Genomic DNA, 115,343 nt, shown 5'->3' on the forward strand with positions numbered 1-115,343 from the left:
AGATTAGCAGGAGAAAATATTGCTGCTATGTATACAGATGGTGTAGCAGCTGTGGAAGGTTGGTTAAATAGCGAAGGACATCGAGTCAATTTGTTACATGAGGAGTTTACGCATTTAGGAGTTGGTGTGTTCCAAGATTATTATACGCAAAATTTTATGACACCATGGTCATTTTAGCCTTCTTTAAGCACCTAGGACTAGGCTCCTGCGTATACTATTGTATGAAAAGGCTTATAAGGGTGGTGATAAGATGAGTAAACATGGGCTTCATCCAACCGTTCAACAGTTCAAAGGTTTTATGGGTAGAAATCCTCATCTTATAAGAGAAGTAAAAGAAAACAAGAAATCGCTACAAGAGATATTTGAGGAATGGAATGTCTTTGGTGAAGATCATGATCATTGGAACACATATGCTGAGAGTACTGAGCAGCAAGAGTCAGGTCAGCATCAAGAGGAGAATTCAGGTAATGGAGAAACAGCGAGCTCTTTAGGACAAATTATGGGATTGATTAGTCGGTTAAACGTAAACGATCTCCAACAGCATTTGAGTCAATTCAGCTCAGTGCTTGGCAATGTTCAAAATGTGATCCAATCATTTCAACAACCGAACCAACAGCAAAATCAACGCTCAAATGATCATCCTTTTTCATTTAGAAGAGATTAGCAGGAGGTGTGGAAGATATGCGCTTAGAGGTTCAACAGTATCTTAATGAACAACCTGAACTACGAGCATTTATACGACAACACCCGAATTGGTATCGAAAGCTTAGCCGTGATCCTTCACAAATGGCACTCTTAGAGAAGGAAGCCAATCAATTTTACGGTAGAACGTTTCCACAAAGAGTTGAAAAAATGCAAGAATCATTGGGATTGATCATGATGATGATGGAAATGTTAAAGGTTGGGCAAACGACAGTGGCACAATCTTAACAATCATTGTATGGCTTGCTAAGGGCATTAAAATTCCTAGCAAGCCATACATGTATGCATAATAACCGTTAAATGAACATAATCTACACTTATGTTTAAGTGAGGTGTTAGTCATTGCAACGAGTCACTATTAGCCTATTCGTTATTTTGATCATGATGAGTACATCAGTACTTGCAGAAAACGAAAATGTTCTTGTTGAGCCTGTCTTACACGTTGGGGATATTAACATTGATAAAGGGAATCCATTGAACTTAGATGTTAATTATAACCTAAAAGATAATCAATTATATGTGGAATGCCTGCTTAGTGGATTTTCGTTTGGACAAAATGAAGTAGGGTCCCTTCATCAGGACAATGAAGGGCATTTGCGAATTTATTTAAATGATGAACATATTGCAACGTTATTTGAACGTGCCTTTTATTTAAAAAACTTGCCAAATGGAGAGCATGAAGTTCTCGTGCAAGTCGTTCAAAATGACCATACTCCGTATAATGGTGTAGATGAAGTTATCACTATTTCGATTCGTGATTAAGTATGTTTGATATATAGCGATAAATGCAGTCTTCAACTGAAATTCCACGTTGTTGGAAGCCATGGTTTCCGAACAAAGTATTAAATTCTAGAAAATAATAGCTGTCATCGACTTCGACTAAATCAAAACCAGCATGGTCAACACCAAGCAAATTGGCTGTGTGACGTACGAGTTCGATCGCTTTCTCGGGAATGTGATCAAATGAAATTTTTGCACCTTGAGCAACATTACTACGGAAGGAATTTCGTTCATTAATTCGCCAATAAGCGGTTACAACTTCATTACCAACTACACAAATACGTAGATCACGATCAATCGGTAAATATTCTTGGATGTATAAATAATCGTTTTCTTCAGCGTATTCGTTAAATTGTTTGTGTGATTCAATTAAGAAAACGCCTTTGCCCATTGAACTACGAATTTCTTTTGCGACAAACGGGAATGAGAATTCGGTTAATACTCGATTAATATTATCATGGTTATTTCCTAAAATAAGTGTTTTAGGTACATGATTTGGTACGACGCTCCACAGGCCACGAGTTACTTCAATTTTGTTGAAACCTAATTGAATGGATTGAATGCTAGGAAAAATTTTTTTCTTCATGCCATAGACAAGAGCATTAACTTGCCAATTTTCCGGAAAAAGACAAATGTCTGCTGCGGCAATTTTGTCTCGTTCTTCAAACATATGCTCAGGCTTTACATACTTAATACCAGGGATACCAATTGTTCGAAAAGGGTTAAACGTAACAATATTCATGATAGTATGGCACCTTTCTATTTAGATACATTGACTAAAAGATTATATTCTGGAGCTAACGTAGATGTCAATAACATAAGAGGAACAGTTGTCATCTATTGTGATCCAGCTTGTTCATGATATACTAATGATTGTAGGAGGTGTTGTACATGCTAGCAACGATGTCAACGATTGAATTATTGGATGGTGCTGACGAATTAGCAAAGGCCGTAATTGAATCGGAAGTATATCATGATTATATAGAAGCAAAACAAAAATTAGAGAAAGATGTGGAGGCGCAAAAGCGAATATCTGCATTTAATCATATGAAAGACCAATATGAGGATGTTCAGCGCTTTGGGAAATACCATCCTGATTATGATGAGATTTCCGCAAATATAAGAGATGCGAAAAGAGCAGTTGATTTAACCGATACAGTCGTTGAATTTAAGAAGGCTGAACGAGAATTGGAAGGTCTACTAAACGAAATTAGTGGAATCATTGCTCATTCCGTTTCAGAGACGATTAAAGTACCAACAGGAAACCCTTTTTTCGATTCAATGTCTTGTAGCGGAGGATGTGCCTCAGGGAGTTGTGGTTGTAGTTAATGAATCTATAGACACGGCGTGTTGTCGTAGGATTCTATGCATGATAAACTATAACAATACCGTTACATTAAAGGAGAGCCTATTATGCTAGAAAGCAAGCGACAAGGTGTAGCGATCTGGTTAACATCATTGAAGTTTGTACGTCAACTTCGACGATTTGGTCACGTTCATTATGTTTCAAAAAAAATGAAATATGCGATTATTTATTGTGATCAAGAAAAAATAGAGGATGTTATACGAAAATTACGTAATACTCATTTTGTACGTGATGTTCAACCTTCCATGCGTCCGTTTGTCGAGACTGATTTTCAAAATGCAAAGCCCGATAAAGCGAAAGAATATGATTATAAGATGGGAATATAAGATGAAAGAGGCTGGGACAAAACCCTCCTCTGAAATGAAAAGCCGGTGAAATTTTACGTCAAGTAAAATTCTATGAGAATAACTATTTGAAGGCTAATTTGCGTTTCACTCGATTTTCTGTACGAGGAAAATCGAAGGAAGAAAACGCGAGGAGATAAAAGAATCTACACCCAAAATAGAGAAAGGTGAATTTGAGCGAACTCAAATTCACCTTTCTTACTATTAGCTAGTTATGTCCCGGCCTTTTTCTTTATGTTATCTTATTGTAATGGTGGGATGTATTTGTTCATACGCAGGACGCCGATTAAATATTGATAATATAAATCTTCTTCAGAAAAGGTATGAGAAGGCTTAACTTCTAATCGATGTATGTTAATATGTAGTTTCTCACACAGCTGTTGAATTAGATGATACCGTTTTGTTTCTTTATAACTTGGATTTAAAATTCCTTCTAAACAAATATATAGCGGCATCAATTTTCCAGGTGCTGCAGGCTTCAAAATAAGTACAAATGATGACATAGGACGCTCAGAAACCGTCGTGTTGAGTTGGAGTAGCATATGAATTCGCTCAGTATTAGTGCGAGCAAGCTCTAATAACTCATATAAATCATTGTAACCTTCCCCTAATTTAATGAACCGTTGAATCATAAAGGATACCCTCTTTCTTTCAAACATCTATTTGTTTCTATACTAGCGAAAGAAAAAAATCCTCGCAAGAATTTCTTGCGAGGTGCCTTACACATACATTGGTATGTACTTAAGGCTATGGGAGAGGAGAAACCGGAGGAAGAACTTATGGGGAAACGTAAGCCTTCTCCGCGGTTGTAGCAACACTAAGTGAATGCTACTAGTTGAAGTATGACCGATTTTGTACCATTTCATACATTTATTTTTCTTATATTATAATGTTGGATGTTTCTAACATTTACTTGGTTTATACACGTTTAGTTCTCGCTTTTCATTCTACTTATGGTAGGATAAAATGATAAAATATCGAAACAGAATGTAGGTGAGTAGGATGAGAGTCATTTCTGGTCTTAAGAAAGGTTTATCGTTAAAGGCAGTTCCCGGTTCTTTAACAAGACCTACAACTGATAAAGTGAAGGAAGCCATATTCAATATTGTTGGCCCTTACTTTGATGGAGGTAGCGCACTTGATTTGTATGCGGGTACAGGTGGACTTGGAATTGAAGCGCTAAGTAGAGGAATGGACAACGTTATATTTGTAGATCAGAATAAAAAAGCGATTAGTATTATTAAGGAAAACTTAGAGCATTGCTCATTCAGCGAGAATGCTGAAGTGTATCGAAATGATGCAAATCGAGCTTTAAAAGCGTTAATCAAGCGTGAGCGATCATTTGAACTGATCTTTTTAGACCCGCCATATGCGAAACAACAGCTGACTAATGAATTAAGTATGATCGTTGATTTTCAATTGATTCGTGAAAATGGTATGATCGTTTGTGAAAGCGGTCTAGATACGACATTACCTAAGCATCTATCAAAATTACAACGTGTTAGGCAAGAAGCTTACGGTGATACGCTAATTTCCATTTACCGCTATTGATACTTGTACTGAAAAAGGAGTAACATTATGACAAATATTGCCGTTTGTCCAGGTAGCTTTGATCCGATTACTTATGGTCATATCGATATTATTACCCGTGGTTCGCACGTCTTTGATGAAGTCATCATAGCTGTTTTACATAATCGTAATAAGAAGCCTACTTTCACTATGGAAGAACGAATTAAATTAATAAAGGAAGTAACGGCTCATATCCCACAAGTGCGAGTGGACACGTTTGATGGTCTTTTAATTGACTATATGAAAGAAAAGAAAGCGCGTACGATCATTCGTGGGCTTCGAGCGGTGTCTGATTTTGAATATGAGATGCAAGTAGCATCGATCAATAAGAAGTTAGGCCCTGAAATTGAAACATTCTTTATGATGACAAATCATCAATATTCTTATTTAAGTTCTAGTATTGTGAAAGAGGTAGCCAAATATGATGGTGATGTTTCTGGACTAGTTCCAGATATAGTCGAGAATGCTTTGCGCAGAAAATTTAATCATGTATAAAAAGAGTGGGTATTCAGCACGTTACATGTGCTGATCCACTCTTTTTAGTAACAGAATTAAATATAGAACTAACATGAAAAAAGTCAGGATAAATCCATACTGAACGAGCCAATTCCACATAATAGAAAACCAAGGTGCTGAGTGCTCACTCATAAAGACAGCAAGTACATTTGACTGTTTGTTTAAAGAGGTCTGATTGCTGTAAATAGGTGTCCATAATAGACACGCAAAAAGAGCAGCAAATATACCATGAAATAAACGAGCGATAAAAAAAGGTTTAAAGCGAATATCTGTTTCTGCTAATATACTAGCAACTTGCGCTTGTACAGAGAAACCGCTAAATGCAAGGAAGAAGCTAGTGACAATAACTTGTTGAAAAAGTGTAGCTTGGGTCTCGCTAGCCAATTTCGCACCGAGTGTAATTTCGAATAAGCCTGAAATGAGCGGATAGCTTAACGAATTTGGTATTTGAAAAACAGACAAAATGATTGAGAAGATAGACGCTATCATAGCTGTTATTCCAATAAGGCTTAAAATTGAATTTAACACGGAAAATAAAATGATAAATCCTCCAATCATTAATAATGTTCGAATAGAGGATTGAACGGCATCTCCTAATAGCTTTCCGATAGGCCTTCCATCACGAAGGCGCTCTTCATGTAAAAGCGTTAATGCACTTTTCCATGATCGATTGGAGCTTTCTAGGGACTGGTGTTCGTCTTCATTAATACCATGAAATCTCATACACAAACCAACGATTATATTTCCTAAATAATGCGATAATGCTAAAAGGAGGCCTAATGTTGCGTCATGAAAGAAACCAACTGCAATGGCACCAAATATAAAAAGTGGGTTGGAGGAATTGGTAAATGATACAAGCCTTTCAGCTTCAATTCGTGTGAGTTTTTGTTCTTGCCTAAGTCTAGCTGTTAGTTTTGCACCAGCAGGATAACCTGATGCTAACCCCATAGCCCACACAAAGCCTCCTACTCCAGGAACACGAAATAATGGTCTCATTAATGGCTCGAGTAATGCACCAATAAACGTTACGACGCCAAATCCAATTAATAACTCTGACACAATAAAAAAAGGTAACAAGGATGGGAAGACGACATTCCACCACATTTGCATACCTCTAATAGAAGCTTCTAATGCTTCTTTTGGAAAAATCATTAGTGAAGCAGCAAGGAGTAAGCTAACTAAAGCAAGTACAATGGTTTTTGTTTTTGATAATGGCACATAGTAGCCCCCTTTTTACTAATATAAGATTTTATAGGGTGGTGAAGCCTTATTAGTGCGCTTATTAGAAGAGTTTCGACTCATTCGTTCCTATGTTGACGAAACACCCCCACATTTAGCAGAACTTGAATTGAGAGGCTTACTGAATGAAATGTGTAAGAAAAGTCGTTTTGTCTGTTCTTTAAGAGTTGTCCTATCATTAACTATACGTATACAGATGAATAATAGACCATATCATTTCTGTAAAGGAACAAATGCGGGGAGAGGATTCATATGGGGAAAGTTCGCCCGAAAATTGGATTGGCTCTAGGTTCTGGAGGGTCAAGGGGATATGCGCATATTGGTGTATTAAAAGTACTGCAAGAGGAAAATATTCCAATAGATATGATTACAGGAAGTAGTATGGGTGCTCTTGTTGGTTGTTTGTATGGTGTCGGTCATTCGCCTGATCAATTGCATCGCTTTGCTTCATTGTTTCAGAAGAAATATTTTGTTGACTTTATCATACCTAGGATGGGCTTTGTTGCAGGAAAGAAAGTGAAAAATTTAATTCGTTTGCTTGCGAAAGGAAAACAAATCGAGGATTTAAACCCTCGTATGGTGGTTGTGACTACTGATATTAATAAAGGAGAGCGAGTGTTATTTGATAAAGGAGACGTCGCTTCTGTCGTTCGAGCTAGTATTGCCATTCCGGGGATATTTGTACCTGAGGTGATTGAAGGTAAAACGTTAGTTGATGGAGGTGTGATCGATCGCGTACCTGTAACAGCAGTTAAACAAATGGGTGCTGACATTACAATTGCTGTTGATGTTTCTTATTTCAAACAAGAGGCAGAGGTAGAGACGATTTATGATATTATGGTTCAAAGTATGGATATTATGACACGAGAATTAATCCGTGCTCAAGAAATTGAAAGTACAGTTATGATTCGACCGATCGTAAAAAATGCTAATCCTTTGGCTTTTAGTGAGGTTGATGCTTTAATAAGTAGTGGTGAAGAAGCTACTAGAAATCAGATTGCCTTGATCAAAGAGGCAATTGCATCTTGGAAGGAGAATCAAACATGAAGTCCGAACAAAAAAAGCCTTTTTTGAGTAAGAAATGGATTGTATTAATTGTCATTTTATTGTTTATCCATTTCTTCCCACTTCCATATTATTATTCACAACCAGGTGATGCGAAAATTTTACGTGAAGTAATCGACGTTGCAGGTGGCTATGAAGAGGATGGGACATTTATGCTAACAACCGTACAGATGGGAAAAGCGAATCTTTTTTTCTATGGGTGGTCGTATTTAAGTCCGTATCGCTTATTGTATCATGAAGATCAAATACGCCAAAAAGGGGAAAGTGATGAGGAATATCATCATAGACAATTGATGGCGATGAGTAGCTCACAAGAGTCAGCCATGATTGTAGCGTACGAAGCTGCTGAAAAACCGATTGAATATGAATATCATGGAGTAGTTGTCACACAGTTAATTGAAAATATGCCTGCAGAAGAGGTTCTTGAAATGGGTGATCTCATTCTTGAAGTCGATAGTGAAGAAATACAAACAGCCGAACAATTAATACATACACTAAGCGATAAAAGTGTGGAAGAAACAGTGGAATTACTTATAAAACGTGAAAATGAGTACGTCGTTGTTGAAGTTGGTTTTGCTCCTTTTCCAGAAAAATTAGGTGTACAAAAAGGACAAGTAGGTATTGGTATCTCTTCTCCAGTTACTGAGCGAGATATTGTTGTAGATCCTGAAGTAATGATCGATACAAGTCAAATTGGAGGGCCTTCGGCTGGGCTCATGTTCGCATTAGAAATGTACAATCAATTAACAGAAGATAACGTGACATTGGGTTATCATATTGCTGGTACAGGTACGATCACTGAAGAAGGCGTTGTTGGTCGAATTGGTGGTGCACCACAGAAGGTGGTAGCAGCTGATCGTGCTGGAGCGGATTACTTCTTAGTTCCTAATGAGGCTGGTGCCCCGCAATCTAACTATGAAGAAGCATTAGCTGCAGCAGAGGATATTGGAACAGAAATGGAAATTATTCCGATTGATACATTTGAAGAAGCTTTAGAGTTTCTCGCCTCTATACCAAAATAAAAGGATTCAAGGTGTTTCAATAAGCGTTATGAAACACCAACCGTTAATGACTATGTAATTGAATTGGAGGATTAAATTCGGCTTTAATTGCTCTATACCTAGCATGAGTTAAGAGTGGCTGTGCATAAATGACAGCTGCTCTTTCTTCAAGTTCGGCAATGCCCCCTGTCGCTTTTGCTCTTTTCGTAAGGATAGGGAGATTGCGCTGTTTTCTTGTTTGTTTTAAAAATTGTTGACCTTTTGTCGTAAAACCTAGTAATTGTATATGACGTAGCCCTTCAGAATGTGCTGTTTGCATCTCTTCTTTAGTTGTATTGGTTAAGACATGTGTCACTAGACGTTGTAATCGAGTTCTTGTGTATCGCTTCGTTTTTAAAAGCTCGATCCAATCGGTGTATGTAGGCGCAAATTTAATCGTTTCCTTAAGACGATATTCGAGTCCCTCTTCACATTCATATAAGTCTCGTAATTGCTCACAAGAGGAGGAAAGAATTTTATATTGTACGAATGGGTAATAGAGATCCCATGTATGGAGAAGCTTATTTTCTTTTTTGTACTTTGTCAAAAGGTTCACAGTAGACGCTGGCATAGTATGTGCAATATCTGCTAATGGTGTTCCTTCATTAATCGCTTTTCGTATACTTGTTGCACTTGCAATGTGATTGGAACTAATTGACTGTTCGTGAAAGTGTGCTTGTATTCTTTTTGTAGTAGTAGCCTTAATTGGGCTTCCTTGGTCTGTAATAGCCTTAACATAATGATAACCTAATATGTTGTTTGGCTCTGTTAAAGAGATGGCAGTCGGCCGATTTAAGCGTGTGAGGGCATTAGAGAATGCTCGCGGATAGCTTAAACCTAGTTTCATATGTTCTTGCACATATGAATTGATTGTTGAAAAGTCTTTTTGAATCGTATCAACTAATTCATAGAAAGGGAGTATATCACCAGCTTCACTTCCAAAGTGAATGAATTCGACTCCAAGCTCAGTTAAAAGTTGAACAGCACCATGTGCAAAGTACTCAGCCTTTTGTGCTGAAAATGGATAGGGTAGCTCGATGACTAAATCAGCTCCATTCGCTAAAGCCATTTCTGTTCGTGACCATTTTGAAATAAGAGCAGGTTCCCCTCTTTGTAAAAAAGTACCGCTCATCACGACAATGACGATATCGGCTTCTGTTTCTTTCTTAGCTTGTGTTAATTGATAAAGGTGTCCATTATGGAAGGGGTTATACTCAACAACGATGCCGACTGCTTGCATTGATTCTCCTCCTAAATTAATACGAATGAAATATGATGGATGAAAAAGGGTAAAATGAGTATTAGGTATAAATTTGTGAGTCTCTTTACTATCCCTTTTTGTCATGCTACAATAAACGTCATGTATAAAACAAGTATTTGTCTGTAAAGAAAAAAGATTGACATTCAAAAAAGGTAGATATATACTTAATCTTGTTGTCTTAGAGGTGATCAACATGTTGAAATGGTCCCTTCAGCAGCTAAACGTTGCGAAACATAAACCATTTACATTCGAAGAAACAATCGACTTGTCAAGTGTTATGAATATTAACAAAGAAATACGTAACGTTTCTCCTTTTAACGTGAAAGGTGAACTACTGTATAGAGGTTCTTTATTAACCTTTACGTTGCAAATTTCTGGTTCGTTGATTTTGCCTTGTTCAAGAACGTTGGCAGATGTTACGTTCCCTATTGATATTGAAGTCGTTAGGCAATATCATCCAAAGAATGATTATGTAACGGCAGATGTTGATCATGATGATATACAGTTCTTTGAAGGTGAAATGGTCGATCTGAAGCCTGCAATCGAAGAAGCTGTCTTATTAGAAATACCGATGCAACTATTTGCTGATGAGAAATCAGTTCCGTTGGCTCCTCCAGAGGGGAAACATTGGGAATTAGTAACAGATGAAAAGAAAGAAGATCGGATAGATCCTCGACTAGCAGATTTAGCTAAATTTTTTGACAAAGAGTAGGAAATGGAAGTCCCGACAAAGATGGAACCTTCATTTTTACAATGACTATTTAATTCTGTAAGGAGGTGGGAATGATGGCAGTACCTTTTAGAAGAACATCTAAAACTCGCAAAAATAAGCGTCGTACTCACATTAAGTTAGCAGTACCTGGAATGGTTAAATGTTCTGAATGTGGAGAATTAAAGCTAGCTCACCGTATTTGTAAAGAGTGTGGCTCATATAATGGCCGAAATGTTATAAGTAAATAAGCTTGAAAAAAACGGAAAGGTTTCATACCTTTTCGTTTTTTTTTGAATCATAATTTATAAGTGGCTCCTATTTAAAAGATAAGTGAGAAAAGATTTTTAGGAGATTAATCAAAGAGATGTAGGCGAATTCAGGGAGGGCGTCGACGCCACTCTTTACACGTTTTTCTGAAAGAACCCCGCTTTTTAGAAAAACTCAAATCCTTGTAACGGCTCAGCACGGCGCAACTAAGAAAAAAACGGTTACCGCGTTCTTCTTAATTAATATCTCCAATTAATATTTATGAAAATGAATACAACGTTGAAATGAAGGTCATAATTTATTAATAGAATTTGTTATTTTTTTATAATCGTGCGTCTTTCTAATCTAGTAGATGCATACGTATAGAATAATTATGAAAAATAAGGAGGGAATACATGTGAGTACAGTGAGGCAAGATGCTTGGTCAACAGATGAGGATTTAATATTAGCTGAAGTTGTTTTACGTCATATACGTGAAGGGAGCACGCAATTAGCGGCCTTTGAAGAAGTTGGTGACCGACTCTCAAGGACGAGTGCAGCTTGTGGATTTCGATGGAACTCAACGATTAGAAAAAAGTATGAATCAGCTATCTTATTAGCGAAGAAACAACGCTCAAAAGGAAAGAGGTTATTTCAAACAACTGAATATGACATGGAGCCAACCGTTGAACTGCAACCGCAATTATCGGAGGAGAAAGCACAGGTCGAAAGTGAAACGGAAGAATTACTTACAATGGAAAAGGTTGTTTCTTTTTTGAATGATTTTGCTCAAAAAAGCGCGGATCAAGTTTCTTTAACAGAATTTAAGGAATTACAAGAAGAAAATAAAAGATTAAAGAATAAGCTTGAGCATATTGAACAGGAAAAGAAAGTAATGGAAGATGACTATCGCACGTTACTATCTATTATGGAAAGGGCAAGAAAGCTAACGACCTATGAGACGACCACTGAATCATAACCAATAGCTAACACTTTGGATCTTATTTAGAATCCAGGGTGTTTTTTTATGGGTAAATGTATAGTTTACGTTCATAAAACAGAATATAACGCCTTAAATAGGTCTAAAGTTCTATATGTTCTAGTTGGAAAGAATGAGAAAATGTGATTGATAAAGAGTAAATGAATAGCAATGGCAGTATGTACATATGAAGAAGGGAGACGCTAGACGATGAATGTAACAATCATTGGATCTGGTGCAATAGGGATGCTACTAAGTTATTATTTTGTTGAGAAAGCGCAAACTATAACTTTAGTCGTAAGAAGAGATGAACAATTAAAGCAATTACAAAATGAAGGACTACAAATATATCGTTATGATCAAACACATCATAAAGTGAAAATTAAAACAATAACATTTGATCATTTTATGAGTTCAAGCGCTGTAACTGATTTAGCCGTCATTGCCGTTAAAGCATATGACTGGCCAAACGTTGATAAGAGCTTACAGAAACGAATGTCAACGATTAAGTCAATACTATTTTTACAAAATGGAATGCAACATCTTTCTTATTTGTCTCAATATACATGTTTAGAAGTAGCTGTTGGAGTCGTAGAGCATGGTGCGAAGCGAATAAATGATTTTACCGTTACTCATACAGGTGCGAGTGCAATTAAGTGGGGTTACGTTAAATGTAGTGAACAAAAGATAATTAGAACGATCTTAGACGAGATAGATCCTCTTCACTTCGAAGAGGTGACAAATTGGCATGAGGCATTGATGAAGAAAACAGTTGTAAATGTTTGTATTAATCCACTAACGGCACTTTTTCAAGTAAACAATGGTGAATTGTTAGCCAATAAGCACCTTACTACAATCATGAAACACTTATTTGATGAAGTCGTAGAAGTCTTTGAATTGATAGATCATGATAATGTGTGGAGCTATGTAACGAATATATGCGAACGAACTAGATACAATCAATCTTCCATGTATGTTGATTTACAACAAGGAAGAAAATCAGAAATTGAAGCGATTGTTGGAAGTGTGCAGAGAATGGGAAAAAAGAAGGGGATAAACACACCGTATCTTAATACGATGTTTGATGCTATTAAAGCAATAGAATGGCAGAAAGGGGTTAGATAATGGCAGTTTTTGTGTGGGTGATAGCCACTTTAGTTACACTTCCACTATTAAGTTGGTATGTTTGTTTTTGGATTTATATAAAACGAAAAAAAAATAAAAAAAATGCGATTCGTTTTGCTTCGGATTGGTCAACAGTTTTATTTATTGCATCCGTACACTTTATTTTATTAGAAATATTCGGTCGCTCGTTCTTATTCATTGTATTAGGTGTTGTTGTTCTTATTGCGATTGGCTTTACATGGTTACATTGGTATGTTTCAGAGGACATCCACATACGTAAGTTAATTAGAGGGATTTGGCGATTAAATTTTATTGTGTTCTTTCTCCTACACGTATCATTATTTTTTGTCGGATTATTTGTTAGTATTATTCGGTTAAATAGTTAGTTCATATTACTTTCTTGGAGGATCGTTCTTTGTTATAGTGATGAAGAAACGCTAAATGAAGGGACGCTAATAGAATGAACGTAGAGGAACTTGACTTAACCATTAATCGTTTTACCGATGATTATTTAGCATATAAAGAACAAGCAACGATTTTTTTTGATTATCTGATGCAAGATAAGGATGTTTTTAAAAAGCGACTTGATCATATTCAGACTCGTGAATTTAAACGAGAAGAACTTTTTACATATTTCAAAAAGAGCTATAAGGTACTCCCGAATCATGATGAAGCTATGAATCAAATTGAGAAATTTAAAGATTCTAAATCGGTTGTTGTTGTAGGAGGACAGCAAGCTGGCTTGTTAACGGGTCCATTATATACTATTTATAAAGCGATGACGATTGTTGCTCTTGCTAAGCAACAAGAACGTGAATTGGGTATAGGTGTTATCCCTATTTTTTGGATTGCTGGAGAGGACCATGATTTAGATGAAATCCGCTTTGTATATAAGCAACAAGGGTTGCGGTGGAAGAAGCACTTCTATGATACGGGTTCTTCGAATACATCGGCTACTAATGTGATATTAGATCATGCACAGATGGGTGAATGGGTAGAGGGTATTTTCGCAACATTGCCAGAAACCGCTTTTACTTGTGACTTATTTCAAAAAGTATCCGATTATGTAAAACAGTCGAATACGATGGTAGATTTTTTTCGGAATATCATGCATTGGTTCTTTGCTGAACAAGGGCTTCTTTTATTAGATGCACATGACCCGCTCATTCGCCAAATGGAGAAGGGCTATTTCAAACAATTAATTGATCAAGTTGATTGTCTACAAGTTGCTCAGCAAAAAGGAGATCATGAATTTAATCAATCAGGTTATGGAGAACCGATTGACACTGAACCGACAAATGCTCATTTGTTTCTCGAAGTTAATGGTGAGAGGAAACGTCTTGATTTTGAAGATGGTCTCTTTTTAGTACAAGGTACAGATGTTACATATTCGAAAGCAGATTTGCTATATTTACTTGATCAACATCCTGAACGATTCAGTAATAATGTTGTGACCCGCCCTTTAATGCAAGAGTGGTTATTGCCGGTATTGGCATTTGTAGGTGGTCCGGGAGAGATTGCATATTGGGCTACATTGAAGCCAGTATTTAAGTTGTTTGCGTTGAAAATCCCTCCTGTTCTGTTACGGTATCAAGTAACCTTTATTCCTACTCAAGTAAGCAAATGGCTGAGTGAACACAATTATAAGGCTACGCCTTTTCTAAAAGGAGAGATGAAAACGCTTCGTGATCAATGGTTAGAGAATGTGAATCCTTATCCAATTACTGAGGTTGTTGGGAATGTGAGAGAACAAGTACGCTCGCAACATGAGACTATTCGTGATTTAGCAGCAGAAATGGACCAAACCATTTATCATTTAAGTGAAAAAAATATCAATATGATTGAACAGCAGCTATCATTTATAGAAAATAAGATGAAAAAATTCGTTCGACAAACTCATGAAGAAGCACTTGCGAAATTTGTTGAGGCAGAGCATTGGTTATCCCCAATAAATAAACAGCAAGAGCGTATTATTCATCCGTTTGTGTTGATGAATGTCATCGGTGAGTGTGGATTTAAAAAATGGCTGTCAATGGAGTTGTCATTTAGTCGAAAACATAAGCTTTTATATTTGTGAGTATTTGTAAATAATTGCTGTCGGAATGAGTTTTGAAATCCTGTCCACAAGGGCAGGATTTTTTTTGTGGAGAAAATATTCATTTTAGGTGGTGTAAAGTGGGGGAATGTGGTACTTTAATGTTAGTAAGTGGAGGGAGATGGGCTAACGATGTTTATGGGGGAGTATCATCATAACGTTGATGATAAGGGTAGGATGATTGTTCCTGCTAAGTTTCGGGACGCTTTAGGGTCTACTTTTGTAGTAACTAGAGGTCTTGATCGTTGTTTGTTCGTTTACCCCCAAGCAGAATGGTTAAAGCTAGAAGAAAAGTTAAAGTCCCTTCCTTTTACGAAGAAAGATGCAAGAGCATTTACACGTTTTTTCTTTTCGGGTGCTACTGAATGTGAATTAGATAAGCAGAGTCGCGTCAACATTGCATCACCTTTACGTGAGTTTGCACAATTGGAAAAAGAATGTGTTGTTATAGGTGTTTCAAACCGTGTGGAAGTATGGAGCAAGGCAATTTGGGAAGAATATTTTGCAGAATCTGAAGAATCATTTAGTGAAATTGCAGAAAATATTGTTGACTTTGATTTTGATTTGTAGGTAAAGGGAGGTGAAGGCTTGTTTCATCACATTACTGTCTTGAAAGAGGAAGCAATCGAGGGACTACATATTAAACCAGATGGAATTTATGTGGATTGTACATTAGGTGGAGCGGGACACTCTGCTATGATTGCAGCTCGGTTAAATGAACAAGGACATTTATATGCATTTGATCAAGATGATACGGCATTAGCACATGCAAAAGAAAAATTGGTGCAGTTTAAGGATAAAGTTACGTTAATTAAAAGCAACTTTCGTTATTTGAAGGAAGAGCTACACAAGCGAGGTGTGGATAAGGTTGACGGTGTTCTGTTTGATCTGGGTGTGTCCAGTCCACAGTTAGATGAAGCGGAAAGAGGATTTAGCTATCATCAGGATGCATTGCTTGATATGAGAATGGATCAAACACAAGAGCTTTCTGCTTACGAGGTGGTTAACGAATGGCCGTTTGCCAAGCTAGTATCAATCATTTCACGATATGGTGAAGAGAAGTTTGCTAAGCATATTGCACGAAAAATAGAAGCGAGACGGGAAGATAAGCCCATTGAGAAAACAACAGAATTAGTGGACGTTATTAAAGAAGCTATACCTGCTCCAGCAAGGCGTAAAGGAGGGCATCCAGCTAAACGCACGTTTCAAGCGATTCGCATAGCGGTGAACGATGAACTCGGTGCATTCGAGGAAGCTCTTGAAGATGCTATTGCTATTCTATCGGTAGGTGGACGAATTTCAGTGATTACGTTTCACTCTCTTGAAGATCGATTATGTAAAGAAATGATGAAAGAAAAAAGCAAAGGGCCTGATTTACCACCTGGGCTCCCAATTATTCCAGATGAGTATAAGCCTGAATTGTTGATGGTAACGAGGAAACCTGTCATTCCTAGTAATGAAGAATTGGAAATCAATAATCGAGCTCGTTCTGCTAAGCTACGTATTGCCGAAAAACGACGATAAGGGGGAATATAAAGTGAGTATGGTTGCACGTCAAACACAAGAACAACAACAAGGACAAGTTCAAACAACAAAGAGAATAAAAAGAGTACGTACAACGGTAACATTAGGTGAGAAATTAATCATAAGTATCGTAGCGATAACAGTGTTTGTCATTCTAAGTGTCATTGTACATAATTTTGCTACTCTTTATTCAGTCAATAAGGAAGTTCAACAATTAGAAACGGTTATTGCCCAGCAGCAAGAGGTTAATGAAGGTCTTCATTTACAAGTGCTCGAGTTAAGTGAGCCGGATCGAATATTATCGATTGCGAAAGAATTAGGAATGGTATTAGATGATAATAAAGTAAAAGTTGTACAAAACTAGTTCTATTAGGAGCTAGTTTTTTCTCTCCATTTTATGTAGGATAAAAAAGGGCGCGTAGGAAGTAATTGAGGAATGAAGAATGTTAAGTAGAAGTGGTAATGATAGAGGTGAAGCGTAATGGAAATCAAAAGAGCGGTAACAAATAAAAGAGCTGTTTTTTTATTACTTGTGACAATAATCGTTTTCGTTACGCTAGTCGGTAGAATGGTCTATATTCAGACAGCGCAGTCAGTTGATGGGAATGATTTAGTTAAGATGGGGGAGCAGCGTTGGACACAAGAACAAGTGATCGAAGGGAAGAGAGGAACGATCTTTGATCGAGAAGGGAGTGCGATTGCTCAAGAAGTTCCCTCATATACAGTATATGCTATCCTCGATGAGGATCAACGGTTCTATGTTCGCAAGCCAGAAGAGACTGCTGTTAGTCTATCTCCTTATATTAACATGAGTGAAGAAGATTTACTTCGGTTGTTAACGAGTGATCGATTTCAAGTTGAGCTAGGGTCTGGAGCAAGAAACCTTACATACGAGCGAATGAAAGAAATAGAGGAGTTGGAACTTGAAGGTATTTATTTCCGTGAAGAACCACGGCGCTATTATCCGAAACAAACATATGCATCACATGTAATTGGTTATACAGACCGCGATATGGAAGAGGCACGAATGGGCTTGGAGAGAAGTTTAGATGAATATTTGCGAGCTGAGGATGGGAAGGTCCAATTTCAAACGGATCGTAGTTTGATAAGGTTGCCTAATTCGAATGAACGAGTAACCCCTCCAAAACATGGTCAGGATATTTATACGACGTTAGATTCAAATATTCAAACAGCATTGGAACAAGTTATGACTCAAGTTGATGGAGATTATGAGCCTGAAAGGATGATTGCGATCGTCGCTAACCCTAAAACAGGTGAAATCTTAGCGATGAGTAATCGTCCGAGCTTCAATCCAAATGAATACGAAAATATTACGAATTACTTAAACTATGCTGTTGCTGATCGCTATGAGCCGGGATCAACGATGAAGATCTTTACACTTGCTGCTGCGATTGAGGAAGGAGTCTATAATGGTGATGAACTCTATCAATCTGGTCAATATCAAATAGGTTCAAGTACGATTGGTGACCATAATAATCGAAGCGGTTGGGGGATGATTAGCTTTGATGAAGGCTTCCTTCGTTCATCCAACGTTGCAATGGCTCGGCTCACTCTTGAAAAGCTTGGTCAAGAAACCATCTACGATTATTTAGATAGGTTTGGCTTTGACCAGCCTACTGGAATTGATTTGCCGAGCGAAGTAAGTAGTGCAATTGATCGGAACGGTGCTGTGGAAGCAGCCTCTACTTCCTTCGGTCAAGGAACTGCTGTTACACCTATCCAACAAGTGCAGGCAGCTACTGCGATTGCAAATGAAGGGGAAATGATGAAACCTTACATTATTCAACAGATTGTTGATTCGCAAAGTGGGGATGTCATGTATGAAAATAAACCTGAGGTTGTAGGGGAGCCGGTGTCTGCGGATACTGCTGAACATGTAAAGAATTTACTTGAACAAGTAGTAACCTCTCCTGTTGGTACAGGGAATCCTTATTATTTAGAAGGGTTTGATGTGATCGGTAAAACGGGAACGGCTCAAATCCCCTCACCTTCTGGTGGGTACATAAGCGGCCATGGTGAAAATATCTTTTCATTTATTGGAATGGCTCCAAAGGATGATCCGAAGGTGCTCGTTTATGTTGCGGTGGAACGCCCCAAGATTGATTTGTTCCAATCAGGATCGGAGCCTACTGCTCTTATTTTCAATACTATTATGAAGCATAGTTTACAATATTTAAATATAACACCTTCAGAAGAAGAAATATCCGAGCAAATAAATGATGAATATATGGTGACTGATTATACAGAATTTGAAGGTAGTGACTTAGAGAAGGCAATAGACCAAACGGAATTAGATGTAGTCAAATTAGGAAATGGCTCTCGTGTTATCTCTCAGCAACCGTTTGCTGGAAAAAGTGCATTACCTGGTGAGAAATTAATTTTATTGACAGATGAAGACAAGGTTACGATGCCGAATATAGTGGGGTGGTCAAGTCGAGATGTTCGAAGATTAGCCGATGTTCTAGAAATGGATTTGGTGGTATTCGGGCATGGCTATGTTGTTGAACAAAGCGTTGAAGCAGGGACAGAATTACAGAGAGGTGAGTATATGATGGTCGAACTAGCCCCTGTGTATGACGGGAGATATGTAGACGTTGATGAAGGTGCTCCAAACGAAGTTGAATCTCAGGATGGAGAGTCGATAGATACCGAATAAATAGCCATGTTCTAATAGACCTCGTACAAGCATACGCTAGTAGCAAGCTGTAACTAGTATGTATGTAGGAGTGATTCGGTGAGAGTGTCTAACGTTACCGTCCGCAAACGACTTATTCTAGTCTTATTCCTTGGATTTATAGCGTTCTTAATTATCATTTTAAGACTCGGCTATGTTCAATTTGCTATGGGTGAATGGTTAACTGAGAGAGCGGAAGATTCATGGAGTCGAGATGTACCATTTGAAGCAAAACGTGGTGAAATACTTGACCGAAATGATGTTGTCCTTGCAACAAATGTAAGTGCTCCTTCGATCATTGTTGTTCCTAGACAAGTGAAGGATCCAGTAGATGCTGCTGAGAAGCTAGCTAATGTATTAGACCTTGACCATAAAGACGTATATAGTGATATAACCAAAAATGCTTCAATGGTACATGTTGGGAGGAAGGTAGCAAAGGAAAAAGCTAGTGAAGTAAGAGATTTACGTTTACCTGGTGTATACATTGCCGAAGATAGTAAAAGGCATTATCCTTTCGGTTCTTATTTATCACATGTGCTCGGCTTCGCTGGGATTGACAATCAAGGATTGACTGGATTAGAGCTTTATTATGATGATGCATTAAAAGGTGATAAAGGCCATGTATCCTTTTTTGCAACTGCGAAGGGAAGTAAAATGCCTAATCTCGCAGATGAGTATACAGCCCCATTAAACGGTTTTGATTTGCGTTTGACGGTGGATAGTCAAATTCAAACGATCATGGAACGTGAGCTCGATATCGCTGAAGCCACATATCGACCAGATGGAGCAATCGCGATTGCGATGAATCCGAACACAGGTGAAATTTTGGGTATGAGTAGTCGACCAGATTACAATCCTGAACATTTTCGAGAAGTACCTGCCGATGTATATAACCAAAATAAACCAGTCTGGATGCAATATGAACCTGGTTCAACTTTTAAGATTATTACGTTAGCAGCTGCTATTGAAGAAGGTGAAGTTGACCTTAAAGAAGATTCCTTTTATGACCCTGGATACATTGAGGTGGCAGGTCGAAATATCCGTTGCTGGAAAAAGGGAGGACATGGACAGCAAACCTTTTTGGAAGTTGTTCAAAACTCTTGTAACCCAGGATTTGTTGAATTAGGTCAACGGTTAGGGACAGATAGGCTGTTTGACTATATTGAAAATTTTGGTTTTGGTGAGAAAACGGGAATTGATTTACAAGGTGAAGGAACCGGTATATTATTTGAACGAGACCGTGTCGGCCCGCTTGAGTTAGCAACGACATCTTTTGGCCAAGGAGTAGCGGTTACCCCACTGCAGCAAGTGACGGCTGTGTCTGCTGCCGTTAATGGTGGTTATTTATATCAGCCGTTCATTGCAAAAGAATTTGTTGATTCTCTAACAGGAGAAATTGTCGAACAACATACACCAACGATGAAGAGGCAAGTGATTTCAGAGGAGACATCTAAAGATGTTCGTTATGCATTAGAGCATGTCGTAGCACTTGGTTCAGGAAAAGGCGCATATATTGACGGGTATCGAGTAGGTGGTAAAACAGGAACTGCGCAAAAAGCTAAGGATGGCCGTTACTTAGAAAATAATCATATTGTCTCATTTATTGGCTTTGCTCCAGCAGATGACCCACAAATTGTTGTTTATGTGGCCATCGATAACCCGAAGGATACGATCCAGTTTGGAGGAGTAGTAGCGGCACCAATCGTTGGGAATATTATTGAAGATTCCTTACTAGCAATGGGAGTAGAACAACGTACGGAACAGGTTGAAAAAGAATTAACTTGGTCAGATGTACCGCTTGTTGAAGTGCCAGATTTAGTTGGTAGAACGCAACGTGAATTGAACGAATCGTATTATGATTTACAAATAGAAAGAGAAGGTGAAGGGAAGTATGTCCTAGCTCAATCACCCTCACCTGGGATTAAAGTATCAACTGGTTCAACAATTAGACTTTATATGGGTGACAATTGATCAGATTCCTTTTAAAATGAGGTAGGTATGTCAGCTGAAAAAGGAGACCTTTTATTTATGGACTTAAAAGAGTTATTAAAGCCTATTCGATTTCAACATATAGAAATGAAAGAAAATCCGAAGGTAACTTCCATTACAATGGATTCTCGGGAAGTACAGCCAGGTGCCGTATTTTTTTGTATTAAAGGTTATACCGTTGATGGACATGATTTTGCTCAACAAGCAGTTGAAAAAGGAGCTGTAGCAGTTGTATCTGAATATCCACTCTCGCTTTCTGTACCTGTTATTGTTGTGAAGGATTCACGTAGAATGATGGCGATAGTAGCTTGTCACTTTTATCGTTATCCGACTGAACAATTGAATTTAATTGGAGTAACTGGAACGAATGGAAAGACAACAGTAACTCACCTGATTGAACGAATGATGATTGATCATCATAAGAAAACAGGGCTAATAGGGACGATGTATACGAAAGTGGGAGATTCTATTCATGAAACAAAGAACACGACGCCTGAGTCGTTACCTTTACAAAAACTATTTCATGAAATGATAGAAAACGATGTGGATACAGCCATTATGGAAGTCTCCTCACATGCTCTTCATCAAGGTCGTGTGCATGGTTGTGATTTTGATGTCGCAGTATTTACGAACTTGACACCTGATCATTTAGATTATCACGGAACTATGGAAAAGTATTTATATGCTAAAGGATTGTTATTCGCCCAGTTAGGCAATACCGTTTCTTCGAAGGTCGCGATCATTAATCAAGATGATCCCAGTAGTGAGGAATTAAAAAGGCTGACAGCGCAAAACATTATGACGTATGGGATTAAGTTAGACGCTGATGTGCGAGCAACCAATATCGATTTGTATCCGAACGGTACACATTTGACGATACGAGCTTTCGGTAATGAAGAACGATTTCATTTAAAGTTGATTGGACAATTTAGTGTCTATAATGTATTAGCTGCGGTAGCGGTCGGACTCACTTTTAATATGTCATTACAAGGGATGAAGAGTAGTTTAGAGTCTGTTACCGGTATAGACGGTCGATTTGAAACGATAGAATCTGACGAAGATTTCTCTGTCATTGTCGATTATGCCCATACGGCTGATAGTTTGGAAAATGTGCTAAGTACAATAAAGGGTCTTCAAGTGAACCGTATTATTGCAGTTGTTGGTTGTGGTGGTGATCGAGATAAGACGAAACGTCCTGCAATGGCTCAAATTGTTACTAAGTTGGCAGATAGAGCTATTTTCACTTCTGATAACCCACGTTCAGAGGAGCCAGCATCTATCATTGCTGATATGGTGTCTGGAGTGATCGATGGTGATTATGAAGTCATCATTGACCGTAGAGAAGCGATCGAGTATGCTATTAATTACGCTCAAGCGGGGGATGTTGTTCTGATCGCAGGGAAAGGACATGAAACCTATCAAATCATCGGTGATCAAACGATTCATTTTGATGATCGTGAAGAAGCAAGAGCTGCTTTACAAAAAAAGAAAAAGCATGGATTGTGAAAAAATGATTCTAAAAAATCCTGTTCAAAAGAGGGCACCAAAAAAGTTAAACACCACATTTTTTCAGCGCCCTCTAAAAAGTATTAGTATATTCATATAAAAACGAATGAATCTTCATACAAGCAACATAAGAATAGAGAAAAGAAAGGGGGCGTGATGAATGATGTTAGAACGAATATTATTGTTAACATTAGTCTTATCATTCTTAATCGCAGTCCTATTATCACCCATTTTCATCCCATTTCTTCGTAGATTAAAATTTGGCCAAAGCATACGCGAGGAAGGGCCTGAATCACACAAAAAAAAGAGCGGTACACCGACTATGGGTGGACTTGTCATCGTTATATCGATTATTTTAACGTCATTGTTTATTTCCATTACGTACTTGTCTTTAAGTCAAGAAATACTGTTGTTACTACTTGTAACCGTGGGATTCGGACTAGTAGGTTTTTTAGATGATTTTATTAAAGTAGTATTGAAGAGAAATCTAGGATTAACATCAAAACAAAAACTCGCAGGTCAACTGTTCATTGCAACCTTATTTTATATCGGATTACGACAAATGAACTTATCTACGGAGATCACCATTCCGGCCACATCATTTTCGATTGACTTAGGATGGTTGTATTTACCGTTTATTATTATCATGTTAGTAGGTGCTTCTAATGCCGTTAATTTAACGGATGGTTTAGATGGTTTATTAGCAGGTACGGGTGCGGTCGCATTTGGAGCTTTTGCTGTTCTTGCGTGGTATGCTGACTTGATTGATATTTCGATTTTTAGTGCAGCGATTGTCGGGGCTGTACTCGGCTTTCTCGTCTATAATGCTCACCCTGCAAAAGTATTCATGGGGGACACAGGCTCACTAGCTCTTGGTGGTGCGATTGCAGCGATTGCGATTTTAACAAAAATGGAAATTTTATTAGTCATTATTGGTGGAGTGTTCGTCATTGAAACGTTATCTGTTATTATTCAAGTTATTTCTTTTAAAACTAGAGGGAAACGCATATTCAAAATGAGTCCACTACATCACCATTATGAGCTTTCTGGCTGGAGTGAATGGCGAGTCGTTGTGACCTTTTGGTTTGTTGGAATGATCTTTGCTGTGCTTGGAATCTATTTAGAGGTGTGGTTGTAATGAGAGCGACTGAACAGTTTAGAGGAATGAATGTATTAGTATTAGGATTGGCCAAAAGTGGGGAAGCTGCGGCAAGGCTTTTACATAAACTCGGGGCATTTGTAACGATAAATGATTCCAAGCCATATGCTGATAATTCTCAAGCCCAACAATTAGAAGCACTTGGAATGAAGGTTATCTGTGGTCACCACCCAGTCGAATTGTTAAGCGATTCATTTCAACTCGTTGTCAAAAATCCTGGGATTCCTTATTCGAATGTGATGGTTCAAAAAGCAGAAGAGCTAAGGATACCTGTTATCACAGAGATTGAATTAACGTCAAGACTGAGTGAGGCAGATATCATTGCAATAACAGGTTCTAATGGTAAAACGACAACGACAACATTGATTTATGAAATGTTAAAAGGAAGCTCGAAAATTCCTACTATTGCAGGGAATATAGGAACCGTATCATGTGAAGTTGTACAGCAGGTAACGACTGAACATTGTATCGTTTTAGAGACGTCTAGCTTTCAATTACTCGGTACAACTCAATTCAAACCGAACATAAGTGTTGTATTAAATATCTTCGATGCCCACTTAGATTATCATGGGACGAAAGAAGAATATATACGAGCAAAGTCAAAGATATTTGAAAATCAAAATAATCAGGACTGGCTCATTTATAACTATGATGATCAACATCTTGTTGAAGCAGTCCGCTATTCAAAAGCTAAAAAAATACCTTTCTCTACAAAAGAGGAGCTTAAAGACGGTGCTTACATAAAAGGTGGACAGGTTTATTTTAAACAAGAACAAATAATTGAACTGAATGATATCGTCCTTCCAGGAATTCATAATCTAGAAAATATATTGGCTGCTGTTGCTGCGTCACTGACAATGGGGGCCACACAACGCCAAATACAAGATGTATTAAAAACATTTAGTGGGGTTGCTCATCGCCTTCAATTTGTAGGTGAAGTCGACGAAAGGCGATTCTATAATGATTCCAAGGCAACAAATAATTTGGCAACGAAAAAAGCACTCGGAGCGTTTAAAGATCCGATTGTCTTGTTAGCTGGCGGGCTTGATCGTGGCAATTCATTTGATGAGCTCATCCCAGCTCTTGACCAAGTTCATACTCTCATTGTTTTTGGTGAAACCAAGGACAAAATGAGAGATGTTGCCATAAAAGCTGGCATTAAAACAGTTGTCGAGGCACAATGGATGGAAGATGCTGTTTCCGTTGCTTTTGAGAATTCTCATAGAGGAGACGTCATCCTACTGTCACCCGCCTGTGCAAGCTGGGATCAGTATCGTACGTTTGAAGAACGAGGGAACCGTTTTATTCAAGCAGTGGAGGCATTGTCGGTAGGAAGGTGACAAATATAAGGTATCTGAGAGGAAATTCCTTTTGGATATCTTTTTTCTTAACCTGCTCTTTATTTTAACAGTAATTTCCTTTTTGTTGACATAAAAAAAGCGCTTCTTGTTAAAGAAACGCGTCCGCTATTTGAAGAAGACTACTTTATTCCGTTTTATTTACTAATTCAAAGGATTCTTCAAGATCATTCCATTTTACAGTTACAGATATGATTTCATTTTCTTTGATTGTAGCTCCAGTCCCTCCGCTACCACTTTTAAGTGTGATTTCATTTGGCGATTCATCAAACTCATGAGAGCCTCCTCCTCCTCCGGTTGTTGTTTCATAGGAATAATCAACTCTCTTTATTGATTGCATCTCCTCTAAAGAACCTTTAAATGTAAGTACGAAAGTATCGTTACTTTCATGTGAGTAGCTAGTTCTATTATCCTCTTCTTTCCAGAGTTCCGTTCCTTCATAGATGTATTCTGCATTCCAGTACTGCCCCTCTCCTGTAAATGAATACTTGTTCTTCATAACTTCTTCATTGGAACATGCAGAAAGCAACAACATCAAAAATATGAATCCAGCTGTAAATAAACGTTTCATTATATATCTCCCTCCCAATTGTAATTTTAACACAACTTATACAATAATTAGTTGTCTTACTATTTATTGAATATAATAACCCATCGTACTCTTGTTCAGCAATCGCTTCCGTTCCTTCATCAATTAAACTGACCAATAGTGAACGATCGTATCTGCTTCTTTAAGATACGACTCCATCCCTTCAATAAATATTAGTTTATAATTAAATCACCATTCTTTTTATACAAGTCAATTAGTTCATCAAGGTGCGTCTCAATTTCCTTATTTAATTTATCGATACTTTCTTGTTTCATGAAATCTATCCCTTTGGCAGATGCTGGACTAAAGAATTTTTCATTCATGTACTCTTGTATATATGGATCTCTTGAGTAGTATGTATCCCTCCAAATTTCATAATATTCCTCTGGTTGAATATCAAACGCAACGGCTTGTTCTTCATAGAACTGTCTGTTATTTTCTTGTACGTGTTGAAGGATTTCTGATGGGTCAAGACCTGGATATAGACTATTTTTATTCCTTTCAATTTCCTCTCTCGACACATGGATTCCCATTTCCTTCGCTTCAATCACAATAATCTCTTCTTTTATGTATATTTCTATATGTTCATCATTTAGTGGGTATAAGGCTAATATATCTCTTCCTTTAATTTCTTCCCCTTTTAAGACAGCAATCACATCTTCATTTTCATAACTTGTTCCAGAACAAGCTGTTAATAAAAGTAGGAAAATAAATAATATTCTAAATTTCATAATTTCCTCCCAATATCATAGTATACCAATCTTGTACTAAAATGCTCCGTTCGTTTAAGTATAATCTTTCACAAATTTGATTGCATTATATATAAATATGTGTGTACCTTCCTCAACAATACTGCTAGGTTGTTGAGTTTTTAACAGTCTATTATGTTTTAAACAGCACCTTATTAGGGGAAGCGTTTGTTTTATCGTTCAGGCTGACTTTAGAACGATCATCGAATAGTCAAATGTTCGTTCTTCATTCACATGTCAATTGGACATGTTTTTCTCATCTGTGCATAGGTTATAGTACAGGGATTACGATGTACTTTAATGAAATGTTGAGGTGTTTATATGGATAAGGGGAGAAGGGCACCGGATTATTTATTAATGCTCACGACATTTTCTTTATTAGCGATAGGTCTTTTAATGGTTTATAGCGCGAGTGAAGCGTGGGCAAGCTACCGGTTTGATGATTCGCTTTTCTTTTTGAAGCGTCAAATGTTTTTCGCTGGATTAGGGATTGTTGCGATGTTATTTATGATGAGAATTGACTATTGGACGTGGCGAACCTGGTCTAAAGTTTTACTAGTCATTTGTTTTATCCTACTAGTTATCGTTTTAATACCAGGAGTCGGCTTAGTTCGTGGTGGTGCACGTAGTTGGTTAGGGGTGGGTGCCTTTTCAATCCAGCCTTCAGAATTTATGAAAATGGCCATGATTGCTTTTTTAGCTAGCTATTTATCAAGGAACCAAAAGAAGATTATCTCTTTTAAAAAAGGTCTTTTACCTTCACTTTCACTTGTTATGTTAGCGTTCGGCATGATTATGCTTCAACCGGATTTAGGGACAGGAGCTGTTATGGTTGGAACATGTGTTGTGATGATATTCATTGCTGGAGCGAGAATTAGCCATTTCATGTGGCTTGGGATGGTAGGGGTTGCTGGTTTTGTAGCTCTAATTGCATCAGCACCATATCGTATAGAGCGTATAACATCATTTCTTAATCCTTGGTCAGATCCGTTAGGAAGTGGTTTTCAGATTATACAATCACTTTATGCGGTTGGTCCTGGTGGATTATTGGGGCAAGGGCTAGGGGAGAGTAGACAGAAATACTTTTATTTACCCGAGCCACAAACAGACTTTATTTTCGCTATTTTGGCTGAAGAGCTTGGCTTTATTGGTGGAACAATTGTTATTTGTTTATTTGGAATCCTTTTGTGGAGAGGTATTAAGGTTGCGTTAGCGGCACCTGATTTATTTGGTAGCTTTCTAGCAGTTGGAATTATTTCAATGGTTGCAATACAAGTCATGATAAATATTGGCGTTGTTACTGGACTAATGCCAGTAACAGGGATTACTCTTCCGTTGTTGAGCTATGGTGGTTCCTCTCTTACGCTAATGCTATTATCGATCGGTGTCCTACTAAATATTAGTCGTCATTCGCGATAAAGATCACTTATTTTGATTGAAATGAAATTGTAATGATCGTTAATATGTATTTAATGAAGATGTTGTATTTTATTATGTATATTCGGTGTTCAGTTCATGATAAAATGAAGATAAATGGATAATTTGGAGGAAGATCATGAGAGTAGTTGTTAGTGGTGGAGGAACGGGCGGACATATTTATCCGGCGTTAGCGCTCATTAAAGAAATGAAACGAATAAATAGCGATGTGGAGATTCTGTATGTTGGGACTGAAAAAGGGCTTGAATCTGAGATCGTCACACGTGAGCAGATCCCATTTAAATCGATTCCGATTACTGGATTTAAGCGCTCGATTTCTTTAGAAAATATAAAAACTGTGTATAGGTTTCTTTCTGGAACTCGGAAGATGAAATCTTTACTTCGAGAATTTAAACCAGATGTTGTGATAGGTACAGGAGGCTATGTTTGTGGACCGGTTGTCTACGCTGCAGCAAAACTAAAAATCCCGACAGTTGTTCATGAACAGAATAGTGTACCAGGCCTGACGAATAAATTTTTGAGTAAGTATGTCGATAAAGTTGCCATTTGCTTTGAGGAAGCAAAGCACTTCTTTCCAAGTCAAAAGGTCGTTTTGACTGGTAATCCAAGAGCATCTGAAGTGATGAATGTTGATGCTTCAGCAGGTAGACGCTCATTATCCTTGAATGAGCATCAAAAAACGGTACTTATCGTTGGAGGAAGTCGAGGGGCTAGACCAATTAATGAAGCGTTTTTGACGATCATTGGGAAATTGAAACATAAATCATATCAAATCGTATATGTTACAGGGACTGTACATTATGATCGAATTATGGAGCAAATGAAAAAGCATGATCATCCTCAAAATGTAACAATCAAGCCATTTATTCATAATATGCCAGATGTATTAGGGGCGGTGGATTTAATTGTCGCTCGTGCTGGAGCTACAACATTAGCTGAAATTACTGCCCTTGGACTCCCAAGTATTCTAATTCCAAGTCCATATGTGACCAATAATCATCAGGAGAAAAATGCACAATCACTAGCAAATAATAATGCTGCAATAGTGTTGAAGGAGACAGAAATGTCAGGCGACCTCTTGTTAGAAGAGATCGATCACATTCTAACAAGTGAAGATAAATGGATGCAAATGTCCACTTCATCAAAGGAGTTAGGACTCCCTAATGCAGCTAGACATTTATATGAGGTGTTAGACGAATTAACGAAAAATGGATCGTAAAGGTGGAAGATAGTATGGATTGGATTGAGGAACTTAAACAAGCGAATATTGGAAAGGTAAAGGTTCAAGAGCCACTTGCTAATCATACTACGTGGAAAATAGGTGGTCCCGCTGACGTGCTTGTTATTCCTGACAGTATGAAGAATTTAGAAAGAGCGATGTCTATCATTACAAAAAATGAAATTCCTTGGCTAGTCATCGGTAGAGGCTCTAATTTACTTGTTGGCGATGGTGGTATTGAAGGAGTTGTCATTAAGTTGGATCGTGGAATGGACGACATGAAAGTTGAAGGTGAAACGGTAACGGTTGGTGGTGGATACTCAACCATTAAATTAGCAACTCTTCTTAGTCGACAAGGGTTGTCTGGTTTAGAGTTTGCTGGTGGTATTCCTGGTTCAGTAGGTGGAGCTGTCTTTATGAATGCCGGTGCTCATGGAACGGAGATAGCTGATATCCTGTTGGAAGCAACGATTTTGAAGGAGGATGGATCACTTGAAGTGTGGACGAAAGACGAAATGAATTTCGATTATCGTACGTCTAGGCTCCAAAAGGAAAAAGGAATTTGCGTTGAAGCAGTGCTTCAATTAAAGAAAGGTGACCGCTCGATCATTGTGAAGGAAATGCAAGCGAATAAAGATTATCGTCGAGATTCCCAACCATGGAAACATCCGACGTGTGGAAGTGTTTTTCGTAATCCGCTTCCGTTCTATGCTGGTCAGTTAATTGAAGAAGCTGGTTTAAAAGGTTATCAAATTGGTGGTGCGCAAATTTCGCTTATGCACGCTAATTTTATTGAGAATGTCAATCAAGCAAGAGCAACGGATGTTATTGATTTAATTAATCATGCGAAGAAAGTGATTCAAGAAACAAAACAAATAGAACTTAAGACGGAAGTAGAAATGATTGGAAAACATTCTTAATACTAATAGACTAACGATATTAGCTGTATTTTTATGCTATAATAAAAAAGATACGGAATGGACAATTTCGTTCAGGGATTAGTAGGAGTGTTGATAATGAGTGATGAGAAAGTCGTGACAATAAACGAAAAAATTCCGACATTGAGAGAACAACGAAAACAGCGTGCGAATCGGCGCTTGCTGTTTTTTTTATCATTCTTTTTTATGTTGCTTCTACTAATTGTTTACTTTCAATCACCAGCAAGTCATGTTAGAGAGGTGACTGTAGATGGCAACATTCATCTTACTCATGAAGAAGTACTGCATCAAAGTACGCTTCAAATTGGGACAAGCATTTGGAACGTAGATGAAGACGATATTGTTAATAGGTTAAATGAACATATTGAGATATCTTCTGCTTATGTTGAACGTCGTTGGCCCACTACAGTCGAAATTACAATCTCTGAGCATGAACGGGTTGGCTATTTAGTTCACGATGATCGATATTATCCGATTTTAGATAATGGGATGAATTTATCTGAATTGAATAGGTCACATATACCAGCTGATGCCCCCATATTAGTAGGGTTTACTGAAGGGGCTGATTTATCAGAATTGTCAGCTGAACTTAGACAGCTACCGAATGCTTTACTGGAGCGTATCTCAGAAATCATTTATTCGCCAACGGAACAGGATGCACAAGCTCTCATCATGTATATGACAGATGGGATAGAGGTACATACAACGATCAATGATTTTCATGAAAAGGTGATTCCATATTTAGCGATTATTAATGATCTAGATACGAGTAAAAGAGGAATTTTGCACTTACAAATGAGCCCTTATTTTGAAGAGTGGGTGTCAGAGGAGGATGAAGAAGATGAAAGTGAGACGTAAGCATCTCATCCTATCCTTTGTGTTAATTGTTACAGGCTTTATTTTAGCGTTGAATTATGAGATGACTAATGAAAATGTCAGCTTAAATCCAGGGTATGATCGTCAGTGGGAGCGTGAAGATGAACTACGAAATCAATTGATTCTTGAACAGTCGACTAACCAAAAACTACAAGAGGATATGCGTTTTTATCAAACGCAGCTACGTGAACTAGAAGAACACGTCAAGACACTTGATGAAGAAGAAGAAGTTCGCGCAAAAAATTTATTGGAGGATCTAGACCGACTACGAAAAGTAGTAGGTGATGTAAAAGTAGAAGGTCCTGGTATCGAAGTTTCATTAGAGGATTCAGATTATGTCCCTGATGGCGAGGATCCAAATAATTACATTGTCCACGAATTTCATATTCAGCGTGTTGTCCATGAGTTATTTGTCGCTGGAGCTGAGGCTATTGCTATTAATGGGTACCGTTTAACAAGGCAATCTTACATTCAATGTACAGGACCTGTTATTCGAGTAGATGGTCATGTATCTTCTGCCCCTTTTGTTGTGACAGCCATAGGTGATTCTGATATTTTGGAATCAGCTTTGACGTTACCTGGTGGTGTGCACAGCCAATTAGTTAGTGACGAGATAACCGTTCGGATTCAAAAGAAAAATACAATTGAACTTGATCCTCATTTTACGGAGAGTGGGTGATCAATTGAAAGAAAAATGGGTATTTGCATTTATTACTCTCGTCATTGGATTTATGATTGCCATTCAATTTCAGACGACTAAAGAGCCAGTCATTAGAGACACAAGGGATATTAGAGAATTAAGAGCAGAAGTATTATCAGAACAAGAGAAAAGGCAAGAATTAACACAGGAAATGGAGCAAATTCAATCTTTAATTGAGCAATATGAACAGTCTGTCGATAATTTAGGTGGGGAAGTTACGACGGTAATTGAAAATCAAATTGAGGAAATGAGAGCGGAAGCGGGTTTAACCGAACAAGAGGGCTCTGGTGTTGTTATCACCATTACTTCTTTATATAATGACCAATATTTTGGACAAGATCGCTTCATTCCTTCTCCTGATGTATTCCGTTTTTTGATAAATGAATTAAATATTTATGGTGCTGATGAAATTGCTGTAGGAAATGAACGGATTATAACTACTTCTGCATTTCGAGATGTGAACCAAATGACCTATTTGAACAATCGACGATTGCCCCCTCTTCCTATAGAAGTAAAGGTGCTTTCAAACGACCCCGAACGTTTACATAATCATATGCTCGTTTCGGCTTCAGTTGATTTTTTTGAAATTGAAGGATATGAATTATCAATAGAAATGGTCGAAGAAATACAAATTCCTGCGTTTGACCAGACACCTCGGGTGCGTTTTATGGAAGAAGTGAAGGAGGAGTAGTTGGAAATGTGGTTACCGATTGTAGCTTTAATTATAGGAATTGTAGTAGGACTTATGACAGATTTTCGCGTGCCTGACGAATACTCGAACTATTTGTCGATTGCTGTGCTAGCTGCATTAGATACTTTATTTGGTGGGATTCGAGCTTATCTTCAGAACACCTTTGATACGAACGTATTTGTATCAGGTTTCTTCTTTAATATTTTATTAGCAGCAGGTTTAGCTTTTCTAGGTGTTCATCTTGGTGTAGACTTATATTTAGCTGCTATATTTGCATTTGGTGTTCGATTGTTTAATAATATTGCCGTTATTCGTCGAATGATATTAACGAAATGGAAAACAAAGCAGGAAAAAGATGCTTAAAATGAAGGTAGTTAAATAATTCATAAATATGTATCAGTACAAAAAGGAGAATATAAATTCTTGTTGAATATGTTTAGTAACTAGTTTAAAAGTAGAAAATGCATTGAAATGTTCAATAGATTATATAAGGAGGTGCCATAGATTGGACAACAGTGAAATCTACGTTAGTTTAGACATCGGTACATCCAATGTCAGAGTGATAATTGGGGAAATGTCAAATGGTACAATGAATATAATTGGTATGGGGAAGGTTGCTTCTGAAGGAATCAAAAAAAGCGCCATCGTTGATATTGATGAAACGGTAAAATCAATAAAAAGAGCGATTGAACAAGCTGAGCACATGGTTGGTTTAACAATCAACCAAGTCATCGTTGGAGTGAATGGGAATCACATTCAGTTACAACCTTGTCATGGTGTCGTGGCAGTTTCTAGTCCAGATCGAGAGATTAGTGATGAAGATATCACAAGGGTTATTGATGCTGCACAAGTTGTATCAATCCCACCAGAACGTGAAGTCATAGACGTTATTCCTAAGCAATTTATTGTAGATGGATTAGATGAAATCAATGATCCACGTGGAATGATAGGGGTTCGCCTTGAAATGGAAGGAACGATTATTACTGGCTCCAAAACGGCTTTACATAATTTATATCGCTGTGTAGAACGAGCAGGATTACAGGTGGCTGGTTTCTGCTTACAATCACTAGCTTCCGGTTCAGTTGCTATTTCAAAAGATGAAAAGAATTTAGGTGTATGTTTAATAGATATGGGAGGCGGATCGATTACGGTATCGATTTTTGACCAAGGGATATTGCAAGATACAGCTGTTGTTCCTATTGGTGGAGACCATATTACAAATGATATTGCTGTTGGTCTACGGACTTCGACAGAAGAAGCGGAGCGTATTAAAGTTAAATATGGGCACTCGTATATTGATGATGCAGAAGTCGAAGAGCGTTTTACTGTTTCAACGATAGGACAAGCAGACAGTGTGGAATATACCCAAGAAGATTTAGCGCACATTATCGAACCAAGAGTCGAAGAAATGTTTGAACTAGCTTATCGAGAAATTCATCGAATGGGATATCGTGATTTTCCAGGTGGCTTCGTCTTAACAGGTGGAACCGTTATGATACCTGGTGTGTTGGAGCTAGCAAGTGAGCTTTTACCTGGTAGTGTTAGAATGGCAATGCCTGATTATCTTGGGGTGAGAGAGCCCCAGTACACGACAGGTGTTGGTCTCATTCAATTCGCTTACAAAAATGTTAAAATACAAGGTAAAGAAATAGCATCAGCTGTTTCAAGCAACGCACATTCGAATTATGATCAACCTGTAAAGAAACAAGTTAAACACGAAATGAAGCGTGAGGAGAATAATAAGCCGAAATCTAAAGGGAAAGTGAAAAACCTTTTTAAAGTGTTCTTCGAATAAGTAAAGAGCGGGCATATTGTACAAATAGGAGGATCTTACATGTTAGAGTTTGAGATGGATATGGATCAATTAGCACAAATAAAAGTCATTGGAGTAGGTGGTGGCGGAAGTAATGCAGTCAATCGTATGATTGAAAATGGTTTAAAAGGTGTAGAATTTATTGCTGTAAATACTGATGCACAGGCGCTACATTTATCGCAAGCAGAAACAAAACTTCAGTTAGGTGGCAAGCTAACTAGGGGGCTTGGTGCAGGTGCTAACCCTGAAATTGGTAAAAAGGCCGCAGAAGAAAGTAAAGAGCAGTTAGAAGAAGTGTTAACTGGGGCTGATATGGTCTTCATTACTGCTGGAATGGGCGGTGGGACAGGAACGGGAGCTGCTCCAGTTATTGCCGAAGTTGCGAAGGAATTAGGAGCTTTAACGGTCGGTGTTGTTACTCGTCCATTTACATTTGAAGGTCGTAAGCGTTCAACACATGCAGCTACTGGGATTCAAGCATTGAAGGAAAAGGTTGATACATTAATTGTGATACCGAACGACCGACTGCTTGAAATTGTTGATAAAAATACGCCTATGTTGGAAGCATTTAGAGAAGCGGATAATGTACTACGTCAAGGTGTTCAAGGTATTTCGGATTTAATTGCTGTTCCAGGTTTAATCAATTTAGATTTCGCTGATGTGAAAACAATTATGAGTGATAAAGGATCGGCATTGATGGGGATTGGAATTGCAACGGGAGAAAGCAGAGCTAGTGAAGCAGCTAAAAAGGCTATATCAAGTCCATTGCTTGAAACGTCTGTTGATGGAGCTCAAGGGGTATTAATGAATATTACAGGTGGCTCTAATTTGTCACTATATGAAGTACATGAAGCTGCAGAAATCGTATCAGCTGCATCTGATCCTGAAGTAAATATGATCTTTGGATCTGTTATAAACGAGAACTTAAAGGATGAGATTGTTGTAACGGTTATTGCTACGGGGTTTGAAGAAAATGATCAACCTGCTTCAACAAGAACACTGTCACAAAAACCTCTAAAAAGCAATACGGTTAAACAGGCGAAGGAAGAGGGGGTATCTGAAGCAAGGGGAACTCAGCAAACTAAAAGTGAGCCAACAGAAGCAACTGATACGTTAGATATACCTACATTTTTACGAAATCGTCGAAATCGAAATCGATAAGTCTAAAGAGATTAAGCACATGCCATTTTTGGTATGTGTTTTTTTGTTTTTTATAAGTAGTTGATTGTATTTCCCACATCATTTTCTCTAAGCTATAACTGACAAATTGATTGAAAATCTCTTAAAAATAGTACGTGAAGTCTGTCATGAATTGACAGACTTCGTAATAGACTAGATGTATACTAGGCTTAAATTATTGGATGTGAGGGTTTCTATGACCATCTATCTAGACTTAATTTGGATTTTAAACCTTTGTATCGACTATCTCCTTATTGCCTTAACGTATTTACTGTTGAAACGGCCGTTTCATCATGTTCGAATGATTGGTGCTGCTTTTTTTGCATCACTCATTGTCTTATTTTTATTTACTTCATATGGACATATTGTATATGAACCATGGTTCAAGGCTATCTATTCTATATGGATTGTCGTAATAGCATTTGGTTATAAACGCTTCCGTTATTTTTTCCAAGTGCTTTGCATGTTCTACTTTGTAACGTTCATGACAGGGGGTGGGTTATTTGCATTGCATTTCTTCTGGCAAACGGAGTCAGATTTATTTGATGGGCTATTAAGTGTGAACAAGGGCTATGGGAGTGGGATAAGTTGGCTCTTTGTTTGTATTGGGTTCCCACTTGTATGGTACTTTTCAAAACAACGTTTCCAGGAGATCGAATTTAGGCAATTTCAAGCTAATCAATTAATAGATGTTCAAGTTGTAATAGGTAATAAGAGTATTACTTCAAAAGGATTGATTGATACGGGAAATCAATTGGTGGAACCTCTCTCTAAACGTCCAGTTATCATAATGGAAGCAAATTTATTCTATGAGTCTTTTTCAAAAGAATACATTGATCAACTTTTACAATTTCATGAACTATCGATGAAATCTAACGAACAATCAACGCAATTAGATGACCGTCTTACGATCATTCCATATCGCGTTGTAGGTCAATCATCCCCCTTTTTAACAGGGATTCGACCAGATTACATAAAGCTATATGAGGAAGGAGGAGTGATTCAAACTTCTAAGGTGTTGATTGCACTTCAAGATAAGGAACTTTCATCAGATCATTCGTTTACAAGCATTATTCACCCAGCACTGTTACAAAGGGGAATGACAAAAGAAGCAATGTCGTCATGAGTGAACGTCTTTAGCGAATGATTTATTTATATAATTTTTGTAATTTAAGGTAGGGGGCATACGATGCTGAAACTGAAAATGAAATTACTTTGGTACAAATTAATGTATCGAATGGGTATGAAGCCAGACGAAATTTACTACATAGGTGGTAGTGAGGCATTACCTCCGCCATTAACAAAGGAAGAAGAGGCAGTCCTTCTAAAAAAGCTACCAACAGGCGATAAAGCGGTTCGCTCGATGTTAATAGAAAGAAACTTAAGGTTAGTCGTTTATATTGCAAGGAAATTTGAGAATACGGGTATTAATATCGAGGATTTAATTAGTATTGGAACGATTGGGCTTATTAAAGCTGTTAATACGTTCAATCCGGAAAAAAAGATCAAATTGGCGACATATGCTTCTCGCTGTATCGAGAATGAAATATTAATGTATTTAAGACGTAATAATAAAACACGTTCGGAAGTTTCATTTGATGAACCATTGAATATTGACTGGGATGGAAATGAATTATTGCTTTCAGATGTATTAGGAACAGAAGAAGATATAATTACAAGAGGAATTGAAGAAAAAGTTGATCGTAAATTATTAGTGAAGGCGCTACACACATTAAATGAAAGAGAAAAACAAATTATGGAGTTAAGGTTTGGACTAGCTGGAGATGAAGAAAAAACACAAAAAGATGTAGCTGATATGCTCGGAATATCTCAATCATATATATCCCGACTTGAAAAAAGAATCATTAAACGATTACAAAAAGAGTTCAATAAAATGGTTTAAAGAGTGTTAAAAAAGAATTTTTGGAAAATCTCGGGATTGTTCCGATTGCGTTGGAGAATAACGACCTACTAAAATTTTTAATTGGGACCTCCACTTTTTGAAAAATTTCTTAAAAAATTTTTTTCTTTTGAATAAGTCGTGTTATGACGTGCATGAGTCTTATTTTTGTGAGTTTATCCACAAAAGGCTCGTGCATATTTTTTCCTACGCAGGAGATACTTTTCTTAGACATCATCTCCCGCGATAGGAGGGAAAGAATTGACACGAAATAAAGTTGAAATATGTGGTGTAGATACGTCAAAGTTACCTGTTCTGAAAAATGCAGAAATGCGTGAATTATTTCAGCGTTTGCAAAATGGAGAAACAAGTGCTAGGGAAACGTTAGTGAATGGCAACTTAAGGCTTGTATTGAGTGTGATCCAACGCTTTAATAATCGCGGAGAGTATGTGGATGATCTCTTTCAAGTCGGTTGTATAGGTTTAATGAAATCGATTGATAATTTCGATTTAAGTCAAAACGTTAAATTCTCTACATATGCAGTGCCAATGATTATTGGTGAGATTAGACGCTATTTACGCGACAATAATCCAATACGTGTCTCTCGTTCACTACGAGACATAGCGTATAAAGCTTTGCAAGTACGTGATCAATTAATGGCGGAGAAGAAAAGGGAAAAGGAACCAACTGTACAAGAGATTGCAAAAGTTCTAGATGTACCAAAAGAGGATGTCGTCTTTGCACTTGATGCAATACAAGATCCTGTCTCCTTGTTTGAACCGATTTATAATGACGGTGGTGACCCAATCTTTGTAATGGATCAAATTAGTGATGAGAGGAATCGAGATGTTAATTGGGTGGAGGAAATTGCTTTGAAGGAAGCAATGGTACGCTTGAATGAACGTGAAAAGATGATTTTAAACATGAGGTTTTTTCAAGGAAAGACCCAAATGGAAGTTGCTGATGAAATTGGCATTTCTCAAGCTCAAGTTTCACGTTTAGAAAAGGCAGCTATTCAGCATATGAATAAGCATGCTCAAGTGTAGTACTTAAAATGAATATGAATTTAGTGTGTGAAACCTCAAAAGGAATGAAAGTAGTCCTTTTGAGGTTTTTTGTAGAATCAAAAATGGATAAGCGCATTCTATTAACCTTATGAAGATCACGGAAGTTGGAGAAGGGTTTATAGAAGAGCTTGGGCTTCGTTCGGTACACGTTGCTCTGAAGGGAAACCATATTTAAATCAACTAAACCCCTTGTAACGACTACGTACGATGCAATTAAGAAAAAACTGTTGCGCAGTATTCTTATGATTTAAATAAGGGTTTGTTCGAGAACTAACATATTTCATTAACCTGATTGCATATATAGTGTTAGGAGCTTAATTTCATAATGAGGAGCAGTGAAAACATGAAAATATCTGAACTACAAGCGAAGGACATTGTAAACATGGAAAATGGGAAACGGTTAGGACAATTGACAGATATAGAAATTGATCTACAATCAGGTCAAATTAGAGCACTTGTTATTAGTGGAACAGGTAGAGTCATGAGTATGTTCGGAAAGGAAGTTGAAGAAATCATCATTCCATGGAAAAATATTATTCGTATTGGTTCAGATGTCATTTTAGTTGAATTGCAATCAAAATTTAATATGCAACAACAAGTAAAGTAGGAAAACATGAGAAAGATGTTTCGCGTTTTTTCTTACCTATGATAGAATATATATAATCGTCTTATTCGTTAAAGGTAAGGAGAGAGTCAAATGGAGCCTTTTGAACAAGGATCGGAACGATATTTAAAGTTATCATATTGGGAAAAAAAATATCCTTCCTTAGTTGCAGGTTTTACGACAAGAAACGGTGGAATGAGTTCAGCTCCATTTAGTAGCTTAAATATGGGGTATCATGTTCAGGATGATCCAGAGATCGTTTCTAAAAATCGTCAATTGCTTGCTAATGATCTTTCCTTTCCGCTTGTTCAGTGGGTTGGAACTGAACAAGTTCATCATTCAAAAATTGTTTACGTTTCTCAAGAGCATAAAGGGATGGGTTCACAAGATGTGAGATCAGCTATTCGTGAAACAGATGGAATCTACACGAATGAGCGCAATGTATTATTAACTAGTTTGTATGCCGATTGTGTTCCAATCTATTTTTATGCGCCAAAAGCTACATTCATCGGCTTAGCTCATGCTGGATGGCGTGGAACAGTAGATCAGATTGGTCCTAAGATGATTAGACGCTGGTCGGAACATGAATCCATTCCAAAAGAAGATATCTTAATTGTCATAGGACCTTCGATTAGTAGAAGACATTATGAAGTAAGTGATATAGTTATAAATGCCATTGATGAATGTTTTGAACGGTCTTTTGATAAGTCTTTGTTATATGAAAAAATTTCAGATGATCATTACCTTTTAGATTTACAAATGGTAAATAAATATCTTTTTATTAACGAAGGAATACATCCTTCACAAATAACGGTATCATCTTTATGTACAGTATCGGATGAGCGGTTATTTTCACATCGCGCTGAGGGTGGGAAGACTGGTAGGTTAATGAGTTTCATCGGATTGAGATAGTTGGAAGGTGACATGGAATGACAATTGAAGAAAATGTTAAAAGCATAAATAATGAAGTGAAGGAAATTTGTCAAAAGATTGGACGGAATGTGTCCGATATACATATTATAGCTGTTACGAAGTATGTTTCAATTGAAACAGCGCAAGCGGCTCTTCACTCTGGGCTTCAACACATAGGTGAAAATCGTGTAGACGGAGCACTTACTAAATGGGAAGCTCTTCATCCTCAAGGGACATGGCATTTCATTGGAACACTGCAATCTCGAAAGGTAAAAGATATTGTCGGGAAATATGAATATCTCCATTCTCTTGAAAGATTGTCACTTGCTAAAGAGTTGGACAAGCGTATGCCAAGTGGAAGGAAGATGAAATGTTTCGTACAAGTAAACGTGTCCGGTGAAGAAACCAAATCAGGTATACTCCCTTCCTCAGTGGAAGAGTTTATTGAAACGTTAATGGAATATAAGGGGATAGAAGTCATAGGTTTAATGACGATGGCTCCTTACTATGATGACCAAGAACAAACTCGTCCTATTTTTCGGAAATTGAGAGAACTTCGTGACCAAATACGACAAAAAAAATGGCCGCATGCTCCATGCCATGAATTATCAATGGGAATGTCGAATGATTATAGAATAGCTCTTGAGGAAGGAGCGACATTTATTCGGATTGGCACTGCACTAGTTGGAAAAGAATGAAAAAAGGAGAGGTTACTGTGGGAATGAAATCGAAATTCAAACGTTTTTTTGAACTTGATGATCATTATGAAGAAGTAGAAGAAATGACGGAGCCTCAGCAAGAGGAAATAGAAGCTCCACAGCGTAGGTCTCGCTCCAATCAAACGAAGTCACAGCAAAATCAACAAAATGTTGTTAGTTTACAAAGTATTCAAAAGGGTGCAAAAATGATTTTATTAGAACCGAGGACGTATGAAGAGGCACAAGAAATTGCTGATCATCTGAAGAATCGCAAAGCTGTCATAATTAATTTGCAACGTATCTCTCACGATCAAGCAAAACGAATTGTTGATTTTTTAAGTGGGACTGTTTATGCGATTGGAGGAGACATTCAAAAAGTTGGGACGCATATCTTCTTATGTACACCAGACAATGTTGATGTAACTGGGTCCATAACGGAAATGATTCAAGAGCAATTTGAAGGATAAAAAGGTGGTGAATTTAGATGAGTGGGATTGGCAGTTTATTAATGTTGTTATTAACCATTTACTCTTATATGGTCATTGCATATATTTTGATGTCTTGGTTTCCCAATGCACGAGAGTCATCAATTGGACAAATGATAGGTCAGTTAGTGGAGCCTTTCTTGGAGCCTTTTCGCAAGATTATTCCTCCATTAGGAATGATTGATATTTCTCCCATTGTCGCAATTCTTGCGTTACACTTTGCGAGAATGGGGATTGCAGCTATTTTTTAAATGAGCTGATGGAAGTGGTGACTTCATGAGTATTTACCAACATTTCAGAGAGAATGAATGGACATTTGTTGATCAAGCATTAGAATGGCAGCAAGATGCCAAATTACGTTATCGAGAAAGATTAACTGATTTTCTTGACCCGAGACAACAAGAGATCTTACAAAGTGTCATCGGTCAGGATGACGAGGTAAATCTCTCTTTTCTAGGAGGTTCGCCTTTTTCTGAGAGAAAGCGTGCATTCGTTGCACCTTCTTATATTCAGACTATTGAAGAGGACTTTAAGCTTTCACTATGTATTATTCGATATCCTTCTAAATTTGTTTCGCTTGAACATCGTGATGTATTAGGGGCATTAATGAATGTCGGTCTTAAGCGTGAAAAATTCGGAGATATTGTTATTGGTGACGGCTATGTACAAGTGATTATTGCCGAGGAAATTGAAGATTTTATCATTGCAAATGTTAAAATGATTGGAAATGCGTCGGTATCACTCGAACGAAGACCTATATCTGAACATGAGAAAAATGAAGAAGTTTGGGATGAACAAACAACGACGATTTCGTCTCTTCGGTTAGATGCGGTTTTGGCTCAAATTTATAAGCTATCTCGTTCTAAAGTACTTCCAATTATTGAGAAAGGCCTTGTTAAAGTGAATTTTAAAACAATTGATCAGCAGTCCTTTCTGCTAGAAGCAGGTGATCAATTGTCAGTAAGGGGATTTGGTCGATCCAAGCTTATAAAAGTTGAAGGAAGAACGAAGAAGGATAAGTACAGGCTTCGTTTTGGTCGACTTTCATAATATAATGAAGTAAAAGAGGTTGTTCAAAAAGTATCAAAAAATATGGCGATGGCTCTGTTCGCTACGCGTCTTGTGATGAGAAAACCGCCATTTTGAACAACCTCTAAAAGGATTTTCGAAATAAATGTCGAATAAAGTTAAGTAGACAAGTAAGCAACTAACTAGGAGGTGGCGATATGCCTTTAACGCCTTTAGATATTCATAATAAGGAATTCACTAGAGGATTTCGTGGATATGATGAAGATGAAGTAAATGAATTTTTGGATCAAGTTATTAAGGATTATGAGGCTGTATTGAAAGAGAAGAAGGATTTATTTGAGCAATTGACAACTCTTGAGGAGAAGCTTGGTCACTTCCAAGATATGGAGGAAACGCTTAATAAATCGATCTTAATCGCTCAGGAAACGGCTGAGGAAGTAAGAAGAAATGCTCAAAAGGAAGCACAATTAATTGTGAAGGAAGCAGAAAAAAATGCTGACCGGATTATAAATGATGCGTTGTCTAAATCACGTAAAGTGATGATGGATATGGAAGAGCTGAAAAAGCAAGCTTCTGTATATAAGATGCGTTTTAAAATGTTAATTGAAGCGCAGCTTGAAATGCTTCGAACTGAGGATTGGAAAGAAATGACTGCAACCGTTGATGATGAAGAGGAAAAGACTAGTTATACTGAATAATAACTTGATCTTCATTCATGTCTGACTTATAATTACTTCATTCGTTTAAACAAAATAAAAGTAAACACAATGATAAGGAAGAGTACAGTATGTTTCATGTACGTAGCGATTCAGGGATGGTGAAAGCCTGATTACATAGCATATTGGAAAATCACCCTTTAGTATTGCGCTGAACGCTATAGTAAGCTGCAACGTCTCATTCACGTTAAGAATGCTTGAGTGGAAAGGTTATCTTTTCATGAGGGTGGTACCACGGGTTAACTTCTCGTCCCTTTTTTTAGGGGTGAGGAGTTTTTTGATTTTCAAAATTAAGGAGTTGGAAAAATGGAATACAAAGAAACATTACTTATGCCCAAAACGGCATTCCCAATGAGAGGGAATTTGCCGAATCGTGAGCCAGAGCGTCAAAGTATTTGGAATGAACAAAACATTTATGAAAAAGTACAAGAACGTACGAAAGGCCGACCTCTATTTGTCTTACATGATGGTCCTCCTTATGCAAATGGGGATATTCATATGGGCCATGCACTAAATAAAATCTTGAAAGATTTTATCGTGCGTTATAAATCAATGAGTGGCTTTCATGCTCCTTACGTACCAGGATGGGATACACATGGACTTCCAATTGAAACAGCATTGACGAAAAACGGTAAAGTGAAGCGTAAGGAGATGAGTGTAGCTCAATTTAGAAAGCTTTGTGAAGAGTATGCACTTAAGCAAATTGCTCGCCAACGTGAACAATTTATGCGTTTAGGTGTTCGTGGAGATTGGTGGAATCCTTATATTACGCTAGATAAAGGGTATGAGGCACAACAAATAAAAGTGTTCGGTGATATGGCGAAGAAAGGGTACATTTATAAAGGGAAGAAGCCCGTTTATTGGTCACCATCATCTGAGTCAGCTCTAGCTGAAGCTGAAATTGAATACCACGATAAACGTTCGCCCTCCATTTATGTTGCCTTTTCTGTAAAAGAAGGTGGGGACGTATTAGACGGTGATGAAAAAATCATTATTTGGACAACAACACCTTGGACGATTCCTGCTAATTTAGGGATTGCTGTACATCCTGATTTAACATATGTAGTTGTACTAGTAAATCATCAAAAATATGTCGTTGCGGAAGGATTACTTGAAACGCTAGCAAATGAATTTGAATGGGAGCAATATGAAGTAACGAAAACAATGAAAGGCTCTCAGTTAGAAAACGTCGTTGCAGAACATCCGATTTATAAACGCGACTCACTCGTCATCTGTGGAGATCATGTCACATTAGATGCTGGTACTGGTTGTGTTCACACAGCTCCAGGACATGGTGAAGAGGATTACATTGTCGGACAAAAGTATGGTTTAGATATCCTTTGCCCAGTTGATGACAAAGGATATATGACTGATGAAGCTCCTGGTTTTGAAGGCTTGTTCTATGATGAAGCGAATAAACCGATTACCCAAAAATTAGATGAGCTCGGTTCGTTAATGAAGCTAACGTTTATTACACATTCGTATGCGCATGATTGGAGGACGAAGAAGCCGGTTATTTATCGTGCAACGGCTCAATGGTTTGCTTCAATTGAACAATTCCGGGATCAACTGTTAAAAGCTGTTGAAGAGGTCGATTGGATTCCGAAGTGGGGCGAGACTCGTTTATTTAATATGGTACGTGATCGAGGCGACTGGTGCATATCTCGTCAACGTGCTTGGGGTGTACCAATTCCTGTGTTTTACGGCGAAGATGGAGAGCCAATTATTACGGATGAGACAATTAATCATATCGTCAAGTTATTTAGAGAGCATGGTTCGAATGTTTGGTTCGAATGGGATACGGAACAACTTTTACCAGAAGGGTTCACGTCTTCTCATAGTCCAAATGGAACATTTACTCGTGAAATGGATATTATGGATGTTTGGTTTGATTCAGGCTCTTCTCATCAGGCTGTTCTTGAGGAACGTAAAGAGCTGGATCGACCCGCAGATTTGTACTTGGAAGGCTCTGACCAATATCGAGGCTGGTTTAACTCATCGCTTTCTACGGCTGTAGCAGTGACTGGAAAAGCACCTTATAAGGGCGTGTTAAGTCACGGCTTTACACTTGATGGAGATGGTCGTAAAATGAGTAAATCAATTGGAAATGTAGTCATTCCTAACGATGTTATGAAGCAGCTTGGAGCTGATATTTTACGCTTATGGGTAGCGTCGGTTGATTATCAAGCAGATGTACGTGTTTCTGATAAAATATTAAAGCAAGTATCTGAGTCCTATCGAAAAATTCGAAATACTTTTCGATTTTTATTAGGAAATTTGCATGATTTTAATCCGAGCGCTCATCGTGTTGAAACGGAGCAACTTAGAGAAGTTGATCTATTTATGCTCGTTAAACTAAACAATGTGATTGAAAAAGTAACAGAATCATATGAGCATTATCAGTTTTCGACGGTTTATCATACTATTCATAACTTCTGTACCATTGAATTAAGTTCATTTTACATGGATATGGCAAAGGATACGTTATATATTGAGCATGCTAATCATCCAGCACGAAGAGCGATTCAAACAGTGATGCATGAAGTGCTTATTGCATTAACGAAGCTCGTTTCACCAATCTTGTCACATACAGCAGATGAAGTATGGGAGCACATACCTAATGTTGAAGAAGAAAGTGTTCAATTAACGGATATGCCTCAAGTTCAAGCGTTCAATGATGTAGAAGGTCTAGAGAAAAAATGGGATCAGTTTATGGAGATACGAGATGACGTTCTAAAAGCATTAGAGCAAGCTCGAAATGAAAAGAAAATAGGGAAATCATTAACAGCTGCTATTACGCTATATGCAAGTGGTCCTGTCAGTGATTTATTACGTTCGATTGAAAACCTTGAAAAGCTCTTTATCGTTTCGAGCGTGAAAATGGCTGGTGAAGTAAATGAAGCACCAAACTCGGCGACGACTTTTGAACAATTAGCCATTTCCGTTGAGCAAGCTGAAGGTGAGACGTGTGAGCGCTGTTGGGTTGTATCGACTACAGTAGGCGCTTCCGCTGAGCATCCTACCTTATGCTCTTCTTGTGCCGAAACGGTGAAAACGTACTACGCAAATGAATAAATATTTTGGGAACGGCTAGCATAACGCTAGTCGTTTTTTTAATTAGGAAATTATAAGTAGGTATCGTTCGTGTTCTTGAAAAGTTAATATTAAGACATAGGTGTGTAAATATACCATGTTAAATCTTACTTGGCTATCGTTACGGTCATTGGTGAAACTATACAATGACGTCATTAGATTTGATGTCAATGTAACAACTGGGGGAATCGAGATAATGGACTATACTTCTTTAAAGCAACAATTGCTGCAACGAAAACAAAAGGTTGAGGCACGAATTAAAGAAAGCTTCTCTGATGAAGAGAAAGAGTCTCTTTCTTATTCGACTGGTGAGTTATCACAATATGATAACCATCCCGCTGATACTGCTACAGATCTGTACGAAAGAGAAAAGGATGCAGCATTAATGGAGCAGCTCGAGCATGAGCATGAGGAAATTGAGCATGCCCTAGCTAAATTTGATAAAGGAACGTATGGGATTTGTGAGGAGACAGGAAAAGAAATCCCATATGAACGACTTGAGGCACAACCGACTGCAAGAACGGTTATTGAAAAAGGAGAGAAGGGAATGATGGATTCTTCTCATCCAGCTGAAGAGGATGTGCTTCAAGGCTTTAACACCTTTAATTTTGACCATTTATCGAAAGAAACAGAATTTGATGCGGAAGATTCCTATCAAGCTGTTGCATCATTTAATGAGAATTCGATGATCTTTGAAGACTCTTCATTCATGGATCAAGATGAATTAATTGGCTATGTTGAGGAGATTGAAGGCTTTCTTTCGACTGGTATTGAGGGGTATTCAGGATCGGAAAATGTCCAGTTCCAACGAAATGTTCATTATGATCATTATTTAAATGGACAAAATTAGATAGAAAGCAGGCTCAAAGGATTATTTGAACTTTTGAGTCTGCTTTCGTAAAACAAAGGACAAAAAAAAGTGATAAGCCAAATTTTTTCAGTGCCCTTCCTGCTTGTCGCTTGGCGGTATGATATAATAACTAAAGTTAACCATTTTATCGTAGTGGAGGGGTAGGTTTGAACGTATTAAAATATTATGCTTTAACACTCGCCATCATTTTATTGGATCAGTTAACGAAATGGATCGTTGTTAAAGAAATGGAAGTCGGAGAACGAATTAGATTAATTGAAAATGTCCTTTATTTCACATCCCATCGTAATCAGGGGGCAGCATTTGGGATTTTACAAGGTCAAATGTGGTTCTTTTATATCGTGACGATTGTTGTTGTCATTGGCATCGTTTATTATATGAAAAAAGAGGGATCTAAAAGTGTTATGATAGGCATTTCACTCGGATTCATTCTTGGTGGCGCACTTGGGAATTTTATCGATCGTGTACTTCGAGGAGAAGTCGTTGACTTTATTGATACATACATATTTGGATATAATTTTCCGATCTTTAATGTTGCTGATTCTGCCCTCTGTGTAGGTGTTGGAATTCTCTTTATCAAGATGATTGCGGATGAACGGAAACAGAAAAAGGAGAGAACGTAATGGAGCAGCATGAATGGACTGTCACAGCTGAAGAACATGGAGAACGTATTGACAAGGTGTTAACAGCTAATGAGAAAAAATGGTCTCGAACTCAAGTTCAGCAATGGATTAATAATGACCATATTAACGTAAATGGGAAGCCGGTAAAAAGAAATTATAAAGTGTCAGCAAATGATCATATTACTTTAACGATTCCTGAACCTGAAGAATTAGAAGTCGTTGCTGAGAATATACCAATTGAAATCGTCTATGAAGATGAAGATGTGATCGTCGTGAATAAACCACGAGGAATGGTTGTACATCCAGCCCCAGGTCATTCATCTAGAACGCTAGTTAATGCGCTTATGTATCATTGCCAAGACTTATCAGGTATTAATGGGGTCATTAGACCTGGAATTGTTCATCGAATTGATAAAGATACTTCAGGGCTTTTAATGGTCGCAAAAAATGACCATGCACATGAATCGTTAGTCAATCAATTGAAGAAGAAAACAACTAAGCGTATATATAAAGCGATCGTTCATGGCGTTATTCCACATCAACATGGTACGATAGATGCTCCGATTGGCCGTGATTATACAGATAGACAAAAGATGACCGTCACTGAGAAAAATAGTAAAGATGCTGTTACTCACTTTACAGTTTTAGAGACGTTTAAAAATTTCTCCTATGTCCAATGTGAGTTGGAAACGGGTAGAACGCACCAAATTCGTGTACATATGAAGTATATTGGCTACCCATTAGCGGGTGATCCCAAATATGGTCCGAAACGTAAATCACTACAAATAAATGGTCAAGCGCTTCATGCTGAGGTTCTTGGGTTTACCCATCCTCGTACTGGTGAAGATCTATTATTTGAAGTTCCTATTCCTCCAGATATGAGTGAACAATTAACGTTTCTTCGATCACAATAGTCGAAAAAAGTCGTTGACATTTTGACACATCTCGTTCATACTATGAGTAATTAAATAAGTCCTTTAACATCAGTCCCGTGAGGCTGAGAAGGAAGTCGGAAACAAACCGTAGGCATTTACTAATTAAACAAGACCTACGTATGTTTGCAAAGCCCTCTCATGCCTAAATTTTGGTATGAGAGTTTTTTGTATGTATAGAAAAGGAGGCCAATATGTCACGTATCATTTTAGATGAACAGGCAATTAGAAGAGCCATCACACGAATCGCACATGAGATTATTGAACGTAACAAAGGTGTCGAAAATTGTGTCTTAATCGGCATCAAAACGAGAGGGATTTATATTGCTAACCGTCTAGCTGAGAGAATTGAGCAAATCGAAGGTGTTTCGGTTCCGGTTGGTGAGGTTGATATTACACTATATCGTGATGATTTAACGAAGAAATCACCTACAGAAGAGCCGATTTTACAAGGGACGGATATAAATGTTGATATAAATAATCGAAAAGTGATTCTAATTGATGATGTCCTTTATACGGGTAGAACGGTTCGTGCAGCTCTCGATGCATTAGTTGATTTAGGAAGGCCTGCACAAATTCAATTGGCCGTTTTAATTGACCGCGGTCACCGAGAATTACCGATTCGTCCAGATTATGTTGGAAAGAATGTACCAACGTCGAAAAGTGAAATCATCGCGGCTAAATTAAATGAAATTGATGATGTAGATGAAGTGACGATCGAACATAAATAAAAATAGTGATTGTAGAAAAGAGACAAGTAGGGGGATATACAATGGCATCAAATCATGAAATTGGCATTCAGGAGAAACCAAGGTTAGATAAATGGGTCGTATTAAGTATCCAGCATTTATTTGCCATGTTTGGAGCAACGATATTAGTTCCGTTTTTAGTCGATCTAAGTCCTTCAGTAGCATTGCTTTCAAGTGGTCTAGGAACAATTGCTTATTTACTCATAACTAGAGGTCAAGTTCCTGCTTACTTAGGATCATCCTTTGCCTTTATTGCACCGATCATTTCAGCAATGGCAATTGGTGGTCCAGAAGGGGCGATGGTTGGTAGCTTTTTTGCTGGGATCGTATACGGGATCGTTGCATTAGTTATTAAAACCATTGGAGTAAAGTGGATTATGAACATCCTCCCTCCTATAGTAGTTGGACCAGTCATAATGGTCATTGGATTAGGGCTAGCAGGTGTTGCTGTTGATATGGCGATGAATGAACAAGGAACCGGGGAATACAATGGAACGTTCTTATTTGTAGCACTCGTTTCTCTTGGGATAACCGTTCTAGCTTCGATTTTCTTCAAGGGATTCTTTAGTTTAGTCCCCATTTTGTTCGGGATTGTCGGTGGGTATATCACATCATTGATTGTAGGAATTGTTGATTTCACCCCTGTTAAAGAGGCAGATTTCATTTCTGCACCTGAGGTGATCGTTCCATTTGTCACGTATACACCTAGTTTAAGTTGGACGATTTTGTTCATTATGGTACCGATTGCTGTCGTAACGATTTCTGAACATATTGGAGATCAGATGGTACTTAGTAAGGTGGTCGGTCGAAACTTTATTAAAAAGCCAGGTTTACATCGCTCATTATTGGGGGATGGAGTAGCAACAATTATTGCTTCGTTAATTGGTGGTCCACCTAATACAACTTATGGTGAGAACATTGGTGTTCTAGCGATTACGAGAGTATTTAGTGTGTTTGTTATTGCAGGTGCGGCAGTCATTGCAATCTTCCTATCATTTATTGGTACGTTTGCGGCGTTTATTGAATCGATTCCAACAGCCGTCATGGGCGGTGTATCGATCTTACTGTTTGGTGTCATTGCATCATCTGGTTTAAGAATGTTAATTGATAATAAGATTAATATTGGGGAGAAGCGTAACTTAATTATTTCTTCGATTATACTAGTCGTTGGAATTGGTGGAGCTGTCATTCAAGTAAATGAGCATATCGAAATCCCTGGTATGGCTTTAGCAGCAATTATTGGTATTATCCTGCATCAAGTATTACCAAATAAAGAAGTTAGCTATGGAAAGAAATCGATGTTTGAGACAGATGAATAGAAGATCCTTTTAAAAGAAGTACAGAGAGACTTCAAAAGGTGTTACGTTTTGAAGAGGGAACTCCCTCTCTCATTTCTAATACCCTGAGAAGCGTACTCTCAGGGTATTTTTTTACAGAAAAGCTTAAACACAAGGTAAGAATTTTAAAAAGGGGATGATGAGTATGATGACAGCAATGGAGTTGCAACAAAGAGGAGATCTTTTAACGTTAGATAATATGACTACTATGGAAATTATACAACTGCTAGGAGAAGCTGAACAATTTGCTACAGGTTATGAATGGACAACGAATCAACAAGCTGTCGTTGCGAATTTATTCTTTGAGCCTAGTACGAGAACACGTTATAGCTTTGAAGTAGCGCAAAAGCTTCTCGGATTTCATGTCTTATCCTTTAGTGAAGAGTCATCAAGCGTTCAAAAGGGAGAGTCTTTGTTAGATACGGTGAAAACTTTTGAGTCGATTGGGGCTAATGTCTTAGTCATTCGTCATCCAGAAAATGAATATTACGAACAAATTAAAGATCAATTATCCATTCCGATAGTAAATGGAGGTGATGGTAGTGGACATCACCCGACTCAATCATTACTTGATATGCTAACAATCCAGCAAGAATTTGGAACGTTCGCAGGCTTAAATATTGTTATAACAGGTGATTTACGACATAGTCGAGTGGCTCGTTCTAATGCAGCGACTCTCACTCGCTTAGGTGCTAATGTGAAAGTGGCTGGCCCGATTGATTGGATGGAAGGTTATACTCATTTATATGAGCATGTCGATTTTGATACGTATCTTCCACAAGCAGATGTCGTGATGCTTCTAAGAATTCAGCATGAACGGCATGATCAATCCATGTCTTATACGAAAGAGGAGTATCATCGTCAATACGGATTGTCATTAGCTCGTGAGAGTCAATTAAAGCAAAATGCTATTATTCTTCATCCAGGACCTGTAAACCGTGGAGTTGAACTAGCAGATGAATTAGTAGAAGGGAAGCACTCGCGAATTTTTAAGCAAATGAAAAATGGAGTTGCTGTTCGAAAAGCCGTTATGAAACGGGCGATTCTAAAGCAATCATTGTAGGAGGAGAACGAGATGAATACGAAACTAATAGGTGGTTTCATTTTACAAGCGGATGGTGAATTCGTTCAAAAAGACATTTATTTAATTGATGGTCGCATTCAATTTCAGACACATGAACCAATTGAAAAAGAACTAGATGTAGCAGGGAAATTAATTGCTCCAGGACTTGTTGATGTCCATGTGCATTTACGAGAACCAGGTGGGGAGCATAAAGAAACGATCGAAACAGGATCATATGCAGCAGCAGCTGGTGGGTTTACAACGATTTGTCCTATGCCAAATACTCGTCCAGTACCTGATACTAAAGAGCAACTAGAATGGCTACAAAATCGAATTAAGGAAACGGCTATTGTTCGTGTGCTGCCATATGCCGCCATTACAACGAGACAGCTTGGTAGAGAATTAACGGATTTTTCTGCTTTAAAAGAATCAGGGGCGTTTGCGTTTACAGATGATGGAGTAGGTGTTCAATCTGCTGATATGATGCTTCAAGCGATGCAAAAAGCAGCAGAATTAAATATGGCTGTTGTTGCCCATTGTGAAGAAAATACGTTAATTCATGGTGGTGCTGTACATGAAGGGGGTTATTCAAAGGAAAAAGGGTTAAAAGGAATTCCCTCTGTTTGTGAATCTGTACATATTGCCCGAGATGTCCTGTTAGCTGAAGCAGCAGGTGCTCATTATCACGTATGTCATATTAGCACGAAGGAGTCGGTTCGAGTCGTACGTGATGCTAAAAAAGCTGGAATTCGTGTGACGGCTGAAGTAACACCACATCATCTATTGCTTTGTGATGAGGATATAGAAGGTGTTGATCCTAACTATAAAATGAATCCGCCTCTTCGAGGAAAAGAAGATCGTGAAGCGTTGTGGGAAGGGTTATTAGATGGAACGATTGATTTTATCGCAACAGATCATGCACCGCACTCAGCCGAAGAGAAATCGGAAGGAATCGAGAAAGCGCCGTTTGGTATTGTTGGGTTAGAAACAGCCTTTCCGCTCTTGTATACAAACTTTGTCCAAACAGGTAAGATTTCTTTGAAGCAATTAGTCGATTGGTTAACGATTAAACCAGCTGAAACGTTCCATTTACCATTCGGTACTCTTAAAGAAGGCTCACATGGAGATCTTACCGTTATTGATCTTGAAAAGGAAAAAGAAATTAGTGCGAAGGCTTTTCTATCAAAAGGGAAAAATACACCATTTTTAGGGTGGTCATGCACTGGATGGCCTGAATATACATTTGTAGGTGGAAAACTTGTATTTGCGAAAGGAAAGGTGACCTCATGAAACGTCAATTGATTTTGGAAGATGGATCTGTATTTGTAGGCGAAGGCTTTGGATCAGCGAAAGAATTAAGTGGAGAAGTTGTATTTAATACAGGAATGACTGGGTATCAAGAGATCTTATCTGATCCGTCTTATTGTGCGCAGATTGTGACGATGACGTATCCTCTTATCGGGAATTATGGTATTAATCGGGATGATTTTGAATCGATTACGCCTTCCATTAATGGATTGATTGTGAAGGAATATGAACCTGAGCCAAGTCATTGCCATGAAGAAGAGCCTTTGCATGAATTATTAACAGCAAAGGATATTCCTGGCCTGGCAGGGATTGATACACGTAAGTTAACTCGTTTAATAAGAGAGCATGGAACACTAAAAGGAAGAATTTGTTCAATGGAAGTGGATGTATCCTCTGTTATCAATGAGTTAAAGGCTGCTGACTTCCCTCATGATCAAGTTGAACGTGTTTCTACAAAAGATCCCTATCATGCTCCAGGTAGAGGAAACCGTGTTGTGTTAGTTGATTTTGGAATGAAGCATGGTATTTTACAAGAGCTAATCGCTCGTCAATGTGATGTCGTAGTTGTACCGTATAACACAACAGCAGAAGAAATCATTCGTTTAGGTGCAGATGGTGTGATGCTAAGTAACGGTCCTGGAAATCCAGTCGACGTGCCAGAAGCGATTGAAATGATTAAAGAGTTAATTGGAAACGTACCGATCTTTGGTATTTGTTTGGGGCATCAGCTATTGGCACTCGCAGGTGGTGCTACAACGAGCAAATTGCGATTTGGACATAGAGGCTCGAACCATCCAGTTCGAGATTTAGAAACAGGGAAAATCGCCATTACTGCTCAAAATCACGGTTTTACGGTAGATGTTGAATCATTACAAGGAACATCATTACAGTTAACTCATGTAGCAGTTAATGACGGGACAGTAGAAGGAATTAGAGTGAAAAATACGCCGGCATTTAGTGTGCAGTATCACCCAGAGGCTTCACCAGGACCGCATGATGCAAATGATTTATTCGATCAATTTATTTCAATGATGGAAACAGCCAAGAAACGTTCGTTACACGTCTAGTAGGGGGAGAGGACATAAATGGGAAAACGTAAAGATATTCATAAGATACTTGTTATTGGTTCAGGTCCAATTGTTATTGGACAAGCTGCAGAGTTTGATTACGCTGGTACACAAGCTTGTCAAGCATTGAAAGAAGAAGGGTATGAAGTCGTTTTAATTAATTCAAACCCTGCAACGATTATGACTGATACAACGATGGCTGATCGTGTTTACATTGAGCCAATCACGCTAGAATTTGTGAGTAAAATCATTCGTAAAGAGCGACCAGATGGTATCGTTGCGACATTAGGTGGACAAACAGGCTTAAATATGGCAATGGAGTTAGAAGAATCAGGTATTCTTGAACGCTATCAAATTGAATTACTTGGAACAGATCTTGAAGCCATTAAGCAAGCTGAGGATCGTGACTTATTTAGAAGTTTAATGCATGAATTAAATCAGCCAGTTCCAGAAAGTGAAATTGTTCATAACCTTGATGAAGCCTTTGCGTTTGTTGAAGAGGTTGGTTATCCAGTAATTATTCGTCCGGCTTATACGTTAGGTGGAACGGGCGGTGGAATTGCACATGACGAGAAGGAATTCAAAGAATTTGTTTCAAGTGGATTGAAATATAGTCCTGTGACACAATGTTTAGTTGAAAAAAGTATTGCTGGGTTTAAAGAAGTTGAATATGAAGTGATGCGTGATGCTAGCGATAATGCCATTGTTGTATGTAACATGGAAAATATTGATCCAGTAGGTGTTCATACAGGAGATTCGATTGTTGTCGCACCGAGCCAAACGTTGACGGATCGTGATTACCAGCGTTTACGTAATGCATCATTAACGATTATTCGTGCACTTGGAATTGAAGGTGGATGTAATGTTCAATTCGCTCATGACGCACATAGTGACCAATACTATATTATTGAAGTCAACCCCAGGGTCAGCCGTTCATCGGCACTAGCATCAAAAGCAACTGGCTATCCAATTGCGAAGATGGCAGCGAAAATTGCTGTAGGTTATAGCCTTGATGAATTAATGAATCCTATTACAGGAAAGACATATGCAAGCTTTGAGCCTGCACTTGATTATGTTGTATCGAAAATTCCGCGCTGGCCATTTGATAAATTCGATTCAGCTAACCGTTCATTAGGTACACAAATGAAAGCAACTGGAGAAGTAATGGCAATTGGTCGTAATTTAGAAGAGTCGCTACTGAAGGCAGTGCGGTCGTTAGAAGCTGGCTATGATCATTTGTTTGATAAGAAAATCACGACGATTGCATCTCAAGAATTATTGGATCGAATTCCTAAGGCGGACGATGAACGGTTATTTATTTTAGCGGAGCTATTAAGAAGAGGTGAAACGGTCCAAACGCTTTGTGATTTGACCAAAATTGATCGCTTCTTTATGCAAAAGCTTCATCGAATCATTCAGATTGAAATAAAGCTAAAAGATTCAAAAAATGATGTTGACGTATTGAAGCATGCTAAAGAAAAAGGCTTCTCTGATATAGCGATTGCTCGTCTATGGGATCAAGAGGAAAAAGAGGTGTATGATTTCCGTCAAAAGAACAAGGTTGTTCCTGTATATAAAATGGTCGATACGTGCGCTGCGGAGTTTGAATCGGCTACACCTTATTTTTATGGAACCTATGAAGAAGAAAATGAATCTGTACGTACAGACAAAAAGAGTATTCTCGTATTAGGGTCAGGACCGATTCGTATTGGACAAGGTATTGAATTTGATTATGCGACTGTTCATACTGTTTGGGCGATTAAAGAAGCTGGATATGAAGCGATTATTATGAATAATAACCCCGAAACGGTATCGACAGATTTTAGCACTTCAGATAAATTATATTTTGAGCCATTGACCGTAGAAGACGTGATGCATGTCTATGAACAGGAGAAGCCTGAAGGTGTTATTGTTCAATTTGGTGGTCAAACGGCAATTAACTTAGCTGCTGATTTAGAAGAGCGTGGCGTACCAATTATCGGGACATCACTAGAAAGTATGGATCGTGCTGAGGATCGTGATAAATTCGAACAAACATTGCTATCGCTTGATATACCGCAACCACTTGGTCGTACAGCAACTTCGGTTGAGGGGGCAGTTGAAATTGCGACTGAGATTGGTTATCCAGTTCTTGTTCGTCCATCATACGTTTTAGGTGGTCGAGCTATGGAGATTGTTTATAAAGAAGAAGAATTATTAAATTACATGACAAATGCAGTTAATGTTAATCCAAAGCATCCGGTTCTTGTCGATCGTTATTTAACTGGGAAAGAGCTTGAAGTAGATGCCATTTCGGATGGGGAAAATGTCTTTATTCCAGGAATTATGGAGCATATTGAGCGTGCAGGAGTACACTCAGGAGATTCAATTGCTGTTTATCCACCACAAACCGTTCCTGAACATTTAAAACAAAAATTAATTGACCGAACTATCTCTATTGCAAGAGGACTAAAGATTATCGGCTTGTTAAATATTCAATTTGTTTGGCATCAAGATGAAGTGTATGTACTTGAAGTGAATCCACGTTCAAGTCGCACGGTTCCATTTTTAAGTAAAATTACCGGAGTACCGATGGCGAATATTGCAACAAAAGCAATGCTTGGTAAGTCGCTACCTGAGCTTGGTTATGAAACTGGATACCAGGAAGAGGCCAAGGAAGTATCGGTAAAGGTTCCTGTCTTTTCATTTGCTAAGCTAAGAAGAGTTGATATCACACTTGGTCCAGAGATGAAATCGACTGGAGAAGTTATGGGTAGAGATCATACGCTAGAGAAGGCTTTGTATAAAGGCTTAGTTGCTTCTGGTATGCAAATTCCGACGCACGGATCTGTTCTGTTTACAGTTGCGGATAAAGACAAAGAAGAAGCCTTAGCGCTTGTAGAGCGTTTCCATGGATTAGGATTTGATATTATGGCAACGGCGGGTACAGCACAATTTATTCAAGAAGCGCATATTCCTGTCACAATCGTTAATAAGATTGGTGAGGAAAAGCCACATTTATTAGATGTGATTCAACAAGGACAAGCACAATTTGTGATTAATACATTAACGAGAGGAAAGCAGCCGGCTCGAGATGGCTTCCGTATTCGACGTGAAGCCGTTGAGAATGGTGTCGTATGTTTGACATCAATGGATACAGCAGAGGCACTGTTAAGAGTTCTTGAATCGATCACATTTTCTTCGGAGCATATGCCAGAGTTGAAGCTATAGAAAAGGAGTGGGGGGACCTATGATGAAGAAAGAAATTGTAACAGTTCAATCGCAACGACCGTTAACATCTAATGTATATGAATTGGTTTGTAGTGGTTCGCTTGTAAATGAAATGACAACACCTGGGCAATTTCTTCACTTGCGAGTAAGCAGTAGTGATGACCTGCTTTTAAGACGTCCAATCAGTATTTGTGATGTTGACCTGGATGCAGAAACGGTCAAGATGCTTTATCGAGTAGAAGGAAGTGGAACGAAACGATTGTCAGAAAAAAAATTAGGCGATTCGCTTGATATTTTAGGACCATTAGGTCGCGGTTTTCCAATTGAGGACATTAAGCCGAATGAAACGGCTGTCCTCGTTGGAGGTGGAATAGGAGTCCCTCCTCTCTATTATTTATCTAAGCAGCTAAAGAAAAAGGGTGTGAATGTCGTTCACATTCTCGGCTTTCAATCAAACGGTGATGTTTTCTATGAAGAGGAATTTAGTCAATTAGGAAATACGTATGTAGCAACGGCTGATGGTACGTATGGAACATCAGGCTTTGTAACAGATGTTTTACGAAATGAAGAGATTCAGTTTGATTATATGTATTCATGTGGACCAACACCGATGTTAAAGGCATTATCTGATCGTTATGCGGATCAAAAGCTCTATATCTCTCTTGAAGAACGGATGGGCTGTGGTGTCGGAGCCTGCTTTGCCTGTGTTTGTCATGTCGTAGGTGATGAATCAGGCACGAGCTATCGAAAAGTTTGTACTGATGGCCCTGTCTTTCCAGTAGGGGAGGTTGTATTATGAACCGATTAAAGGTCGAATTACCAGGATTATCATTGAAAAATCCAATTATGCCTGCTTCTGGCTGCTTTGGCTTTGGAAAGGAATATGCCTCTTTTTACGATTTAAGCGAATTAGGGGCGATTGCGATCAAAGCGACAACGGCTGAATCACGATTTGGAAATGCGACACCGCGGGTAGCAGAAACGACTGCTGGTATGTTAAATGCCATCGGTTTACAAAACCCTGGGCTTGAGGGGGTTATGGCTAATGAGTTACCTTGGTTAGAACGATATGATGTTCCGATTGTAGCTAATGTTGCTGGGACTGAAATTGATGATTATGTAGCGACAACAGCGAAGCTTTCTACAGCTCCTAACGTACAAGCGATCGAATTAAATATTTCCTGCCCAAATGTAAAGCAAGGTGGAATCGCTTTTGGTACGATTCCTGAAGTGGCTGCACAGTTAACAAAGGAAGTCAAAGCGGTGTCTGAAGTTCCTGTTTATGTAAAATTATCTCCAAATGTAGCGGATATTGTTGAAATAGCCCGTGCTGTTGAGCAGGCTGGTGCGGACGGGTTATCGATGATTAATACACTATTAGGAAGTCGGATTGATATTCGTCGTCGAAAGCCGATTTTGTCGAACCTTTATGGAGGTCTGTCGGGTCCAGCCATTAAGCCAGTAGCGATCCGTATGATCCATCAAGTGAGCCAAGCTGTAGCTATTCCGATTATTGGTATGGGTGGGATTCAAACAGCAGAGGATGTTGTTGAGTTTATGCTTGCTGGTGCTAGTGCGGTAGCGATTGGAACGGCAAACTTTACAGACCCTTATATTTGTCCGACTCTTATAGGAGAACTCCCAGCTTTACTAGATGAATTAGAGGTAAATGAGATTCATGAATTAATCGGAGGGAGTTGGAAAGAATGACACGTCCATTTATTATTGCATTAGATCTAGACAATCGTGCAAAGAGATTAGAGCTACTACGTTCATTTAATCGTGAGTCTTTATTTGTTAAGGTAGGAATGGAACTATTTTATCGTGAAGGGCTGCAAGTGATCGAAGAATTAAAGCAGGCAGGGCATCGTATTTTTTTGGATTTAAAGCTTCATGATATTCCTAATACCGTTCAACGGACAATGAAGGAATTAGCTGCGCTTGATGTTGATATCGTCAATGTACATGCAGCAGGTGGCCAAAGAATGATGGAAGGTGCTGTTGAAGGGCTTGAAGCGGGGACTCTTTCTGGCAGAAAACGCCCAGTTCTAATTGCCGTGACGCAATTAACGAGCACAGATGAAGATACAATGCAGAAGCAACTTTTAATTGAAAAGCCACTGACTGAAGTGGTGCAATCCTATGCGCAACTAGCTAAGAAGAGTGGTGTAGATGGAGTCGTATGCTCGGCTCAAGAAGTACCGTTCATTCAAGAAGCGTGTGGAGAGACCTTTTATACAGTTTGTCCAGGTATTAGACGTGCCGAAGATGAGAAGGGTGATCAAAAACGAGTTGTTACTCCACAAAAAGCAAGAGAGCTTGGAAGCTGGGGAATTGTGGTCGGTAGAAGTATTACGACCGCAGATGATCCCTTTTCTGTATATAAAATAATGAAGCAACAATGGGAGGGCTCGAAGTGAAAGAAAGTATTGCTAAGCATTTATTAACGATCGAAGCGGTTCATTTGCAGCCGAATGAACCTTTTACATGGACATCGGGTATTAAATCACCAATTTATTGTGATAATCGATTAACACTTTCTTTTCCTTCTGTTAGAAAAGATATTATTAAAGGCTTTGTCGAGTTATATAACGAGCATATTAAAAAGGCAGATGTGATTGCGGGTACAGCTACTGCAGGTATTCCTCATGCTGCTCTTTTAGCAGATGCTCTTGAGCTACCAATGGCCTATGTACGAGGTAGTGCAAAAGGTCATGGAAAGCAAAATCAAATTGAGGGCAAGGTAGAACGTGGGCAGAAGGTTGTCCTAGTTGAAGACTTAATCTCTACAGGTGGCAGTGTCGTTAAAGCGGCTGAAGCATTAAGGGAAGCTGGTGCTGAGGTTGTAGCTGTTGTAGCAATCTTTACATATGAATTCCAAAAAGCAGAAGTGACGATGCAAAACGCGAATATCCCTACTTATATTTTAACGAATTATTCGACATTGGTTGAGGTAGCTAGTCAAAATGGATACATTAAACAAGCCGATGTCGCTAAATTAAACAAATGGAGAAACGATCCTCAATCACTTGAATGGATGGGGCAATAACGATAGAAAACTGAAAAGCTATGAAGTTCAGTTAATCACTATTCAGCCTTTCGGCAAAGTCTCGCAAAAGCGATACAGTCGACTGGCTTTTTTTGTGATTAGAGAGCATAGCCATGATCATTCGTTTTTTAATTCGCTCCCCCGTCCGCTTTTTTAATGGAGAAACCGGAATCGACTTACCTTTAACTGGCCTTTATTAACCGATATATTGTACAATTTTAAATGGAACTCATAATGATTTATGGGGAGGTATCCATAAAACTAATCATGTCTAAAAAAAGAGCGAAATTAATTAATGGTGAAGTTATTGCTTATCAAAAAAAGGGATACGGAGAAAAGGTAGTGTTGCTGGTTCATGGTAATATGTGTTCAAGTGAACATTATTCCACATTATTAAGAGAAATTAACCCGACTTTATATACTGTTTATGCATTGGACTTAAGAGGTTTTGGAGACAGTACTTACAATTCTCCCATAAAAACAGTTTCTGATCTCTCGAACGATATTCAATTGTTTATAAATTACATGAATATCGAAACGGTATATCTTATTGGTTGGTCTGCTGGTGGTCCAGTTTGTTTACAATTATGTATTGATTATCCAGACTTAGTAGAAGGGATTATTCTTTTAAGTCCAGTAGGCTTCAAAGGAGCCCCCTTACAAAAAAAGGACCAATCAGGTGCAAATACTGGAAAATACTATGATAGTAAAGACGAGATGGCTCAAGATCCTGAGGTATCAATCCCTTCTAAAGCGATTCATAATAATGATTTTATTACTTTAAATAATATGTGGAATTTGGGCATTTACACAAACAAGAAGCCCTCTAATTTCATATCTACGTTACTAATTAACGAAACATTAAAGCAGCAAAATCTTGAAGATATATACTGGGCTCTTGCTCATTTTAATCTTTCTAATGAGTATAATGGGTATAGCCAAGGTGATGGACAAATTAAACAAATAAATGTGCCAGTATTGTGCTTTTGGGGGGAGCAGGATCTAATTATTAAGTTTGAAGATGTAAAGGATATAGTTAATTCACTTCCTTATGCTACACTAAGAGTGTTAAAAGCGTGTGGTCATTCTCCACTCGTTGATCATTTAGATGAAATACTCAAAGGTATCGATGAAATGTTTGGATAGACTTAGCGATTGACCGAATCCATTAATGTTGTAGCATTTAGTATTATTCAACGATCGAGGTCTCATTACGCTAAAGAATAATTAGGAAATAGCGATAGAGGATTTCACATGGTTTTCCGAACACCCAAAAGTTATAACATAATCGGGCTATCGGTTGGATTCGAAAAAGTATGGACCTTCTGTTGCGATCTGTACTGTATATTGAGCTTTCAATTGACCGTTTTTCAAACTACATATTCCGTAAAAATATGCGGAAGAGCACCCAAATAATTAAAGCCGGTGAAATCTTACGACAAGTAAAATTTCACCGGCTTTTCATTTAAAAGGAGGGTGTTGTTCTAGCCTCGTTTTGTCTAATCTGAATCGAAACCACAAAAGGTTTCATACTCGATTTTTTAGTCTCACATTTTGTATGGTGGCTTTTCATCTCATTTTCTTAGTGAACGTACGAGATCTTCGTCTGGTGTAACAAATAATGTCGTTTGTTGTTCATAAATGACAAAGCCGGGCTTCGCTCCGTTAGTTTTTTTGACGTGACGAATTTTCGTATAGTCAACTGGGACGGAGCTTGATTGTCGAGCTTTACTAAAATAGGCTGCAACGGTTGCGGCCTCAAGTAATGCTTGTTGATCAGGTTCCGTACTTCTAATGACAACGTGTGATCCAGGAATATCTTTAGTATGTAACCAAATTTCATCTTGACGTGCAAATCGCATCGTCACATATTCATTTTGCTTATTATTCTTTCCAACATAGAAGTCAATGCCAGAAGTTGATCGATACGCTTCAATTTGTGGCTTCATTGCTTTTTTCTTCTTCTTTGATTGCTGCCTTCTCCTGATATAGCCTTCTTCAATTAATTCTTCTCTTATTTCCTCAATGTCTTTTGGCGATGCACTTTCCATTTGCTGAATGAGCTGTTCAAAATAAGCCATTTCTTCTTTGCTCTTCTCTATTTGCTCTTGCACGACTTTCACTGAGTTCTTTGCTTTGTTATAACGCTTAAAATAGGCTTGAGCATTTTCTGCTCCAGTCTTTTGCGGGTCAAGTTGAATTGTTATCGTTTGCCCGTCTTCATCGTAGTAGTCAACCACATCAATTGACTTGCTTCCTCGTGTAATCGCATGAATGTTGGCTGTAATGAGCTCACCGAGCTTTTGATATTGTTGTGCTTGATCAGCTTGAATTAACGTTTTTTCAAGCTTTTTGATTTTTTTCTTGTTTTTTTGCCACTCGTTTTTCATGAATCGTTCTAAATCATGAGCCTGTTGCTTCACTCGATCTCGTTCAGCTTTCCCGTAGAAAAAACGATCAAGAAGCTCACTTATCGATTCAAATCGTTTTCTTTCTCCTTGCATGTGTTTGAGGTGGATAAGCGAGAACGTTTCTTTTTCAGTTACTATCATTTCAGGCTCGTAGGAATGTGTCTTAAGCTTGGTTATTATATAAGAAAAAGCTTCGACGAGTGAATCCTTATTTACCATTGGCCCTGCTAGATGAATGATTTCTTTAGCTAGCTGAGGGGAGAGTCCTGCAAGCTTTTGAACGAGCTGATTGTCAAGCTTACCGGAATTGAAATCTAGTAATTGCAATAAGCGTTCTTCATCGATCATCAATGGGTTTTCTTTATTTTGTTCAGGTGGTCTACTATACAGCTGACCTGGAAGAATGGTTCGAATGCTGCTCTGTGATAGACCAATATGTTTAATACTGTCAAGAATCATCCCTGTTTCCGTATCAACTAAGCTAACATTACTATGGCGTCCCATAATTTCAATATAAAGCTTCTTTTGTGTCTCATCACCTATTTCGTCTTTATGTCGAATGGTAAAGACAATCACTCTCTCCATATCTAATTGTTCAATTTGTTCAACGACTGCTCCTTCTAAATGCTTCCGCAATAACATACAAAACATCGGTGGTTCTGCCGGGTTATCGTATTTTTCATTTGTCAAATGAATACGGGCGAAGCTAGCGTTAACAGAAATGAGTAATTGATAATTTTTGCGGTTCGCTCGTATCGTGAAAACTAATTCTGATTTATATGGTTGATGTATTTTTGATATGCGACCAGAGGTTAATTGTGAGCTTAATTCATGCGCCACCGCTCGTGTCATAAATCCATCGAATGACATGTTGTTCACCCTTTCTCTGTGCCAAGTAAAGATTCATCTATATTGTACATTTCTTTAGTATAGCATGTTTTGCGTGTCTACTAAATAAAATGGCTTGCATATGTTATGAATCGAAGCTAAGTGCTGGAAAAGGAGATGAATTAGAGATGGTGGAAGGGCATACATTAAATGAAAAAGAGTTCGTACGTTTTGTTCAGTCACCAATAAATAAAATGAAAGGTTCATGACGGTTAAAATTGCACATTGACCTTCATTTCGTTATAGTTAAATGAACACAACTAGGTCCATTTACGAGCAAGTTTCTTGTGAATGGACCTTTCATATCGTAATACTAATGAAGGAATATCGTTAAATGTCTTGTTGAATGTTGCTGTTTTCGTTAGAATATCAATTGGATGTGATCATATGAAAAGTATGACGGGATTCGGTTCTGCTCGAGTTGAATACGGAGAAGGCCAAATTGTCATTGAAACGAGATCGGTCAATCAACGTTTTTTTGATTGTCAGGTACGACTGTTTCAGTCAGCACCATCTCTTGAAGATGCAATTGCAAAAAAGGTTAAGAGTTTGATTATTCGTGGGAAAGTGGAGGTTTTTGTTCGAATAGAAGGTGAGATAAGAACAAGTCAAGAACTACAAGTAGACGAATTATTAGTTGATCAATATATAGCGACCTTTCATGAGATTCGAAAGAAAGAAACAAATTCGCTTCCATTAGATATTAATCGATTGCTCATGAATGAATCGTTAGTGCGTGTTGCCCATCAAGAGCAGTCGTTTTCTGACGAGTTTGAGCGCTGTGTTCTAGAAGGGGTTGATCAAGCATTACAATCATTATTGAAAATGAGGGAACAGGAAGGCAGCGCTCTGTTGCTTAATATTAAGCAAGAGATTAAACAAGTGACTAATCATTGTGAACATATTGCAGAAGTACTTCCTCGATTATTAGATGAATATAAAAGTCGTTTACACGCTCAAATCAATACGTTGGTTGCCAGTCATGAAATAGATGAGTCACGTATTTTGACGGAGGTAGCGTTGTTAGCTGATAAAGTTGATATAAGTGAGGAAATAGTTCGTTTAAAGACGCATATTCAGCAATTCCTTCGTTATTGCCAATTGAGCGAACCAATTGGGAGAAGATTGGATTTTTTAATTCAGGAAATGAATCGGGAAGTGAATACAATCGGTTCAAAGGCGAGTGATTCCTTTATAAGACAAGAAGTGGTTGAGATGAAAGGTCATCTAGAAAAGGTGAAAGAACAAGTACAAAATATAGAATAATCTAGAAATATTCAGCCATTTCGTATATAGTAAGAATAGTTTGGATAACAATGGAGGGGAAAAGAGCCTTTCCAAAAGTGGGGGTCTATATGAATATAAAATTAATTAACATCGGCTTTGGAAATATCGTTTCAGCAAATCGAATTATTTCGATCGTGAGTCCAGAGTCGGCACCAATCAAACGAATCATTCAAGATGCGCGCGACCGAAATATGTTAATTGATGCTACATATGGACGGCGCACACGTGCGGTAATTATTGCAGATAGTGATCACGTTATTCTAAGTGCGGTACAACCAGAAACAGTGGCACAACGTTTAACAACAAAAGAAGAAGGTTCCGAAGATTCTTAAGTAGGACAGGGTTACATAGATGTAGGAGGTACTCATGAGAAAAGAGAAAGGTCTTTTACTTGTATTGTCTGGGCCAGCTGGTGTTGGGAAAGGAACAGTATGTTCAGCTTTGCGCGAACAAGAAACTGATATTCAATATTCCGTTTCTGCAACAACGAGAGCTCCGCGTGATGGTGAAGTGAATGGCATTAACTATTTCTTTAAGTCAAGAGAAGAATTTAAAGAAATGATCGCACAAGATCGATTACTTGAATGGGCAGAATATGTCGGTAACTTTTATGGTACACCGATTGATTACGTTCAAGAAACGTTAAACAATGGTAAAGATATTATTTTAGAAATAGAAGTACAAGGAGCACTCAAGGTAAAGGAGCGGTTTCCTGAAGGTGTATTCATCTTTCTCATGCCACCTAGTTTAGCAGAATTACGCAATCGTATTGTCGGTCGTGGAACGGAGACAGTTGATGTCATTAATGAACGGATGAATGTTGCAAAAGAAGAAATTGATATGATGAAAAACTATGATTATGTTGTGGAAAATGACCAAGTGGAGCTTGCGGTCGAGCGTATTAAGTCTATAGTCATCGCTGAACATTGTAAAAGAGAACGATTAATTGAAAAATACAAGGAACTTGTGGAGGTAAATTAATGCTATATCCATCGATTGATTCATTGCTAGAAAAATTGGATTCGAAATATACACTTGTAACCGTATCATCTAAACGTGCTAGAGAAATTCGTGAAAATGAAAAACGTACTCCCCTTGTTGAAAGACCCGTATCTTATAAGCCTGTAGGTGTTGCATTAGAAGAGATTGTACATGATCACTTACGTTATGAACGCGTAGAAGCGATCAGAGAAGAATACGGTAAGCATATTTAAACGGGATTAGAAGGTGTCTCATAAGGTTCCAAACCTTTGAGACACCTCATTTTCATTTAAGAGACAAAAAAGCTTCTGGTAGAAGAGAGATTTTTTTAAGGAGTGAAACAAAAATGAAGGGGAAGAATGTCGTTATAGCAGTTACAGGAGGAATTGCATCTTATAAAGCTGCAAACTTAACGAGTCAGCTCGTACAAAAAGGTGCAAATGTGAAAGTGATGATGACTGAATCTGCACAAAAATTTGTAACACCCTTAACCTTTCAGGCATTATCGCGTGGACCTGTTTATGTCGATACATTTACTGAACCAGAGCCTGAGAAAATAGCTCATATTGATGTGGCCGATTGGGCAGATGTGATCATTATCGCTCCTGCGACAGCTAATATCATTGCTAAGCTCGCTCAAGGAATGGCTGATGATTTCGTGACGACAAGCCTCCTTGCAACAAAGGCAGAAGTTTATATCGCGCCTGCCATGAACGTTCACATGTATGAACACCCGGCGGTTCAGCGTAATATGGCTATATTGCGACAGGATGGCTTTTCATTTATTGAAGGAGAAGAAGGGTATCTTGCCTGTGGTTGGGTTGGAAAAGGACGAATGGCAGAGGCTGAAGTGATTTTGGATATAGTAGACAAGCATTTCAATCGCTCACAATTATTACTAGGCAAGAAAGTCGTTATTACTGCTGGTCCGACACAAGAAAAAATTGACCCTGTGCGTTACTTTACCAATCATTCCTCGGGGAAAATGGGCTATGCACTAGCTGAGGCTGCGAAACAATTAGGTGCTGAAGTAACTCTAATTTCCGGTCCGACCTCTTTAGAACATCCTACTGGAGTAAATGTCGTTGCAATTACGTCGGCAGAGGAAATGTATCATGCTGTTGATGAGGCTTTTACACAGTCAGATATACTTATTAAAGCAGCTGCAGTGGCTGATTATACACCGAAAAACGTATACGACCAAAAAAGAAAGAAACAACAAGGTGAATGGTCCATTGAAATGGAACGTACCGTTGATATTCTCCAAACGATCTCTACAAAGAAAACACCTTCGCAAGTTATCGTTGGTTTTGCTGCGGAATCAGAAAAGGTAGTTGAGTATGCGAAAAAGAAGCTTGAAAAAAAGAACCTAGATTTAATCGTAGCTAATAATATTAGTGAAGTAGGGTCTGGGTTTAAAGGCGATACAAACCAAATTACAATTATTCATCGAAATGGTGAAATGAAACCATTTCCAATGCTTTCGAAACAGGAAGCTGCTTTTCGTATTTTAGAAGAGACAATGCTGTATATGAAGAAGGTGCACTAAGATGTATGCACAAGTCATTGTTGATGTTCCATCTGCTCAAACTGATCGTCAGTTTGATTATGAAATTCCTGATAATTGGAAAAGTATCGTTCAACCAGGTATGCGTGTTGTCGTACCATTTGGCCCTAGAAAAATACAAGGTTTCGTTATGTCTATTTCTGAGCAATCGTCGTATGAGCAAACGAAAGCCATTGCTGATTTATTAGATGCTGAACCGATTCTAGCAGAAGAGTTTCTTCAGCTAGGTAACTGGTTAGCTGAAGAAACTCTAAGCTTTAAAGTTTCTGCTTATCAATTGATGATTCCTGCTGCTTTAAGGACAAAGGTGAAAAAACAACTAAAAGCAAATGAAATAGAAAGCCTCCCTACTCATCTAAAGAGTTTGTTTGATCAAGGAAAGGTTTATCAATGGGATGAGCTAATAAAAGAAGGGGCTTCAGTTTTATCTGATGTACAAGCGGAGGTTAAAAAGGGCACGTTAGAAGTAGAGTATGTTGTCATTGAGAAAGGTAAAACGAAAACGCAACGTTTAGTTCAGCTTAACATGTCATTAGACCAAGCTTTATCGTTGTTAACGAAACGTGCCAATAAGCAAATAGAGCTTGTCCATATTTTAAGTAAACAGCCAGGTCCTATTTCAATTCAAGCCTTAGTAGAAGAAGGACAAACGACACGTGCTTCAATAAAGCCTTTACGTGAAAAAGGTATTATTAAGGAAGTTGATCAAGAGGTTTATCGAGATCCCTTATCTGGCCTACAATTTGAACGAACAGATCCATTAAAATTGACGAATCAGCAGCAACAGGTTGTAGATCAAGTGAATCCTTGTATCAAAAAAGAAGAGCATGATGTTTTTTTATTACACGGTGTGACTGGTAGTGGTAAGACGGAAGTGTATTTACAAGTTATTCAACAAGCGCTAAATCTTCAAAAAGAGGCGATTATGCTTGTACCAGAAATTTCGTTAACGCCACAAATGGTGAATCGTTTTAAAGGTCGTTTTGGTTCAGAAGTAGCCGTTTTACATTCTGGCTTATCAATGGGAGAGAAGTATGATGAATGGCGAAAAATTAAACGAAAAGAAGTGAAAGTTGTTGTCGGTGCTCGCTCGGCGATATTTGCTCCGTTTGATCGTTTAGGTATGATCATTATTGACGAAGAGCATGAAACAAGCTATAAGCAAGAAGAGAATCCACGATATCATGCTCGTGATGTTGCTATATGGCGTGCGCAATATCATCAATGCCCTGTTATATTAGGTAGTGCTACTCCATTGCTTGAAACGTATGCCAGGGCGAAAAAAGAAGTCTATCAGCTATTAACGTTGGATGAACGAGTTCAGAATCGGAAAATGCCAGAAGTACATATAGTTGATATGAGAGAGGAGCTTCGAGAGGGTAATCGTTCAATGTTCTCCTCAGTCCTATTTGAAAAATTAAAAGATCGGGTAGCTAAAGGAGAACAAAGCGTGCTTTTCTTAAATCGAAGGGGGCATTCTACGTTTGTTATGTGTCGAGATTGCGGATATGTTGCCACATGTGAATCTTGCGATATTTCACTTACGTATCATCGTAGTCAAAACCGGTTAAAATGCCATTATTGTGGCCATGAAGAATTTATGCCACGTACGTGCAAATCATGTGGAAGTGAGCATATTCGCTTCTTTGGTTCAGGTACCCAAAAGGTTGAAGAAGAATTGACTCGTGTATTACCAGAAGCGAGAGTGATTCGCATGGATGTTGATACGACACGTCGCAAGGGATCACACGAACGGCTATTATCAGCATTTGAAAAAAAGCAAGCTGATATCTTACTTGGGACACAGATGATTGCGAAAGGTCTAGATTTTCCAGCTATTACGTTAGTCGGTGTATTAGCAGCGGATTCAATGCTTCACATTCCTGATTTTCGTTCTGCAGAAAGAACCTTTCAATTACTAGAACAAGTTAGTGGACGTGCAGGCCGCCATGAGCTCTCTGGCGAAGTTGTCATACAATCGTATTCACCAGAACATTATAGCATTGATCTCGTTAAAGCGCATGATTATCAAGCTTTTTTTCAAACAGAAATGAACCAAAGAAAGTTTGGACAGTATCCTCCTTATGTGTATATGACTCTTATTACGATATCTCACCAAGAGCTAATGAAGGTGATAGACGTTTCTGAAACCGTGGTTGCCTTTTTAAGAAGAGAACTATCAACAGAAACAACCGTGTTAGGACCTGTTTCTTCGCCATTAGCACGTATAAAGGATAGATATCGTTATCAATGCATGATAAAATACAAAAACGAACCAAAGCTAAGAAAAGTGTTAATTGAAATTAGAGAGCATTATCAGCGTGAGTTAAATAAAGGCTTACAGCTCACTATTGATCTTCAACCCTATTTATTTACATAAAAGATCGTTATTGAAGAAAGAAGGCGGTTAAAAAATGAAAATAGTATTTATGGGGACGCCGGATTTTGCGGTTCCCGTATTACGTTCGTTAGTGGAGTCAAATAATGAAGTGGTCGCAGTCGTTACGCAACCAGATCGTCCAGTAGGGCGAAAAAAGGTACTAACTCCACCTCCTGTTAAAGTCGAAGCACTTGCACATGAAATTTCTGTTTTACAGCCAGAAAAGATAAAGGATACGACTGAAGTGGAAAGGGTGCTTGAATTTGAACCAGATTTAATTGTAACGGCGGCATTTGGTCAAATATTGCCGAAAGAATTACTGGAATATCCAACGTTAGGCTGTATTAATGTACATGCTTCGTTATTGCCGAGATATCGAGGAGGTGCTCCGATTCATCAAGCGATCATCGATGGTGAAAAAGAAGCAGGAGTAACGATTATGTACATGGTTGAAAAGCTAGATGCAGGAGATATGCTTTCTTATGTGAAGGTTCCGATTGAAGAGCATGACCATGTTGGGACATTACATGATAAGTTAAGTAATGAGGGTGCAAGGCTGCTACTTTCAACCATTCCTAATATCGTTAGTGGAAAGGCTAAAGCGATCCCACAAGATGAATCTCAAGTCACTTTTGCCCATAACATTACAAGAGAGATGGAGAAGATTAATTGGGAGCAAACAGGTGAAGAAATCTATAATCACATTAGAGGTCTTCATCCATGGCCAGTTGCATATACAAAGTTAAATGATAAAGGTCTTAAAGTGTGGTGGGGAGAAAAGGTTTCAAAAGAAGGAACGTTTGAACCGGGTGTCATTGAAAGAATTGAGGAAGATGGAATTATTGTTGCTACTGGAAATACGACTTCTATTAAAATAACTGATTTACAACCAGCTGGTAAGAAGAGGATGGATGGTTCATCATTTATCCGAGGTGCGGGGGCATCTCTTACAGTTGGAATGAGGGTTGGAGATGAGTAAGCTCGTACGTGAAGTAGCACTAGATGCTTTATTACAAGTGGAAGAGAATCAAGCTTACAGTAATTTGTTATTAAATCAAAAAATTAAACAAAATAATTTTTCAAAACAAGATGTAGGTTTGATGACAGAAATGGTTTATGGAACTGTTCAACGGAAAAATACATTGGATTATTATTTAACACCCTATGTAAAAAATGGATTTGAATCGATTGAACAATGGGTTCACGTTCTATTACGTTTATCAATTTATCAAATGGTATTTTTAGATCGTGTACCTGATAGAGCTGTTATCCATGAAGCGGTTACGATCGCCTCGAAACGAGGTCATCAAGGGATTAGTGGAATGGTGAACGGTATTTTACGTTCCTTTCAACGTCAGGGGCCACCTAGTTTTCATTCTATAAAAAACAAGAAAAAAGCTATGGCACTTGAGTTAAGCTTTCCCAAATGGCTCATTTCGAGATGGATTGAGCAATATGGCGAAGAAGAAACGATGAAAATCTGTCAAATGAGTCATCACCCCCCCGCAGTCTCGGTTCGTGTAAACCGAATGAAAACAACTGTAGCAGGCGCTATAGAAGCACTGCAAAACGAAGGGGTTGTAGTGGAAAGAGGGTATTTATCTGAAGACGGACTAATTATAAAGGCTGGACATGTTCTCACAACAAATGCTTATCGAAATGGTCTGCTTACGGTTCAGGACGAAAGCTCAATGCTCGTTGCAAAAGCACTTGATGTGAAAGAAGGCATGGAAATTATCGATGCTTGTGCAGCCCCAGGTGGAAAAACGACTCATATTGCAGAAATGATGAATAACGTCGGTCGTTTGTACTCTTTTGATCTACATGAGCATAAGATTTCTCTTATTCGTGAACAAACTGCCCGTCTTGGCTTAACGAATGTTAAGGCAGTCGCCTTTGATGCGAGAAAGCTTGATGACTATGTCGGAGAGAAGCAATTTGATCGTGTACTAGTAGACGCACCGTGCTCAGGTTTTGGAGTGATTCGTCGCAAGCCTGATATTAAATGGAACAAAAAACCTTCAGATATTGAAGCGATTCAGACCGTTCAAATGGAATTGCTTTCTTCGTTAAGCAAGCATGTGAAAAAAGGTGGAAAAATCCTTTACAGTACATGTACAATTGATAAAGAGGAAAATGAAGGAACAGTCGAGAATTTCTTAAAGAATCATTCCGAGTTTCAGTTAGATCATTCATTAACAGCAAGGTTACCTGAGAAGCTTAGTGAAATTGGACGCTTTAAGGCAGGGATGGTTACCATTTTGCCTCAGGATTTCGAAACAGATGGTTTTTTTATTGCTTGTTTTGAAAAAAGGTGAAAGATTGAACAAATACAATTCGGGTGATTGAGAGATGAGAAGAGGTGATTAGGAGATGGAGTTTGCATTTCAAACAGATTCTGGAATGGTGCGGCCACATAATGAAGATAGTGGCGGTATTTTTAAAAATAACGTTGGTATTCTGGCCATTGTAGCTGATGGTATGGGTGGGCATCAAGCAGGAGATGTGGCTAGCTCAATGACTACAGAATATTTTCGTTCTCTTTGGGAGCAAAAAGAAGAAAGAATGACGATTGATGAATCAGAAAAATGGCTAATCGATCATTTTAACAAGATAAACGAAAAGCTTTTTCAACATGCCAATGAACATGAAGAATGTAAAGGCATGGGAACGACATTGGTGGTTGCAATATGTACAAATGAATATGTATCGATTGCTCATATCGGTGATAGTCGTGCCTATGTCCAAAATGAAAATGGTTTTCAATTAAAGACAAATGATCACTCACTCGTACAGGAGCTTGTAAATACTGGTCAAATTTCAGAAGAAGAAGCGGAGCATCATCCACGTAGGAATGTTATATTACGTGCACTAGGGACAGGTCTAGATATTAAAGTAGATGTATCTACATTTCAAGCTGATGAGAGTGATTATGTGTTTCTTTGTTCGGATGGATTAACCGATAAGTTATCTAAAGAGGATATTGCGGAACAATTACAAACGAATGATGAAATTCAACAGAAGGCTAACAATTTGATTCAACTTGCTAATGAACGTGGTGGCGAAGACAACATAACAGTTGCCATTATTTCAATGTCTTTAGTAAGGTCCGATGGGAGTTCGAGTTAATGAAAGGACAACGAATAAGTGGACGTTATCACATTCTTGAGATGATTGGTGGTGGAGGGATGGCAAATGTGTATAAAGCACATGATGTCATCCTTGATCGTGAAGTTGCTGTAAAAGTTCTGCAGCCACAATTTTCGAGTGATGAACAATTTATCCATCGTTTTCGAAGAGAAGCTCAAGCTGCCACAAGCTTGAACCATCCGAATATTGTCAATATTTATGATGTTGGCGAAGAGGGTGATACGTATTACATTGTGATGGAATATGTTGAAGGTCAAACGTTAAAAGAATTGATCCAAATGAAGGGAGCACTTGATGTCGAGGAAGCGGTTGGCTACATGGAACAAATGCTTTCCGCGCTCTCTCATTCTCATGCAAACCAACTTGTTCATCGTGATATTAAGCCCCATAATATTTTAGTTCGTCATGACGGACTTTTGAAGGTGACAGATTTCGGTATCGCACGTGCTATATCTGCGGCAACCATTACTCATACAAATTCAGTTATGGGTTCGGTTCAGTATTTATCGCCTGAGCAAGCACGTGGAGGTCAAGTAACGTTTAAATCTGATATTTATTCACTAGGTATTGTCTTTTATGAAATGGTAACTGGAAGGATTCCCTTTTCTGGAGACACAGCCGTTTCAATTGCGATTAAGCATTTGCAGCACGATACTCCTTCTATTAAAGATCTGAATGATCGGTTACCTCAAAGTATCGATAATATGATCAAAAGAGCGACGGAAAAAGATCCATTGAAGCGGTATGATTCGATTCAAGATATGGAGGAGGATCTATCTACTGTACTGCATCCTAGTAGACTAGAAGAAGAACCTTACAATCAAACAGTTGATGAAGAAGCGACAAAAGTGATTCCAGTTATTAAAGATGAGGATTTAGAAAAAACAATTGAGGCACCAGTCGAAAAAGAAATAGAACAAACGGAAGAAAAGACAACGACACCTCCTAATAAAAAGAAGAGAAAAAAAAATAAAAAACTAATGATCCTATTAACGGTATTTGCCATATTACTAGGGGCAGTTATTATTGCATTTACCGTGATTCCGCGTTTATTACATGTCAATGAAGTAGAAGTGCCTGATTTTACTGAAATCCCTTTTGAGGATGCAGAAGAGGAATTAATTGAATTAAAGTTAATAGCAGAACGAGAAGATGTGTATCATGAATCAGTTCCAAATGAACACGTAGTTCGACAAAATCCATTGCCTGGCTCAATGGTAAAGGAGCAAGCACCTATTACATTGTTTGTTTCTTTAGGTCAAGAAGAAATGGAGATCGATGATTATGTTGGTACGAATATAGATCGTGCTGAAGCATTATTAGAAAGCCAAGGATTCACAGTTAATAGAGATACACGTGAAACAAATGAGGAAGAACCAGGAATCGTGCTAGAGCAAGACCCGAGTGGTGGGGAAATGGTAGTTCCAGCAGAAACGACGGTTACACTAACCTATAGTGTTGAAGCGCCAATTCGTTTACAAAACCTTGTGGGTCTAGAAGAGTCAGCTGTACAGGACTATTTTGCTGAGGTCGACCTGAATGGTGATTTCGTCGAAGAATATTCATCATCGGTAGAAGAAGGCCGGGTCATTAGGCAGGATCCGGGTGCTTTCACAATGTTGTCAAAAGGGGATTCTGTCACTGTAATCATTTCTCTAGGACCAGAACCAGAACCCGAGCCAGAAGAGGAACCATCAAAGTTCTTCTCGCAAAATTACCGAATTGTAGTAGAAGAAGAAAATGGGAATAACTCATACCGTATTAAAATTGTATATCGTGATGCTTCAACAAATGGAGAAGATCAAGTATATGTTGAAGAACAAATAAGTGAAACAGTGACATACCGCATTCAATTGGAAGTCAGTTCATCATATCCCGGATCGTATGATGTATATGTAGACGAAGAATTAGTTGAACAATCAGATGTATTTCATTTTGATGACTAATGAATACTACTAAAAACGATTGCTTTCGTGGGCTTTTAAGAACGTAGCTATTGAACATCCTGAAGGTAGTGATTTTGCCTTCGGGATCGTTCAAGACCAAAAATCATTTTGATTATTTTAAATTGGAGGTTATGAATGGCAGAGGGTAAGATTATTAAAGCCTTAAGTGGATATTACTATGTGAAAAATGAAGATGGTTTGTTTCAATGTCGAGCACGTGGGAATTTCAGAAAACGGAAAATCAAACCATTAGTAGGTGATGAAGTTCAGTTTGAAGCTGAAAATCGAACAGATGGTTATATATTAGACGTCTCTGAGCGAAAAAATGAATTAATTCGTCCTCCGATAGCAAATATTGATCAGGCTATCCTTGTTTTTTCTGCTTTAGAACCTGATTTCAGCTTACTACTATTGGATCGTTTTCTTGTTCATATTGAAGCGAATGCGATTAAACCTCTCCTTGTTATTAGCAAGGTTGACCTAGTAGATGCTGAGCTACTTGCATCATTGCATACATATAAATCTTTATATGAGTCAATCGGCTATACAGTCCTTTTTGCATCTATGAATGAAAAAAGTGATATTAATGATCTTAAGCCTTTTTTAGAGGGGCAAATGAGTGTTGTTGCAGGTCAATCAGGTGTTGGGAAGTCGTCATTATTGAACGTTCTTGATCCAAATCTCGATATTGAAACGAATGAAATTTCTTCTCATCTAGGAAGAGGGAAGCATACAACTACACATGTTGAGCTATTGCCGATAGCCGATGGGTTAGTTGCTGATACTCCTGGATTTAGTTCTCTTGACTTTGTTGATATATTGCCTGAGGAGTTGTCGTTATACTTTCTTGAAATGAAAGAGCTGTCGACAGAATGTAAGTTCAGAGGGTGTACACATAGCTCTGAGCCACATTGTGCTGTGAAGAAAGCATATGAAAAAGGGGAGATTGCTCAATCGCGCTTTGAGCATTACCTACAGTTTTTAGATGAGATAAAAAATCAAAAAAAGAGGTATTGAAAGATATGGTAAAAATAGCACCTTCCATTTTATCAGCAGACTTTGCAAAGCTTGGTGAAGAAATTAAAGATGTAGAAAAAGGTGGGGCCGACTATATTCATGTTGATGTCATGGATGGTCATTTTGTTCCAAATATCACAATAGGGCCTCTAGTCGTTGAAGCGATAAGACCTGTTACACATTTAACACTAGATGTCCATTTGATGATAGAGAATCCAGATAAGTATATTCCACTCTTTGCAAAAGCGGGAGCAGATATCATTTCTGTCCATGTAGAAGCTTGTCCTCACCTTCATCGTACGATTCATCATATAAAAGATTTAGGAATTAACGCAGGTGTCGTACTTAATCCTGCTACTCCTGTTTCAATGATAGAAACAATCATTGACGATGTTGACCTTGTATTACTTATGACCGTTAATCCGGGCTTCGGTGGTCAAACATTTATTCCTACTGTATTAAGTAAGATACAAGAAGTATATTCGCTCGCACAAGAAAGAGGACTGAATATTGATATTGAAGTAGATGGAGGTGTAAATGAAGAGACTGCGAAGCAATGCATAGAGGCTGGTGCGAACGTCCTAGTTGCAGGCTCATCTATTTACAATATGAATAATCGTAAACAAGCAATAGAAATTTTAAGAGGTGAATAATTAAGAAAGGGCACTGAAAAAGTTTGGCTTCTAACTTTTTTGGTGCCCTTTTAGCAATGTGCGAAACCGTGGTGTAGTATCATAGAATCAGAATGTGTAAAATTTCAGAAGGAAGTGTGGGAGGAACCGAATGAAGCTAGAGGGACAGTTCAAAGGAGAGTGTTGGCTCGCTCGTTACTCGTATTTATGAAAGAACTCCACTTTCATAAAAACTTAAACCTGTTGTAACGGCTCCGCACAATGCTTATAAGAAAAGACCGCCACCACGGTTTTTCTTAGGTCACTTTTCAATAAGAATCATCATATATTGTGGATTGAGGGCATATGTTTAAAGGTGAAGGAATAAAGTCAAGTTTAATATGAAATGAATTTGAAAAAATGGGGAATAGAATCTTGTTCACGCATATAATTGAAAGAGGATAGGTCGTTCTATTGGTCAAAATGATTCGAGTCATTCTTGATCAAGCCCAACTGTATCGTAAGCAGTTTCACCTTTAGCGATCAGCAACAACCTTATTCATTTGGTTACTTATGTTGAGGAGGAGGAGCTATGAAATTTTACACGATTAAGCTACCAAAATTTTTAGGCGGTATTGTCAAAGCGGTATTGAATTCATTTAAAAAAGGATAATGAAAAGAGGGTGTTTCACAAGTTCTACATAGAACATGGAAACACCCTCTGTGTAAGGGGCTTATAAAGCCTTACACACGTTGTACTTTACCTGATTTAAGTGCGCGAGCAGATACGTAAACACGTTTTGGCTTACCATCTACAAGAATACGAACCTTTTGTACATTTGCACCCCAACGACGCTTTGTTTTATTCAGAGCGTGAGAACGCTTATTGCCACTACGTGCTTGCTTACCAGTAATATAACATTTACGTGCCATCATATGCACCTCCTTATTTCCGATGCGAAACGCTCAATTTCATACTTAGATATAGTAGCATAGCACATGGTTGATTGCAATAACTTACTGAAAACTTTATCAAGTAATCTTGCTTGACAGTTCAAATCTGAGATTTGCTTTTAAAATGAAGGATTGTATAGTAAAATAACATTACTAAGGGATGTTAAGGAATGAGGAGGTTGGATCAATGACAATTGAAATGAAAACTCAACTAGGAATTGTGGATATATCAAAAGATGTTGTTGCGACCATTGCAGGTGGTGCGGCCATTGATTGCTACGGCATTGTTGGAATGGCATCGCAAAAACAATTGAAGGATGGGTTATCTGATTTACTAGGTAAAGAAAATTTCAGGCGCGGAGTAGTCATTCGTGAAGAAATGGAGCAAATCCATATTGATATGTATATTATTGTGAGCTATGGAACGAAAATATCAGAGGTGGCTTATAATGTACAGACGAAAGTAAAGTACCAATTAGATCAAATGTTAGGGCTAGATGTAGATTCTGTGAACATTTTTGTTCAAGGAGTCCACGTCACGAACCCATAAGATGTAAGGAGGAAATGTTCGTGGCAATGAAGCGAATTGAAGGGAATAAGCTTGCTCAAATGTTTATAGAAGGTGCAGCAAATTTAACAAACCATGTTAAGGTTGTGGATGCATTAAATGTATTCCCTGTGCCAGATGGGGATACAGGGACCAATATGAATCTTTCTATCACTTCAGGTGTGAAAGAAGTAAAGCAGCAACTACATGGAAATGCCAGTCAAGTTGCCTCTGCTTTTGCAAAAGGCTTGCTAATGGGTGCAAGAGGGAACTCAGGTGTTATTTTGTCACAGTTATTTCGTGGGTTTTCAAAAGAACTCGAAGGGAAACAGACTGTCACTTCTGAAGGTTTTGCGATGGCGCTCCAGCATGGTGTCGAAACGGCATATAAGGCAGTAATGAAACCAGTGGAAGGTACCATTTTGACAGTTGCAAAGGATGCAGCGAAGGTAGCTGAGAAGGTTTCACAAAAGGATGATAACCTCATTCATGTGATGGAGGCTACATTGGAAGAAGCTAATCGATCATTAAAGAGGACTCCTGATCTATTACCTGTTTTAAAAGAGGTTGGCGTAGTTGATTCTGGTGGACAAGGGTTAGTATACATTTATGAAGGTTTTTTAGCTGTGTTAAAAGGAGAAAAGCTTGCAACAACGAATCAAGAAGCACCGTCTATGGATGATCTAGTAAAAGTAGAACACCACAATGCTCAAAGTCACCTTGCTACTGAAGATATCGAATTTGGCTTTTGTACAGAGGTTATGGTTCAATTTGCAGACGATAAGCTAGCAAAACACCCTTTTAACGAACCTGAATTTCGTCAGGAATTAAGTGAGTTAGGGGATTCACTATTAGTTGTGTCAGATGAAGATTTATTAAAAGTACATATACACGCAGAGCATCCAGGAGAGGTACTAAATAAGGCGCAACGATTCGGTGAGCTCGTTAATATTAAGATTGAAAATATGCGAATGCAACATACTAATTTATTAGAAGAGTCAAAGCAACATCATGAACAAGAAAGACAACTTAATCAATCTCAAAATCAAAGTGAGTATGGTATTGTAACCGTTTCGATGGGGGAGGGAATTGCAAAACTGTTCAAAGGCTTAGGAGCTAGTGTTGTGATTCCAGGTGGACAAACGATGAATCCTAGTACCGAAGATATTATTAAGGCGATTAGGGAGACCAATGCTGAAAAAATTATCATTTTGCCGAATAATGGTAATATCATTATGGCTGCGGAGCAAGCTGCAGAAGTTGCTGAAGAAGATGTAATCGTTGTCCCTTCTAAAACAGTCCCACAAGGGTTAGCAGCAGTATTAGCATTTAACCCATCTCAATCACTTGAGAATAATCAAGATACAATGAAAGGTGCATTAACATCTGTTAAATCTGGACAAGTTACGTATGCCGTTCGAGATACGACTATTGATGGTGTGGAAATTAAAAAAGAAGATTATATGGGCATTGCAGATAAAAAGATTGTTAGTTCTGGACAAAGCCTTCTAGAAGTCACGAAAGATTTATTAGATGAAATGATTGATGAAGATTCAGAAATTGTGACGTTATTACAAGGTGAAGATGCAACGGATGAAGGAACAAAGGAAATCGTTCACTACATTGAAGAGAAATATAAAGATGTAGAAGTTGATGTTCATCAAGGTGACCAGCCACTTTATTCTTATTTGTTGTCAGTTGAATAAAAAATGATACGAAAAGGGAGTTGTCGGAAATGTCTACGATTAAAATTGTGACAGATAGCACCGCAGATATCCCCAATACGTTAGCCGAAGAATTAGGAATTACCGTTGTCCCATTGAATGTAATTTTTTCAGATGAAGAAGCTTATGAAGATGGTGTCACTCTTACTGCGGATCGATTTTATGAATATGTAAAAGAGCGTAATGTCATTCCTTCAACCTCTCAGCCGACTCCTTATCAATTTGAGGAATTGTATCGTTCGTTGTCAGACAAAGATACCGAAATTATTTCTATTCATTTATCTTCTAAATTAAGTGGAACATATCAGGCTGCAACCATTGCAAAGCAAGCTTTGGAAATGGATTCGATTCATGTGATTGACTCAAAGAGAGCTTCATATGCGATTGGTATTATCGTTGTCGAAATAGCGAAATATGCAAAGTCAGGCAGGAGCTTAGAGGACTGTCTATCGAGGTTGGAAGAGTTACTTAACGATACAACCGTTTATTTTATGGTCGATACATTAGAATATTTGCAAAAAAATGGCCGGATTGGTAAAGCATCAGCATTATTAGGCTCAATGTTGAAAATTAAGCCGATCCTCTCATTAAATGAAGCAGGAGAAGTGTATTCATTTGAAAAGGCTAGAGGTCAAAAGAAGGCACTAAATCGAATACTTGAAGTGTTTGATGAACAATTTGGGAAAGAACCTGTACATGTAGGCATTTCTCATGCAATTAATGAACAATATGCTCATGATGTTTTGTCACTATGCCAGCAAAGGTTTAATGTTCAAAGTGATGTGGTTACATCTATAGGAGCAGTCATTGGAGCACATGTCGGGCCTGGAACGATTGCTATTTCAATCACACGGGCAACGAATGAAGTCGTTGAATGATATAAATATTCGTAAAAGCAGTTATTAAGGGCACTGAAAAAGTCCTTTCTAGTCACTCAAGGAAGAGTAATGGCTCCGCTCGTTGCGCGCCTTGCTATGAGAAACCCACTCATATCAAGGCTTTCAAAATCGGGCAACGGCTACGCACATTACTTAAAGCCACTGAAAAAGTTTGGTTTTAACTTTTTCAGTGGCTTTTGATTTTTAACTTTTTCAGTGCCCTTTAAGCAATGTACGAAACGGTTGGTACTGAAAAAAGCTGATTTGTACATTTCAGTGGACTTGAGTTATCTCGTTCGTTAATCGGAAAGCTCCTTTTTCTTCCTTCAGATAAAATATGTTAAAATAAGCTTGAATGGTTGTTAGAAATGAGGTGAAGGGACATGCAACATTTACCTATAAAAGAGGTAAAAGGAATAGGTGAAGAAACAGCAGTTCAGCTGGCTGACCTTCGAATTCATACTATTGCTGAATTAATTGAACACTTTCCTTATCGGTATGAAGATTATCAAATTAAAGATTTACATCAAGTGAAACATGAGGAACGAGTGACAGTAATCGGTACGATTCAATCTGAGCCCTCTATTAGGTATTATGGAAAAAAGAAAAATCGTCTATCATTTAGGATGTTAATAAATGGCGTATTGGCAACCGTAACTTTTTTTAATCGTGCATTTTTAAAGAAGCAAATTGTAGTAGGTGCTGAAGCGACTGTAACGGGTAAATGGGATCAACACCGACTAATGATTACAGGATCGGAGTTTAAGCAAGGTAATCAAGAACGTGACCAAACATTGATGCCCATTTATTCAACAACAGGCTCATTAACGATTAAGAAAATGAGAAAGTATATCCAACAAGCTCTCCTTCAATATAAAAGTGAAATCATTGACCCGCTACCAGCTTCTTACTTGCAGGCATATAAGCTTCCGAATAAAGTACAAACGATACAGGAGTTGCATTTCCCTTCTAGTCATGAGGCTTTAAAACATGCAAGAAGACGTATGGTCTATGAGGAGTTTTTATTCTTTCAATTAAAAATGCAAGCTTTTCGAAAGATTTCACGAGAACACTCAAATGGTCAGAGCTTAAATATAAAAGATGAAGCTGTTCAAGCTTTTGTTTCACATTTGTCCTTCCCACTTACAGGTGCACAAAGTCGAGTTAAGGATGAAATTATTGAGGATATAAAATCCTCTTATCAAATGAATCGCTTATTACAAGGTGATGTTGGATCAGGAAAGACAGTTGTGGCAGCAATCGCTATGTATGCTGTTGTTGAAGCTGGTTATCAAGCAGCTCTTATGGTTCCAACTGAAATCTTAGCAGAACAGCATGTCCAATCGTTACAAGTATTATTTGAGCCGTTCGGCATAGATGTAGAATTGTTAACCGGATCGGTAAAAGGACGTAAACGAAAGGACTTACTGGCAAATGTTTTAACAGGGACAACAAAAGTCATTGTAGGGACACATGCACTCATTCAAGATGATGTACAATTTTCAAGGTTAGGGCTTGTCATTACTGATGAACAGCATCGCTTTGGCGTTAATCAAAGAAGGATTCTTCGTGATAAAGGACAACACCCTGATGTACTCTTTATGACGGCTACTCCTATCCCCAGGACGTTGGCGATCTCTGTTTTTGGTGATATGGATGTATCGATCATTGATGAGATGCCGGCGGGACGTAAAGCGATAGAGACTTATTGGGCTAAGCCTGATATGCTAACGAGAGTATTAGATTTCACTGAAAAAGAGCTAAAAAAAGGTAGACAAGTATATGTCATTTGTCCATTAATAGAGGAATCTGATAAGCTTGACGTTCAAAATGCAATTGATGTTCATCTATTGTTACAGCAGCATTTTGAAGGGAAATGGAAAGTCGGATTAATGCATGGGAGATTGCACCCGACCGAAAAAGAGGAAGTAATGAATGCATTTAGTCAAAACGAAACGCAAATATTGGTGTCAACAACTGTTGTAGAAGTTGGAGTAAACGTTCCGAATGCGACAGTGATGATTATTTATGATGCCGAGCGCTTTGGGCTTGCTCAACTCCATCAACTAAGAGGAAGAGTTGGAAGAGGCGATGCTCAATCGTACTGTATATTATTAGCTGACCCTAAGTCGGAAATTGGAAAAGAACGTATGAAGATTATGACTGAATCGAATGATGGTTTCGTTCTCTCTGAAAAGGATTTAGAATTACGGGGGCCAGGAGATTTCTTTGGGTCTAAACAAAGTGGATTGCCTGAATTTAAAGTAGCCGATGTCGTTCATGATTATCGAGCATTAGAAGTGGCAAGACAAGATGCTCAATCACTTATTTTTTCTAACTCGTTTTGGAAGGAAGGAGAATTTGCTTTACTTCGGGAATATTTAGAAAAAGAAGGCGTATTGGATGGGCAAAAAATTGATTAACTATTGAAATCAACTTGTACCAATTATATACTACTCTTAGTACCTAGTAATAAAAGTGAATAGTTGTGGATGGTGAAACCGATGAAAATTAAAAAGAAGGAACGCCAAACACGTTTACAAGAAATGTTGCAGTTAAATCCATTTTTAACTGATGAGGATTTATCAGAAGCATTTTCTGTTAGTATACAAACGATACGGCTCGACCGATTGGAATTATCGATACCTGAACTGAGGGAGCGTATTAAGGGAGTAGCTCAAAAGCAGCTTGATGAGTTAAAAGCACTTTCCCCCGATGAAGTGATAGGAGAGATCGTCGACCTTCAACTTGATCAACGTGCGATATCAATACAAGATGTCAAAGAGGAACACGTGTTCACTCGCACAGGAATAGCCCGAGGTCATCATTTGTTTGCGCAGGCAAATTCTTTGGCAGTTGCTATTATTAACGATGAAATGGCTTTAACGGCTAAAGCTAATATTCGTTTCTCGCGTCAAGTACAAGCTGGGGAACGAGTGATTGCTAAAGCGAGTGTTTCAGGAAATCAACGTGAGCGAACGATCGTTCACGTGAAAAGCTATGTCGGAGATGAGTTAGTATTTTCAGGAGAATTTGTCATGTTCCGATCAGCGGTAAAGGATTCTTAGAAGGAGAGACCATGATGAAAATATCAATTGATGCAATGGGAGGCGACAACGCGCCTAAAGCTCAAGTAGAGGCTGCTCAAAAAGCTGCTCAAACGTATTCCGATTTGGAAATAACTCTTGTTGGTAACGAAGAAGATATTAAGAAATATTTAGCTAAAGAAGAGAGAATATCGATTTTACATACGACTGAAAAGATAAAGGATACTGATCAACCGACGACAGCAGTCAGAAGAAAGAAAGATTCATCCATGGTATTAGCCGTTAGAGAAGTCAAGGAAGGAAGAGCGGATGCAACGATTTCTGCTGGTAATACAGGAGCCCTAATGACGGCTGGTCTGTTACATGTTGGCCGTATTAAAGGGATTGATCGGCCTGCTTTGTCACCAATGTTGCCAACACTAAATGGAAAAGGCTTTTTATTACTTGATGTTGGAGCAAATATGGATGCTAAGCCTAAGCACTTATTACAATATGCTATAATGGGTCATACTTATATGCAGATGGTGCGAAATGTTCGTAAACCTCGCGTTGGTTTATTGAATGTAGGTACTGAAAACGGAAAAGGAAATGAGCTTACGAAAGATACCTTTTCATTGCTTGAGAATGCTAACATCAATTTTGTTGGTAATATAGAAGCAAGAGATCTACTTAATGGAGTAGCCGATGTCGTTGTAAGCGATGGGTTTTCTGGTAATCTCGTTTTAAAATCCATTGAAGGGACTGCTGGAGCTCTTTTTTCTATTATGAAGAAAGAATTAACAAGCTCACTTTTTTCAAAAATGGCTGCGGCAGCGTTAAAACCACGCTTTCGTAAAATAAAAAATCAAATGAGCTATTCGCAATATGGTGGCGCCGGACTTTACGGTTTAAAAGCACCCTTGATTAAAGCTCATGGATCTTCAGATGAGACGGCTGTTTTTCATGCTATTAGACAAGCGTATGAGATGGTTGATCAGCAAGTGGTCACAATCATTAAAAATGAAGTGGCTAAATCAGTAAATGAGGAATAGGAGAGATAAGATGGGGAAGGTAGCGTTTTTGTTTCCGGGGCAAGGCTCACAATCAGTTGGAATGGGGAAGGATGTAGAGTCTGATTGTTTTTCACGCGCAGACCAAGTTCTCGATTACTCATTGTCAACAATCATGTATGAAGGACCTGAAGAAGAGTTGAAGAAAACAGAGCATACTCAACCAGCACTTGTTACAATGAGCGTTGCACTACTGCAAATGATGCAGGAAGAAGGTTTAATGGCTGATTTCGTTGCCGGTCACAGTCTTGGCGAATACAGTGCTCTAGTTGCAGCAGGAGCGATGAGGTTTGAGGATGCCGTTTATGCTGTGCGTCAACGGGGATTATTTATGGAGGAAGCTGTACCGAATGGTGAAGGGGCAATGGCCGCTGTATTAGGGTTGGAGCGTGCTACATTAGAAACAATTTGTACGAGAGCTTATGAGCATAAAGGAATTGTTGAGCTAGCTAATTTAAATTGTCCAGGACAAATCGTCATTTCAGGTTCTGCTGCTGGTGTAAAAGAGGCTAGCAGATTAGCGAAAGAAAAAGGAGCACGTCGCGTCTTACCATTGCAAGTAAGCGGGCCATTTCATTCGTCCCTAATGAAACCAGCTGCAAAAAAGCTCGCAACAGTACTAGCAAAGTTGGACATTCAAGATGCGAACATTTCAGTGATTGCAAATGTGTCTGCATCTCGTGTTGATGATGCCGCAACCATTCGTGAGAACTTGATTCAGCAAGTTTATTCGCCTGTTTTATGGGAGGATACGATCCATACGTTATTAGATAATGGAGTTGACACATTTGTTGAAATAGGAAGTGGCAATGTTTTAACAGGGCTAGTTCGAAAGGTCAATCGAAAAGTAAAAGCGATCTCTGTACAGTCAAAGGAAGATGTTATGAAAGTAAAGGCGCAATTAGAAGGAGTGAGTGAATAATGCTACAAGGTCAAACAGCGATTGTGACAGGCGCTTCTCGTGGGATTGGTCGTGCAACAGCGCTAGAGCTTGGACGTAATGGAGCTAATGTTGTCGTGAATTACGCAGGTAGTCAAGCAAAAGCAGAAGAGGTTGTTACAGAGATAAAAGGATTTGGAGTTGACGCAATTGCCATTCAAGCAAATGTTGCTGATGGAGAACAAGTGAAAGCGTTAATGAAGCAAACCGTTGATGCGTTTGGACGCATTGATATTCTTGTGAACAATGCTGGAATTACACGAGATAACCTGCTAATGCGTATGAAGGATGACGAATGGGATGATGTGATCAACACGAATTTAAAAGGAGTCTTTCAATGTGCAAAGGCAGTAAGTCGCCAAATGATGAAGCAACGATATGGTCGTATTATTAACGTTGCTTCGGTGGTAGCTGTTTTAGGAAACGCCGGTCAAGCGAATTATGTCGCAGCTAAAGCGGGTGTAATCGGGTTAACAAAGACTCTTGCACGGGAGCTAGCTAACCGTAATATTCATGTAAATGCAGTCGCTCCAGGTTTTATTGAAACGGATATGACAGATGAGCTTGGAGAAGATATGAAAGCTCAGTTGTTAAATCAAATTCCACTTGCAACATTAGGTAAGCCGGAAGATATAGCCAATACAATTCGCTTTTTAGCAAGTTCAGATGCGGATTACATGACAGGCCAAACATTACATGTTGATGGCGGAATGGTTATGCCATAAGATTGAATGGTACTCTTTGAGAGGAGGTGAATGAAAATGGCAGATACTTTATCACGTATTACGAAGATTGTTGTTGATCGTCTAGGTGTTGAAGAAGCAGAAGTGAAGCCTGAAGCTTCATTTAAAGACGATCTTGGTGCAGATTCATTAGATGTTGTAGAGCTTGTTATGGAGCTAGAAGATGAATTTGACCTAGAAATTTCCGACGAAGAAGCGGAGAAAATTTCAACGGTTGCTGATGTCGTTGATTACATAAACAACCGTAATTAATAGGAAGACAAGGTGTTTCTCCTTTCATATTAGAAAGGAGAAACCCTAGTATTTCCACCTTATTAGAAGATGTAAAAAGACGGAGGTGGTTTATGAATGCCACAATCTTCAAGACCTTCAAAACGTGCTAGGTACCAGCATGATCGTAGACGTGCACCTCGTAAAATGGTGCTTTCAAAAGATCAAAAGCAAAAGTTTGATGAGTTAATGGAGAGATTGCAATTACATTTTGATAATCGTAAATTATTAATTCAAGCCTTTACCCATTCATCCTATGTGAATGAGCATCGTATTTTTTCTTGTCAAGATAATGAACGTTTAGAATTTCTCGGTGATGCTGTACTTGAACTGTCTGTTTCTCAATTTTTATTTAAACAATTCAATACGATGAGTGAGGGAGATATGACAAAGCTTCGTGCCTCTATTGTATGTGAGCCTTCCCTAGCTTTATTTGCCCAAGAGTTAAAATTTGGAGAGATGGTATTGTTAGGAAAGGGCGAGGAAATGACAGGTGGAAGAGCAAGACCGGCTTTATTAGCCGATGTATTTGAAGCGTTTATTGGTGCTCTTTACCTTGATCAAGGACTTGATACGGTATTAGAATTTCTAAATCAGACTATTTATCCTAAGATAAACGATGGTGCTTTTTCTCATATGATGGATTTTAAAAGTCAGCTTCAAGAATTTATTCAACGTGATAACCTCGGTTTAATCCAATATTTAATCGTTCAGGAACGTGGGCCTGCCCATAATCGTGAATTTGTATCAGAAGTCCAGTTAAATGGGGAAACTATTGGAGTCGGTACAGGGCGCTCAAAGAAAGAAGCTGAACAACATGCGGCTCAGCAAGCACTTATGAATGTAAATGAAAAAGAAAAGTTAAAATAATTTCGCATAGTAAAAGAGTCGCTACTTCTTTAGAAAGCGACTCTTTTACTAATAGGGGATCGGTTATTTTCGTAGTTGGCCTAATTCGGTAACAATTGCATCCAATTCACTTACTGAAAAGCTAGACTGTTTTTTGACATGCTCGTAAATATCACGTAAATCGTCATATTGCTCGGTGTCGAAGTTCTTTGAATTTAACGCGCTAGCATTTACAATTTGTAGCTTGTCTTTAATAGAGTCAAGCATATATTCAATGTTTTCTCTCGATTGAGTATCTAAATTCATGATCTCACTCCTTATTTCTAGTGATTTCATCGTACCATAGCCACATCACTTTGTCCTCTTTAAACCCAATTTACATTGAAAAAGAAGCAATAACAAATTCGAATGACTTGTTTCACTTGACGTTAAATGTCTATATGTGGCTTCATTCACTACGTGTCCTGTGGCGAGAATACGACTCACTACAGGACTTTAAAAGATGTAGCGACTACACTCATTACTTCGAGGTTATTCAAAAAGGGAAAAAGCGCCCATTTTGAACAACCTCTATATGTCAATTCTTTTGTTAATATGATAAAATTATTTAGTTGTTATACATAGTTAGGAGGAGAAGACTATGTTCCTCAAACGACTAGAGGTCGTCGGATTTAAATCATTTGCCGAAAAAATTAATATTGATTTTGTTCCAGGTGTAACGGCAGTCGTTGGACCAAATGGGAGTGGAAAAAGTAATATTTCAGATAGTATACGCTGGGTTCTTGGTGAACAATCGGCAAAGTCATTAAGAGGAGCAAAAATGGAGGATATCATTTTTGCTGGAAGTGATAGTCGTAAACCACTAAACTATGCTGAAGTGAGCTTAATTTTAGACAATGAGGATCAATACATAGCGATCGATTATAGTGAAGTCAGTGTAACGAGGCGTGTTTATCGGTCTGGTGATAGTGAGTATTTTATTAACAAGCAACTCTGTCGATTAAAAGATATTGTTGATTTGTTCCTTGATTCTGGACTTGGAAAGGAAGCCTATTCAATCATTGGTCAAGGGAAAATAGAAGAAATTTTAAGTAATAAGCCTGAAGATCGTCGTGTCATTTTTGAAGAAGCCGCCGGCGTTTTGAAATACAAAACGAGAAAAGTCAAAGCCGAGAAACGTTTAACCGAGACACAAGATAATTTACTTCGTGTGGAAGATATACTTAATGAGCTCGAGTCGCAAGTGGAGCCACTAAAGGAACAAGCCTCACTTGCTAAGGAATATTTAGCGATTAAAGAGGAATTAAAAGAAATAGATATTGCCTTAATGGTTTTTGAAATTGAGCAATTACATGAGAATTGGTTATTGAAAAAAGAACAACTGGCGACACATACGGAGAAGCTTCAACATCTAAATGAAGAACTGATTGATTTAGAAGAGCAGCGTCTTGCGATACGTGAGAATCTAAGTAATATGAGTCAACGTCTATCTAATATGCAGGATGAACTCCTTCATTCTAGTGAAGAGTTAGAGAAGAATGAAGGTCGTAAAGAAGTATTAAAAGAACGACGGAAAAATGCATCACAACATAAAGAGCAATTAGAGAAATCGATTGCTGAAAAGAAAGACCAATTAGAGTCAACTCAAAAGAAGTTCGAAGAAGAGCAGAAGAAAGAGCAAGAAATTCGTAACCGCTTAAATGAATTTAAGCGAAATGTTTCAGAAAAGGAGCAGCTTGCTAATCGCTCTGCAACAGATTTAGAAGATGAAATGGATCAATTAAAATCAGACTATATTGAAGTTTTGAATGAGCAAGCTAGTATTCGTAATGAAAAACGTTACTTAGAAGAACAAATTGATCATCAAAAAAAGAAGCAACAACGTTTGTTAACAGAAAATGAAGATATTGTTCAAGTTCATCAAAAGTGGTTGAAAGAGCTTGAGGAAGCTAAGCAGAAAGAATCGATTACGCAACGAGAGTTGGAAAGAATTACGGACGAATATCGGCGAATTTCGAGTCAAGCTGAAAAGCAGGAGTTGATGTATCAACAGAAGGAATCAAAGCTGTACGAAACCTTTCAGCTTCAGCAAAAGCTCCAATCACGTGCAGATGTATTGGAGGAAATGCAATCGGACTTTTCTGGGTTTTTTCATGGTGTTAAGGAAATCCTAAAGGAACGAAATGGTAAATTGACAGGGATTCTCGGTGCTGTTGCTGAGTTATTACGTGTACCAAAGCAATATGAAACGGCGATCGAAATTGCATTAGGTGGAGCAACACAGCATATTGTTGTGGATAGTGAGGCGAACGCACGAAAGGCGATTCAATATTTAAAACTGAATCGAATTGGACGAGCGACATTTTTACCTTTACCTGTATTAAAGGCAAGGACGATACCGGCAGCCCAAGTACAGGCTTTGAGTGAACATTTAGGTTTTTTAGGTGTTGCAGCGAGCTTAATACGTTCGGATGAGCGATATCGACCTGTATTAGAGCATCTGCTCGGTAATGTTATTATTGCTGAAGATTTACAGGCTGCTAATGAGTTAGCCAAGAGGGTTGGACATCGCTTTCGCGTCGTGACATTAGAAGGAGATGTTGTTAATACAGGTGGTTCGATGACCGGAGGGGCGGTGAAACAAAAGCAAACCCCACTTCTTGGTCGTAAACGAGAACTAGAAGATTTACAGAATAAGCTCTCCAATCTAAAGGAAGTAGCCGATTCATTAGAACAGGAAGTGAAGGAGTTAAAAAGTGTTTCTCAACAATTAATGGAGAAGAGAGAATCATTAAGAGGAAGCGGAGAGAACATTAGGCAAGAATGGCAGGAGATGAAATCTTACGTTACAGTCATTGAGCGTGAGCTAGAATTGACGAAAGACCAATTCACACGCTTCGATCGAGAAAAAGATAGCTTTACGAATGAGATTAGTCAAATGACTGAACGGATTCAAACGTTAGACTCAACCTATGATGTTATGGTAGATAGAGGTCAGCAATTAGAACAAAGGGTAAAAACATTAGAGCAAAAACAAAAAGAACAAAAAGAATCTGAGGAAACATTACAAGAACAATTAACGACTGGAAAAATTGAACTTGCGCGTATAAAAGAACAATACCAAGCGATTTCTTCGCAAGTCGATTATTGGGGGACGATGAAAGAACAATTTGAGAGTGAATATCGTGACCTTAATGATCAATATAAAGATTTAGTTCTTGAAATGTCTGACCGTACAAATGGTGAAGATCATATTAATGAAATGATTAGTGAAAGTAGGTTGAAAAAGCAAGAATTAACCGTACACATTACATCATTACGAGAAGAAAGAGAACAGCAAGAGCAGCTTTTAATAGAAGTTGAACAAACGCAAAAGGAAAAGCAACAATTACAGTCTGCTGTTAGCAATGAGTGTACGTCGATTGAAGTGAAGGTTAATCGAATGGATGTCGATCTAGATAATCGCTTATCTTCTATACAGGAGGAATATGAGCTTTCCTTTGAAGCTGCGCAACAAACTTATCAGCTCACGATCGATGCCAATGAAGCGAAGACGAAGGTAAGGCTAATGAAGCGTTCTATTGATGAATTAGGTACAGTGAACATTGGTGCAATTGAGGAATATGACCGTGTGAGTGAGCGCTTTGATTTTCTCACGACACAGCAAAACGATTTACAAGAAGCTAAAGAGACGCTGCATGGGGTTATTACTGAAATGGATCAAGAAATGACTAAACGATTTTACGATACGTATGTTCATATTCGCTCACATTTTCAAGTCATATACAAAAAGTTATTTGGTGGTGGGGAAGCCGATTTAGTTCTAACTGAGCCAGAAAATCTGCTTGATACAGGTGTTGAAATTATGGCACGACCACCAGGGAAAAAAATGCAAAACTTAGGTTTGCTTTCTGGTGGAGAACGTTCATTGACAGCGATCGCATTACTTTTTGCGATATTACGTGTACGGCCTGTTCCGTTTTGTGTTCTTGATGAAGTAGAAGCAGCATTAGATGAAGCAAATGTAAGTAGATTTGCACAATTTTTAAAAGAGTTTAGTGAAGCGACTCAATTTATTGTCATTACACATCGAAGTGGGACAATGGAAGAAGCAGATGTTCTCTATGGTGTTACAATGGAAGAGTCAGGTGTTTCAAAGCTCGTTTCTGTCCGTTTGGAAGAAACGAAAGAATTAATAGAAAGTTAGGTGTGAGCACATGAGTTTCTTTAAAAAACTGAAAGAGAAAATAACAAATCAAACGGTAGACGTGACAGATAAGTTTAAAGAAGGATTAGAAAAGACAAGAGAATCGGTCGTCGGTAAAATGAATGAGCTTGTATCACGCTATCGCAAAGTAGATGAAGAGTTCTTTGAGGAGTTAGAAGAGATCTTAATTGAGTCAGATGTTGGTGTTACAACAGTGATGGAATTAATTGATGAGATCAAGGACGAGGTTAGACTTCAAAATATTAAAGATACAAAGGATATTCAACCGGTTATTTCAGAAAAGCTTGCAGGTTTATTGGAGAAGCAAGATGAAACGACATTACAATTAAATGAAAATGGTATGAGTGTCATCCTCTTTGTTGGAGTAAACGGTGTCGGTAAAACGACAACGATTGGGAAGCTAGCGAATCAACTGAAAGCAGAAGGGAAATCAGTTTTGCTTGCCGCGGGTGATACTTTTAGAGCTGGAGCAATTGAACAGCTTGAAGTATGGGGGGAGCGAGTAGGTGTTGATGTTATAAAGCAGCAGGAAGGATCTGATCCAGCTGCTGTCATGTATGATGCTCTACAAGCGGCAAAGGCAAGGAATATGGATGTCTTACTTTGTGATACTGCTGGAAGATTACAAAATAAAGTGAATTTAATGAACGAACTGGCAAAGGTCAAACGTGTGATCGAAAGAGAGGTTCCTGGCGCGCCTCATGAAGTGCTACTCGTATTGGATGCGACAACAGGTCAGAATGCTCTTTCACAGGCTAAATCGTTCAGTTCGGCAACGAATGTATCAGGTATTGTTTTAACGAAGCTTGATGGTACAGCAAAAGGTGGAATTGTATTAGCGATCCGGCATGAGCTGGATATTCCAGTGAAGTTTGTAGGTTTAGGTGAAAAGGTTGACGATCTGCAAGCTTTTAATGCTGAACAGTTTGTATATGGTCTGTTTAAAGAAGCCATTGAAGAGGAGGAACAGAAGGAGCATTAGTACTTGTTAAGAAAAAAACTTGACACATACTTTTCATTCGTGTAAGATAATGATTCGTAAAGGGAAATCACTTAACAAGGGGTTGATGATGTGTTAGATAAGACGCTCCGAATGAACTATTTGTTTGATTTTTATCAGTCGTTACTAACACAGAAGCAACGTAAGTATATGTCACTTTACTACCTAGATGATTTCTCTTTAGGTGAAATTGCTGAAGAATTTGACGTTAGTCGCCAAGCTGTTTACGATAATATTAAAAGAACAGAAGTGATGCTTGAAGGATATGAGGATAAGCTTAAGCTATTGTTCAAATTTGAGCAACGTACAGATCTTATGGCGAAGTTACGAACAACGATTCAACAAAATGCGACTCCTGAAGAGACTCTGTCACTGCTTGACTCTCTTGAGAAATTAGACTAGGAGGCGACAACATGGCATTTGAAGGTTTAGCGGAGCGATTGCAAGGAACGTTAACGAAAATACGCGGTAAAGGAAAAGTTAGTGAACAAGACGTTAAAGAAATGATGCGTGAAGTTCGCTTAGCCTTGCTAGAAGCGGATGTTAACTTTAAAGTAGTAAAGCAATTCATAGCAAGTGTACGTGAGAAAGCACTTGGACAAGAAGTGATGAAGAGCTTAACGCCAGGACAGCAAGTCATTAAGGTTGTAAACGAAGAATTAACAGCGTTGATGGGGGGAGAACAGAGTAAGATTGCTGTTTCACCAAAATCCCCGACAGTTGTGATGATGGTTGGCTTACAAGGTGCTGGTAAGACAACAACGACAGCTAAATTAGCGAACCATTTACGTAAAAATCATAACCGTAAGCCATTATTAGTTGCTGCTGATATTTATCGCCCGGCAGCGATTAAACAGCTAGAGACGTTAGGAAAGCAGCTAAATATGCCTGTGTTCAACCTAGGCGATCAAGTTAGTCCTGTTGAGATTGCCAAACAAGCCATTGATAAAGCAAAGGAAGATCATCATGATTATGTCATCATTGATACAGCTGGTCGCTTGCACGTAGATGAAGAGTTAATGCAAGAATTGCAGCAAGTAAAAGAGGTAGCTAGTCCTGATGAGATTCTACTTGTTGTTGATGCAATGACAGGGCAAGATGCGGTTAATGTAGCTGAGAGCTTTAATGAACAATTGGATGTGACTGGAGTAGTGTTAACCAAATTGGACGGTGACACTCGTGGAGGAGCAGCGATTTCTGTTAAGGCTGTTACGAACACACCAATTAAATTTGCAGGTATGGGTGAGAAAATCGATCAGCTTGAAGCGTTCCACCCTGAGCGTATGGCTTCTCGTATTCTTGGCATGGGAGATGTCCTTTCACTTATTGAAAAGGCTCAAACAAATATTGATGAAGACAAGGCAAAGCAGCTTGAAAAGAAAATGAGAACGATGGATTTTACGTTCGAAGACTTTCTCGAGCAACTAGATCAGGTGCGTAATATGGGGCCATTAGATGAACTTCTCAATATGATGCCTGGTATGAACAAAAAGGGCATGAAGGATTTACAAGTGGATGAAAAGCAAATTGGTAAAGTTGAAGCAATCGTTCGTTCAATGACGACAAAGGAAAAACAAGAGCCATCCATCATGAATGCAAGTAGAAAGAGACGAATTGCTAAAGGAAGTGGAACATCGATTCAAGATGTGAACCGACTTTTGAAACAGTTCGAGGATATGAAGAAAATGATGAAGCAAATGACCAATATGTCTTCAGGCAAAGGGAAGAAAAAAGGCAAAGGTCTTGGTGGATTCAAGTTACCTTTTTAGTGAAATCCTTTTTTATCATGTACGGTGGTATGTGATAAAAATTGATCATATATTATAATTTAAAATTTTAGTGGAGGTGTTTAACGAATGGCAGTAAAAATTCGTTTAAAGCGCATGGGTTCAAAAAAGGCCCCATTTTATCGTGTAGTAGTAGCAGATTCTCGTTCACCACGTGATGGACGTTTCATTGAAGAAATTGGAACGTATAATCCATTAACTCAGCCAGCGAAGGTTGATCTAGAAGAGGAAAAAGCACTTGAATGGATGTTAAAAGGTGCAAAGCCTTCTGATACAGTGCGTAACCTGTTTTCAAATGCTGGTTTAATGGAAAAGCTTCACAATGCAAAAAATCAAAAGTAATTCTTCGAAAAGGAGAATCTAATGAGAGCGTTACTAGAACATATGGTGAAAGAAATTGTCGATCATCCAGAAGAAATTCGGATTGAAGAAGTCACGGAAGGACAGATGTTGCGGTTGCAATTGTTTGTTCATCGCGAGGATATTGGGAAAGTAATAGGGAAGCAAGGACGAACAGCTAAAGCCATTCGTACGATTCTCTATGCCTCACCTTCATCGTATAAGCGTGTTCAATTAGACATCATGGAATAGTAATGTGCAAGTAATGGGTGGGGGAATCCTCACCCTTTTTCTGTACATATATGACTATACTTTTTGCATTTTGCTTAAAATAATAAAATGTGTCTCAGGTTACATAATGCCTGATTTATAAATACGTTCTTTATATTAGTGGGACATAATCTACATTTACGAATAAGGAGGGAAAGTGATGAATGGGGATTGGTTTCGAGTCGGGAAAATCGTTAATACCCATGGAGTTAAAGGCGAAGTACGGGTTATTTCATCAACTGATTTCAGTGATGAACGATACGCGGTAGGTTCTAAACTAATGATACGCGTACAAACGAATGAGGAAATAAGCGTAACAGTTAGTCATCATCGCATACATAAGCAGTTTGATTTACTTCAATTTGAAGGCTACTTTTCGATCAATGATGTAGAAAAATTTAAAGGGTGTAGATTATATGTGTCTAGTGAGTATTTAACAGATCTTGATGAGGATGAGTATTACTATTATGAAATCATTGGTTGTAGCATTATGACAGATGAAGGAGAAACAATAGGGAAAGTAAAGGAAATTGTTCAAACGGGTGCTAATGATGTTTGGATTGTTCAAAGAAATAGTGGTGGCAAAGACATTCTAATCCCCTATATTGATGATGTTGTTAAAGACATTTCCATATCGGATAAGAAGATAACGATTCATTTGATGGAAGGGTTACTTGAATGAAGATTGACATTTTAACGTTGTTTCCTGAAATGTTTGATGGGGTATTTGAAACATCGATTTTGAAAAAAGCGCAGCAGGCTGGAATTGTATCATTAAATACGATTAATTACCGTCATTTTGCAAATGATAAACACCAAAAAGTGGATGACTACCCTTATGGCGGTGGTGCTGGGATGGTGCTTAAACCGCAACCTATTTTTGATGCAATCGAACACGTGAAGCAAGCATCTGAGTATGAACAACCCCACGTCGTTCTTCTTTGCCCACAAGGGGAGCCATATACGCAGTCAAAAGCAGAACAATTAACTCAAAAAGGGCATTTGATTTTTATTTGTGGTCATTATGAAGGGTATGATGAGCGAATTCGAGAGCATCTTGTAGATGAAGAAATTTCGATAGGGGATTATGTCTTAACGGGTGGTGAGATAGGAGCAATGGCTATGACAGATAGTATTGTTCGATTATTACCTGGTGTGTTAGGAAATTCTAATTCGGCTTTGCTAGATTCTTTTTCAACGGGTTTATTGGAACACCCTCAATATACAAGGCCAGCTAATTTCCGTGGAAATGTAGTCCCAGATATATTACTTTCTGGTCATCATGAACGAATTGAGGAGTGGCGTAGAAAAGAAGCATTGAAGAGAACATGGAGTCGACGTCCTGATTTACTAAAAGGAAAGCAATTAAATGATGAAGAAAAGAAATGGATACGTGAATTTTCACAAAAAAAAGATGAATCATCTTGAGAAGTTATGAATGCTATGGTATTATAAAGCTTGTGGCTAAATGCCCGTAATTACGATGTTCCGCTGCAGGTTCGACTGATAAGAGCATCTGTAAGGAAGGAGTGGAAGTTATGAACAACATTATCCGAGAAATTACGAATGAACAAATACGTAATGACATTCCAACGTTCCGCGCTGGTGATACGTTAACCGTTCACGTTAAGGTAGTCGAAGGAACTCGTGAGCGTATTCAGCTTTTTGAAGGTGTCGTCATTAAACGTCGTGGTACTGGTATTAGTGAAACATTCACTGTACGTAAGATTTCTTATGGTGTAGGTGTTGAGCGTACATTCCCATTACATTCACCGAAGATTGATAAGATCGAAGTGAAGCGTCGCGGTAAAGTACGTCGTGCTAAGCTTTATTACTTACGTAGCCTACGCGGTAAAGCGGCTCGTATTAAAGAAATTCGTTAAGCAGCAAAAGTGCTTTTCGTATGTGAAAAAATAATTGAGTTGAGGGTGTTCATATGAGGTGCTAGCCTTATTTTGAATGCCCTCTTTTCATTTTCATATAAGTATCTTTATAATAATAGGCCAAGTCTTATTTTGGGCATGAGATTTTTATAAAGGTATGATAAACTAAAGCTTGTTAGTCGGAAAATGGAGGGCGCCTTTATGAGTGAAGAAACCTTAATAGAGGAAGAAAAAGAAGGAAAAAAGGAATCATGGGAATGGATAAAAGCGATACTCATTGCTTTTGCGATTGCGTTTATCATTCGACAATTTTTATTTGCACCGGTGATTGTTGATGGAGAATCGATGGTACCAACATTGGAGCACGGTGATCGAATGATTGTTAATAAAATAGCCTATACATTTAGCGAACCGAATCGATTTGATATTATTGTGTTTCACGCTCCGGCAGGAAAAGATTACATAAAGAGAATTATTGGATTACCTGGTGATGAAATTAAATTTGAGAACGATTTATTATATGTAAATGGAGAAGAGGTTGCTGAGATTTATTTAGATGAGCTAAGAACTGTTTATCCTTCAGAGAATCTTACACATGATTTCGAGGCGATTATTGTTCCCGATGACCAAGTTTTTGTATTAGGTGATAATCGTCGCAGGAGCAAAGACAGTCGAGATATTGGCACGGTACACATGGATGAAGTAATTGGGAGGGCTAATATTGTTTTCTGGCCTTTATCAAACATAAGAATGGCGGAGTAGGTGATGATATGACAATTCAATGGTTTCCAGGCCATATGGCAAAAGCACGTAGAGAAGTAACAGAGAAATTATCATTAATTGATGTAGTCATTGAGTTAGTGGATGCTCGTGTTCCGCTAGCTTCGAGAAATCCGATGATTGATGAGCTAACCTCACATAAACCACGTCTTATCTTATTGAATAAGGCTGATTTAGCAGATCCTGCTGTAACGACAGAGTGGGTACATTATTTTGAAAACGCGGGTTTGAAAGTATTAGTAATCAATAGTCAAAACGGAAAAGGAACGGAAAAAATCGCACAAGCATGTCGTGAGCTTGCGGCTTCGCTTATTGAAAAATTAAAAGCAAAAGGGATGAAGCCGAGAGCGATAAGGGCGATGATTTTAGGTATTCCAAATGTCGGGAAGTCTACGCTAATTAATAGACTTGCGTCGAAGAGAACGGCCAAAGTAGGAGATCGTCCAGGTGTAACGAAGCAGCAACAGTGGATTAAAGTAGGGAAAACTCTTGAATTGTTAGATACACCAGGTATTTTATGGCCTAAGTTCGAGGATCAATTAACCGGGTACTTGCTAGCAGCTACAGGTGCTATAAAAGATGAGCTCCTTGATTTTCAAGACATTGCCCTATTTGTCTTAAAAAATATGAAGGTTTATTATTCAAATCGTTTGAAGGAGCGTTATAAGCTGGATGAAATACCTGAAGATCCAATTGAATTGTTTGATGAAATCGGTCAAAAGCGTGGCTGTTTAATAAGTGGTGGTTATGTTGATTACGATAAAGCTGCAGAGATTATTTTAAGAGAGCTACGTGCTGGAACTTTAGGACAGGTTACATTAGAGCGAGTAGAAGAATAACCTCACATACACCTACATCTATTACGTTGGATGTAGGTGTCATTTTTACTGGCTAGATGGCATAGGCTTCGTATGTTAAACACTACCTTACATTTTAAAAAAAGATCGACCTTTTTATAACAACTATGCGTGACGCAATTAAGAAATGGGTTCATTAATCCGATACATATAACAAGGAGACATTAGTCATGGGATTATCTCTTAAAGAAATAGAGATGAAGTTAAAAAGCAATGAGGATATGGAAGAATGTATTTTACTATTAAAAAATGATGGTCGAAAAGGTGCTCAAAGACTATTACAAACCTTTAAAAGACGGCAAGAGAAAGAAAGACAACTTGAAAACATGCACAGACAAATGACTGTTTATGAACAAAAGCTACTCGAGAATGGATCCAATATGATTGCTGGAATCGATGAGGTCGGCAGAGGACCATTAGCGGGACCAGTAGTCGCTTGTGCAGTTATTTTACCTGCTGATTTTAAGTTATTAGGTCTAACGGATTCTAAGAAGCTTTCGAAGGCAAAAAGAGAAGCCTTTGCTGACCATATTAAAAAGGAAGCAGTTTCTTATTCGATATCAATGGTACATGCGGTAGAAATTGATCAAATGAATATCTATCAGTCTACGAAAAAAGCGATGTGTCAAGCAATTGAAAAGCTACAATATGAACCAGACCATCTACTTGTTGATGCGATGACATTACCGGTAGTAACTAATCAAACGTCTATTATTAAAGGTGACCAAAAAAGTATATCAATTGCGGCTAGTTCTGTTCTTGCTAAAGTTGCCCGTGATCGCTATATGGAGGAGTTAGAAAGTCAATATCCTGGCTATGGATTTGCTAATCATGCAGGATATGGAACGAAAGAACATCTTGAAGCATTAGAGATTTTAGGTGTCACAAAAGAGCATCGTCAATCATTTAAACCAATTATTGATCTATTAGCAACATAGAAGAGCACTGAAAAAGTTGATTCCTCGCAAATTATTCCCTTATATGAAAGGAGTGGTCGTATGATTCAAAATCAATCTACTCAACAAATACATTCACCTCAGCAGCAAGTACGAACCATTTCATTCACACCAGGTCAAATTTTTCAAGGGAAAGTACTAAAGCTATTTCCGAATCATTTAGCCTCCTTACAAATTAATGGGATGAAAATGACAGGGGTTTTAGAGGCAGCGCTAATAGCTGGTGAACGTTATTGGTTTGAGGTGAAGGAAAGCAAAGGATTACCCCGTTTGAAAGTGTTGGAGTATCGTTCTAATCAATCGCAGGGAGCTAATCAACAGCAAGCTTCATCAATCGCTGATTTACTGCGTCATTTAGGAGCTTCTCATATAAAGGAAGCTGAAACGGTCATTACAGCGTTTCAAAGACAAGGTCTTTCTTTTTCTAGAGATATGATTCAAGCAAGCTCACAGCTTTTGAATCATTCACCGTTACCATCAGATGAAACAATGAAACTCATTGGACAAATGGTGCAGCGAAATTTACCGTTAACTCCTGCGGTATTCGATGCTTATTGGTCTCATGGAAATACAGAGGATTTATCCGTGCAATTACAATCGTTGATTAAGCTTCTCAGCGAATCAAGTGATTCTCGCTCAAAGAAATGGCTTCAGCAATTACAATCAATTATGCAAGCTTCGACTGTGTCAAAATCATCACATTCCCCTATTCAACAATTATTCATCACTGCGTTGAGTGAAGGAATAAATGAAGAACAATCTGCTCGCATGATTTTACAACGTCTGGGGATTCATTTGAACCAAGAAGAGCTTATTCAAGCACTAAGATCTCAACAATCCTATCCTGCGTTTGGACTCAACCAGGCAAATGGAGGAGAGGGAAGACAAAAAAACGAATTCATCACATTTATTTCACAAATGCGTAACAGTGAAATCGCTTCGTTTATTCGGCAAATCTCTAATCACCGATCACTAGAAGCGATAGAGTCAAGATTAAATAGTCTCCATTCTGAAACACTCTCTCAAGGGGAAAGACACCTACTTATGCAATTGTATGGGGGAGAAAGAAGTCGGATGCAAATGCCTCAGTTTCAATTACTAGGCTCATTACTAGGGTTTGATTACGAACAAGTTCTAATGAAGAACCTTCAAGCAAATGAACTGACACCCCTTACAAGTGCTCAGCAAAATCTTAAGGCTATGCTACTAACGATGCAGCAACAAAATGGGATGACGGACCTTCAAACAGTAGCATCAACAATTGTGAATAAATTGACAGCTCAGCAACTTCTATCACATGAGCAATTAGGAGCATTTCATCAGTATGTTTTTTCAATTCCTTTACAGCTAGGAGCATTCCATACAAATATGACGATGCAATGGGAAGGCCAAAAGAGTGAAGATGGACAATTAAACCCTGATTATTGCCGAATCTTATTTTATTTAACGTTAGAACATTTGCAAGAGACAGTCGTTGATGTCATGATTCAAAATCGAATTGTATCGGTAACGATTCATAATGAGCATGATCAACCTCATTCATTGATCAGCCTTTTAACACCAACGTTAAGAAATGCATTACAGCAAAAAGAGTATCAGCTCCTTTCTGTTAATTGGAAAAAGTTAAATGAGGTAGAGCAAAAACAACAAACAAGTGATCAAAACTATTCAACTTATAGAGGAGTTGATGTTCGCATATGAGTGAACAAGGTTCTAAACGTAAGCATGCTGTTGCCCTTCGGTATGACCCAGCACTTGAGCCTGCTCCTAAAGTAATGGCAAAAGGAAAAGGATATGTCGCTGAGGGAATTATAGCTAGAGCAAATGAGCATTCAATTCCCTTACAGGAGGATGCTTCATTAGTTGAATTGTTATCGCAATTAGAGATACATCAAGCTATTCCAAATGAATTATATGAGGTAGTAGCGGAGGTTTTTTCATATATTTATCAAGTGGATCAGCATCGTTCAACTCAAGGTGAATGATCACCACTAAGTTGAGTATGATAAGTATTGAGGCAGATTCATTTGGAGGGAATGTATGAAAAACAGGGAAAAACAACAAGAATTTGGTCATGAGCTTCATCCTCACAGTGTACAAGAAATGGATGCGAAAGCCATAATGTTTAAGAAAAAATCAAATAAGAGCCAAAAAGAAAAACAGCACAAGGAAGATCCCCTAATAAAAGGAAAAAATGAATGATGCGAGCATCACGCATGCTCGCTTTTTTCGATCATTTGATAAAAGTCGTTAATAAAAGACAGAATTCATCGATTTTTTTAAATTCTTTTTTTTTGTAAGGGTTTTATCTCCCATAACAATCCAATCCATGATAAAATGGTAGAGGATTTCATACAAATCTTGAAGTGATGCTACGGCATACATGTAATTGATAGGAGGCTGGAGAGAGAATGAATATCCACGAGTATCAAGGAAAAGAGCTTCTACGTAAGTATGGTGTTGCTGTGCCGAATGGGAAAGTAGCATTTTCTGTTGAAGAAGCAGTAGAGGCAGCGAAGGAATTAGGATCAAGTGTTTCAGTTGTGAAGGCGCAAATCCACGCAGGTGGCCGTGGTAAGGCGGGTGGAGTTAAAGTAGCGAAGAACCTTGATGAAGTTCGTACATACGCTGACGAAATTTTAGGAAAAACGCTTGTTACTCATCAAACAGGTCCAGAAGGTAAGGAAGTAAAGCGCTTACTCGTTGAAGAAGGATGCGATATTAAAAATGAGTACTACGTAGGACTTGTTTTAGATCGTGCGACTTCACGAGTGGTAATGATGGCATCTGAAGAGGGCGGTACCGAAATTGAAGAAGTAGCTGAAGCAACTCCTGAGAAAATTTTTAAAGAAGTTGTGGATCCTGCTGTTGGCCTTCAAGGATTCCAAGCACGTCGATTAGCATTTAACATTAATATTCCAAAAGAGCTAGTTGGTCAAGCTGTTAAATTTATGATGGGTCTATACAAAGTATTTATTGAAAAGGATTGTTCCATTGCTGAAATTAACCCTCTTGTTACGACAGGTGATGGTAAAGTAATGGCTCTCGATGCGAAATTAAACTTTGATTCAAATGCATTATACCGTCAAAAGGACATTCTTGAGTACCGTGATCTTGAAGAAGAGGATGTAAAAGAAATCGAGGCTTCTAAATATGATTTAAGTTATATCTCTTTAGATGGCAACATCGGTTGCATGGTTAACGGTGCTGGATTAGCAATGGCAACGATGGATATAATTAAACACTATAATGGCGATCCTGCAAACTTCCTTGATGTAGGTGGTGGCGCGACAGCTGAAAAAGTAACAGAAGCGTTTAAAATTATCCTATCCGATGAAAACGTTAAGGGTATCTTCGTTAACATCTTTGGAGGCATTATGAAATGCGATATTATTGCAGAAGGTGTTATTGAGGCAACGAAGCAAGTAGGTTTAGATATTCCTTTAGTTGTTCGTTTGGAAGGAACGAATGTTGATCTAGGTAAGAAGATTTTAAACGAATCTGGTCTTAATATTACAGCAGCTGATTCAATGGCTGACGGCGCACAAAAAATCGTGTCATTAGTACAATAGAAAGGCGGGACGTGGAGAATGAGTATCCTCATTAATAAAGATACAAAGGTAATTGTTCAAGGTATTACAGGTGCAACTGGTTTATTCCATACACAGCAAGCGGTAGAATATGGTACAAATATCGTTGGTGGGGTGACGCCAGGTAAAGGTGGGACAGAGGTAGAAGGAATACCTGTGTTTAATACAGTTGAAGAAGCAGTAAAAGCAACAGGAGCAAACGCTACTGTCATTTATGTTCCACCGGCATTCGCAGCAGATGCGATTATGGAAGCTGCCGATGCTGAGTTAGATTTAGCGATTTGTATTACAGAAGGAATTCCTGTGATGGATATGGTTAGTGTGAAGCGTTACCTTGAAGGTAAGAAAACACGCCTAGTAGGCCCTAACTGCCCAGGAGTGATCACACCTGAAGAATGTAAGATTGGGATTATGCCAGGATACATTCATAAGAAGGGTCATGTTGGTGTTGTATCTCGTTCTGGTACGCTGACATATGAAGCCGTACATCAATTATCAACAAATGGAATTGGTCAATCGACTGCAGTAGGAATTGGTGGAGATCCAGTTAATGGAACGAACTTCATTGATGTGTTAGAACAATTTAATGAAGATCCTGATACGTATGCAGTTATTATGATTGGTGAAATCGGTGGTACAGCAGAAGAGGAAGCGGCTGAATGGGTAAAGGCAAACATGAAAAAGCCAGTAGTAGGCTTTATTGGTGGTCAAACAGCTCCTCCAGGAAAGCGTATGGGCCATGCTGGAGCAATTATTTCAGGTGGTAAAGGTACAGCATCTGAAAAGATTAAAACGCTTGAGAGCTGCGGTATAAAAGTTGCAGAAACACCATCTGTAATGGGTGAGACGCTTATCTCTGTATTAAAAGCGAATGATTTATTAGAGAAATGTACGACTCATAAAGTAGCCAAGTAAAGAGAAGAAAGAGGCCGAGACAGAGCGCATGTGTGTATCTGAGTATCTGAACGTTGTGAGAACATTGTGGATGAAGTATATTTCAGAAGCGGTTTATTTTCAACGCCATCTATTCTTTTCGGATTCTCATGAATTGAAACACTGTTGTCTCAGTCTCTTTTCTACTTAATCTAATGACACGCGTGATGGAAAGGAGTTTGTTATGGATGATTGGCGTAATCGATTCATTCATCTGCACAGCTGTCGAGGTATGACGTGGAAATTACTTTATTACCTATTAAAAAAAGATCCTGACTTAAAGACGATTTATACTTATACGATCCCTCAACTTCAAAAGGCATTTCAATTAACCGATCAACGCGCGATAGCTCTTCACCATGACCTCCATGCTTGTCCTCCTAGTGACCTCATTCATCAATATGAAAAGCAACAAATTATCCCGATTACGATTTTAGATTCTAACTATCCTCTTTCATTAAAAACCATTCACGATCCTCCTTTTGTTCTTTATGTAAAAGGTAGAATAGACTATTTGTTCCATTCAAAGTGTATAGCTGTTATTGGAACAAGACGGCCGAGTAACGAAGGTTCCAAAAAGGTTTATCATTTAGTAGACCCACTGATTAGAGAAGATTGGACGATTATTAGTGGTCTTGCTGAAGGTATCGATACATTGGCTCATAAAGCAGCGATTTTCTATAACGGAAAAACCATTTCGGTGTTAGGCTCAGGCTTTCATCATATTTATCCTAAGAAGAATGAAGCTCTATATATAGAAATGTCGAAAAATAATTGTGTCATTTCTGAATATCCTCCCCACACCTCTCCGCGTAAGTGGCATTTTCCTGCTAGGAATCGTATTATTAGTGGACTATCCCAAGGAATTATAGTTGTCGAAGCAAAAGAAAAAAGTGGCTCGTTGATTACGGCAGATCAGGCGTTAGAACAAGGTAGGGATGTTTTTGCTGTACCAGGTTCTATTTTTTCGGACACATCTAAGGGTACAAATCGACTTATCCAAGAAGGAGCAAAGTTGATCTTAAATAGTCATGATTTACTTGAAGAATTACCCCGCTTCCATGAATAATTTTGTCAAATTATCGTTCTATTTCAACGTCATAAGAAAGAAAAATTTCTCTTTTTTTAGTAATTAGTTTGACAAATGAAGAAAACCTGTTCCATAATAGGGAAGATTTTAATTATTCTTAGAGAGGGAGTCTTATATGGCCGATTATTTAGTAATCGTAGAATCTCCCGCAAAAGCAAAGACCATTGGGAAATATTTAGGGAAAAAATATATTGTCAAAGCATCAATGGGACATGTTAGAGACTTACCAAAAAGTCAAATGGGAGTTAATGTTGAACAGAATTACGAACCGAGATATATTACCATCAGAGGAAAAGGACCAGTATTAAAGGAATTAAAAACAGCTGCAAAAAAAGTAAAACGAATTTATTTGGCAGCTGACCCCGATCGAGAAGGGGAAGCAATTGCTTGGCATCTTGCTCATAGTCTGAACATGGATGAGCATTCTGAATGTCGCGTTGTCTTTAATGAAATTACAAAAAATGCGATTAAGGAAGCATTCAAGACACCACGTCAAATTAATATGGATTTAGTTGATGCTCAGCAAGCGAGAAGGATTCTTGATCGGTTGGTTGGCTATAATATTAGTCCATTATTATGGAAGAAAGTGAAGAAAGGATTAAGTGCAGGAAGAGTTCAGTCTGTTGCTGTCAAGATGATCATCGAGCGAGAGAAAGAAATCCAAAGCTTTAATCCAGAAGAGTATTGGAATATTCAAGCTCAATTTTTCCTTGGGAAGGAATCATTTGATGCTAAGTTTTATGGTTTAGACGGAAAGAAGAAAGAGCTAGGAAGCGAAGAGGATGTACAGAATATTTTATCTAAGCTTAATTCCGATAGTTATAATGTGACATCTGTGAAGCGGAAGGAAAGAAAACGCAATCCAGTCAACCCATTTACAACGTCTTCCTTACAGCAAGAAGCGGCTCGGAAGTTAAATTTTAGAGCGAAGAAAACGATGATGATTGCGCAACAGTTATATGAAGGTGTTGAAATTGGTAAAGAAGGCACAGTCGGTTTGATAACGTACATGAGAACTGATTCAACTCGTATTTCTGAAACGGCTCAACAAGAAGCGCGAACTTACATTATAACAGCCTATGGTGAAGAATATACACGTCAAGGTAAGCGTGAAGTTAAATCAGATAAGAAAGCTCAAGATGCTCACGAAGCAATACGACCTACATCAGTAGATAAAGACCCGAAAACAATCAAAAGCTACTTATCTAGAGATCAATATCGATTGTATAAGCTTATTTGGGAGCGTATGGTCGCTAGTGAGATGGCACCTGCTGTGATGGATACGATGTCAGTTGATATTGAGCAAAATGGTGTGTTATTTCGAGCTACTGGGTCAAAAATCAAATTCCCAGGCTTCATGAAAGTGTATATTGAAGGAAATGACGATGGAAAAAAAGAAGAGGATCGATTTTTGCCAAATTTAGAGGAAGGACAAACGGTTGAGAAGGATGAAATAGAACCTAGTCAACACTTTACTCAACCGCCACCTCGTTACACCGAAGCAAGGCTTGTTAAAACGATGGAAGAACTCGGAATTGGTCGTCCTTCTACATACGCACCTACACTAGATACTATACAAAGGCGTGGATACGTTGCTTTAGAAGATAAACGCTTTGTTCCAACAGAACTCGGAGAAATTGTATTGGAGTTAATAGTTGAATTTTTCCCAGAGATATTGGATGTGGAGTTTACTGCTAAAATGGAAGGTAACTTAGATTCCATTGAAGAAGGTGCCAATGAATGGGTGAACATTATTGATGACTTCTACCGTTCCTTTGAAAAACGTTTATCTGTTGCGGAAGAGGAAATGAAGGAAGTTGAAATTCGTGATGAGCCAGCCGGAGAAGATTGTGAAAAGTGCGGGCATGAAATGGTTTATAAAATGGGTCGTTATGGAAAATTCATGGCATGTTCGAATTTTCCGGATTGTCGTAACACGAAAGCGATTGTCAAAGACATTGGTGTAAAATGTCCGACCTGTAAGGAAGGTAATATCGTTGAGCGTCGAAGTAAAAAACGCCGAATTTTCTATGGATGTGACCGATACCCAGAATGCGAATTCATTTCATGGGATAAGCCAATCGCGAGGCCCTGTCCGAAATGTAGCAGTATGCTTGTTGAGAAGAAATCAAAAAAAGGTGTCCATGTAGAATGCTCGTCGTGTGATTACCGTGAAGAAACGAATTAGTTTAAATAAAGCATGAGAAAGGGGCTAAGACAAGATTGGTATTCTTGTTGCTTGGCCCCTTGAACATGTTATAATGACAGCATTAGATTGTTTAGTCATATTGGAGGAACGAAGATGTCACAACCGTACGTAAATGTTATTGGGGCAGGTCTTGCAGGAAGTGAAGCGACATGGCAGCTAGCAAAGAGAGGAATTCAGGTTCATTTGTATGAAATGCGACCTGTTAAACAAACACCAGCTCACCATACAGATAAATTTGCTGAATTAGTATGTAGTAATTCATTAAGAGGGAATGCTTTAACAAATGCAGTAGGTGTTCTTAAGGAGGAAATGAGAGCTCTTGATTCTGTCATAATACAATCTGCTGATCGTGCTTCAGTTCCTGCTGGTGGTGCTTTGGCAGTTGATCGGCACGAATTTGCTAGTTTGGTCACGTCAAATGTTAAAAACCATCCATTCGTTACCGTGTTTAACGAAGAAATAACGGAGCTTCCAGAAGGTCCAACGATTGTTGCAACTGGCCCGCTAACTTCAGAATCATTATCAAAGCAACTTCGCAACTTAACTGGCGAAGAGTATTTATATTTTTATGATGCAGCGGCTCCTATAATCGAAACAGAATCGATTAATATGGATAAGGTATATTTAAAATCAAGGTATGATAAAGGCGAAGCAGCTTACTTAAATTGTCCAATGACTGAGGAAGAATTTGATCGCTTTTATGAAGCATTAATTACCGCCGAAACGGTTCCGCTTAAGGAATTTGAAAAAGAAATATTCTTTGAAGGCTGTATGCCAATTGAAGTGATGGCAAAGCGTGGTCGGAAAACGATGCTATTTGGACCGATGAAACCAGTAGGACTAGAGGATCCAAAAACGGGGAAACGACCATTTGCAGTTGTTCAGCTAAGGCAAGATAACACATCTGGAACGTTATATAACATTGTTGGATTTCAAACACATTTAAAGTGGGGGCCACAAAAAGAAGTGATTCGCCTTATCCCTGGGTTAGAGGAAGCAGAAATTGTTCGTTACGGAGTGATGCATCGAAATACGTTTATTAACTCGCCAAATTTATTAAAGCCAACATATCAGTATAAGCATAAAGAAGAACTGTTTTTTGCTGGACAAATTACAGGTGTTGAAGGATATGTGGAATCTGCTGCAGCTGGGCTTATTGCAGGCATTAATGCAGCTAAGTTAGTAAAAGGGGAAGAGTTAGTTACCTTCCCTGAATGGACAGTGATTGGAAGTATGGCACAATATATTACAACGGCTAGTCCGAAGAATTTCCAACCGATTAATGCTAATTTCGGCTTGTTACCTCCACTGGAAACGAGAATTAAAAATAAGAAAGAAAGATATGAACAATTAGCTGAAAGAGCATTAGATACAATTCAGAATTTTGTGAAAAAAGTGTAAATAAGATTGTCAGGGCTACTAAATCATGATAAAATTTAGTAGCTTTTTACTTGAAGTGGTGATTTTAACCAATGAGCAATATCGACTAGATTAAAATGATTTTCGATATTTGTTGTTAAATGGAAATGCAGTTAATGATGAAGGTGAAGGAGTGTCCTATGCTGCAAAAGTCGAATTGGATACAATTATTTATTCAGTACCTTCAAATGGAAAAAAATTGTTCAATCCATACGGTGCGAAATTATGAAGGTGATTTACTCCATTTTGCTCATTTTATTGAGCAGTTAGGTGTAGTCTGCTATACAGATGTTCTTTCGGATCATGTAAAAAAGTATTTAACAGAGCTGTTTGAAAAAAAATATGCAAGAAAAACGGTATCAAGAAAAATTTCAACCTTAAGAAGCTTTTACTCGTTTCATCAACGAGAGGAAAGGGTAAAGGATAATGTTTTTACGTTTATCCATTTACCTAAATCCGAACATAAATTACCAAATTTCTTGTACGAGGAAGAAATGAACCATTTATTTGAAGGGCTTTCAGGTCATCGGCCAATTGACCAACGTGACCGAGCACTTTTAGAATTATTATATGCGACGGGAATGCGTGTAAGTGAGTGTAGTCAGTTGCTCATAGAACATGTTGACTTTTCAATTGGAACGGTTTACCTCATGGGGAAAGGTCAAAAAGAACGCTATGTCCCTATAGGCTCTTACGCTTTAGACTCTATCTATACATATATTCACAATGGTAGGGTGCAATTAGCGGAAAAGGCGAAAGATTCGAATCAGTCTCTTTTTTTGAACTACCGTGGTGGGCGATTATCTGAACGAAGTATTCGAACGATTATACAAAAGAGAATGGATCAAACTGCATTACAGAAAAAGTTACGCCCCCATGATATCCGCCATTCCTTTGCTACACACCTATTAAATAATGGAGCTGATTTAAGGGTAGTACAGGAATTATTAGGTCATGAGCATTTATCGACAACCCAAATTTATACCCATGTAACGAAGGAACGGTTACGCGACGTGTATAAACAGCATCATCCAAGGGCATAAACGAATAAAGAAGGAGGAGAAGAAATGAGCGACTTTCATGCTACAACGATTTTTGCTATTCATCATAATGGAAAATGTGCAATGGCTGGTGACGGACAAGTAACGTTTGGAAATGCTGTTGTGATGAAACATACAGCAAAAAAAGTCAGAAAATTATTTCAAGGGAAGGTTATTGCCGGTTTTGCCGGTTCAGTTGCTGACGCTTTCACACTATTTGAAAAATTTGAAGGGAAGCTTGAAGAATATCATGGAAATCTTCAAAGAGCAGCTGTTGAGTTAGCGAAAGAATGGCGAAATGATAAGGTGCTTCGTAGACTTGAAGCTATGCTAATCGTTATGAATAAAGAAAGCCTATTGCTCGTTTCAGGGACAGGTGAGGTCATTGAGCCTGATGATGGGATCATTGCGATCGGTTCTGGTGGAAATTATGCTTTATCCGCTGGACGTGCATTAAAAAATCATGCTCCCGAACTAACTGCCTCTGATATCGCAAGGGCATCATTGGAGACTGCTGGAGAAATTTGTGTGTATACAAACTTACATATTACGGTAGAAGAATTACATTAAAACGATAGGAGTGAACAAATTGGAAGCTAATTTAACTCCACGACAAATTGTAGATCGGTTAAATGAATTTATTGTTGGTCAAGAACAAGCGAAGAAATCGGTTGCTATCGCTTTAAGAAACCGTTATCGCCGTAGTTTACTTGATGAGAAATTAAAAGACGAAGTTACACCTAAAAATATATTAATGATTGGCCCGACAGGTGTTGGTAAAACCGAAATTGCAAGAAGACTTGCAAAGTTAGTAGGTGCTCCATTTGTGAAAGTGGAAGCAACGAAATTCACAGAGGTAGGTTATGTAGGCCGTGACGTTGAATCCATGGTACGAGACTTGGTCGAGACGAGTGTTCGAATTGTAAAGAAGGAAAAGGTTGAAAAGGTCCGTTCACAAGCAGAAAAAATGGCCAATGATCGAATTGTCGAATTACTCGTACCAACAGGGAAAAAATCATCTTCTTATAAAAACCCTTTTGAAATGATTTTCGGACAGCAGAATGAAGAAAATGAAAGTGAGCCTCAAGAAGTAGATTCACTAAATGAGACAAAACGCAAAATGGCTCACAAGCTTGCATTAGGTGAATTAGAAGATCATATGGTTACAATTGAAGTCGATGAACAATCACAGAATTTTATGGATATGTTTCAAGGGGCTGGTATGGAGCAGATGGGAATGAATATGCAGGAGATGCTTGGAGGAATGCTACCTAAAAAGCGTAAGAAGCGTCGTCTTCCCATTTCGGATGCTCGGAAAGTTCTTGTTGACGAAGAAGCCCAAAAGCTAATTGATCCCGATGAGGTAAATCAAGAAGCGATTACAAAAGCTGAGCAGTTAGGGATTATTTTTATTGATGAAATTGATAAAGTTGCAAGTAAGGGGCAGCAGTCAGCTGATGTTTCGCGAGAAGGGGTTCAACGAGACATTTTACCGATCGTAGAGGGCTCAACGATTATGACAAAATATGGAGCGATTAAAACGGATCATATTCTTTTTATTGGTGCAGGTGCTTTTCATATTGCAAAGCCATCTGACTTAATACCTGAACTTCAAGGTAGATTCCCTATTCGTGTCGAATTGTCTAATTTAACAGTCGATGATTTTGTCCGCATCTTAATCGAGCCTAATAACGCCTTATTAAAACAATATAGTGCACTTCTAGAAACGGAAGGTATAAGAGTAGTCTTTTCAGACGATGCTGTTCATAAGATTGCGACAATTGCGACGGAAGTCAATCAGGATACTGAAAATATTGGTGCCAGAAGGCTACATACATTACTTGAGCGTTTGTTAGAGGATCTTTCCTTTGAGGCGCCAGATATCAATTTAGAGGAAATTGCTATTACTCCAGAGTACGTGGAAGAGAAACTTGCAACTATTGCAAAGAATCGTGATTTAAGTCGATTTATTTTATAACTAAGAAAGTATTTAAATGGATAGAGACTGAATATGAAAAGAAAGCATATTGGTCACGTAGATAAGAGGAGGCAATAAAATGAATCTATTATCAAGAACACGAAAAATTAATGAGATGCTACAAAAGACAGTTGGTCAGCATGTTAACTTTAATGACATGGCCGAGACGTTATGTGAAACGATCGCTGCTAACATATTTGTCGTTAGTCGAAGAGGAAAACTGCTAGGGTATGCGATAAAACAAGAAATTGAAAATGAACGAATGAAGAAAATGTTAGAAGAAAGGCGTTTTCCTGAAGAGTATACAGAAGGTTTATTTAAAATTGATCATACGTCTGCTAATATCGGAATTGACAGCGAATTTACAGCTTTTCCGGTTGAAAATAAAGATTTGTTTAAAAATGGACTAACGACAATTGTACCCATACAAGGAGGAGGTCAACGACTAGGTACATTAATCCTCTCAAGGTTAAATGACACGTTTAATGATGATGATTTAGTATTAGCGGAATATGGTGCAACCGTAGTTGGGATGGAAATCCTTCACGAGAAAACACAGGAAATTGAAGAAGAAGCTCGTAGCAAAGCAGTTGTTCAAATGGCCATTAGTTCCTTATCCTATAGTGAGCTTGAAGCTGTTGACCATATCTTTCACGAGTTAGATGGGCGAGAAGGCTTGCTTGTCGCAAGTAAGATTGCTGATCGTGTAGGAATTACGAGATCAGTTATTGTTAACGCATTAAGAAAGCTCGAAAGTGCTGGAGTGATTGAATCGCGTTCTTTAGGAATGAAAGGAACGTACATTAAAGTATTAAATGATAAATTTCTCATTGAATTAGAGAGAGTAAATAGTAAGTAAATAGAAAACCAACAGGTTGTAATAAATCTGTTGGTTTTTTATTATGCTGAGAATATTTGTATTAAATATACAAAAAACAGGGGAAAAAGTAAGTTTAAAATAACAAAAAAATGATAGGTAATTATTTCTATTTCACCATCGAGCTTAGAATAGAGTTTAAATGTAAATCAACTTATGATCCATTCTAACGTTCTACAATGGGTCCTTCGAATGGAAAATCGACATATTTTTAAAAAATTGTCGATTAAAATACGTAAATCATGTACAATTAAGACCAATGAACTATATATATATGATTCTTTCGTAGTAAAAAAGCTTTTTGTGAAATATGGGTTAGACTTTTCGTTCTATATTTATTACAATTTTCATAGAACGTGTAGAAAAATGTATAAAAACGAACGCATAATTTGACAAAAGGGGTGTGCCTGCATGAATCTCTTCGGAAGTTCTTCCTTTAGAGCGCTCGAAACAGGGTTAAATGGTGCGCAAGTTCGACAAAATGCTATCTCTCAAAATATTGCTAATGTCGACACGGCCAATTATAAAGCGAAGCAAGTGGAATTTAAGCATTTGTTAAATGAAGCTGTAAATCAAACTGGATTGAGAGCAAACAGAACACATGAACAACATTATGAATTTAAATCGGCGCGAAACACCGGTCCAATCGTGACGGAAAATAGACAAACCGAATTTAATCATAATGGCAATAATGTAGATGTCGACCGTGAAATGTCTGAATTAGCTAAAAATCAAATCTATTACAATGCTTTAATTGATCGATTGAATGGAAGTTTCCAAAGCCTTGAGTCTGTCATTAGAGGAGGCCGTTAACAATGACCATATTTCATGGGTTTAATACTAGTGCATCAGCTCTAACGGCGAAGCGATTACGTATGGATGTCGTTTCAGCTAATATAGCTAATGCCGATTCGACAAGAGCAAATATGGTAGATGGTCAATGGGAACCTTATCGTCGGAAAATGGTTGTTACATCACCAAATGAACCTTCATCTTTTTCTAATCAATTGAAAAGAGCGATGGGAAAGACAGAGTCGACTGTTGGTCATGGAGTAAAAGTAGACCGAATCATTGATGATCAGACACCTTTTAAGCAAGTGTATAATCCAGATCACCCAGATGCGAATGAGGAAGGATATGTACAAATGCCTAATGTCGATCCACTACGTGAAATGGTTGATTTAATGTCGACAACAAGATCGTATGAAGCAAATGTAACGGCATTAAACGGAACAAAGAACATGCTTTTAAAAGCGCTTGAGATAGGTCGATAAGGAGTGAGTAACAATGGATGTGAGATTAACACCATTTGAAACAAGAGAGCTTTCAGGTATTAATCGTAATACATATACACCTGGTGAAGCGCAGGAGTCATTTAAAAAAGCGTTAAATGAAGCGATCTCGGATGTCAATCAACTTCAAAAGGAATCACAGCATAAAACAGAGCTATTAGCAAAAGGTGAGATTAACGATTTACATGATGTAATGATTACTGGTCAAAAGGCTAGTGTTTCATTGCAAGCGACGATAGAAGTAAGAAATAAGGTAATTGAAGCATATCAAGAGATTATGAGAATGCAAGTGTAATACTTGTGCCCAATAGTGGGGCGTTGTTACTTGTTTTGATTCAGGAGGACACATGAACGAGAAACTAATGAATTATAAAGAGAAAATAAATGAATTGTGGAAAGAACGTTCAAAAAAGCAACAAGTTGTCATTATATCTGCGATTGTTTCAATTATCTTAGCGTTAGCATTAGTCGCGTTTTTTTCGACTAGGACAAACTATGAACCATTGTATAGCAATTTAACTTTAGCAGAAACGGGTCAAATAAAAGAAACACTTGATGCTAGAGGAATTCCTTCTACAGTGTCAGATAGTGGTACTTCGATTTTAGTTCCAAAGGATCTCGTTGATACATTAAAAGTAGAGTTGGCTGCAGAAGGCTTACCGAGCAGTGGAACAATTGATTACTCTTTTATCCAAGACCAAATGGGTTTTGGGATGACAGATAATGAATTTAACGTCATGGAACGTGCATCCATGCAAACTGAGCTATCAAGGCTTATTCGAAATATGAACGGTGTGAACAATGCTAATGTCATGATTACACTCCCAGAAGAAAGTGTTTGGTTAAATGCTGCTCAGGATTCATCAACAGCTGCGGTTGTATTAGACTTAGCTCCAGGGCATCAACTTGATTCTAGTCAAGTAAGAGCATTATACCACCTTGTATCGAGAAGTGTACCAAACTTGCCTATAGATAATATCGTCATTTCTGATCAAATGTTTAATGATTACTATTATGAGGATCAAGATAATGAAACACAAACAACTTTAACTGCCTTTGAACAACAGCGAACTATACAAAATGAAATTGAACGTGATTTAACACGTAATTTGCATCAAATGTTAGGAACTATGGTTGGACAAGATAGTGTCGTTGTTTCTGTTACAACAGATATTGATTTTACTCAAGAGAATCGTACAGAGGAATTAGTTGAGCCTGTAGATATTGACAATATCGAAGGGATTGCTGTCAGTATTGAACGAATTGAAGAGGCCTATAGTGGTGAAGGGTTTGAAGAAGGTGGAATTGAAGGCACCGGTGATGGCATTCCTAACTACCCTGGTGCATTAGGACAAGGTCCAGTCGATTGGGAACGAACTGAGGAACGAATTAACAATGAAG

The 115,343-nt window shown here is 38.3% G+C and carries 119 protein-coding genes and 1 other annotated feature (2 of these 120 cut by a window edge); of the genes, 110 read left to right on the forward strand and 9 right to left on the reverse strand.

Going from position 1 to position 115,343, the window contains the following annotated elements; translation table 11 throughout:
• The 4 genes from MW695_RS04515 to MW695_RS04530 all read left to right on the forward strand — a co-directional run.
• Positions 1-177, forward strand: the 3' portion of a protein-coding gene (locus MW695_RS04515; protein ID WP_247103823.1) for a CAP domain-containing protein. 909 nt of this gene lie to the left of the window's left edge; 177 of the gene's 1,086 nt are visible here — the last part of the coding sequence; the start codon falls outside the window, past its left edge; the stop codon is at positions 175-177.
• A gap of 73 nt (positions 178-250) precedes the next feature.
• On the forward strand, positions 251-664 hold the full coding sequence (locus tag MW695_RS04520) for a YlbD family protein (protein ID WP_247103824.1): 414 nt from the start codon (positions 251-253) through the stop codon (positions 662-664).
• Between the two features lie 17 nt (positions 665-681).
• Positions 682-930 carry a YlbE-like family protein gene (locus MW695_RS04525; RefSeq protein WP_247103825.1) on the forward strand — a complete coding sequence of 83 codons (249 nt, stop codon included), beginning with the start codon at positions 682-684 and terminating at the stop codon, positions 928-930.
• 156 nt (positions 931-1,086) lie between these two features.
• On the forward strand, positions 1,087-1,464 hold the full coding sequence (locus MW695_RS04530; RefSeq protein WP_247103826.1) for a hypothetical protein: 378 nt from the start codon (positions 1,087-1,089) through the stop codon (positions 1,462-1,464).
• Here MW695_RS04530 and MW695_RS04535 read toward each other — a convergent pair.
• Entirely contained in the window at positions 1,445-2,224 is a 780-nt protein-coding gene (locus tag MW695_RS04535; protein WP_247103827.1) for an ATP-grasp domain-containing protein, read from the reverse strand. The genes MW695_RS04530 and MW695_RS04535 overlap by 20 nt on opposite strands.
• 149 nt (positions 2,225-2,373) lie before the next feature.
• Here MW695_RS04535 and MW695_RS04540 point away from each other — a divergent pair, with 149 nt between their 5' ends.
• Both MW695_RS04540 and MW695_RS04545 read left to right on the forward strand, forming a co-directional pair.
• Positions 2,374-2,811, forward strand: a complete 438-nt coding sequence (locus MW695_RS04540) for a YlbF/YmcA family competence regulator (RefSeq protein ID WP_247103828.1) — start codon at positions 2,374-2,376, stop codon at positions 2,809-2,811.
• A gap of 84 nt (positions 2,812-2,895) precedes the next feature.
• Positions 2,896-3,174 carry a YlbG family protein gene (locus MW695_RS04545; RefSeq protein ID WP_247103829.1) on the forward strand — a complete coding sequence of 93 codons (279 nt, stop codon included), beginning with the start codon at positions 2,896-2,898 and terminating at the stop codon, positions 3,172-3,174.
• Positions 3,175-3,434: 260 nt separating this feature from the next.
• On the opposite strand, the gene MW695_RS04550 is transcribed toward MW695_RS04545, so the two are convergent.
• Positions 3,435-3,824: a DUF7147 family protein gene (locus MW695_RS04550; RefSeq protein WP_247103830.1), complete on the reverse strand. Its 390-nt coding sequence runs from the start codon at positions 3,822-3,824 to the stop codon at positions 3,435-3,437.
• 370 nt (positions 3,825-4,194) lie between these two features.
• Between MW695_RS04550 and rsmD the strand changes: the two genes are divergently transcribed.
• Both rsmD and coaD read left to right on the forward strand, forming a co-directional pair.
• A complete protein-coding gene (gene rsmD / locus MW695_RS04555; protein WP_247103831.1) occupies positions 4,195-4,743 on the forward strand; it encodes a 16S rRNA (guanine(966)-N(2))-methyltransferase RsmD in 549 nt (182 codons plus the stop codon).
• Between the two features lie 27 nt (positions 4,744-4,770).
• A complete protein-coding gene (coaD, locus tag MW695_RS04560; RefSeq protein WP_247103832.1) occupies positions 4,771-5,256 on the forward strand; it encodes a pantetheine-phosphate adenylyltransferase in 486 nt (161 codons plus the stop codon).
• Between the two features lie 21 nt (positions 5,257-5,277).
• Here the strand turns inward: coaD and ylbJ are convergent, their stop codons facing one another.
• On the reverse strand, positions 5,278-6,495 hold the full coding sequence (gene ylbJ, locus MW695_RS04565; protein WP_247103833.1) for a sporulation integral membrane protein YlbJ: 1,218 nt from the start codon (positions 6,493-6,495) through the stop codon (positions 5,278-5,280).
• Between the two features lie 273 nt (positions 6,496-6,768).
• Between ylbJ and MW695_RS04570 the strand changes: the two genes are divergently transcribed.
• Positions 6,769-7,563 (forward strand): patatin-like phospholipase family protein, encoded by a 795-nt coding sequence (locus MW695_RS04570; protein WP_247103835.1) that lies wholly within the window; start codon positions 6,769-6,771, stop codon positions 7,561-7,563.
• Positions 7,560-8,603: a SepM family pheromone-processing serine protease gene (locus MW695_RS04575; protein ID WP_247103837.1), complete on the forward strand. Its 1,044-nt coding sequence runs from the start codon at positions 7,560-7,562 to the stop codon at positions 8,601-8,603. Before MW695_RS04570 ends, MW695_RS04575 begins: the two co-directional genes overlap by 4 nt.
• 43 nt (positions 8,604-8,646) lie before the next feature.
• On the opposite strand, the gene MW695_RS04580 is transcribed toward MW695_RS04575, so the two are convergent.
• Positions 8,647-9,861 (reverse strand): nucleotidyltransferase, encoded by a 1,215-nt coding sequence (locus MW695_RS04580; protein WP_247103838.1) that lies wholly within the window; start codon positions 9,859-9,861, stop codon positions 8,647-8,649.
• A 214-nt stretch (positions 9,862-10,075) separates the two neighbouring features.
• Between MW695_RS04580 and MW695_RS04585 the strand changes: the two genes are divergently transcribed.
• The 14 genes from MW695_RS04585 (at position 10,076) to murD (ending at position 25,252) form a co-directional block, all read left to right on the forward strand.
• A complete protein-coding gene (locus tag MW695_RS04585; RefSeq protein WP_247103839.1) occupies positions 10,076-10,594 on the forward strand; it encodes a YceD family protein in 519 nt (172 codons plus the stop codon).
• A gap of 74 nt (positions 10,595-10,668) precedes the next feature.
• Positions 10,669-10,842 (forward strand): 50S ribosomal protein L32, encoded by a 174-nt coding sequence (gene rpmF / locus MW695_RS04590; protein ID WP_247103840.1) that lies wholly within the window; start codon positions 10,669-10,671, stop codon positions 10,840-10,842.
• Between the two features lie 416 nt (positions 10,843-11,258).
• The gene (locus MW695_RS04595; protein WP_247103841.1) at positions 11,259-11,819 is read left to right on the forward strand and encodes an RsfA family transcriptional regulator; all 561 of its coding nucleotides are present in this window, start codon (positions 11,259-11,261) and stop codon (positions 11,817-11,819) included.
• Positions 11,820-12,029: 210 nt separating this feature from the next.
• A complete protein-coding gene (locus MW695_RS04600; RefSeq protein ID WP_247103842.1) occupies positions 12,030-12,944 on the forward strand; it encodes a ketopantoate reductase family protein in 915 nt (304 codons plus the stop codon).
• Positions 12,944-13,330 carry a DUF3397 domain-containing protein gene (locus MW695_RS04605; protein ID WP_247103843.1) on the forward strand — a complete coding sequence of 129 codons (387 nt, stop codon included), beginning with the start codon at positions 12,944-12,946 and terminating at the stop codon, positions 13,328-13,330. Before MW695_RS04600 ends, MW695_RS04605 begins: the two co-directional genes overlap by 1 nt.
• A 74-nt stretch (positions 13,331-13,404) precedes the next feature.
• A complete protein-coding gene (gene bshC, locus MW695_RS04610; RefSeq protein ID WP_247103845.1) occupies positions 13,405-15,021 on the forward strand; it encodes a bacillithiol biosynthesis cysteine-adding enzyme BshC in 1,617 nt (538 codons plus the stop codon).
• A gap of 150 nt (positions 15,022-15,171) precedes the next feature.
• Positions 15,172-15,609, forward strand: a complete 438-nt coding sequence (gene mraZ / locus MW695_RS04615; protein WP_247104131.1) for a division/cell wall cluster transcriptional repressor MraZ — start codon at positions 15,172-15,174, stop codon at positions 15,607-15,609.
• An 18-nt stretch (positions 15,610-15,627) separates the two neighbouring features.
• Entirely contained in the window at positions 15,628-16,563 is a 936-nt protein-coding gene (gene rsmH, locus MW695_RS04620; protein WP_247103847.1) for a 16S rRNA (cytosine(1402)-N(4))-methyltransferase RsmH, read from the forward strand.
• A gap of 19 nt (positions 16,564-16,582) precedes the next feature.
• On the forward strand, positions 16,583-16,927 hold the full coding sequence (gene ftsL / locus MW695_RS04625) for a cell division protein FtsL (protein ID WP_247104133.1): 345 nt from the start codon (positions 16,583-16,585) through the stop codon (positions 16,925-16,927).
• A 117-nt stretch (positions 16,928-17,044) separates the two neighbouring features.
• A complete protein-coding gene (locus MW695_RS04630) occupies positions 17,045-19,240 on the forward strand; it encodes a penicillin-binding transpeptidase domain-containing protein (RefSeq protein WP_247103850.1) in 2,196 nt (731 codons plus the stop codon).
• Positions 19,241-19,318: 78 nt separating this feature from the next.
• Entirely contained in the window at positions 19,319-21,229 is a 1,911-nt protein-coding gene (locus MW695_RS04635) for a stage V sporulation protein D (protein WP_247103852.1), read from the forward strand.
• A 57-nt stretch (positions 21,230-21,286) separates the two neighbouring features.
• Complete coding sequence (locus tag MW695_RS04640; protein WP_247104135.1) at positions 21,287-22,753, forward strand: UDP-N-acetylmuramoyl-L-alanyl-D-glutamate--2,6-diaminopimelate ligase; 1,467 nt, start codon at positions 21,287-21,289, stop codon at positions 22,751-22,753.
• A gap of 163 nt (positions 22,754-22,916) precedes the next feature.
• Complete coding sequence (gene mraY, locus MW695_RS04645; protein WP_247104138.1) at positions 22,917-23,891, forward strand: phospho-N-acetylmuramoyl-pentapeptide-transferase; 975 nt, start codon at positions 22,917-22,919, stop codon at positions 23,889-23,891.
• Positions 23,891-25,252 (forward strand): UDP-N-acetylmuramoyl-L-alanine--D-glutamate ligase, encoded by a 1,362-nt coding sequence (gene murD / locus MW695_RS04650; protein WP_247103853.1) that lies wholly within the window; start codon positions 23,891-23,893, stop codon positions 25,250-25,252. Before mraY ends, murD begins: the two co-directional genes overlap by 1 nt.
• Before the next feature lie 145 nt (positions 25,253-25,397).
• On the opposite strand, the gene MW695_RS04655 is transcribed toward murD, so the two are convergent.
• Together MW695_RS04655 and MW695_RS04660 are read right to left on the reverse strand one after the other, a co-directional pair.
• Positions 25,398-25,841, reverse strand: a complete 444-nt coding sequence (locus tag MW695_RS04655; RefSeq protein ID WP_247103854.1) for a hypothetical protein — start codon at positions 25,839-25,841, stop codon at positions 25,398-25,400.
• 191 nt (positions 25,842-26,032) lie between these two features.
• On the reverse strand, positions 26,033-26,590 hold the full coding sequence (locus MW695_RS04660; protein WP_247103855.1) for a hypothetical protein: 558 nt from the start codon (positions 26,588-26,590) through the stop codon (positions 26,033-26,035).
• Positions 26,591-26,929: 339 nt separating this feature from the next.
• On the opposite strand from MW695_RS04660, the gene spoVE reads away from it, so the two are divergent.
• The 34 genes from spoVE (at position 26,930) to phaZ (ending at position 61,321) form a co-directional block, all read left to right on the forward strand.
• The gene (gene spoVE / locus MW695_RS04665) at positions 26,930-28,027 is read left to right on the forward strand and encodes a stage V sporulation protein E (RefSeq protein WP_247103856.1); all 1,098 of its coding nucleotides are present in this window, start codon (positions 26,930-26,932) and stop codon (positions 28,025-28,027) included.
• Positions 28,028-28,163: 136 nt separating this feature from the next.
• Complete coding sequence (murG, locus tag MW695_RS04670) at positions 28,164-29,264, forward strand: undecaprenyldiphospho-muramoylpentapeptide beta-N-acetylglucosaminyltransferase (RefSeq protein WP_247103857.1); 1,101 nt, start codon at positions 28,164-28,166, stop codon at positions 29,262-29,264.
• Positions 29,265-29,278: 14 nt separating this feature from the next.
• Entirely contained in the window at positions 29,279-30,184 is a 906-nt protein-coding gene (murB, locus tag MW695_RS04675) for a UDP-N-acetylmuramate dehydrogenase (protein WP_247103858.1), read from the forward strand.
• 96 nt (positions 30,185-30,280) lie between these two features.
• A complete protein-coding gene (locus MW695_RS04680; RefSeq protein ID WP_247103860.1) occupies positions 30,281-31,060 on the forward strand; it encodes a cell division protein FtsQ/DivIB in 780 nt (259 codons plus the stop codon).
• Entirely contained in the window at positions 31,044-31,757 is a 714-nt protein-coding gene (locus MW695_RS04685; protein WP_247103862.1) for a DUF881 domain-containing protein, read from the forward strand. Before MW695_RS04680 ends, MW695_RS04685 begins: the two co-directional genes overlap by 17 nt.
• Positions 31,750-32,469, forward strand: a complete 720-nt coding sequence (locus MW695_RS04690) for a DUF881 domain-containing protein (RefSeq protein ID WP_247103863.1) — start codon at positions 31,750-31,752, stop codon at positions 32,467-32,469. The genes MW695_RS04685 and MW695_RS04690 overlap by 8 nt, the downstream gene beginning before the upstream one ends.
• Positions 32,470-32,475: 6 nt before the next feature.
• A complete protein-coding gene (locus tag MW695_RS04695; protein WP_247104140.1) occupies positions 32,476-32,832 on the forward strand; it encodes a small basic family protein in 357 nt (118 codons plus the stop codon).
• A 142-nt stretch (positions 32,833-32,974) separates the two neighbouring features.
• Positions 32,975-34,264, forward strand: coding sequence for a cell division protein FtsA (gene ftsA / locus MW695_RS04700; RefSeq protein ID WP_247103864.1), 1,290 nt, complete (start codon positions 32,975-32,977; stop codon positions 34,262-34,264).
• Positions 34,265-34,303: 39 nt separating this feature from the next.
• Positions 34,304-35,443 carry a cell division protein FtsZ gene (ftsZ, locus tag MW695_RS04705; RefSeq protein WP_247103865.1) on the forward strand — a complete coding sequence of 380 codons (1,140 nt, stop codon included), beginning with the start codon at positions 34,304-34,306 and terminating at the stop codon, positions 35,441-35,443.
• Positions 35,444-35,657: 214 nt separating this feature from the next.
• Positions 35,658-36,587, forward strand: coding sequence for a sigma-E processing peptidase SpoIIGA (gene spoIIGA / locus MW695_RS04710; protein WP_247103866.1), 930 nt, complete (start codon positions 35,658-35,660; stop codon positions 36,585-36,587).
• Between the two features lie 63 nt (positions 36,588-36,650).
• Complete coding sequence (sigE, locus tag MW695_RS04715; RefSeq protein ID WP_035340447.1) at positions 36,651-37,364, forward strand: RNA polymerase sporulation sigma factor SigE; 714 nt, start codon at positions 36,651-36,653, stop codon at positions 37,362-37,364.
• Positions 37,365-37,622: 258 nt separating this feature from the next.
• Entirely contained in the window at positions 37,623-38,408 is a 786-nt protein-coding gene (gene sigG / locus MW695_RS04720; RefSeq protein ID WP_035340449.1) for an RNA polymerase sporulation sigma factor SigG, read from the forward strand.
• Between the two features lie 364 nt (positions 38,409-38,772).
• Complete coding sequence (locus MW695_RS04725; RefSeq protein WP_247103867.1) at positions 38,773-39,036, forward strand: YlmC/YmxH family sporulation protein; 264 nt, start codon at positions 38,773-38,775, stop codon at positions 39,034-39,036.
• 90 nt (positions 39,037-39,126) lie between these two features.
• A complete protein-coding gene (pgeF, locus tag MW695_RS04730; RefSeq protein ID WP_247103868.1) occupies positions 39,127-39,945 on the forward strand; it encodes a peptidoglycan editing factor PgeF in 819 nt (272 codons plus the stop codon).
• Between the two features lie 17 nt (positions 39,946-39,962).
• Positions 39,963-40,643, forward strand: a complete 681-nt coding sequence (locus MW695_RS04735; protein ID WP_247103869.1) for a YggS family pyridoxal phosphate-dependent enzyme — start codon at positions 39,963-39,965, stop codon at positions 40,641-40,643.
• A 17-nt stretch (positions 40,644-40,660) separates the two neighbouring features.
• Positions 40,661-41,110 carry a cell division protein SepF gene (locus tag MW695_RS04740; protein ID WP_247103870.1) on the forward strand — a complete coding sequence of 150 codons (450 nt, stop codon included), beginning with the start codon at positions 40,661-40,663 and terminating at the stop codon, positions 41,108-41,110.
• A gap of 17 nt (positions 41,111-41,127) precedes the next feature.
• Positions 41,128-41,379, forward strand: coding sequence for a YggT family protein (locus MW695_RS04745; protein ID WP_247103871.1), 252 nt, complete (start codon positions 41,128-41,130; stop codon positions 41,377-41,379).
• 25 nt (positions 41,380-41,404) lie between these two features.
• The gene (locus MW695_RS04750; RefSeq protein ID WP_247103872.1) at positions 41,405-42,178 is read left to right on the forward strand and encodes a YlmH family RNA-binding protein; all 774 of its coding nucleotides are present in this window, start codon (positions 41,405-41,407) and stop codon (positions 42,176-42,178) included.
• 176 nt (positions 42,179-42,354) lie between these two features.
• A complete protein-coding gene (locus tag MW695_RS04755; RefSeq protein ID WP_247103873.1) occupies positions 42,355-42,855 on the forward strand; it encodes a DivIVA domain-containing protein in 501 nt (166 codons plus the stop codon).
• Between the two features lie 60 nt (positions 42,856-42,915).
• Positions 42,916-43,131: a binding site (T-box leader), on the forward strand.
• A 48-nt stretch (positions 43,132-43,179) separates the two neighbouring features.
• Complete coding sequence (ileS, locus tag MW695_RS04760) at positions 43,180-45,948, forward strand: isoleucine--tRNA ligase (protein ID WP_247103875.1); 2,769 nt, start codon at positions 43,180-43,182, stop codon at positions 45,946-45,948.
• Between the two features lie 115 nt (positions 45,949-46,063).
• The gene (locus tag MW695_RS04765; RefSeq protein WP_247103877.1) at positions 46,064-46,816 is read left to right on the forward strand and encodes a TraR/DksA C4-type zinc finger protein; all 753 of its coding nucleotides are present in this window, start codon (positions 46,064-46,066) and stop codon (positions 46,814-46,816) included.
• 167 nt (positions 46,817-46,983) lie between these two features.
• Complete coding sequence (lspA, locus tag MW695_RS04770; RefSeq protein WP_247103880.1) at positions 46,984-47,460, forward strand: signal peptidase II; 477 nt, start codon at positions 46,984-46,986, stop codon at positions 47,458-47,460.
• Complete coding sequence (locus MW695_RS04775; protein WP_247103881.1) at positions 47,460-48,374, forward strand: RluA family pseudouridine synthase; 915 nt, start codon at positions 47,460-47,462, stop codon at positions 48,372-48,374. Before lspA ends, MW695_RS04775 begins: the two co-directional genes overlap by 1 nt.
• A gap of 212 nt (positions 48,375-48,586) precedes the next feature.
• On the forward strand, positions 48,587-49,123 hold the full coding sequence (gene pyrR / locus MW695_RS04780) for a bifunctional pyr operon transcriptional regulator/uracil phosphoribosyltransferase PyrR (RefSeq protein ID WP_247103883.1): 537 nt from the start codon (positions 48,587-48,589) through the stop codon (positions 49,121-49,123).
• A 41-nt stretch (positions 49,124-49,164) separates the two neighbouring features.
• Positions 49,165-50,460 carry a solute carrier family 23 protein gene (locus MW695_RS04785; RefSeq protein WP_247103884.1) on the forward strand — a complete coding sequence of 432 codons (1,296 nt, stop codon included), beginning with the start codon at positions 49,165-49,167 and terminating at the stop codon, positions 50,458-50,460.
• A gap of 163 nt (positions 50,461-50,623) precedes the next feature.
• On the forward strand, positions 50,624-51,541 hold the full coding sequence (locus MW695_RS04790) for an aspartate carbamoyltransferase catalytic subunit (RefSeq protein ID WP_247103885.1): 918 nt from the start codon (positions 50,624-50,626) through the stop codon (positions 51,539-51,541).
• Between the two features lie 12 nt (positions 51,542-51,553).
• Complete coding sequence (locus MW695_RS04795) at positions 51,554-52,831, forward strand: dihydroorotase (RefSeq protein ID WP_247103886.1); 1,278 nt, start codon at positions 51,554-51,556, stop codon at positions 52,829-52,831.
• Positions 52,828-53,916: a carbamoyl phosphate synthase small subunit gene (locus tag MW695_RS04800; RefSeq protein ID WP_247103887.1), complete on the forward strand. Its 1,089-nt coding sequence runs from the start codon at positions 52,828-52,830 to the stop codon at positions 53,914-53,916. The genes MW695_RS04795 and MW695_RS04800 overlap by 4 nt, the downstream gene beginning before the upstream one ends.
• Before the next feature lie 18 nt (positions 53,917-53,934).
• Positions 53,935-57,126, forward strand: coding sequence for a carbamoyl-phosphate synthase large subunit (gene carB / locus MW695_RS04805; RefSeq protein WP_247103888.1), 3,192 nt, complete (start codon positions 53,935-53,937; stop codon positions 57,124-57,126).
• A 19-nt stretch (positions 57,127-57,145) separates the two neighbouring features.
• The gene (locus MW695_RS04810; protein WP_247103889.1) at positions 57,146-57,925 is read left to right on the forward strand and encodes a dihydroorotate dehydrogenase electron transfer subunit; all 780 of its coding nucleotides are present in this window, start codon (positions 57,146-57,148) and stop codon (positions 57,923-57,925) included.
• Complete coding sequence (locus MW695_RS04815) at positions 57,922-58,836, forward strand: dihydroorotate dehydrogenase (RefSeq protein WP_247103890.1); 915 nt, start codon at positions 57,922-57,924, stop codon at positions 58,834-58,836. Before MW695_RS04810 ends, MW695_RS04815 begins: the two co-directional genes overlap by 4 nt.
• Complete coding sequence (gene pyrF / locus MW695_RS04820) at positions 58,833-59,546, forward strand: orotidine-5'-phosphate decarboxylase (RefSeq protein ID WP_247103891.1); 714 nt, start codon at positions 58,833-58,835, stop codon at positions 59,544-59,546. Before MW695_RS04815 ends, pyrF begins: the two co-directional genes overlap by 4 nt.
• A complete protein-coding gene (pyrE, locus tag MW695_RS04825; protein WP_247103893.1) occupies positions 59,543-60,175 on the forward strand; it encodes an orotate phosphoribosyltransferase in 633 nt (210 codons plus the stop codon). The genes pyrF and pyrE overlap by 4 nt, the downstream gene beginning before the upstream one ends.
• Positions 60,176-60,442: 267 nt before the next feature.
• Complete coding sequence (gene phaZ / locus MW695_RS04830; RefSeq protein WP_247103895.1) at positions 60,443-61,321, forward strand: intracellular short-chain-length polyhydroxyalkanoate depolymerase; 879 nt, start codon at positions 60,443-60,445, stop codon at positions 61,319-61,321.
• A 428-nt stretch (positions 61,322-61,749) separates the two neighbouring features.
• On the opposite strand, the gene MW695_RS04835 is transcribed toward phaZ, so the two are convergent.
• Entirely contained in the window at positions 61,750-63,456 is a 1,707-nt protein-coding gene (locus tag MW695_RS04835; protein WP_247104142.1) for an Rqc2 family fibronectin-binding protein, read from the reverse strand.
• Positions 63,457-63,545: 89 nt separating this feature from the next.
• Here MW695_RS04835 and MW695_RS04840 point away from each other — a divergent pair, with 89 nt between their 5' ends.
• The 14 genes from MW695_RS04840 (at position 63,546) to spoVM (ending at position 77,086) form a co-directional block, all read left to right on the forward strand.
• A complete protein-coding gene (locus MW695_RS04840) occupies positions 63,546-63,683 on the forward strand; it encodes a hypothetical protein (protein ID WP_247103897.1) in 138 nt (45 codons plus the stop codon).
• A gap of 178 nt (positions 63,684-63,861) precedes the next feature.
• Complete coding sequence (locus MW695_RS04845) at positions 63,862-64,740, forward strand: YicC/YloC family endoribonuclease (RefSeq protein ID WP_247103899.1); 879 nt, start codon at positions 63,862-63,864, stop codon at positions 64,738-64,740.
• An 89-nt stretch (positions 64,741-64,829) separates the two neighbouring features.
• On the forward strand, positions 64,830-65,093 hold the full coding sequence (gene remA, locus MW695_RS04850; RefSeq protein WP_247103901.1) for an extracellular matrix/biofilm regulator RemA: 264 nt from the start codon (positions 64,830-64,832) through the stop codon (positions 65,091-65,093).
• Between the two features lie 34 nt (positions 65,094-65,127).
• Positions 65,128-65,742, forward strand: coding sequence for a guanylate kinase (gene gmk / locus MW695_RS04855; RefSeq protein WP_035340489.1), 615 nt, complete (start codon positions 65,128-65,130; stop codon positions 65,740-65,742).
• Complete coding sequence (gene rpoZ, locus MW695_RS04860; protein ID WP_247103903.1) at positions 65,742-65,975, forward strand: DNA-directed RNA polymerase subunit omega; 234 nt, start codon at positions 65,742-65,744, stop codon at positions 65,973-65,975. Before gmk ends, rpoZ begins: the two co-directional genes overlap by 1 nt.
• Before the next feature lie 113 nt (positions 65,976-66,088).
• Entirely contained in the window at positions 66,089-67,291 is a 1,203-nt protein-coding gene (gene coaBC / locus MW695_RS04865; RefSeq protein ID WP_247103905.1) for a bifunctional phosphopantothenoylcysteine decarboxylase/phosphopantothenate--cysteine ligase CoaBC, read from the forward strand.
• A gap of 1 nt (position 67,292) precedes the next feature.
• Entirely contained in the window at positions 67,293-69,689 is a 2,397-nt protein-coding gene (gene priA, locus MW695_RS04870) for a primosomal protein N' (RefSeq protein ID WP_247103906.1), read from the forward strand.
• Positions 69,690-69,723: 34 nt separating this feature from the next.
• On the forward strand, positions 69,724-70,668 hold the full coding sequence (gene fmt / locus MW695_RS04875; RefSeq protein WP_247103907.1) for a methionyl-tRNA formyltransferase: 945 nt from the start codon (positions 69,724-69,726) through the stop codon (positions 70,666-70,668).
• Positions 70,661-72,007, forward strand: a complete 1,347-nt coding sequence (gene rsmB / locus MW695_RS04880) for a 16S rRNA (cytosine(967)-C(5))-methyltransferase RsmB (RefSeq protein ID WP_247103908.1) — start codon at positions 70,661-70,663, stop codon at positions 72,005-72,007. Before fmt ends, rsmB begins: the two co-directional genes overlap by 8 nt.
• Before the next feature lie 55 nt (positions 72,008-72,062).
• Complete coding sequence (locus MW695_RS04885; protein ID WP_247103909.1) at positions 72,063-72,818, forward strand: Stp1/IreP family PP2C-type Ser/Thr phosphatase; 756 nt, start codon at positions 72,063-72,065, stop codon at positions 72,816-72,818.
• Positions 72,818-74,785, forward strand: coding sequence for a Stk1 family PASTA domain-containing Ser/Thr kinase (gene pknB / locus MW695_RS04890; protein ID WP_247103911.1), 1,968 nt, complete (start codon positions 72,818-72,820; stop codon positions 74,783-74,785). Before MW695_RS04885 ends, pknB begins: the two co-directional genes overlap by 1 nt.
• 135 nt (positions 74,786-74,920) lie before the next feature.
• Entirely contained in the window at positions 74,921-75,802 is an 882-nt protein-coding gene (gene rsgA / locus MW695_RS04895; protein WP_247103912.1) for a ribosome small subunit-dependent GTPase A, read from the forward strand.
• Between the two features lie 5 nt (positions 75,803-75,807).
• Positions 75,808-76,455 (forward strand): ribulose-phosphate 3-epimerase, encoded by a 648-nt coding sequence (rpe, locus tag MW695_RS04900; RefSeq protein WP_247103913.1) that lies wholly within the window; start codon positions 75,808-75,810, stop codon positions 76,453-76,455.
• A 550-nt stretch (positions 76,456-77,005) separates the two neighbouring features.
• Positions 77,006-77,086, forward strand: coding sequence for a stage V sporulation protein SpoVM (gene spoVM / locus MW695_RS04905; RefSeq protein ID WP_247104144.1), 81 nt, complete (start codon positions 77,006-77,008; stop codon positions 77,084-77,086).
• A gap of 71 nt (positions 77,087-77,157) precedes the next feature.
• On the opposite strand, the gene rpmB is transcribed toward spoVM, so the two are convergent.
• The gene (rpmB, locus tag MW695_RS04910) at positions 77,158-77,346 is read right to left on the reverse strand and encodes a 50S ribosomal protein L28 (RefSeq protein WP_247103915.1); all 189 of its coding nucleotides are present in this window, start codon (positions 77,344-77,346) and stop codon (positions 77,158-77,160) included.
• Between the two features lie 208 nt (positions 77,347-77,554).
• On the opposite strand from rpmB, the gene MW695_RS04915 reads away from it, so the two are divergent.
• From MW695_RS04915 to rnc, 10 genes are all read left to right on the forward strand, one after another.
• The gene (locus MW695_RS04915; RefSeq protein ID WP_247103916.1) at positions 77,555-77,917 is read left to right on the forward strand and encodes an Asp23/Gls24 family envelope stress response protein; all 363 of its coding nucleotides are present in this window, start codon (positions 77,555-77,557) and stop codon (positions 77,915-77,917) included.
• A gap of 20 nt (positions 77,918-77,937) precedes the next feature.
• Positions 77,938-79,620, forward strand: coding sequence for a DAK2 domain-containing protein (locus tag MW695_RS04920; protein WP_247103917.1), 1,683 nt, complete (start codon positions 77,938-77,940; stop codon positions 79,618-79,620).
• A gap of 29 nt (positions 79,621-79,649) precedes the next feature.
• The gene (locus tag MW695_RS04925) at positions 79,650-80,516 is read left to right on the forward strand and encodes a DegV family protein (protein ID WP_247103918.1); all 867 of its coding nucleotides are present in this window, start codon (positions 79,650-79,652) and stop codon (positions 80,514-80,516) included.
• 383 nt (positions 80,517-80,899) lie between these two features.
• Positions 80,900-82,939 carry an ATP-dependent DNA helicase RecG gene (recG, locus tag MW695_RS04930; protein WP_247103919.1) on the forward strand — a complete coding sequence of 680 codons (2,040 nt, stop codon included), beginning with the start codon at positions 80,900-80,902 and terminating at the stop codon, positions 82,937-82,939.
• An 81-nt stretch (positions 82,940-83,020) separates the two neighbouring features.
• The gene (gene fapR, locus MW695_RS04935; RefSeq protein ID WP_247103920.1) at positions 83,021-83,584 is read left to right on the forward strand and encodes a transcription factor FapR; all 564 of its coding nucleotides are present in this window, start codon (positions 83,021-83,023) and stop codon (positions 83,582-83,584) included.
• 14 nt (positions 83,585-83,598) lie between these two features.
• Positions 83,599-84,594, forward strand: a complete 996-nt coding sequence (plsX, locus tag MW695_RS04940; RefSeq protein ID WP_247103921.1) for a phosphate acyltransferase PlsX — start codon at positions 83,599-83,601, stop codon at positions 84,592-84,594.
• Between the two features lie 10 nt (positions 84,595-84,604).
• Positions 84,605-85,534 (forward strand): ACP S-malonyltransferase, encoded by a 930-nt coding sequence (gene fabD, locus MW695_RS04945; protein ID WP_247103923.1) that lies wholly within the window; start codon positions 84,605-84,607, stop codon positions 85,532-85,534.
• Positions 85,534-86,277, forward strand: coding sequence for a 3-oxoacyl-[acyl-carrier-protein] reductase (gene fabG / locus MW695_RS04950; protein ID WP_247103925.1), 744 nt, complete (start codon positions 85,534-85,536; stop codon positions 86,275-86,277). The genes fabD and fabG overlap by 1 nt, the downstream gene beginning before the upstream one ends.
• 36 nt (positions 86,278-86,313) lie before the next feature.
• Entirely contained in the window at positions 86,314-86,547 is a 234-nt protein-coding gene (gene acpP / locus MW695_RS04955; protein WP_247103927.1) for an acyl carrier protein, read from the forward strand.
• A gap of 96 nt (positions 86,548-86,643) precedes the next feature.
• Positions 86,644-87,435 carry a ribonuclease III gene (gene rnc / locus MW695_RS04960; RefSeq protein ID WP_274169693.1) on the forward strand — a complete coding sequence of 264 codons (792 nt, stop codon included), beginning with the start codon at positions 86,644-86,646 and terminating at the stop codon, positions 87,433-87,435.
• A 63-nt stretch (positions 87,436-87,498) separates the two neighbouring features.
• Here rnc and MW695_RS04965 read toward each other — a convergent pair whose 3' ends face one another.
• Positions 87,499-87,720, reverse strand: a complete 222-nt coding sequence (locus tag MW695_RS04965) for a DUF1128 domain-containing protein (RefSeq protein WP_247103929.1) — start codon at positions 87,718-87,720, stop codon at positions 87,499-87,501.
• Positions 87,721-88,054: 334 nt separating this feature from the next.
• On the opposite strand from MW695_RS04965, the gene smc reads away from it, so the two are divergent.
• From smc to fliF, 28 genes are all read left to right on the forward strand, one after another.
• Positions 88,055-91,621, forward strand: a complete 3,567-nt coding sequence (gene smc, locus MW695_RS04970) for a chromosome segregation protein SMC (RefSeq protein WP_247103931.1) — start codon at positions 88,055-88,057, stop codon at positions 91,619-91,621.
• Positions 91,622-91,631: 10 nt separating this feature from the next.
• Positions 91,632-92,624: a signal recognition particle-docking protein FtsY gene (gene ftsY / locus MW695_RS04975; protein ID WP_247103932.1), complete on the forward strand. Its 993-nt coding sequence runs from the start codon at positions 91,632-91,634 to the stop codon at positions 92,622-92,624.
• Between the two features lie 111 nt (positions 92,625-92,735).
• Positions 92,736-93,044 carry a putative DNA-binding protein gene (locus MW695_RS04980; RefSeq protein ID WP_252120663.1) on the forward strand — a complete coding sequence of 103 codons (309 nt, stop codon included), beginning with the start codon at positions 92,736-92,738 and terminating at the stop codon, positions 93,042-93,044.
• A gap of 11 nt (positions 93,045-93,055) precedes the next feature.
• Positions 93,056-94,411 (forward strand): signal recognition particle protein, encoded by a 1,356-nt coding sequence (gene ffh, locus MW695_RS04985; protein WP_247103935.1) that lies wholly within the window; start codon positions 93,056-93,058, stop codon positions 94,409-94,411.
• A gap of 87 nt (positions 94,412-94,498) precedes the next feature.
• A complete protein-coding gene (gene rpsP / locus MW695_RS04990; RefSeq protein WP_035340536.1) occupies positions 94,499-94,771 on the forward strand; it encodes a 30S ribosomal protein S16 in 273 nt (90 codons plus the stop codon).
• A 21-nt stretch (positions 94,772-94,792) separates the two neighbouring features.
• Positions 94,793-95,020: a KH domain-containing protein gene (locus tag MW695_RS04995; protein ID WP_247103936.1), complete on the forward strand. Its 228-nt coding sequence runs from the start codon at positions 94,793-94,795 to the stop codon at positions 95,018-95,020.
• Between the two features lie 178 nt (positions 95,021-95,198).
• Positions 95,199-95,720, forward strand: a complete 522-nt coding sequence (gene rimM / locus MW695_RS05000; RefSeq protein WP_247103937.1) for a ribosome maturation factor RimM — start codon at positions 95,199-95,201, stop codon at positions 95,718-95,720.
• Positions 95,717-96,466: a tRNA (guanosine(37)-N1)-methyltransferase TrmD gene (trmD, locus tag MW695_RS05005; RefSeq protein WP_247103938.1), complete on the forward strand. Its 750-nt coding sequence runs from the start codon at positions 95,717-95,719 to the stop codon at positions 96,464-96,466. The genes rimM and trmD overlap by 4 nt, the downstream gene beginning before the upstream one ends.
• A gap of 110 nt (positions 96,467-96,576) precedes the next feature.
• A complete protein-coding gene (gene rplS / locus MW695_RS05010; protein WP_247103939.1) occupies positions 96,577-96,921 on the forward strand; it encodes a 50S ribosomal protein L19 in 345 nt (114 codons plus the stop codon).
• A 201-nt stretch (positions 96,922-97,122) separates the two neighbouring features.
• Positions 97,123-97,683 carry a signal peptidase I gene (lepB, locus tag MW695_RS05015; protein WP_247103940.1) on the forward strand — a complete coding sequence of 187 codons (561 nt, stop codon included), beginning with the start codon at positions 97,123-97,125 and terminating at the stop codon, positions 97,681-97,683.
• 8 nt (positions 97,684-97,691) lie between these two features.
• A complete protein-coding gene (gene ylqF, locus MW695_RS05020) occupies positions 97,692-98,540 on the forward strand; it encodes a ribosome biogenesis GTPase YlqF (RefSeq protein ID WP_247103942.1) in 849 nt (282 codons plus the stop codon).
• A gap of 188 nt (positions 98,541-98,728) precedes the next feature.
• Positions 98,729-99,496, forward strand: a complete 768-nt coding sequence (locus MW695_RS05025; RefSeq protein WP_247103944.1) for a ribonuclease HII — start codon at positions 98,729-98,731, stop codon at positions 99,494-99,496.
• A gap of 60 nt (positions 99,497-99,556) precedes the next feature.
• The gene (locus tag MW695_RS05030; RefSeq protein WP_247103945.1) at positions 99,557-101,215 is read left to right on the forward strand and encodes a hypothetical protein; all 1,659 of its coding nucleotides are present in this window, start codon (positions 99,557-99,559) and stop codon (positions 101,213-101,215) included.
• On the forward strand, positions 101,212-101,499 hold the full coding sequence (locus tag MW695_RS05035) for an EscU/YscU/HrcU family type III secretion system export apparatus switch protein (protein WP_247103946.1): 288 nt from the start codon (positions 101,212-101,214) through the stop codon (positions 101,497-101,499). Before MW695_RS05030 ends, MW695_RS05035 begins: the two co-directional genes overlap by 4 nt.
• Positions 101,500-101,554: 55 nt before the next feature.
• Entirely contained in the window at positions 101,555-101,716 is a 162-nt protein-coding gene (locus tag MW695_RS05040; RefSeq protein ID WP_247103947.1) for a hypothetical protein, read from the forward strand.
• A gap of 209 nt (positions 101,717-101,925) precedes the next feature.
• Positions 101,926-103,086, forward strand: coding sequence for an ADP-forming succinate--CoA ligase subunit beta (gene sucC, locus MW695_RS05045; RefSeq protein WP_247103948.1), 1,161 nt, complete (start codon positions 101,926-101,928; stop codon positions 103,084-103,086).
• An 18-nt stretch (positions 103,087-103,104) separates the two neighbouring features.
• On the forward strand, positions 103,105-104,019 hold the full coding sequence (gene sucD / locus MW695_RS05050) for a succinate--CoA ligase subunit alpha (RefSeq protein ID WP_247103949.1): 915 nt from the start codon (positions 103,105-103,107) through the stop codon (positions 104,017-104,019).
• Positions 104,020-104,221: 202 nt separating this feature from the next.
• Entirely contained in the window at positions 104,222-105,106 is an 885-nt protein-coding gene (gene dprA, locus MW695_RS05055) for a DNA-processing protein DprA (RefSeq protein WP_247103951.1), read from the forward strand.
• A gap of 136 nt (positions 105,107-105,242) precedes the next feature.
• Entirely contained in the window at positions 105,243-107,315 is a 2,073-nt protein-coding gene (gene topA / locus MW695_RS05060) for a type I DNA topoisomerase (protein ID WP_247103952.1), read from the forward strand.
• 114 nt (positions 107,316-107,429) lie between these two features.
• Positions 107,430-108,737, forward strand: a complete 1,308-nt coding sequence (gene trmFO, locus MW695_RS05065; protein WP_247103953.1) for an FADH(2)-oxidizing methylenetetrahydrofolate--tRNA-(uracil(54)-C(5))-methyltransferase TrmFO — start codon at positions 107,430-107,432, stop codon at positions 108,735-108,737.
• 161 nt (positions 108,738-108,898) lie between these two features.
• On the forward strand, positions 108,899-109,798 hold the full coding sequence (gene xerC / locus MW695_RS05070; RefSeq protein WP_483299845.1) for a tyrosine recombinase XerC: 900 nt from the start codon (positions 108,899-108,901) through the stop codon (positions 109,796-109,798).
• A 24-nt stretch (positions 109,799-109,822) separates the two neighbouring features.
• On the forward strand, positions 109,823-110,365 hold the full coding sequence (gene hslV / locus MW695_RS05075; RefSeq protein ID WP_247103955.1) for an ATP-dependent protease subunit HslV: 543 nt from the start codon (positions 109,823-109,825) through the stop codon (positions 110,363-110,365).
• 19 nt (positions 110,366-110,384) lie between these two features.
• Positions 110,385-111,773, forward strand: a complete 1,389-nt coding sequence (gene hslU / locus MW695_RS05080; protein ID WP_247103956.1) for an ATP-dependent protease ATPase subunit HslU — start codon at positions 110,385-110,387, stop codon at positions 111,771-111,773.
• A 79-nt stretch (positions 111,774-111,852) separates the two neighbouring features.
• On the forward strand, positions 111,853-112,632 hold the full coding sequence (gene codY / locus MW695_RS05085; RefSeq protein ID WP_247103958.1) for a GTP-sensing pleiotropic transcriptional regulator CodY: 780 nt from the start codon (positions 111,853-111,855) through the stop codon (positions 112,630-112,632).
• Between the two features lie 429 nt (positions 112,633-113,061).
• Positions 113,062-113,463: a flagellar basal body rod protein FlgB gene (flgB, locus tag MW695_RS05090; RefSeq protein ID WP_247103960.1), complete on the forward strand. Its 402-nt coding sequence runs from the start codon at positions 113,062-113,064 to the stop codon at positions 113,461-113,463.
• 2 nt (positions 113,464-113,465) lie between these two features.
• Positions 113,466-113,924, forward strand: coding sequence for a flagellar basal body rod protein FlgC (gene flgC / locus MW695_RS05095; RefSeq protein ID WP_247103961.1), 459 nt, complete (start codon positions 113,466-113,468; stop codon positions 113,922-113,924).
• A gap of 13 nt (positions 113,925-113,937) precedes the next feature.
• On the forward strand, positions 113,938-114,237 hold the full coding sequence (gene fliE / locus MW695_RS05100) for a flagellar hook-basal body complex protein FliE (RefSeq protein ID WP_247103962.1): 300 nt from the start codon (positions 113,938-113,940) through the stop codon (positions 114,235-114,237).
• Between the two features lie 52 nt (positions 114,238-114,289).
• Positions 114,290-115,343, forward strand: the 5' portion of a protein-coding gene (gene fliF, locus MW695_RS05105; protein ID WP_247103963.1) for a flagellar basal-body MS-ring/collar protein FliF. It continues 536 nt past the right edge of the window; 1,054 of the gene's 1,590 nt are visible here — the first part of the coding sequence; its start codon is at positions 114,290-114,292; its stop codon lies off the right edge, out of view.

The organism is Halalkalibacter sp. APA_J-10(15), assembly GCF_023017105.1.
Lineage (GTDB): Bacteria > Bacillota > Bacilli > Bacillales > Bacillaceae_D > Halalkalibacter.

Excerpts from the sequence above, each read along its gene's own strand:
- flgB (WP_247103960.1), top strand. The coding sequence starts at position 113,062 with ATGAATCTCTTCGGAAGTTCTTCCTTTAGAGCGCTCGAAACAGGGTTA.
- flgC (WP_247103961.1), top strand. The coding sequence starts at position 113,466 with ATGACCATATTTCATGGGTTTAATACTAGTGCATCAGCTCTAACGGCG.
- MW695_RS04640 (WP_247104135.1), top strand. The coding sequence starts at position 21,287 with ATGGACTTAAAAGAGTTATTAAAGCCTATTCGATTTCAACATATAGAA.
- MW695_RS04525 (WP_247103825.1), top strand. The coding sequence starts at position 682 with ATGCGCTTAGAGGTTCAACAGTATCTTAATGAACAACCTGAACTACGA.
- fliE (WP_247103962.1), top strand. The coding sequence starts at position 113,938 with ATGGATGTGAGATTAACACCATTTGAAACAAGAGAGCTTTCAGGTATT.
- MW695_RS04570 (WP_247103835.1), top strand. The coding sequence starts at position 6,769 with ATGGGGAAAGTTCGCCCGAAAATTGGATTGGCTCTAGGTTCTGGAGGG.
- MW695_RS04795 (WP_247103886.1), top strand. The coding sequence starts at position 51,554 with ATGAATACGAAACTAATAGGTGGTTTCATTTTACAAGCGGATGGTGAA.
- pyrF (WP_247103891.1), top strand. The coding sequence starts at position 58,833 with ATGACACGTCCATTTATTATTGCATTAGATCTAGACAATCGTGCAAAG.
- MW695_RS04735 (WP_247103869.1), top strand. The coding sequence starts at position 39,963 with ATGACAATTGAAGAAAATGTTAAAAGCATAAATAATGAAGTGAAGGAA.
- MW695_RS04580 (WP_247103838.1), bottom strand. The coding sequence starts at position 9,861 with ATGCAAGCAGTCGGCATCGTTGTTGAGTATAACCCCTTCCATAATGGA.
- spoIIGA (WP_247103866.1), top strand. The coding sequence starts at position 35,658 with ATGACCATCTATCTAGACTTAATTTGGATTTTAAACCTTTGTATCGAC.
- hslV (WP_247103955.1), top strand. The coding sequence starts at position 109,823 with ATGAGCGACTTTCATGCTACAACGATTTTTGCTATTCATCATAATGGA.
- dprA (WP_247103951.1), top strand. The coding sequence starts at position 104,222 with ATGGATGATTGGCGTAATCGATTCATTCATCTGCACAGCTGTCGAGGT.
- MW695_RS04695 (WP_247104140.1), top strand. The coding sequence starts at position 32,476 with ATGTGGTTACCGATTGTAGCTTTAATTATAGGAATTGTAGTAGGACTT.
- rsmB (WP_247103908.1), top strand. The coding sequence starts at position 70,661 with ATGAGTAAGCTCGTACGTGAAGTAGCACTAGATGCTTTATTACAAGTG.
- rimM (WP_247103937.1), top strand. The coding sequence starts at position 95,199 with ATGAATGGGGATTGGTTTCGAGTCGGGAAAATCGTTAATACCCATGGA.
- MW695_RS04655 (WP_247103854.1), bottom strand. The coding sequence starts at position 25,841 with ATGAAACGTTTATTTACAGCTGGATTCATATTTTTGATGTTGTTGCTT.
- MW695_RS04750 (WP_247103872.1), top strand. The coding sequence starts at position 41,405 with ATGAGTATTTACCAACATTTCAGAGAGAATGAATGGACATTTGTTGAT.
- MW695_RS05035 (WP_247103946.1), top strand. The coding sequence starts at position 101,212 with ATGAGTGAACAAGGTTCTAAACGTAAGCATGCTGTTGCCCTTCGGTAT.
- MW695_RS04680 (WP_247103860.1), top strand. The coding sequence starts at position 30,281 with ATGAGTGATGAGAAAGTCGTGACAATAAACGAAAAAATTCCGACATTG.
- mraY (WP_247104138.1), top strand. The coding sequence starts at position 22,917 with ATGTTAGAACGAATATTATTGTTAACATTAGTCTTATCATTCTTAATC.
- fmt (WP_247103907.1), top strand. The coding sequence starts at position 69,724 with ATGAAAATAGTATTTATGGGGACGCCGGATTTTGCGGTTCCCGTATTA.
- MW695_RS04685 (WP_247103862.1), top strand. The coding sequence starts at position 31,044 with ATGAAAGTGAGACGTAAGCATCTCATCCTATCCTTTGTGTTAATTGTT.
- lepB (WP_247103940.1), top strand. The coding sequence starts at position 97,123 with ATGAGTGAAGAAACCTTAATAGAGGAAGAAAAAGAAGGAAAAAAGGAA.
- fapR (WP_247103920.1), top strand. The coding sequence starts at position 83,021 with ATGAAAATTAAAAAGAAGGAACGCCAAACACGTTTACAAGAAATGTTG.
- spoVE (WP_247103856.1), top strand. The coding sequence starts at position 26,930 with ATGGATAAGGGGAGAAGGGCACCGGATTATTTATTAATGCTCACGACA.
- rpmF (WP_247103840.1), top strand. The coding sequence starts at position 10,669 with ATGGCAGTACCTTTTAGAAGAACATCTAAAACTCGCAAAAATAAGCGT.
- MW695_RS04785 (WP_247103884.1), top strand. The coding sequence starts at position 49,165 with ATGGCATCAAATCATGAAATTGGCATTCAGGAGAAACCAAGGTTAGAT.
- rpsP (WP_035340536.1), top strand. The coding sequence starts at position 94,499 with ATGGCAGTAAAAATTCGTTTAAAGCGCATGGGTTCAAAAAAGGCCCCA.
- sigE (WP_035340447.1), top strand. The coding sequence starts at position 36,651 with ATGCTGAAACTGAAAATGAAATTACTTTGGTACAAATTAATGTATCGA.
- MW695_RS04725 (WP_247103867.1), top strand. The coding sequence starts at position 38,773 with ATGAAAATATCTGAACTACAAGCGAAGGACATTGTAAACATGGAAAAT.
- MW695_RS04540 (WP_247103828.1), top strand. The coding sequence starts at position 2,374 with ATGCTAGCAACGATGTCAACGATTGAATTATTGGATGGTGCTGACGAA.
- murG (WP_247103857.1), top strand. The coding sequence starts at position 28,164 with ATGAGAGTAGTTGTTAGTGGTGGAGGAACGGGCGGACATATTTATCCG.
- MW695_RS04840 (WP_247103897.1), top strand. The coding sequence starts at position 63,546 with ATGGCTTGCATATGTTATGAATCGAAGCTAAGTGCTGGAAAAGGAGAT.
- rpmB (WP_247103915.1), bottom strand. The coding sequence starts at position 77,346 with ATGGCACGTAAATGTTATATTACTGGTAAGCAAGCACGTAGTGGCAAT.
- sucC (WP_247103948.1), top strand. The coding sequence starts at position 101,926 with ATGAATATCCACGAGTATCAAGGAAAAGAGCTTCTACGTAAGTATGGT.
- MW695_RS05040 (WP_247103947.1), top strand. The coding sequence starts at position 101,555 with ATGAAAAACAGGGAAAAACAACAAGAATTTGGTCATGAGCTTCATCCT.
- carB (WP_247103888.1), top strand. The coding sequence starts at position 53,935 with ATGGGAAAACGTAAAGATATTCATAAGATACTTGTTATTGGTTCAGGT.
- trmFO (WP_247103953.1), top strand. The coding sequence starts at position 107,430 with ATGTCACAACCGTACGTAAATGTTATTGGGGCAGGTCTTGCAGGAAGT.
- spoVM (WP_247104144.1), top strand. The coding sequence starts at position 77,006 with ATGAAATTTTACACGATTAAGCTACCAAAATTTTTAGGCGGTATTGTC.
- pknB (WP_247103911.1), top strand. The coding sequence starts at position 72,818 with ATGAAAGGACAACGAATAAGTGGACGTTATCACATTCTTGAGATGATT.
- MW695_RS04530 (WP_247103826.1), top strand. The coding sequence starts at position 1,087 with ATGAGTACATCAGTACTTGCAGAAAACGAAAATGTTCTTGTTGAGCCT.
- bshC (WP_247103845.1), top strand. The coding sequence starts at position 13,405 with ATGAACGTAGAGGAACTTGACTTAACCATTAATCGTTTTACCGATGAT.
- ffh (WP_247103935.1), top strand. The coding sequence starts at position 93,056 with ATGGCATTTGAAGGTTTAGCGGAGCGATTGCAAGGAACGTTAACGAAA.
- MW695_RS04885 (WP_247103909.1), top strand. The coding sequence starts at position 72,063 with ATGGAGTTTGCATTTCAAACAGATTCTGGAATGGTGCGGCCACATAAT.
- ileS (WP_247103875.1), top strand. The coding sequence starts at position 43,180 with ATGGAATACAAAGAAACATTACTTATGCCCAAAACGGCATTCCCAATG.
- ftsL (WP_247104133.1), top strand. The coding sequence starts at position 16,583 with ATGGTTGCACGTCAAACACAAGAACAACAACAAGGACAAGTTCAAACA.
- priA (WP_247103906.1), top strand. The coding sequence starts at position 67,293 with ATGTATGCACAAGTCATTGTTGATGTTCCATCTGCTCAAACTGATCGT.
- remA (WP_247103901.1), top strand. The coding sequence starts at position 64,830 with ATGAATATAAAATTAATTAACATCGGCTTTGGAAATATCGTTTCAGCA.
- codY (WP_247103958.1), top strand. The coding sequence starts at position 111,853 with ATGAATCTATTATCAAGAACACGAAAAATTAATGAGATGCTACAAAAG.
- rpe (WP_247103913.1), top strand. The coding sequence starts at position 75,808 with ATGGTAAAAATAGCACCTTCCATTTTATCAGCAGACTTTGCAAAGCTT.
- coaD (WP_247103832.1), top strand. The coding sequence starts at position 4,771 with ATGACAAATATTGCCGTTTGTCCAGGTAGCTTTGATCCGATTACTTAT.
- MW695_RS05030 (WP_247103945.1), top strand. The coding sequence starts at position 99,557 with ATGATTCAAAATCAATCTACTCAACAAATACATTCACCTCAGCAGCAA.
- rsgA (WP_247103912.1), top strand. The coding sequence starts at position 74,921 with ATGGCAGAGGGTAAGATTATTAAAGCCTTAAGTGGATATTACTATGTG.
- MW695_RS04535 (WP_247103827.1), bottom strand. The coding sequence starts at position 2,224 with ATGAATATTGTTACGTTTAACCCTTTTCGAACAATTGGTATCCCTGGT.
- MW695_RS04800 (WP_247103887.1), top strand. The coding sequence starts at position 52,828 with ATGAAACGTCAATTGATTTTGGAAGATGGATCTGTATTTGTAGGCGAA.
- recG (WP_247103919.1), top strand. The coding sequence starts at position 80,900 with ATGCAACATTTACCTATAAAAGAGGTAAAAGGAATAGGTGAAGAAACA.
- MW695_RS04775 (WP_247103881.1), top strand. The coding sequence starts at position 47,460 with ATGGAGCAGCATGAATGGACTGTCACAGCTGAAGAACATGGAGAACGT.
- MW695_RS04915 (WP_247103916.1), top strand. The coding sequence starts at position 77,555 with ATGACAATTGAAATGAAAACTCAACTAGGAATTGTGGATATATCAAAA.
- pyrR (WP_247103883.1), top strand. The coding sequence starts at position 48,587 with ATGTCACGTATCATTTTAGATGAACAGGCAATTAGAAGAGCCATCACA.
- trmD (WP_247103938.1), top strand. The coding sequence starts at position 95,717 with ATGAAGATTGACATTTTAACGTTGTTTCCTGAAATGTTTGATGGGGTA.
- pgeF (WP_247103868.1), top strand. The coding sequence starts at position 39,127 with ATGGAGCCTTTTGAACAAGGATCGGAACGATATTTAAAGTTATCATAT.
- MW695_RS04585 (WP_247103839.1), top strand. The coding sequence starts at position 10,076 with ATGTTGAAATGGTCCCTTCAGCAGCTAAACGTTGCGAAACATAAACCA.
- MW695_RS04575 (WP_247103837.1), top strand. The coding sequence starts at position 7,560 with ATGAAGTCCGAACAAAAAAAGCCTTTTTTGAGTAAGAAATGGATTGTA.
- mraZ (WP_247104131.1), top strand. The coding sequence starts at position 15,172 with ATGTTTATGGGGGAGTATCATCATAACGTTGATGATAAGGGTAGGATG.
- MW695_RS04520 (WP_247103824.1), top strand. The coding sequence starts at position 251 with ATGAGTAAACATGGGCTTCATCCAACCGTTCAACAGTTCAAAGGTTTT.
- MW695_RS04790 (WP_247103885.1), top strand. The coding sequence starts at position 50,624 with ATGATGACAGCAATGGAGTTGCAACAAAGAGGAGATCTTTTAACGTTA.
- MW695_RS04755 (WP_247103873.1), top strand. The coding sequence starts at position 42,355 with ATGCCTTTAACGCCTTTAGATATTCATAATAAGGAATTCACTAGAGGA.
- MW695_RS04815 (WP_247103890.1), top strand. The coding sequence starts at position 57,922 with ATGAACCGATTAAAGGTCGAATTACCAGGATTATCATTGAAAAATCCA.
- rnc (WP_274169693.1), top strand. The coding sequence starts at position 86,644 with ATGCCACAATCTTCAAGACCTTCAAAACGTGCTAGGTACCAGCATGAT.
- plsX (WP_247103921.1), top strand. The coding sequence starts at position 83,599 with ATGAAAATATCAATTGATGCAATGGGAGGCGACAACGCGCCTAAAGCT.
- MW695_RS04765 (WP_247103877.1), top strand. The coding sequence starts at position 46,064 with ATGTTAAATCTTACTTGGCTATCGTTACGGTCATTGGTGAAACTATAC.
- ftsZ (WP_247103865.1), top strand. The coding sequence starts at position 34,304 with ATGTTAGAGTTTGAGATGGATATGGATCAATTAGCACAAATAAAAGTC.
- rsmD (WP_247103831.1), top strand. The coding sequence starts at position 4,195 with ATGAGAGTCATTTCTGGTCTTAAGAAAGGTTTATCGTTAAAGGCAGTT.
- phaZ (WP_247103895.1), top strand. The coding sequence starts at position 60,443 with ATGTCTAAAAAAAGAGCGAAATTAATTAATGGTGAAGTTATTGCTTAT.
- MW695_RS04980 (WP_252120663.1), top strand. The coding sequence starts at position 92,736 with ATGAACTATTTGTTTGATTTTTATCAGTCGTTACTAACACAGAAGCAA.
- rpoZ (WP_247103903.1), top strand. The coding sequence starts at position 65,742 with ATGCTATATCCATCGATTGATTCATTGCTAGAAAAATTGGATTCGAAA.
- coaBC (WP_247103905.1), top strand. The coding sequence starts at position 66,089 with ATGAAGGGGAAGAATGTCGTTATAGCAGTTACAGGAGGAATTGCATCT.
- gmk (WP_035340489.1), top strand. The coding sequence starts at position 65,128 with ATGAGAAAAGAGAAAGGTCTTTTACTTGTATTGTCTGGGCCAGCTGGT.
- topA (WP_247103952.1), top strand. The coding sequence starts at position 105,243 with ATGGCCGATTATTTAGTAATCGTAGAATCTCCCGCAAAAGCAAAGACC.
- MW695_RS04845 (WP_247103899.1), top strand. The coding sequence starts at position 63,862 with ATGAAAAGTATGACGGGATTCGGTTCTGCTCGAGTTGAATACGGAGAA.
- MW695_RS04605 (WP_247103843.1), top strand. The coding sequence starts at position 12,944 with ATGGCAGTTTTTGTGTGGGTGATAGCCACTTTAGTTACACTTCCACTA.
- MW695_RS04545 (WP_247103829.1), top strand. The coding sequence starts at position 2,896 with ATGCTAGAAAGCAAGCGACAAGGTGTAGCGATCTGGTTAACATCATTG.
- ylqF (WP_247103942.1), top strand. The coding sequence starts at position 97,692 with ATGACAATTCAATGGTTTCCAGGCCATATGGCAAAAGCACGTAGAGAA.
- MW695_RS04810 (WP_247103889.1), top strand. The coding sequence starts at position 57,146 with ATGATGAAGAAAGAAATTGTAACAGTTCAATCGCAACGACCGTTAACA.
- fabD (WP_247103923.1), top strand. The coding sequence starts at position 84,605 with ATGGGGAAGGTAGCGTTTTTGTTTCCGGGGCAAGGCTCACAATCAGTT.
- MW695_RS04835 (WP_247104142.1), bottom strand. The coding sequence starts at position 63,456 with ATGTCATTCGATGGATTTATGACACGAGCGGTGGCGCATGAATTAAGC.
- MW695_RS04550 (WP_247103830.1), bottom strand. The coding sequence starts at position 3,824 with ATGATTCAACGGTTCATTAAATTAGGGGAAGGTTACAATGATTTATAT.
- MW695_RS04745 (WP_247103871.1), top strand. The coding sequence starts at position 41,128 with ATGAGTGGGATTGGCAGTTTATTAATGTTGTTATTAACCATTTACTCT.
- smc (WP_247103931.1), top strand. The coding sequence starts at position 88,055 with ATGTTCCTCAAACGACTAGAGGTCGTCGGATTTAAATCATTTGCCGAA.
- MW695_RS04965 (WP_247103929.1), bottom strand. The coding sequence starts at position 87,720 with ATGAATTTAGATACTCAATCGAGAGAAAACATTGAATATATGCTTGAC.
- acpP (WP_247103927.1), top strand. The coding sequence starts at position 86,314 with ATGGCAGATACTTTATCACGTATTACGAAGATTGTTGTTGATCGTCTA.
- MW695_RS04630 (WP_247103850.1), top strand. The coding sequence starts at position 17,045 with ATGGAAATCAAAAGAGCGGTAACAAATAAAAGAGCTGTTTTTTTATTA.
- MW695_RS04660 (WP_247103855.1), bottom strand. The coding sequence starts at position 26,590 with ATGAAATTTAGAATATTATTTATTTTCCTACTTTTATTAACAGCTTGT.
- fabG (WP_247103925.1), top strand. The coding sequence starts at position 85,534 with ATGCTACAAGGTCAAACAGCGATTGTGACAGGCGCTTCTCGTGGGATT.
- rplS (WP_247103939.1), top strand. The coding sequence starts at position 96,577 with ATGAACAACATTATCCGAGAAATTACGAATGAACAAATACGTAATGAC.
- MW695_RS04995 (WP_247103936.1), top strand. The coding sequence starts at position 94,793 with ATGAGAGCGTTACTAGAACATATGGTGAAAGAAATTGTCGATCATCCA.
- MW695_RS04600 (WP_247103842.1), top strand. The coding sequence starts at position 12,030 with ATGAATGTAACAATCATTGGATCTGGTGCAATAGGGATGCTACTAAGT.
- MW695_RS04925 (WP_247103918.1), top strand. The coding sequence starts at position 79,650 with ATGTCTACGATTAAAATTGTGACAGATAGCACCGCAGATATCCCCAAT.
- murB (WP_247103858.1), top strand. The coding sequence starts at position 29,279 with ATGGATTGGATTGAGGAACTTAAACAAGCGAATATTGGAAAGGTAAAG.
- murD (WP_247103853.1), top strand. The coding sequence starts at position 23,891 with ATGAGAGCGACTGAACAGTTTAGAGGAATGAATGTATTAGTATTAGGA.
- MW695_RS05025 (WP_247103944.1), top strand. The coding sequence starts at position 98,729 with ATGGGATTATCTCTTAAAGAAATAGAGATGAAGTTAAAAAGCAATGAG.
- sucD (WP_247103949.1), top strand. The coding sequence starts at position 103,105 with ATGAGTATCCTCATTAATAAAGATACAAAGGTAATTGTTCAAGGTATT.
- ftsY (WP_247103932.1), top strand. The coding sequence starts at position 91,632 with ATGAGTTTCTTTAAAAAACTGAAAGAGAAAATAACAAATCAAACGGTA.